Genomic DNA, 115,343 nt, shown 5'->3' with positions numbered 1-115,343 from the left:
CGACGCGCAGATCGTGATGCCCGTCGCCGACGCGATCAAAAAGATCACGACGCTGGCGGTGCCGGAGACCACACTGCTCGAGGTCGCGGTGCGGGACACCGATGCCGGCCAGGCCTCGCGGCTGGCCAATGGTGTCGCGGTCGCGCTGGCCGGTTTCATGTCCACCGCGGACAAGCAGGGTAAGTCGGAGCCGGCACAGATGCGGATCGTCACCCCGGCCGAGACCGGCAAGGCGGTATCGCCGAACCTGATCATCAACCTGCTCTGGGCCTTGATCTTCGGACTCGTGGTGGCGACGGCAGTGGTGATCGCGCGCGCCGTACTCGATAGTCGTCTGCGCAGCGCGGTCGATGCGGCGACGGTGCCGGGAGCGCCTCCGGTGCTCGGTGAGATCGCCCCGGGTGGTTTGGAGTGGCTCGACGAGTTCCCGTACCTGCCGGTTCGGGGCACGGCCGCGGCGCAGTCGTTCGACCTGTTGTCGACCAACGTCACCTATGCGGCCGGCGGCAGCCCCATCTCCAGCATCCTGGTGACGAGTCCGACCGATTCGGTCGAACGCTCGGTGGCGGCCTCGAATCTTGCTGCGGCCCTGGCGAAGACAGGACGTTCGGTGGTCCTGGTCAGGGCTGATCTGTCCGATGTCGGTCCGGAGGTGTCCGAGCCCGGCGTCAGTTCCGTCCTGGCCGATGGTCATCCGCTCGACGAGGCGATCTTCGGGAAGTTGGTGCCCGGACCTCTGGTGCTGGGCACCGGCCCCCGCAGCGGTGCGGGGCTGGAGTTGCTGAAGACCCCGCGCGCCACCGAGATGTTCGATGAACTCGAGAAGTCGTTCGAACACGTCGTCATCGAGGGCCCGCCGGTGCTCGATGGGGATATCGCCTCGGTTCTGGCGGTCGGTGCCGAAGGCACCCTCATCGTCTGTGTGGGTGGCCGGACCCGGGCGGGGGAGTACTCCGATGCGCTCGATCAGTTGGCCAAGGTCCGGGCCCGGGTGATCGGCTCGGTGCTGATCCCGGAGGTCGGCAGGCGGCGTCGAAAAGCCAAGAGCGACAGCAGGTCACCGACCGATGATGTGATGACGGAACAACCCGGGTGGATCGAACCCGGCGAATCAGTCGAGCCGGTCGAACCTGTCGAATCGGTTGAACCCGTGGAGTCGGCCGAGGCGTTGGCGACGGTCAAGGCCGTCGACGACTAGGAGATCGAGATGCCTTCCGGGACATTGACGGTCTCGGCCGGCACATCGACGAACTCGTTGGCGTCCAGCGAACCGGTCGACCCGGCGCGGTCGAAGAGGTTGATCCCGTTGGTGCATTCGACGATGCGGTTGCGGCGATGCTCGATGTGCCCGGCCGTGGCGTTCGTATCGAGGATGCCGTCGGCAAATCCCGAGATGGTGTTCTCAGAGGTGGTGGTGTCGGTCGGGCCGTCGTTGCTGTTCTCGAATTGGATCCCGGCATGGGCGCGATCGCCGGTGCGGGAGAGCGTGTTCTGGCGTGCTGCCGGGATCTCGGTGTGCCAGAAGGCGATTCCGTCACCTCGGAATCCGGAGAATGTGTTGCGCTCGTACCGGCAGGCCACCCCCAGGGTGATACTGCCACCGACGGTGGTCACGCCCTCGGCCGTCGACTCGCCGGTGTTGTTGACGGCAAGGCAATCTCGTGGCTGATCATCGGCGTCGTCGACGCCGAACATCGCGATGTAGGAGTCGGCATGGCCGGAGACGGTGATCGAGTTGCGTTCCACGGTGGTCATGGTGGTTGATCCGTACAGCATCACCGCGGCCCGGTGGGGTGCGTAGGACTGGCCTTGCCGGTCGGTGTCGGCGCGCGTGAACTCGATGGTGTTGTCGGCGACGGACACCTGGCTGCTGCGGATCACCGCCACACCCCACCAGGTGCTGTCGGAGACGGTGTTGTTGATGATCGTCGCCTGGGTGATGTCCTCGACGACGATGCCGCGGCGGAACTGACCCCGAACGGTGTTGTTGGCGACCGTGTACGTGGAGTTCGGCATCGGTCCGGACTCTTGTTCGCGGTCTTTGAGTGCCTCACAATGGATTCCGATGCGTGCGTCGGATCCGGCCCGGCAGTCGACCTCGTTGCCGATGATGGTTGCGGCCGCCCCCCAGGTGACGATCCCGTCGCCCCGGTCTTCGCCCAGTGTCGACACGAGGTCGTCCGGGCCGTCACCGGCGCCGAGGACATCTTTGATGCGGTTGTTCAGGATTCGGGTGTAGTACCACTCGCCGTAGGGATCCACCCCGATCCCGCTCTGGAACGAATCGATGAAGCACTCGGAGATCTCGACGTTGTTGGCCTTGATCGTGATGGCAAACGGGTTCTCTCCGGTCTGTGACCGCGCCCCGAGCAGATCTGGATTGGTCATCCGCAGTCGATGGACCCGGGACCCCGATCCGGTCACGGTCAGTGCCGACGCCTGCGCGATCCCGTCGGTGAACTTCAGCTCGCCCGGACCGGAAAGATGTTTTCCACCAGGGAGTTCGAGGCCGGCGGTACACCGGAGCACAGCTCCGTCCGGGATCACGATCTCGCAGCCGTCCGGTCGGGTGTCGAGAATCGACTGCAGAGCCGCGGTCGCGTCGTCGGTGCCGGTCAGGTCGGCATCGGTGTCGGAGAGGACATAGGTCGACGGGATACCGGGTTCGTCGACGGTGAGGGTCGGTGTGGCCGGATCCGACGATGAACATGCGGCGATCAGCAGGGCGGCAGCGGCGGGACTCGCCATCAGGAAACGACGCCGGGTCAGGGCGGTCGGGCGGGGGATCGGCAGCGGGCCGGATTCGTGGGCGCTCATGTCTACGCCGATCGTACGGCCCGGCCGGTTACAAGCGGATGTCGCCTGCGGCTTCGGGTTTGCCGAACAGGAATCCCTGCGCATGGGTGAATCCGAGGTCGCGGAGCTTGCGCAGTTCGTCCTCACTCTCGACACCTTCGGCCACGGTCAGGATGCCGAGGGACGCCGACAACGTGCACACCGCGCCCACCAGGCTGCGCAATGGCTCGACGGTACCCACCTTGGAGACGAGGGAGCGATCGATCTTCACCACCTGTACCGGCTGCTCGACCATGTAACGCAGCGCGGCGAATCCGGTCCCGAGGTCGTCGACGCAGACCGTGCACCCGAGTTCGTCGAGTTCCAGAAGTGTTTGCGCCGCCGGAGATCCGACCTCGATCAGGTTGCGTTCGGTGACCTCGACCCACACCGCCTTGGCAGGCACGCCCGTCGCCGCGATGGCATCGGCGACGTGCTGCACCAGCCCACGGTCGATGAGCTGGCGGGCCGAGAAATTGACCGACATGAACATCGACATGTCGCCTGACTCCCGTTGCCACTGCGCGAGCTGCTCGAGCGCGGTCGTCACACCCCAGCGGCCGATCGGGACTATCAGCGATGTCGCCTCGGCCGCGTCGAGGAAATCGGCGGGGAGCCGGAGCTCATCACCCACCCGCCATCTGAGCAGCGACTCGAACCCGACCCGCTTCCTCGACGACAGATCGACGATCGGCTGGTAATGCAGGGCGAAGTCGCTGCCGATCGCCTTCGCCAACTCGGTGGTCCCGGCCACCTCGTGCTTGAGCAGCTCCAGCGACTGTGACGTCGCGCGGATCGACGTCGACGTCGTGCGGATCGCGTGGTGGACCGCAGCTGTGGCGGCCTGGACGAGCTCCCGGACGTCGTGGGCGGTGGACACCTCGGAGGCGAGCGCGATCCCGAGGCAGCTCGGTACGAACACCGCCTGTCCCTCGACCATCACCTGACGGGACATGCGCTCGGCAAGGCGGCGTTCGACCGTCCTCACATCGACCGCGGTGGTATCGAAATACACCAGGATCAGGTGGTCGTACGGTCCCTCCCACACACCCGGATGGTCACCGAACATCTCGCTCAGTGCAGCAGCGACGGCCGGGCGGAGTTTGCTCGCCAAGTGAAATCCCAGCGCGGCGGTGATCAGGCAGGTCGGGTCCATGGAAACCAGGACCACTCCGAGGGAGGGGTAATCGATGCCTGTGAGGTGGCCGCGAATAGCATCGCGGTTTGCCACCTTGGGCTCCAGTGGCGGGGTTGACGCCGGCATGCACAACTCCCGATGATGTCCAGTCCAGCGCGACGGCATTCCCACGAATGCACTCGCCCCGCTCGTTCAATCGTTGAGACTACCGCGCTCCGGCGAATTTCCACCTAAGATGGGCCGCAAGTCGAACACGTGACTAGACTGGCTATGGTTGTTCCCAATCGGGAACCGGCGTTGAGTGGTAATTCGCGCCTCAAGGGTTCATCGTCGCATGTCCGGTCAGGTCTGGCGCGTCTGACCGGTGGCGTCGCCACGTGTTGGGGATTCGGATAGCTGATCGCTGTGGAGTACAAGTTCTCGGACCGCTTCGACGCACGATCAACTGCGGTACTGATAAGTACGGCGGGCGCTTTCGCGTTGCCATTGTTCGCGTTCATACAGCCGGAATTCATTATCGACGGCGGTATGAAATACCTGGTCGTCATCTGGCTTTTCAGTACATTTTCTTTCGCGGTCACGCTATATGTCGGCAGATTGTCCGATACGCAATTCGCAATGCTGGGATTCGGCGGAATGCTGGGTGTCGCATGGTCGGCCTATCTGGTGTCGGATCCGGCCGCGGCCCGGGCGATCGTGGCGCTGCTGGCCGCCATCCCGGCGATCGCTGCCATGGGCTCGTCGCGGCGGGTGACCGTCTCGTTCACTGTGCTCGCGATGATGCTCGCGGTGGCACTGTCGTCCTTCAACGCCACCTCGGGGGTGGCGCTCATCGTGGCGACCGGCGCCGCGGTCACCACTGTGTTCGTGCCGGTGTTCATGGTCGCAGCGCTCCGGAAGTCGCTCGGTTCGGTGCTCCTGAAGGTGGCCAAGCTAGGTGATACCGACCCCCTGACGGGCGTGCTCAATCGTCGCGGGCTGCTGAACCGAAACAGTGATCTGCTCGAGCGCATCGTCCGGACCCGTCAGTCGATCGGGTTCATGATGATGGACTTCGACAACTTCAAGTCCGTCAACGACAACCACGGGCACGCGGCCGGGGACGCCGTGCTCGTGACTGCGGCCGCCCTCATCGAAAAGACGGTTCCGAGCCGTTCGATCGTCAGCCGGTTCGGTGGTGAGGAGTTCGTGGTGATGACAGAGTCGGCCAACCCCGCAGAACTCGTCGACCTCGCAGAGCAGATCCGCGATCGGATCCAGGCCGAATGCGGTGTGACGATCAGCATCGGCGCCATCTATGCGCCGCTGATCCGGTCGACGACCGGTCGCCCCAACATCGACGACGTGATCGACTTCCTCACCAGGCAAGCCGACCGGTGCATGTATGCCGCCAAAGATGCCGGGCGAAATAAAGTGATCTCGCGCACATGTGCACCGATCGTGTGGGTTCCTGGCCCTCCGAGTGAGCCTCAGGTCGAGTTTGTCGCGGACGAACGCCGCGTGGGCAATCTCGACCTGGTCCGCAGACGGCGGGCCGCCGGCGTCCGCTCTCAGGCGGCGACGCCACTTGTCGACGACCAGCCGTTCTGATCGGCGCCGGCCGCGAGGATCTGTGTGTCCTGCATCATGTGGGCGAGCACCTTCGGCTTGGCATCGAGTGCGATCCGGTCGCGGTCCCACCACATCAGGCTGGTCTGGTAGCGCGCATCGGGGTACGGCGAGGCCGGGATGTCTTCGGCGACCCGGCCGCCGGAGGACTCCCAGCGACGCAGGACGTGGTCCGCGGCGGTGGCCATGATGTAGCGGGCACCGGTCAGCGTCATGGTCGGCAGGGCCACGCGGGCGAGCATCCCGGCAACCGTCGGGGCGGCGGGCCCCTCGGCGGCCCACGCCGTCTTCATCTCCACGACGCCATCGGCCAGACGCGAATCGATCGCGTCGATGACCATCTCCAGGCCCGGCTGACCAGCCCATTCGAGCAATGCGTGGGACTGGTGGGCGTTGCGGTATGGTCCCTTGGCGCGGACGCCTCCGATGACCGTTCCCGATCGGTCGAGGGCGGCGTAGAACAACGTGGTGCAGTGGCCGCGGACGACGTCGTCGTACTCGAGGGCCATTTCCGCGCCGTACTTGGCGTAGCTTTCGCGAGCGCCGTCGAGATACTCGACCCACACATCCGGAACCGATTGCGGAGTGCCGACGATCAGAGTCGTCCCGGTCTGCTCGTCGATGACCCGAGCGGTGAAGTCACGCGCTGCTGAGCCGATCTGTGCGGTTCGACGATGGGGGGCGAATGCGGTGGTCATTGGGTCTCCTGGCCTGCACATGTGTGCGCGCTATTGCTATCTCACTATTGTGGATAGCTGGTGTGGGTTTCATGGATGGTCTTGCAGGTAGCAAACATCGCGCGGGGTTTTGTTGTCCCATGCGTATTGTTGCTTGTTTCTGGTCGTTATGTCACTGTGTGTCAATCTCCCTCGCCGAAAACGCCCCATCCGGTTAGTTGCATGCCCGGCTTTGGACAGTGTTCTGAGCGAACGTCCAATTCCCTCGGTCGAATGTCGCTAGGGCTCAGCGGATGTGGGATGTACAGCAGTCCGTATGTGCCCCGGGGGAACAGGTTTCAATCCCAGGGAAGCATTGAAAACAAAAACAGGATGGTGTAGTGAGCGATCAGGCCAATGAATCCCAGGCGACCGTTGAGGTTATCGACGAACGGAATCCGGAGGGGCGCAGCCGTCTCGAGGAACTCCGCGCCACATCGGGAATAGACCTCCTGGATTCGGTGGCCTCCCAGCTGTCGGCGGCAGGCGAATTGATCCCGCCGTTGGGGAGTGAGTTTCTCGATGAGCCCGCCCGCTGGATCTACTATCCCTGGCGAAAGACGGCAATTCGACTGCTCGGACCCGCCGGATATCGGCGACTGCGGCTCGACCGGAACCGCAACAAGTTGACCGTCGACGAGCAGGATCGGGCCGCTGGGCTGCGAATCGGGGTCGTCGGCCTGAGCGTCGGACACGCAGTTGCACATACGTTGGCACTCGAAGGTCTCTGTGGCGAGTTGCGACTGACCGATTTCGACGACATCGAATTGTCGAACCTGAATCGAGTTCCCGGTTCGGTCTTTGACATCGGCGTCAACAAAGCGGTTGTCGCGGCCCGGCGAATTGCGGAGATCGATCCTTATCTCGATGTCCGGGTGCACCGAGAAGGTGTACAGGAATCCACAATTGATGAGTTCTTGGCGGGCCTGGATATCGTCATAGAAGAATGTGATTCATTCGACGCGAAAGTATTGGTCCGGGATAGGGCGCGGGCACTGGGGATTCCGGTGATCATGGAAACCAGCGACGGCGGTGTTCTCGACGTCGAGCGATTTGATCTCGAGCCCGATCGGCCGTTGTTCCACGGTCTGCTGGGCGATTTCAATGCGGCCTCATTGTCGGGATTGTCGGCCGCCGAGAAGGTGCCCTTTGCGCTACAGATCCTCGACGGCGACCGATTGACATCACGAATGGCTGCTTCAGTATTCGAAATGGGCCGAATCCTTTCTGCCTGGCCACAACTCGGTGGCGACGTCGCTCTCGGCGGCGCGACCGTCGCCGCAGCCGTCCGGCGGATCGTCCGGGCTGAATCACTCCCGTCGGGCCGAGTCCGGGTCGACCTGGATTCCATCCTCGAAGGTCTGACCGAACCGGCCGCCGCTGCCGAGCCCGCACCGCGGACCGACGTCGATGTGGCCGCCGAGTTCGCGGCCCTCGAGCCCCGAGATGCGGTGGTGTACGCAGGGTCTCGGGCCCCTTCGCTCGGCAACGCACAGCCGTGGAGCTTTGATGCCGACGATGCCGGTGTGACGGTGCGAGCCTCCACTTCGCCGTCGTCGCGGATGGATGTGGCCCGGCGGGCGTCGGCGGTGGCACTGGGTGCGGTCTTGCACAACATGACGGTTGCCGCGTCCGCCGTCGGAGTGGCAGGCAAGACCGCGATCACCGGGTCGGGCAGCGAACTGCAGGTTCGGTTCGACTTCGACGGAATCGTGGAAACCGATGGCGCCGCACCGATTCGGGCGGTGCTCGATCGCCGGACCAATCGGGGTTTCGGCGATCGCAGCGAGCTCGGCGACGACGTGGTGAGCGAGCTGTCGAAGGACGTGCCCACCGGCGCGCAGGTCCGACTGGTCACCGATCCGGAGACACTCGCCGCATTCGGCGTGATCGCGGGGGCGGCCGAACGGCTGCGATACCTGGATCCGGATCTGCAGGCCGAGATGATGGCGGAGATCGTGGCCGCCTCAGAGATGGCCTCGGACACCGGCATCGAGGTCGGGGACATGGCACTGATGCCGCAGCAGGCCCCGTTGCTGGCGTTGCTGCGTCGCCCCGATGTGATGGCGCACCTCGACGCCTGGGGTGCGGGGTCGGCGCTGGGCGCAGATGCGCAGGGCCGGATCATGACCGCGTCGGCGCTGGCGGTGGTGACGGTAGGCGGACGAAACGCCGATGCCTACGTCCACGGTGGAGTTGCGATGCAGGATCTGTGGATCCGCGCGCAGGCACTGGGCCTGGCCGTCCAGCCGATCACGCCGGCGTTCCTGTATGCCGATGGGCCGCAGGAGTGTGATGCGATCTCGCCGAAGAAGAGTGACGAGTTGTTCGCCCTGGCGACGCAGTTCCACGAACTGTTCGATGTGAAGGACGGTGCGGCGGTCGCCGCGGTACTGCGACTGTCGCGGTCGGCCTTTGTTCCCTCGGTGAGCCGGCGTCGTCCGGTGAGCTGACCCGGGCCTAGGGGAGTTGCTCGGCTTCGAGCGTGAAGCCCGCGGCCCGGAGGCGTTCGATGAGGACGTCGCCGATTGCGGCCGCCGGGGTCAGGATGCCCGACCGGGGTGGCAGTTCGTCCCGGTTCAGCGCCAGCGACAACGCGCACTCCGACAACATCACCGCCGTGGCCTTGTACCCGGGGTCGCCCTTGGCGACTATCCGGGACCGATAACGCTTACCCGTGCTGGTCGTCGTGTAGGTCTCGGTGGTGAAATACCCGGCCTCCCGCGCCTTTTCGCTGGGTCCCTCCCCGGGCTTGGGCAGGACACGATCGAGCACCCTGCGGACCGGGCCGATCGACATCGCGCCGAGGAATGCCCCGGTGCCGGCGGCGACCACGGCAGCGATGGCGGTCGAGAGGTACGGCGTGTCTCCGACGTACATGGTTTCGCCGTATCGGAAGTTCTCGCCGTAAGCGTTGTCGAGCAGGGCATTCGACCGGCGCACGATCCGGGTGTTGTGGCTGGCCATGAAGAACGGAGCCAGCGTGCCCTTGAGGCTCGGATCGACCTTCGAGGCGTCGACCAGCGCCATGTCACTGGGTTCGGCGCTGCGTTTGATACCCGCGTGTTCGCCCGGTCCGGTGGACAGGGCGTGGGGATCGAGCAGGGTGCGACGGGTGTCGGCGTTGGCGGCCTCCTTGGCGATCACCCGCATCGAATCGATCGTCCCGCCGCTGATCCCACCGCGGAACCTGCGGAGCACCATCGTCGTATCACCCATCGTGCCCTCGCCATCGGCGCTGATCTTCTCGTGTAGCAGGTAGACGCCGAGATCGGAAGGGACGGAATCGAATCCGCAGGAATGCAGGATGCGTGCGCCGTTGGACTTCGCCTGGTCGCCGAACTTGTCGATCGACATCCGGACAAAGGGCACCTCGCCGGTGAGGTCGACGTAGTCGGTGCCGTTGTTGACGGCCGAGGCCAGGACCGCCTCGCCGTACTTCAGGTAGGGACCGACGGTGGTGCACAACACCCGGGTGCGGGCGGTCATCGCGTCGAGCGTGGCCGGTGAATCGACGTCCGCAACGATCAGCGGCCACGCGTTGGCGGGCGCGGGCAGGTCGAACCGCATCTGCGAGAGTTTGTGCTCGCTGCGGCCGGCCAGCGCGATCTTGGTTCCGGCGGGGGCATGTTCGGCCAGGTATTCGGCCGTCAGCGCTCCGACGAAACTGGTGGCTCCGAAGACAACAATGTCGAACTCGCGATCACTCATGACCCGACCCTACTGAAAACTGTGGGGCCCGGCTTCCGGTTACCCCGGCCGGGTGGCCTGAGCAGCCGGCAATCGATCGGGGTTCGGGCCGGTCAATACGACTTGATGCGGCGATAGGGCTGTCGGCCCGGCGGCTGCTCAGGCGTCGAGTCCGGACGCAGTTCCTCGATCGGCAGTGTCACCGGATCGTCGCCGAGAAGGAACGACTGACCGTGGTGCCACAGCTGCCGGTGGTCGCCGCCGATCAGCCGGTAGGTCGCCTCCTGATGATGTACCTCGACCTCGATGTAGGTGCGCTGCAATGTCATCCGGAAGACCATGCGGTCCAGCCGGTGGGGAATCCTCGGCGCGAAGGTGACAACACCACCGTGATCCCGCATCCCGCCGAAGCCGGCGACACAGCACAACCAGGTCCCGGCGAGCGCCGCGATGTGCAGACCGCCGGACGAATTGTGGTGCAGGTCGTGCAGATCGGTGAGCGCGGTCTCGATGAAGTAGTCGTACGCCAGATCCAGATGTCCGACCTCCGCGGCCACGATCGACTGCGCACAGGCCGACAGGGACGAATCCCGCACCGTCATGGGCTCGTAGTAGTCGAAGTTGCGCCGCTTCTCATCCGCGGTGAAGGCATCACCGCGCAGCCACATCGCGAGTACCAGATCGGCCTGTTTGACCACCTGTTTGCGGTAGAGATCCTGATACGGGTAATGCAGGAGCAGGGGATAGTTCTCGGGCGGTGTGTCGGTGAAATCCCATTTGGCCTGGCGGGTGAACGACTCGGCCTGTTGATGGACATGCAGTTCCGGGTCATAGGGCAGCGTCATCCGGTCGGCGCAGTCTTTCCAGTACGCCGTCTCCTCGTCGTCGACACCGAATCGGGCGGCCACCGGCGGATGCCGCTTGCACGCGGCGACGGCATCGCGGAAGTTCTTCTGCGCCATCAGGTTCGTGTAGACGTTGTTGTTGGCGACCGAGGAGTACTCGTCCGGTCCGGTGACCCCGTCGATGCGAAAGTCCCCGCGCAGGTCGTGGTGGCCCAGGGACGCCCAGGATCGGGCGGTCTCGATCAGCAGTTCGAGACCCCGATCGATCTCGAACTGCAGGTCGCCGGTGGCCGCGACGTACTGCGAGACCGCTGCGGCGATGTCGGCATTGATGTGGACCGCGGCACTGCCGGCGGGCCAGTAGCTCGAACACTCCTCACCGTTGATCGAGCGCCACGGGAACATCGCCCCCGCCTGGCCCAACTCGACGGCCCGACTCTTGGCCATTCCGAGCGTTGCGTGGCGCCAGCCCAGCGCGTTGGCGGTCGCATCGGGGACGGTGTAGGTCAGGACCGGCAACACGAAGGTCTCGGTGTCCCAGAAGGCGTGGCCGTCGTATCCGGGCCCGGTCAGGCCCTTTGCCGCCAGCGCCCGGTTCTCGCCGCGGGCACCCGCCTGCAAGACCTGGAACAGTGCGAAGCGGACCGCCTGCTGCAGTTCCGGATCGCCGTCGATGACGACGTCGGCGGTATCCCAGAAGGCGTCGAGATATTGGCGCTGGCGGGCCTTCAACTCGTCCCAGCCGTTGTCGCGGGCTATCGCCAGGGCGGCGTCGACCTGGGCCTGCAGCGCCGAGGGTGACCGCTGGCTCGACCACCCGTACGCCAGGAATTTCGTGATCGTGATTCGTTGTCCGGCAGGGACATTGGCGGTCACGGTCAACCGTGCCAGATCATCGCTCAGGATCTCGCACGACACCGAGTTCGGGGCATCGAGCTCATGGTCCATCCCCGCGGCCATCCGCAGGCCGGACTCCCTGGTGTGGTGGCCCAGAACGGCCCGGTGGCCGTGGGCCTCGGCGAAATCGCCCACCAGCGGCCGGTCGAGTGCGGCGGCCAACCGCGGATCTTTGCCTGCGGGTCCGGCCGTCGATTCGTTGGCCAGCAAGTCGGATTGGAGGACGATCTCGGTGTCCTCGTCCAGTGGTTCGACCTCGTAGCGGATCAGGGCCATCGCCCGTTCGGTGAACGACACCAGCCGTTCGGAGGTGATCCGGATCCGTCGGCCGACCGGTGAGGTCCACTCGGTGGTGCGCAACAGCGTTCCCGAGCGAAAGTCGAGCTTCCACTCGTGATGCTGGGTGGTCCCGTAGCGCAGATCCATCGGTTCGTCCTCGACGAGCAGCCTGATGATCTTGCCGTTGGTGACGTTGACAACCGTCTGCCCGTCCTCGGGATACCCGTAACCACCTTCCGCGTACGGCAACTCGCGCCGTTCGTAGAAGCCGTTGAGATAGGTCCCGGGGTTGAAGACCGGCTCGGCCTCCTCGACGTTGGCACGCAACCCGATGTGGCCGTTGGACAGGGCGAAGATCGACTCGATGTGACCAAGAGATTCTTGGTCGGTGCCGCGCCAGCTCAGATGCCAGGGCGCCACCTCCATCCGGGGATCCTGGGTCATCGCGCCTCCAACAGGTCGGTCAAGGTGGTGACCACGCGGTCAGCACCGGCTCGGTTCAGGTCGTCGCCGTGGGTGTCGCCGCCGGTCCGGTCGACGCCCACGACGTAACCGAAGTGGCCGGCATGCCCGGCGGCCACGCCCGCGACGGCGTCTTCGAACACCGCGGCCTGCTCGGGTGGCACGCCGAGAGCCTCGGCACCGGCGAGAAATGCGTCCGGAGCGGGCTTTCCGGCGAGACCGCGCCGGGCGATCGTGAGTCCGTCGACGCGGGCGGAGACGTAGGCGGCCAGCCCCGTTGCCTCCAGGATCGGGCCGCCGTTCTTGGAGCTGGTCACCACGGCGATCGCCAATTGCGAGTGCTGCGCTGCCTTCAGATACGTCACAGCGTCGGGATAGGGCTGCGCGCCTTCTGTTTTCAATGTTTCGAGAAACAGGCCGTTCTTGGTGTCGCCGATGCCGCTGACCGTGGCGTCGTCGATGGTGTCGCCGGTGCGGCCCGGCGGAAGTGTGATGCGGCGGGACGCCAGGAATGTCGTGATCCCGTCGTCGCGCGACCGGCCATCGACGTACTGGAGATAGTCATCGTCGCTGAAGGGTCGACGCTGGTCGGGGTCTGCCGCAGAGTAGGACGCGAGGAAGGTGTCGAAAGCCTGCTTCCACGCTCGACGGTGAACTGTTGCCGTGTTGGTCAGAACCCCGTCGAGATCCAACAGCAATGCCGTCACCGATGTCGGTAAGCCGATCACCCTTGGAACCGTACCCGGTAGGGCCGGGTTCGCGTCCGAAGTCGCGGCCATGACGGGTCGGCGCGGGCGGATGTCCGCGTCGTCACACCGGTCGACGCGAGAGACAGGCGGGCCGCGCCGCTAGCCTGAAGTCATGAACCCTTCGACCCTGCAGGCGCGCGTGATCGTCGACGAGATGATCCGCGGAGGCGTGGCCGAAGCCGTGTTGTGCCCCGGTTCTCGCAATGCGCCGTTCGCGTTCGCGTTGCATGCCGCCGACGCGGCCGGGCTCCTGCGACTGCACGTGCGGGTCGACGAACGGACCGCCGGCTATCTGGCGCTGGGTCTGGCCGCGGCGTCCGGGCAGCCCGTGCCCATCGTGATGACCAGCGGTACCGCGGTGGCGAACATGAGCCCGGCGGTCTTCGAGGCCAACTACGCACGGCTGCCATTGGTGGTGATCAGCGCGAACCGGCCCTACGAACTGCTCGGATCGGGTGCAAACCAGACCATCGAACAGTTCGGGATCTTCGGCACCCAGGTGCGGGCGGCCATCAGCCTGGGGCTGGCCGAACAGGACCTCGACACCAACAGCCAGTGGCGTTCGGCCGTCGGGCGGGTACTCGCCGCGGCCCGGGGCGCCCGCACCGGCAATGCCGGACCGGTGCAGTTCGACATCCCGTTGCGCGAGCCGCTGGTTCCCGATCCGGGCGTGGCGCCCGGCGATGACCTCGGCGTTTTCGCCGGCCGGCCCGACGGTGCGCCCTGGACGGTGACGGCCGTCGGGAAGCTGGACGTGCCCGTCGGCATCGACATCAGCGAACCGACCGTGGTGGTGTCCGGGCACGGCGCCGGGTATCGGCCCGAACTGGCCGTCCTGCCGACCGTGGCCGAGCCGACCGCCCCGGCTCCCGAGAACCCGCTGCATCCGCTCGCGTTGTCGGCGCTGCGTCCCACCCAGGCGATCATCTGTGGTCGCCCGACGCTGCACCGCGAGGTCTCGACGCTGCTCGCCGACCCGAACGTCCGCGTGTATGCCCTGACCACCGGCCCGCGCTGGCCCGACGTCTCCGGCAACGTGCTCGCCACCGGTTCGCGCGCCGAGGTGTCCGGGGAACCCGACGAGGACTGGCTCAAGGCCTGCGCGGCGGCGCATCAACGAGCGGTCAATGCCGTCGACATGCAACTCGACGCCACCGACACCGTCACCGGACTGCACGTGGCGAAGATCGTCAGCGCGGCGATGGCGCCCGGTGAGCAACTGGTGGTCGGTGCGTCCAACCCCATCCGCGACGTCGCATTGGCCGGACGTGTCGGTCCCGATGTGCGGGTCCTGTCGAACCGAGGAGTCGCGGGGATCGACGGAAATGTCTCCACCGCCATCGGCGCGGCACTCGCGACCGGCGCCCGGACGGTCGCGCTGATGGGCGACCTGACCTTCGTGCACGATGCCACCGGTCTGCTGATCGGTCCGGCCGAACCACGGCCGAAGCGGCTGACGATCGTCGTCGCGAACGACGACGGCGGCGGCATCTTCGGCCTGCTCGAACAGGGCGACCCCCGCTTCTCCGGAGACGACTACCTCGGCGCCTACGAGCGGGTGTTCGGCACCCCGCACCGGACCGACCTGGCATCGGTCTGCGCCGGCTTCGGCACCCCACACCGGCTGGTGACGCTCGACGAGTTACCCGGTGCACTGAACGCGTCCGGGGAGGGCATCGAGGTGATCGAGGTCCGGACAGACCGGTCGACGTTGCGGTCGCTGCACGCGGCCATCAAAACCCGCCTCTGACCACCCGCCGACCGTGCCGATATCACCGTTGACCGTGCCGAAGTTGTCGTCCGAGATGGCGTCGCGTGCAACTTGAGCACGCTCGACGGTGATTTAGGCACGCTCAACGGCGTTATGGGCACGTTGGGCGGTGGGTCCGGTCGGGTGCGTGGCGACGGAATTGGGTCGTCGGGACCGAGTGACTATGGTGGCGGCATGTCTCCGACCGTGCTGCGCCGTGTTCAGATCGGGCTGCTCACCGTCGGGGTCATCATCACGATCATGATGGCGACCATGGTCGCCGGCGCCTATCGCAATGACACCCTCATCAACTCTGACAAGGCCACCACCGTGGCCGAGGTGACCAGCGCCGGCCCCACCAAGGCATCGGTCGCGTTCTCCACACCCGACGGCATGTTCCACAGCCCCCGCCTGGGCGTCTTCTATCCCGGAGGCCTGACCAAGGGGCAGCGCATCAGCATCGACTACTCCAAGTCGGACCCCGAACTCGTCCGCGTCACCGGCCGCGACGCGAGCCTGGCGATCCTGCCCGCGCTGTCGGTGCTGGTGTACTCGTGGTTGGTCATCGGCGGCATCATGGTGCTCCTCGCCGAGATCCACCGGCGGCGGTCCGACGGACATTCATCTGCGGTCCCGGCCCCCGTCACGGCGTCGAAGGCAGTCTGACAACTTCGCCTCCGACACCGGCTTGCTGCTCGACCTCGAGAGTTGGCCCTGAGACGGAGCCCGTCAGTACGTGTGGTCAGGTCGGCGCCGGGGGCATCAGGTGCCAGCCGGTACGGTTGCGGTCATGTCTCGTGCATCGCTGGCCAAGAATCCCAAAGACGTAGCGGCGATGTTCGACGGTGTCGCCGGACGCTACGACCTCACCAACACCGTCCTGTCGTTCGGTCAGGACCGCGGCTGGCGCGTGGCCACTCGCAAGGCGCTGGCCCTCGGGCCCGATGATGTCGTACTCGATCTCGCGGCCGGCACGGCGGTGTCAACCGTCGAGCTCGCGCGGTCCGGTGCGTTCTGCGTCGCGGCGGACTTCTCGCTCGGCATGCTCAAGGCCGGGGCCAAGCGGCCGGTGCCGAAGGTGGCCGCCGATGCGTTGCACCTGCCGTTCGGCGACAACACCTTCGACGCCGCGACCATCTCGTTCGGTCTCCGCAACGTCAACGATGTCGATGTCGCCTTCGCCGAGCTGTTCCGGGTTCTCAAACCGGGTGGTCGCGTGGTCATCTGTGAGTTCTCCACGCCGGTTTTCGAACCGATGCGGGTGGTCTACATGGAGTACCTGATGAAGGCGTTGCCGGCGGTGGCGACCAAGGTCTCGAGCAACCCCGAGGCATATGTGTATCTCGCGGAGTCGATCCGCGAGTGGCCGAATCAGCCGGAGTTGGCGCAGCAGATGCGTGATGCCGGGTTCCACGACGTCCGCTGGCGCAACCTCACCTTCGGGATCACCGCGCTGCATCGGGGCGTCAAGCCTGCCTAACCCGATGATGTGGTGTTTTGGCGACGCCCACCTGGGGTTTTGTTCGCCAAAACCCCACACTTTCGGTGCTGTCTGGATCCCTCGCTAACCTGCAATCAATGACTACCGACTGGGCGCAACTGATCACCGCGGCGTCGCTGATGGGCGACTTCGATCCGGGGTCGCTCAGTCGTGGCGCGGCGTACGCCAAACAGCGCCGCGTCAGTGCGGTGAAGTGGGACGAACCGAAGCACCGATTGACCGGACGATGCACGGGCTCGGGTGTCTCCACCTACGGCATGCGCGTGGTCTTCAGCGGCCTCGGTCCGGACTGGAAGATCGCGGATGCGTCGTGCACCTGCCCGGTCGGCTACTTCTGTAAACACGCCGTGGCGTTGCTGCTCACCTTTGCCGAAGGCATCGACACCGACGTCTCGCGCTTGCCCGCCCAGCAGGTCCCGCAGTGGGAACGCCGGTTGCGGCCGTTGCTCGAACAGAATCGGCCCACTCCGGCCGAACCATTGGCCTTACAGGTGTTCTACAGCGAGGGCGTCACCCCCGGGCGCCGGCCCAAACCGGCTCAGTTGGCGCTGCGACTGTTACGTCCGGGCACACGCTCGAAGTGGATCAGGTCAGGTATCGACTGGCCGATGATCGTCGGGCTCGGACCGGGACACTTCGACATGGCGCAGGTCTCGGTGCTGCAGTCGATGGCCTCGGGGTCCATGCGGACCACCGGATACGGACTCCACTACGGATTGATCCTCACGACGGCACCGGCCACCATCTGGCAACAGCTCGATGCCGCGCTCGCAGCCGGGATCCCGATCCTCGGTGACCCGTCCACCGGAATCGAGGACGTACACATCGGCAAGCGGGCCGGGCTCACCCTCGACATCGGTGGGGAGCTCGGCGGTGACACCCGCGTCGTGATCGAGATCGACGTCGATGGCGTCACGCTGCCGTCGGATGGCGTCGAAATCCTGGGAAACAAGGAACCGCACGGTGTTTCGTATATCGACGACGAGGGTGTGCTCACGCTCGCACCCTTCGAACCGGACAACGGTGCGGTCGCTCGACTGTTGGACGGTCCGCCGATTGTCATCCCGGCCGGAGATGCCGCCGCGTTCGCTGCGGACATGTTGCCGCGCTTGCGCGAATCGGTGGCGGTGCGGGTGGACGAATCGGTATTCGAGCCACCGGTCATCACCGGGCCCGTCGCTGTCCTCACCGTCCAGCTCGTCCACGACACCGCCCACATCCGTTGGGCCATGCGCTATCTGGTCAACGACAAGCCGCGCGACTTCCGTGACGACCCGCCGGCGGAGCCGCGTTGGCGCGACGTGGCCGCCGAGCAGGAACTGTGGGAGAAGCTTCGTGACGTCCTGGCGGCGGTCACCCTCCTGTCGCAGGTGGCGGCCTTTCGCCTCCTGGCCACGCACATCGGGGGAGCCCACGGAACCGGCAGCTTCCCGCCGATCCGCGAACTGCAGTCGGCCGATCACGAGCATGCGATAGCGGCTGCGACGACCCGAACGCTGCGTGGCGATCTGCAACTCACGCCCGTCGAGACCGCACGCCTGTTCGCCGAGATCCTGCCGACGCTCACCGACCGCGACGACCTGGTACTCGACGTCGCCGAGGTCACCACCCGGTACCGGAAGGTCACCGAGCGGGCGCGCGTACGGTTCGCCGGGTCGGACTCGGGGGAGTCCGACTGGCTCGACCTCGCGATCACCATGGACGTCGACGGTGAGCAGGTGCCGGTCGCCGACGTCCTCGCGGAATTATCGACGGGCGCAACGCATATGCTGCTTCCGTCCGGGGTCTACTTCCAGCTGGACACACCCGAGCTGACCAAGCTCAAAGCGCTGATGACCGAGGCCGAGACGTTGGGGGAGCTGGACGCTGGACGCGTCCCGGCGCTCCCGGCGAACGCCACGCTGTGGGAAGAGTTGCTGCAACTCGGTGTGGTCGACGAACAACTCGGGCAGTGGCGCGAACGGGTCGAAAGGCTCAGCGCGGCGCGACCGCCGCAGCGCGTCGAACCGCCGCTGATGCTCCATGCCACCCTGCGCGACTACCAGCGCGACGGCTTGGACTGGCTCGCGTTTCTCTGGGACAACGGGATCGGCGGCGTGCTGGCCGACGACATGGGACTCGGCAAGACCCTGCAGACCCTGGCGTTGTTCGCCCGAGCCCGCGAGAACGGGGAAGCCGGGCGGTTCCTGGTGGTCGCGCCCACGAGCGTCGTCGGGAACTGGGTGTCGGAGTGTCATCGCTTCACCGATCTGAAGGCGGTGGCCGTCACCGCGACCGCGGCGCGGAGCCGCAAACCGTTGGCAGAGTTCATCGCCGACGCCGACCTGGTGATCACCACCTATGCGTTGCTGCGGATCGATTTCGATTCGTACGACGAGCAGGAGTGGGCGGGCATGCTTCTCGACGAGGCCCAGTTCGTCAAGAACCACAATTCGAAAGCCCATCAGTGTGCGCGGCGGTTGTCGGTGCCGTTCAAGCTCGCCGTCACCGGTACTCCGATGGAGAACAACCTGATGGAGTTGTGGTCGCTGCTGTCGATCACCGTGCCCGGGTTGTTCCCGAGTCCGAAGTCGTTCGGTGAGTTCTTCCGTAAGCCCATCGAGAAGGGCGAGGATCCGGAGCGGTTGCCGGTCCTGCGTAAACGCATCAAGCCGGTGATGTTGCGCCGCACCAAAGACCAGGTCGCGCGGGATCTGCCGGCCAAGCAGGAGCAGGTGTTGCAGGTCGAGTTGTCGCCGAAGCACCGCAAGATCTATGACACCCGACTGGTCCGGGAGCGCGAGGTGGTGCTCGGCCTGCTCGGGGATTGGGAGAAGAACCGTTTCCAGATCTTCCGGTCGTTGACGATGCTGCGCCAATTGAGCCTGCATGCAGGCCTGGTCGACCCGGCGGACAGCGACGTTGCGTCCGCGAAGGTCGACTTCATCCGCGAGCAACTTCCGGAACTGATCGCGGAGGGGCACAGTGCGCTCGTCTTCAGCCAGTTCACCGGATTCCTCGGCGTGCTGCGAAAGGCGCTGGAAGCGGACGACATCCGGTACAGCTACCTCGATGGATCGTTGTCGGCGAAGGAGCGGACCGCGGCCATCGAGAACTTCACCTCCGGCAAGACTCAGGTCTTCCTGATCAGTCTCAAGGCCGGCGGCTTCGGGCTCAATCTGACCGAGGCCGACTACTGCTTCGTCTGTGACCCGTGGTGGAATCCGGCCGCAGAGGCCCAGGCCATCGACCGGACGCACCGGATCGGCCAAACCCGGCCGGTGACCGTCTACCGACTGGTGTCCGCCGGAACCATCGAGGCGAAGGTGGTTGCGCTGCAGGACCGCAAACGTGAACTGTTCAACGCCGTGGTCGACGACGGAGAGATGTTCTCCACCGCCGTCGACGCCGACGACATCCGCAAAATGCTGGAGTAACCCCCGATGATGTGCCCTTTTGGCGGTGCCCACCTGGGCTTTTGGTCGCCAAAAGGGCACATCATTGGGGGGTGGGGTCAGGTGAAGGGCGGGCGGGCGTCGAGTTTGTTGCTCGTCAGGCCGGCGAGGTGCCAGGCACGGGCGATCAGATCGGAGTCGTCCTCGGTGATCAGGTTGCCCATCACGCGCACCACCATCGACATCAGGGCGGCCGAGCGGATACCCGGACGTCCCAGGATCGGGACAACTCGCGGCACCGTCAACACTGCGGCCAGACGGCGGGCCGCAGAGAAGGCAAGCGCATAGCGGGACCGCAACAGGTCCGGCCACAACGTCGAATAATCGTTCTCGCCAAGGACTTCGACGGCCAGGCGGGCGGTTTCGAGGGCGTAGTCGATGCCCTCGCCGTTGAGTGGATTGACGCATGCCGCGGCATCACCGATCAACATCCAGTTCGCGCCTGCCACACCCGAGACGGCTCCGCCCATGGGCAGCAGGGCAGAGGCGATGCGCAGGGGCTTACCGCGCAGCTGCCAGTCGTCGCGCTGAGAGTTGGTGTAGTGCTCGATGATCGGCCGCAGCGCCATGTGGGCCGGACGCTTCTCGGTGGCCAGCGCGCCGACCCCGATGTTCACCAGCCCGGACTCCTCGCCGAGCGGGAAGACCCAGCCGTAGCCGGGCAACAATTCACCGGCGCCATCACGCAATTCGAGGTGTGAGCCCATCCAGGTGTCGTCGCAACGTCCGGACTCCACGTACGCCCGCGCCGCCACGCCGTAGGCGGTGTTCCGATGCCAGCTCCGACCCAGCGACGTGCCCAGTGCGGAGCGGACGCCATCGGCGACAATCACTTTGCCGACCTCGATCTGGGCCGGGCCGTCGGGCGTATTGCATTGCACCGCAGTAACTTTTCCGCCGATGATGGTGGCGCCGACCGCCTTGACCCCGGACACCATCGTCGCACCCGCGTCCAGTGCGTGGTGCCGGATGCGGTCGTCGAGTTCGGTGCGGGCCACTGCGCTGCCGTAGGCAGGGAAGTGCGACGACTTCTGCGGCCACCGCACCTGCTGGCGTCCACCCCACCCCTGCAGGTCGAGTCCCTCGATGCGGGGGCCGCTGAACGCATCGGCGAGACCGAGGAGATCGAGCTCTGCGATCGCTCGTGGCGTCAGCCCGTCACCGCAGGTCTTGTCGCGCGGAAACACCGCAGAATCGAGCAATGTGACCTCGTGACCGGCGGCTGCTGCGGCCGCGGCCGCCGCCGACCCGCCAGGACCTGCACCGACGACCAGAATCTCGGTGCGCGCGGGAACGCGGATGGGTGCACTCACCCGGCAAGTATCCCGCACCACTAGGCTCGTCCTATGACGGGAGCAGGTCAGGCGTGAAGACAACGTTCGCAGGTCTTGAAATGGGATCCGAGGCTTTCGCCAAGGACGTCGAGCAGTCGCTCGAGCGTGTTGAGGAGTTGTTGCTCAAGGAGCTGTCCTCCGGCGAGGACTTCCTGACCGAGGCGGCCACACATCTCGCGAAGGCCGGTGGCAAGCGGTTCCGCCCCATCTTCGCGATCTTGTCGGCCCATTTCGGTCCGCAGCCGCACGCCGATGAGGTGATCACGTCGGCGACCGTCGTCGAGATGATCCACCTCGCGACGCTGTACCACGACGACGTGATGGATGAGGCCGACCTGCGCCGCGGTGCGCTCAGCGCCAACAGCCGGTGGAGCAACAGCGTGGCCATCCTGGCCGGCGACTTCCTCTTCGCCCGGGCATCGCGCCTGGTCTCGACTCTGGGCCCGCATGCGGTGCTGATCATCGCGGACACGTTCGCCGAACTGGTCACCGGTCAGATGCGCGAGACCGTCGGCGCCCGCGGCAAGTCCGACCCGGTGGAGCACTACCTACGGGTGGTGTGGGAGAAGACCGGCTCGCTGATCGCGGCCAGTGGCCGCTTCGGAGCCATGGCGTCGGGTGCGGACACCGAACAGATCGAGCGGCTCTCGCGGCTCGGGGACGCGGTCGGGGTGGCCTTCCAGGTCTCCGACGACATCATCGACATCAGTTCGGCGGCCGGCGACTCGGGCAAGAACCCGGGCACCGACCTGCGCGAGGGCGTGCACACCCTCCCGGTGCTCTATGCACTCGCGGACCCGGCCGAGACCCGCCTGCGGGAACTCGTCGTGGCCGCCGACGGCAGCAACCGCGCCCTCACCACCGACGATGAGGTCGCAGAGGCCCTTGAACTACTCAACAAGTCCGAAGGCCTCGTCAAGGCCCGGGCAACCCTGAAGGGGTACGCCGACGCCGCGTACACCGAGCTGGCCGAGCTGCCAGCGGGTTCCGCGCACGACGCGATGAGCTCACTGGTTCGCTACACCGTCGACCGCATCGGCTGACCCCCCGCCCAAGCCCGATGATGTGCCGTTTTGGCGGGGCCCACCTGGGCTTTTGTTCGCCAAAAGGCCACATCATCGGGAACGGAAGGCGGCGTTCGTTCGTTGAACCTCCAGTGCGAGAGAACAGGAGTGATCAATGGGCAGCCATGCCAACGGACTGAAGACGGCCCTGCTGTTAGGGCTCATGTCGGCCATCATCGTGGGAATCGGTGCGGCATTCCAGAGTCCGGCGATCCTGGTGCTGGCGATCATCCTGGCCGTCGGCGTCAACGGGTACGTGTACTTCAACAGCGCCAAGATGGCCCTGAAGTCCATGCATGCGCAACCGGTCACCGAGGTCCAGGCGCCGGTGCTCTATCGCATCGTCCGGGAACTCGCGACCGTAGCCCGCCAGCCGATGCCGGCGCTGTACATCAGTCCCACCGAGGCACCCAACGCCTTCGCCACCGGCCGTAACCCGAAGAACGCGGCAGTGTGCTGCACGTCCGGGATTCTGCAGATCCTCAACGAACGTGAGCTCAGAGCTGTACTCGGGCACGAACTCTCACATGTCTACAATCGCGACATCCTGATCTCGTCCATTGCCGGTGCGATGGCGGCGGTGATCAGTGGTATCGCCAACTTCGCGTTCTTCCTCGGTGGCAACCGTAACGGCGGTGCGAATCCCGTTGTGCTGCTGCTGATCACCATCCTCGGACCGATCGCGGCGACGGTGGTCAAACTCGCGGTGTCGCGCTCTCGCGAGTATCAGGCGGATGCCTCCGGTGCCGAATTGACCGGCGACCCACTGGCATTGGCTTCGGCGCTGCGCAAGATCTCCGGCGGGGTCCAGCGGGCACCGCTGCCACCGAACCCGGATATCGCCGCGCAGTCACACCTGATGATCGCCAACCCCTTCCGGGCCGGTGAGCGCATGAGCAAGATCTTCGCCACACATCCGCCCATGGAGGATCGCATCCGTCGGCTCGAAGAAATGTCGCGCGGACGCAGCTGACGGCTCGTTGATCGACAGGATTCTGCGATTGCGACAGGCCGGTCTCGCAGGCGATTTCGGACTGATCAGGCCGGACGCGGCTGCAGCCAAAGATCTTTGACGATCTCCGCGACCCGATCGAGCTGACCGATGTCGGAACTGGTTGGGATGAGGTGGATTTCGTCAGTGCCGATCGCGGCGAAACCCTCGAGTACGACGGCGAGTTCGGCGTCGGAGCCGGACCAGCCCGTCGTGGGCGCAATCGCATCGACGAACTCGGCCGGAATCCAGTTCATGTAGTGGCGCAGGTGCTGATGTATCTGGGCGCGGGCGGGTTCGGGGTCGCCGAGTGCGAACCAGAACGACGTAGCGAGGTGCGGTGGTTTCGCGCCGGCCGCTGACCATGCGGTGGAGGCGATCTCGAACAGCTCGCGCTGCTTGCCGAGGTCGAGGTCCAGCGTGACGCCGGCCAATCCGTCGGCCCAGGCGGCCGCGCTGCGCAGTGTCCTGGGTCCGATCGTCCCGACGAGCAGCGGGGGACCGCCCGGTTGGATCGGCACGGGCCCGACCGGGCGCACTGAATCGGTCTGGCGCTGCCCGGCCCAGACGCGTCTCATGACGTCGACGCGGTCGGCCATCTGCCGCATCGTCTGGGTTTTCGGATCGGCACCCACCGACCGGTAGTCCTCGTGTCGACCACCCACACCGATCCCGACGGTGAGTCTGCCGCCGCTGATGACGTCCCCGGTGGCGAGTGCCTTCGCCAGCATCACCGGATCGTGCAGTTGCGGCACGATCACGGTGGTCACCAGACGCACCCGCTCGGTCCACGCGGCCATCGCGCCCAGCAACGTCAGGCTGTCGGGATTGTCGAAGGCGATCCGTTCGCCCCAGCAGAGCGACGAAAACGGGCCTTCGTCGATTGCCCTCGCCCAGGCTCGCAGTGTTGCCGCATCAAGGTCCGGTTCCATGACCGGCATCGTCATTCCGACCTGCACGGGCTGATTCTGCGGCATCAACCGGCCGGGTGAGGCCGAATTCGTCCCCCTGGTCGGTCGTCGAGGGCAATGTGCCCTCGACAGGCATCCAGGGGGACGAAACGGGGGAGTGTCGGACCTACCGGTAGTTCACGAACTGCAGGGCGATCTCGAAGTCTTTGTTCTTCAGGAGGTTGATCACTTCCTGGAGATCGTCCCGCTTTTTGCTCGACACCCGGAGTTCGTCGCCCTGGATCTGAGCCTTGACACCCTTGGGGCCCTCGTCGCGGATGGCCTTGCTGATCTTTTTCGCCTTCTCGGAGTCGATGCCCTGGACCAGTGACCCGGTGATCTTGTAGGTCTTGCCCGAACCCACCACATCACCGGCGTCGAACGCCTTGAGGGAGATGTCCCGGCGGATGAGCTTCTCCTTGAACACCTCGAGCCCGGCCTGGGCCCGCTCCTCGGCGTCCGAGGTGATCACGATGTTCTCTTCGCCGGACCACTCGATCGTGGTGTTGGTGCCGCGGAAGTCGTAACGCTGCGACAGCTCTTTGGCGGCCTGATTGAGCGCGTTGTCGACTTCCTGGCGGTCGAGCTTGCTGACCACGTCAAAACTTGAATCTGCCATAACCGACAAGGGTAGTCGGGCGCCCGGCCGAAACGTTGCATCACAGTCAAAAGCTCTGGATTCGAGGGCTCTGAACAGCGCATTTGTGAATATGGGGGGTACCCGATGTAATGTTTCCCGCGTTGCTTTCCGACGGTCCAAAAGACACCGGAAAGTGGCACGGCAGGTTGCCCGAGCGGCCAAAGGGAGCGGATTGTAAATCCGCCGCGCAAGCTACATAGGTTCGAATCCTATACCTGCCACAGCGCCACAGAAGCGGCCTCGAGCTGGATTTCTCAGTGAGAGGCCGTTTGGTGCGAAAGAGGAGATGAACAGCGGATTTGGCACCAGCCCGGCGCGCTGTGTAATCTCGATGAGGCCCTGAAGCAAGGGCACCGCAAGGTGCCGGAGCCAAGAGCCACGCCCCCTTAGCTCAGTCGGTAGAGCGTTTCCATGGTAAGGAAAAGGTCGACGGTTCGATTCCGTCAGGGGGCTCGCTGGACTCAGGATCGAGCGGTGGGACTGCTTTACGCCGCCCCGCCGTAGTCGATTCCGGGCCATGGCGGTGTAGCTCAGTTGGTTAGAGCGAACGACTCATAATCGTTAGGTCGCCGGTTCGAGTCCGGCCATCGCTACCAGGTCGCCTCCGGCAAAGCGCTAGCAGTGCCGCTCGCGGCAACGCGCCAGCAGTATCGCTCCGGCGATGACCACCGAGTGTCTCCCCTCAAGGAGACACACCACACGATCCACCTGAAAGGCAATCCCGTGGCCTCCTCAACAGACGTGCGCCCCAAGATCACCTTGGCCTGCGAGGTTTGCAAACACCGCAACTACATCACCAAGAAGAATCGGCGTAACGACCCCGATCGTCTTGAGATCAAGAAGTTCTGCCCCAACTGCGGAACGCACCAGAACCACAAGGAATCGCGCTAGCCACCAGCTGGTGGTCAGTCGCTGACTGCCTATTCGACCGGGGACGCGCAAGTGTTCCCGGTCTTTGGTGTTCAAGCACAACGGTGCGGTGGCCCCGGCCCCGATCGAGATCGCACCGCCCGCGCCCAACAGCCAGTTGAAAGATGAGGTCGGTCGAGTGACGAATGCGGGCGAAGCCAAGGTCGAGCAGCTCGATGCTCCCGGGGACGGCGAGAAGCAGACCCCCGAGCAGATCGCCGACCACACGCAGAAGATGGTCGGGTTCAAGTACACCGTCGACGACTACTACGAGGTCGGACGCGAGAAGGTACGCGAACACGCCCGCGCCGTCCAGGACACCAATCCGGTGCACTGGAACGAGGAGAAGGCCCGGGAGATGGGTCACGACACCCTCGTGGCCGCTCCGACGTTCGTCTCGGTCCTCGGCATCATCGCGCAGCGGCGCCTCTTCGAGGACGTCGTCACCGGCTACGACCTGTGGCAGATCATGCAGAGCGATCAGCGACTCGTCTTCCACCAGCCGATCAAGGTCGGCGACCGCCTGGTGTGCGATGTCTCACTCGAATCCTTCCGTCAGATGTCCGGCACCGACCTGATGGTCACCAAGAACGTCATCTGGAACCAGCGCAACGAACCGGTGATGACCACCTTCACCAGCCTGGCCGCGCGAGCGGCCGTCGAAGCCGACCCCGCGCTGGTCGACAAGCTCGAGCACGTGATGATGCGGGAACCCGAGGGCATCAACCCGGGCAAGACGGTCGTGGGACCGTTCGACCGCTATGACGAGCCCGATCCCACCATGTCGCCGCAGGCGTACGCCGCCATCAACTTCGATTCGCTCACCGTCGGCCAGGAGTTGCCGCCGCGCACCTTCAAGCTGACCCGCGGCAACCTGATCAACTATGCGGGGGTTGCGGGCGACCCCAACCCCATCCACTACAGTGATGAGGTCATCAAGGTCGCCGGCCTGGACGACGTGGTCGCCCACGGCATGCAATCGATGGGCCTGGGAGCAAGCTTCCTCGGAGAGTTCATCGGCGACCCGGCTGCGATCTGCGAGTACAACGTGCGCTTCACCAGCCCCGTGTACGTACCCGCAGATGACTACGCATCCGTCGATTTCACCGGCAAGGTGAAGTCGCTCGATCCGGAAACCCGGCGCGGGCAGATCTCGATGGTGGCAAAACAAGGCGAGCGCAAGATCTTCGGACGCGCACTCGCCACCGTGCAGTTCAACTGAATCTCTCGTACCGACCCGGGTAATCGACGAACAAAGCCCAGCTCACAGAGCTGGTTGGAGTTCGACCCACCTGGTGACGTACACTTCTAAAGTCTGAGATTTACTAGACTTGCGCGCTGCCCTGAGGGTGGCGCGTTGGTTTTGTGTAGTCCAGACGCCGGGTCGACGAGGACTCGAGGGCCATCACGTGGTCAGCGAAGCCGAGACGACCCAAAGGGGCGTAGCTCAACTGGCAGAGCAGCGGTCTCCAAAACCGCAGGTTGCAGGTTCAAGTCCTGTCGCCCCTGCCCTTGGCGGTGTGTTTCGCACACCGGGAGGGCAACCGATGTCAGTTGTTGTGCAGCAGGGCCCAGGCCCGGCGCAGAGCAGCGGACTTCAGCCACGAGAGGATCAAGTTGAGCAAGCGCGACCGTGCCGAACGCGCCAAGAACGCGGCCGAGCCGACCGACGAGGTCGAGCTCGACGCCTCTGTGGACTCCGCAACGGATTCGGTGGACGACAACGCCGCCGCCGGGGACACCGCAACGCAGGCGCGTCCTTCGGGCAAGCGATCACCGCGTGGCAAGCGAACAACCGTCGCGAACACTGACAGTGGCGATGACGACGACTCCACCTCGTCTGCCGTCACCACCAAAGACGCCGGCAAAGACAAGAAATCCGACGGCGCGCGCAAGCGGGTCAAGCCGGAAGACAGCCGTAATCCGTTCATTCGGATCTACGTGTTCCTGACACAGGTTGTCAGTGAGCTCAAGAAGGTCATCTGGCCGACGCAGAAGCAGCTGATCCAGTACACGATCATCGTGCTGATCTTCGTGATTGTGATGGTTGCGTTCATCTCTGCACTGGACCTTGCTTTTGCCAAGGGAGTTTTGTGGTTGTTCGGGTAACCAACCCGAACGACTGCTTCGAAGAAAGGGAGCGTGGGCTGCAGTGAGCACCCCCGAGAACGACGCTGATATCAGCGAGACCGAAACCGACACCATCGATCAGGCGGTCGGTGATTCGGGCGCTGTCGACAGTGGCGTCTCCGACTCCGAACCGACCGACGAGGCCATCGAGGGCGACGACACCCCCGAGGAGACCCTCGACGAGGCTGCCGACGCCGCTGAGGTCGTTGAGACCCCGGAAGCCGTCGAGCCCGAGGAAGAAGAAGATCCGGTCGAGGCGCTGCGGAAGTCCCTCAAGAGGGCTGCCGGCGACTGGTACGTGATCCACTCTTACGCCGGGTACGAGAACAAGGTGAAAGCCAACCTCGAGACCCGCGTGCAGAACCTCGATGTCGGCGACTACATCTTCCAGGTCGAGGTTCCGACCGAAGAGGTCACCGAGATCAAGAACGGCCAGCCCAAGAAGGTCAACCGCAAGGTGCTGCCCGGCTACATCCTCGTCCGCATGGAACTCAACGACGAGTCGTGGGGCGCAGTGCGCAACACGCCCGGTGTCACCGGCTTCGTAGGACTGACCTCGCGTCCGTCCCCGTTGTCGATGGACGACGTTCTCAAGTTCCTGATGCCGCGCACCGAGCCCAAGAAGGCCTCGGCCAAATCGGGCTCCGAGGGTGGCGCAGACCTGGCCGCCGCAAGCGCGCCGGTCGTCGAGGTCGACTTCACGGTCGGCGAATCGGTCACCGTCATGGATGGACCGTTTGCAACGTTGCCCGCGTCGATCAGCGAGGTCAACGCAGAGCAGCGCAAGGTGAAGGTGCTGGTTTCGATCTTCGGTCGTGAGACCCCGGTCGAGCTCGCCTTCAACCAGGTCGAAAAGATCTAGCAGGTCTTTTCCGGCCCAACAGACTTTCACGTCTCCAGCGGGCGTGAAACCGGGCTGAAGCAAGTCATCAGCCCAAGCGACATCAATCAGAAACAGGGAAAAGGATGCCCCCCAAGAAGAAGAAGAAGATCACCGGGATCATCAAGCTCCAGATCAACGCAGGCGCCGCCAACCCGGCACCGCCCGTGGGTCCGGCACTTGGTCAGCACGGTGTGAACATCATGGAGTTCTGCAAGGCGTACAACGCCGCGACAGAAAGCCAGCGCGGCAATGTCGTGCCTGTGGAGATCTTCGTCTACGAAGACCGTTCCTTCGACTTCAAGTTGAAGACGCCGCCGGCCGCGAAGCTGCTGCTCAAGGCCGCCGGTCTGCAGAAGGGCTCGGGAGAGCCGCACAAGACCAAGGTCGGCAAGGTCACCATGGATCAGGTCCGTGAGATCGCAAAGACCAAGCAGGAAGACCTCAACGCCAACGACGTTGAGCAGGCCGCCAAGATCATCGCCGGAACCGCCCGCTCCATGGGCATCACCGTCGAGTGAGCTTGCGAACTCGCAAGCTCTGAGTGGCCGAACTCAATACCAAGTAATCGTGGCAGGGCCGGCTCGGTCCGTACCACCAAACCGCATGAGTTGCGGAGAAAGACAGAGCGAATATGAGCAGGAACAGCAAGGCATACAAGGCCGCAGCTGAAAAGGTCGACAAGTCCAAGCTCTACAGTCCGCTGGAGGCTGCAAAGCTGGCCAAGGAGACCTCTTCGACCAAGACCGACGCGACCGTCGAGGTTGCAGTCCGTCTCGGTGTTGATCCCCGTAAGGCCGACCAGATGGTGCGCGGCACCGTCAACCTTCCGCACGGCACCGGTAAGACCGCCCGTGTGATCGTTTTCGCCGCCGGCGACAAGGCCAATGAGGCCGTCGCTGCCGGAGCCGACGAGGTCGGCGCCGAGGACCTGATCGAGAAGATCCAGGGAGGCTGGCTCGAGTTCGACGCCGCGATCGCCACCCCGGATCAGATGGCCAAGGTCGGCCGCATCGCCCGCATCCTCGGACCGCGTGGCCTGATGCCGAACCCGAAGACGGGCACCGTCACCACTGACGTGGCCAAGGCCGTCAACGAGATCAAGGGCGGAAAGATCAACTTCCGTGTCGACAAGGCTGCGAACCTGCACTTCGTCATCGGCAAGGCTTCGTTCGACGAGAAGAAGCTGGCCGAGAACTACGGCGCTGCGCTGGACGAGATCCTGCGCGCGAAGCCGTCGGCGGCAAAGGGCCGGTACCTGAAGAAGGTCACCGTCTCGACCACCTCCGGACCGGGCATCCAGGTGGACCCGTCGGTGAACCGTAATTACAACAACGAAGACGTCTGAGCACGTCTGAACTGACATGAGGCCGGGACTCCCCAACGGGGGTCCCGGCCTTTGTCATGTCCGGCGGGTCAGACCTGCGCAGCCTTCATCGCGTCGGCAGTCAGTTCGAGTGAGCGCAACCGTCCTTCGATGCTGACCGACTGATGGCAGACCATCAGTTCGTCGGCCTGTGCGATCTCGGCGAAGTTCTCGAGGTAGCGACGAGCGTCGTCGCCGGTGCCGACCCCGGTGTACTTCATCATCGAGGCGATTCCGTGGCCTTCGCGGGTGGTCAGGAAGGCGTCGATCTCTTCGTCGCTGTACTGCGGGGTCGATGGTCCCCGGGAGATCAGGCCACGAACCCGGATGCGTCGCAACGCCTCGAAGTCCGCCGCCGCGACGTCGGGATCGTCGGCGGCGACGATGTTCACCCCGGCGATGACGTAGGGCTCGGACAGTTGTTCCGACGGCTTGAAGTCGCGGCGGTACAGGGTCACCGCCTGGTGCAGGGCATCGGGGGAGAAGTGCGAGGCGAACGCGTACGGCAGACCGAGATGCGCCGCGAGCTGGGCACCGAACAGCGATGACCCGAGGATGTACAGCGGTACGTGGGTTCCGGCACCGGGGACCGCGGTGATCCCGGGAATGCGCGACTCGTCACCCAGGAAGCCCTGCAGCTCGAGCACATCCTGGGGAAAGCGGTCGGCGGAGCTGTTGTCACGGCGCAGGGCACGCATGGTGGCCTGATCGCTGCCGGGCGCCCGGCCCAGGCCCAGATCGATCCGGCCGGGATGAAGCGTCTCCAGCGTCCCGAACTGTTCGGCGATGGTCAGGGGGGCGTGATTCGGCAGCATGATGCCGCCGGCGCCGAGGCGGATGGTCTCGGTGTGAGCGGCGATATGGGCGATCAGAACACTGGTTGCCGACGACGCAATCGTCGCCATGTTGTGGTGCTCGGCGTACCAAACACGCTTGTAGCCGTGCTGCTCCGCGGCGCGGGCGAGTTGCACACTGCCTGCGAAGGTTTCGCGAGCACTCTGACCCGGGGCGATGGGGGCGAGATCGAGCACGGACAACGTCACTGACATACGGGGGCCTTCTTCACGTCGGGTACTTCTCACGGCGCGGCACAGCGCCATGAGTTATATGTATGTCAACGCATATGGGACCTGGTCCCTTCCCGCCTCGCGTACTCACGGCCGGTCGCGGACCACCACTTCACCGGGCAGCGCCCATTCGGTGCGTCCGAGACGGGCCACCGGGGCGAGTTTGGTGAAGTCGGGATGTCCGTCCGCGGCTGCGACGTCGGCGGCGACAGTGACCGCGACCACCCGTCCCATCACGACCTGCGAGTTGCCCACCTCGATGATCTGATGCAGAACACATTCGATGGACACCGGGCTGTCCCTGACCCGCAGGCAGTCGACCACCGCGGCGGATTCGGACGCCACACCGACGGCCTCGAACTCGTTGACGTCCTCGGCGAAACCGGCGGAGGTGGCGTTGACGTGGTCGAGCATCGGTTCGGTCGCGATGTTGATCACGAACTCGCCGGTCGCCCTGACGTTGTCGGAACTGTGTTTGAAACCACCGACCGTGGTGAACTGCACGATCGGCGGGTCCGTCGAACTGACCGTGAAGAAGCTGAACGGCGCCAGATTGTGTACACCGGCGGCGCTACACGAGGACACCCAGGCGATCGGACGCGGCACGATCGACGAGGTGAGCAGTCGGTAGAACCCGCCGGCCGAGGTGTTGGTCTGGTCGAAGAGTGTTCGCTCGGAGTTCGGCTCGACGTCTTGGTTCACCGCTCCAGCATGTCATCCGGGATCACCCGGTAGACGGACTGCACCAGACCTTTGCTCAGCGTGGCGGTGCGCATGTGTTCGAGGAGGATGTCCTCGCCGATGTAACCGAACAGGGGAAGTCCCGAGCCGAGGATGACGGGCACCGTTGTGATGGTGAGTTCGGTGATGAGGTTGCGGCTCAGAAATCCGGTGATCAGGCGGCCGCCGTCGACATACAGGTGCCGTAGGCCCTCGTCCTGTGCCGTCTCCAGTAGCTCGTCGATGCTGCGGTGCACGGTGACGCGATGGTCGGCGCCGGGGTCGAGTTGTGTGCTGACGACCAGGACACGCATGCCCTCGTAGGGCCACTGTTCGAACGTCAGGCCGACCTCGTAGGTGTTGCGGCCCATGGCGATTGCGTCGACGGATGCGGCGAACTCGGCGTAGCCGGTCTCACTCATGTCGTCGTCGCGTCTGGTCAGCCAGTCGATGCCACCGTCCTGACGGGCGATGTAGCCGTCGACGCTGGTGGCGATGAACACTGCTCCGGTGATGTCTCTCATGTGGGGTCCCTTTCATGTCCAGGTGGACGTCAAGTTGCCGAACTCGGTATCGAGGATCGACCGGAGTGATCCGCTCGGGTCGACTGTCCAGGCCAGAAAGCTGCCTTCCAGAAGTGCGAACAGTGTCCGAGCGGCGACGGCGGGAGCGGGCGCTCCGGGGAGGTCGCCCGCGTCGACGGCCCTGCTGATCAGGAGTCCGAGCTGTGAGCGTTTGCGCTGCCAGCCGAGCGCGAGCAGTCGGGTCAGTTCCGGATCGCCGAGGTCGGCGGCCAGTGACGACACATGATTCGCGGCGTCGTCCGGGCGGGAGTGGTCGATATAGGGCCGCACCGACAGTCGGTAGAGCGTTGCCAGTGGCGTTTCGCCGGGTAGCGGAGCCGGCTCGATGTCGATGGAATCGATCCAGCGCTGGGATGAGGCGATCAACAATCCACGTTTCGAGCCGAACCGCTTGACCAGGGTCGCTGCCGAGACGCCGGCCTCCTGACCGGCGAGTTCGAGGGTGAAACCGGCTGAACCGGTCCGGGCGAGCACCACCGCGGCGGCATCGAGAAGAGCGGAGTCGGAGTTCACGCGAGGCCGGGCCACAAGGATTAGTAAATCACCATTTCCTAATTCGGACCAGGGTATGCCGCGACCGTTGTCCACACCACGAGGTTTGGTCCACAGTCGGGCGCCGCCGGGGCCGAGCGGTCGGGTCCGGCACCTATGGTTGGACGGGTGCAGGACAAAAAACTTCTGACCAAGATCGCCGGTCTGCTGCGTCAAGCCGAGGGCACGGACAACGAACACGAGGCGCAGGCCTTCATGCAGGCCGCCCAGCGGCTGGCCACCGCGGCATCGATCGATCTCGCCGTGGCCCGAGCGCATGGCAACGGAAACCGGCGGGTGGCTCCCGAGCAACGGAACATCGCGATCGGCGAAGCCGGCAAACGCGGTCTGCGCACCTACGTGCAGCTGTTCGTCGCGATCGCCCGGGCCAACGACATCACGTGTGACGTCGCGAGTAACTCGACCTTTGTCTACGCCTACGGATTTCCCGGCGACATCGACTCGTGTGAGGCGTTGTACAGCTCGCTCGTGGTGCAGATGGTCGCAGCCAGCGACGGGTATCTGAAGTCGGGGGACTACAAGGGGGAGACATTCGCCCGGGTGGTCACCGAGCGTCGGGGGAGGTACTCGCGGCGGGTCGTCGAGGAAAAACCACTGTCACCGATCACGGCCCGACTGAACTTTCAGTCGGCGTTCGCCGAACGGATCGGCAAGCGGCTCGCTGCGGCTCGCGACGAGGCCAGGGAGCAGGCGGTTGCCGCCGACGGGGGCAACACCGACACCGGAACCGCACTGGTGCTGCGCAACAAGGAGATCGAGGTCCGGGACTTCCATCGGGAGGTCTCGACGGCCCGGGGAACCTGGCAGTCACACAGTGCGTCGGCCGGATATTCGGAGGGCGCGCGTCGGGCCGGTGACCGGGCCGGGCGCCGCGCCCGGCTGGGTGACGACATCGCGCTCGGTGGCACTCGCGGGGCGCTCGAGGCATGAGCGTGCCCCGTTGACCGACCGCGACAGCCAGCGGTCGGCGCTGTACGCGGCGGAACGGCTGGTTCACAACGTCTTCGAACGGGCGGCGGGTGGCGGCAACGTTCTGACCATCGCCGGGACCACGGTCACCCTGCCTCCGGAGGCGAAGTTCGGTTCGGTGGACTCGGTCCGCGACTATGCCGCGCGGGTGTTGACGATGGACAGCGTTGTCGCCCGATTCGCGCGGGCGCGGATCCCGGTCAGCGTGCGGACCCGTCGTGGGCAGCATCAGGCGCACTACGAATATGACCCGGGTGGTGGCGCCGGCGTGATCGCGGTTCCGGTGGCCACGCAAGGCCGTTGGGCGATGCGGGAGTTGGTGGTGCTGCACGAGCTGGCCCACCATCTGAGTCCGGGGTCGGCAATCGACAAGCACGGCCCGCGTTTTGCCGAAACCCTGATCGACCTCGTCGGTCTGGTGTTGGGGCCGGAGGCGGCGCTGGTCTACCGGGTCACATTCGGCGACAGCGGGATCCGCGTCGGCTGAGGGATCATCACGCCGCGTTGATCGTGCCCAACCCACCGTCGACCGTGCCGAAACCGCCATTGACCGTGCCTAAACCGATTGTGCCCGAGCAACTTCGGCACGCTCGACGGTGATTTCGGCCCGCTCGGCGGTGATTTCGGCACGGTCGGCGGGGGGATCACCAGGCGGGGGAGCCGACCGCCTGGAAGGTGAGGTAGCTCTGATGGAACGGGTCGAGGACGATCTTCTGGGTCCGGAAACCGGCTTTGAGCAGGTCGGGCAGGACCGCCAGGAACCGGGGCAGGCTGGCGGCGTACACGTCGACCCGCAGCCGGTGTCCGGGCTCGAGGATGGCATCGGTTGCGACCAGGTCTATGTCGAGGTCCATCGGCAGGTGCGGCTGCACCTTGAGCTTGCGCTTGAAGGTCAGCGGATGGTGGGCCAGGAGCAGTGACCCGTCCTCGGCGTACTCACACAACTCCGGATCGAGCGAACGATTCGACGAGGTCAGCGAGCCGTTGGACAGAACCGTCGAAGTGCCGTCCGGGGCAACGTCATTGAGAGTGACCGCCCACAACGCATCGGTTCCGGCGCAGGTGGTCCGCAGGTGCAGGTTCACCGAGCCGGAGATCTGGACCGAGTCCGATACCGGGGCCGTGGTGAACGACAGCGCGCCACGTTCCTGGAACCGGGCGTCGGTGGTGAACCATTTGCCCAGCACCCGCGTCGCGCCCGCGGTCACCTGGGTCATGTCCCGCGACACCAACCCACGGACATCGGGGCGGATGCCCAGTGCCGCCGACTCCGTGTTGACCGTGGTGCCCAGGGTGCCATCGTGGACGCTGTGCTTCGCGGTATCGGAGGGGGCCGCCGACAGGTAGAGGCGCTGCACGCGGGAGTCGGTGCGCGGGAACGACTTTCCTGACGTCCATGAACCGCCCTGCTGTTGCAGCGTCACCGGCCCGTACTCGTCGACGCCGTTGTCGATGCCCTTGAGCCAGCGGTCGAACCAGGCCCGCTCGAGGACGTCGACCCGCGGCGGTGAGACCCGTCCACCGAATCCGAGGCCGGCATCGATGTGATAGCCGTCGGCCATGACCAGCTGTTTCTGGCCGGGAGGCAGGTTGAGCTGGTTGTAGATCCTGGTCGCGCTACGCCCGAACAAGTCGTGCCAACCGCCGAAGACGAACGTCGGTGCGGTGATCTGGTCGATGTTGGGATCGCGTTCGTCGAAATAGGGGTCGTCGTAGATCCGGGGATCGGTGCCGGTGAGGAACCCTCGTGCCAGCGAGCCGATCTCGGTGGCGGGGGAGGCGAGGCGGTCCTTGAGCCAGCTGAGCCCATTGGTGCCCAGCACATCGCCGAGTGCGGTCGACGGGTTGGGGAGCCACTTGAGCAGGTTCACCCCGGCGAGCCAGATCGGGATGAATGCAGATGGCGCACCGCCGGTGATGTAGATGTCGCGAACGATGTCTTCGCAACCCTCCACCGCGAAGACGGCCTTGAGATGGGGCGATCCGTTGCCTGCGGCCTGCAGGGAGTTGATGGCCGAATACGACCAGCCGGCCATTCCGACATTGCCGTCGCACCACTGTTGGCCCGCGGCCCAATCGATGACCTCGATCGAGTCCTGCTGTTCGCGTTCGCCGAGGATCTGCCAACGGCCATGTGACGAACCGGTGCCGCGGACATCGACCACCAGCTGCACATATCCGCTCTGCACCAGCTTGCGGTTGATGCCGAAGACATCGAGGATCCCGCCGGACAGCGGTGGTAACGGCAGGCGATGGGTGGCCTGGTCGATGAAGTCCAGGATCGCGCGGTTGTACGGATTGATGCTGACGACCGTGGGGAGCGCGGTGGTGACGACGTCACCGGCGTCGTCGACCGGCCGGATCAGGGTGGCCCGCAGCCGAACCCCGTCGCTCATCTCCAGCTCGACGGACCGGTCGATGGTCAGGGATGCGAACTCGGGCTTGCCGTCGACCAGCTCGCGCCACCAGCGAGCGTTCGCGCCGCCGGTCGGGTCGCCGAGAGGAAGGGTCGGTGCTGTCCGACTGACCCCGCGGCTCACTGCGGACTCGTACGGGCTCAACTGGTAGACCATGGCGCTCCCTCTCCACTGCCGGGAGGGATGCGGCGAAGTCCGAAAACCCTGGTGCTGACCGGGGGTTTCGGGTCGCGACAACACTCCATCGTGCTGCTGGCCAGTGCTACCCGGTATTCGTGACCGGGCTCACACTGGACTGGTTGCATCAATGTAGCCGAGCGGACGTTCGGTCGCGACATCTGGGTTAATCCGGCTTCACATGTTGATCCGGATGTGGCCGATTTGTGACCGGGTGGGGGTTACCGGTAGTGTTGCCCCTTGGTGTTCGTGGGTCATATGCCTGCGGACGTCAGTTCAACCAGAGACCGTTGGTCACCGGTACGCGATTCGTCGCGAATCGGCCTAAGGCCCGACTTTCGTCGGCGGCCCACGCAGGGAGAACGAGGTATCGCCGTCGAGTGGCATCATGCCACTTCGCTTGTGTACGCCCCGTGCCCTGTGCCGGGGCGTTTGTCGTTGGTGGGGCACTTGGCCCGTTCGGGAGGATCGCGCTCCTACGTACCAACCGACACGTCATGAGAGGAGGCGAAGTATGGCAAACACCGAAAAGGTCGCCGCAGTTGCGGAGATCACCGAGCAGTTCAAGGGAGCCACCGCAGCAGTTGTCACGGAATACCGTGGCCTGTCGGTCAAGCAGATCTCTGACCTGCGTCGTTCACTCGGCGAAGGCGCCGTCTACTCCGTCGCCAAGAACACCCTGGTCAAGCGCGCCGCAGCTGATGCGGGCGTGACCGGTCTGGACGAGCTGTTCACTGGCCCCACCGCTATCGCCTTCATCGAGGGTGAGCCGGTCGTGGCGGCCAAGGCGATCAAGAACTTCGCCAAGGACAACAAGGCTCTCATCATCAAGGGTGGATTCATGGATGGCCGCGCGCTGTCCGTGGAAGAGGTCAACAAGATCGCCGACCTCGAAACCCGTGAGGTGCTCCTTGCACAGCTCGCCGGTGCCATGAAGGGCAACTTGGCAAAGGCCGCGGGTCTGTTCACTCAGCCCGCATCCCAGGTCGCACGTCTTGCGGCCGCATTGCAGGAAAAGCAAGCCGCGGGCGCACCCGCAGAAGCGGCCGAATAAAACCCCACCACCATCCCCGGGTCGCATCACCGTGCGCCCATGGGAAAGATCGAAAGGATTGCCACCATGGCAAAACTCACCGCTGACGAACTCATCGAGCAGTTCAAAGAGCTGACCCTGCTGGAACTGAGCGACTTCGTGAAGAAGTTCGAAGAGGTCTTCGAGGTCACCGCTGCTGCTCCGGTCGCCGTTGCTGCTGCCGGCGCTCCGGCTGCCGCTGAAGCCGCTGCTGAGCAGGACGAGTTCGACGTCGTGCTCGAGTCGGCCGGCGACAAGAAGATCCAGGTCATCAAGGTCGTTCGCGAGATCGTCTCCGGACTGGGTCTGAAGGAAGCCAAGGATCTCGTCGAGTCTGCTCCCAAGGCGCTGCTCGAGAAGGTCGACAAGGACGCTGCCGAGGCAGCCAAGGCCAAGCTCGAAGAGGCCGGCGCCAAGGTGTCCGTCAAGTAATTCTGATCTGACAGGACTCCGGTTCACCGGGGCCCACTCAGAGCGCACAACGACCCGCAGCTTCGGCTGCGGGTCGTTTTGTCTTTCGCTTCAGTAATTTTTTTGAGGCCGGTCGCGGGGAGCGAAAGTTACCCGTCGGTAACTGAATTTTTCTTCTACCTGCAGCAACTCTGGATCAGCGGTGTCGCCCCTGGCTGCACTCCGGTATGCCCGAGTCCGCGAAACCGTGGACAGCTCGTTTATTCATGACGTCCGGTGGGTTAGAGTGAGCCGAACCACAGGTTCCGCAGCGGGGGCGGACTTCATTTGGAGGGAATTTCAGTGGGCGTTGAGGTCAGTGTCGAGGGGCTAACGAAGTCCTTCGGGTCGCAGAATATTTGGCGTGATGTCTCGCTGACCTTGCCTCAGGGCGAGGTGAGTGTCCTGCTGGGTCCGTCGGGTACGGGCAAGTCGGTGTTCCTCAAGTCGTTGATCGGCCTGCTGCATCCCGAGCAGGGCTCGGTGATCGTCGATGGCACCGACATCACCAAATGTTCCTCGCGTGAGCTCTACGAGATCCGCAAGCTGTTCGGAGTCCTGTTCCAGGACGGTGCCCTGTTCGGTTCGATGAGCCTGTTCGACAACATCGCATTCCCTCTTCGTGAGCACACGAAGAGGAAGGAAGACGAGATCCGTCAGAACGTGATGGACAAGATCGAGTTGGTCGGTCTGACCGGTGCCGAGAACAAACTGCCCGGTGAGATCTCCGGCGGTATGCGCAAGCGCGCCGGCCTGGCCCGCGCCCTGGTCCTGGACCCCCAGATCATCCTGTGCGACGAGCCCGACTCCGGTCTGGACCCGGTCCGCACGGCCTACCTCTCGCAGTTGCTCATCGACATCAACGCCCAGATCGACGCCACGATCCTGATCGTGACCCACAACATCCAGGTCGCCCGGACCGTCCCCGACAACATCGGCATGCTCTTCCGCAAGGAACTGGTGATGTTCGGCCCCCGTGAGGTGCTCCTGACCTCGGACGAGCCGGTGGTCGACCAGTTCCTCAACGGACGTCGGATCGGACCCATCGGGATGTCCGAGGAGAAAGACGACGCGCAGCAGAAGCGCGAGCAGGAGATGGTCGATGCCGGCCACTCCGACGGTGGTACCGCCGAGGATGTCCGCGGCATCGTCCCGCAGCTGCAGGCCACTCCAGGGTTGCCTGAGCGCAAGGCCGTCGGACGACGTCAGGCCCGGGTGCGCGAGATCCTGCACACCCTGCCGCCGGCGGCGCAGAAGGCGATCGAGGAGAGCTTTGTGCAGGAAGATGCTGCCCAGGAAAACCAGCGGCAGGCGGCGCACCGGATGGCACCGGCAGGCGCTCCCGCTTATGAACAAACCCAGGGTTACGAGCAGACGCAGGGATATGACCAGACACAGCCCCAATATGCCGACTCCGAGGCTCAGACCGAACAGTTCCCGCCATACCGACCAGGGGACAAGGCTCTGTAGATGACAAGTGCCACCACGCGTGGTGTCGATCGGGTTGCAAAGGCCGGTACGGGCGCGCTCGCCCAAACCGGCAACATTGTTCAGCTGTTCGTCGATGTCGCACGCCAGACATTCGTGCGCCCATTTCAGTGGCGCGAGTTCATCCAGCAGGCCTGGTTCATCGCAAGTGTGACCATCCTGCCGACCGCGCTTGTCGCCATCCCGTTCGGCGCGATCGTGTCGTTGCAGACCGGTTCGCTGATCCGGCAGCTCGGTGCCGAATCGTTCACCGGTGCCGCCAGCGTGCTGGTGGTGATCCAGCAGGGCGCACCCCTGGTGACGTCGCTGCTGGTGGCAGGTGCCGCCGGATCGGCGGTGACCGCTGATCTCGGTTCCCGGACGATCCGGGAGGAGATCGACGCGATGAAGGTGCTCGGCATCAACCCGATCCAGCGTCTTGTCGTCCCGCGTGTGCTGGCCATGATCCTGGTGGCCGTGCTGCTCTGTGGCCTGGTCTCGGTGGTCGGTATCGGCGGCGGATATTTCTTCAACGTGATCGTTCAGGACGGAACACCTGGTGCCTACCTGGCATCGTTCAGCGCGCTCGCTCAATTGCCGGACATCTATGTCGCCGAGATCAAGGCCGCGGTGTTCGGTGTGATCGCCGGTGTGGTTGCGGCGTACAAGGGTCTGAACCCCAAGGGCGGTCCCAAGGGTGTGGGTGATGCGGTCAATCAGGGTGTCGTCATCACCTTCTTGTTGTTGTTTTTCGCGAACTTGATCATCACTGCGGTCTACCTGCAGATCGTTCCGGCCAAGGGTTCATAGGAGAACAGGTGACGATCGCCAAAGGCAGAGGAGACCTCGGATATCGCGCGGGCAAGATCGCGCGTATTCCGTTGCGCGTCCTCGACGGTGCGGGCGACCAGATGTCGTTCTACGGACGCGCCATCGGGTGGTCGCCGCGCACCATCCGCCGCTACCCCAAGGAATTGCTGAGGCTGCTGGCCGAGGTCGCTTTCGGATCGGGCGGACTCGCCGTCATCGGCGGCACCATCGGTGTGATGGTGCTGATGTCCGGCTTCACCGGTGTGGTCGTCGGACTGCAGGGGGCCAACGCTCTCGACCAGCTCGGTTCGCAGGCCCTGACCGGATTCCTTGCCGCATACGCCAACACCCGTGAGGTCGCCCCGCTCGTGGCGGGCCTGGCGTTGTCGGCGACCGTCGGTTGTGGTTTCACCGCGCAGCTCGGTGCCATGCGGATCTCGGAGGAGATCGACGCACTCGAGACGATGGCCGTGCCGTCGATCCCGTTCCTCGTGACCACGCGGGTACTGGCCGGCTTCGTCGCCGTCATCCCGCTGTACGTGCTCGGACTGCTCTCGGCCTACTTCGCGTCGAGGCTGATAGCCACGCAGTTCACCGGCCAGTCGTCCGGTTCCTACGACCACTACTTCAACCTGTTCTTGCCGCCGGAAGACGTGCTCTGGTCGTTCGGCAAGGTGCTGATCTTCGCCTTCGTGATCATCCTCGTGCACTGCTACTACGGCTACTACGCCACCGGTGGTCCCGCCGGTGTCGGCGTGGCGGTCGGGCACGCGGTGCGTGCGGCCCTGGTGATCATCGCGATCCTCGACTTCTTCCTGGGCCTGGCCATCTGGGGCACCACTACGTCCGTACGAGTGGGGGGCTGACCAGATGCAGGCACTACGCCGCCGGGCCCTGGGTCTGGTGTTCTTCCTGGTTGTCGCGTTGTTCTTGACGCTGACGATCATGCAATACAACAAGTCGTTCACCAGCACGGTCGAGGTGAAGCTCCGCACCACCTCGGCGGGCAACGCGCTACCGACCAATGCCGATGTGAAGGTCCGTGGTCTCACCGTCGGTGTGGTCAGTGAGGTCGCACCCGACATCGAAGACGGTTCGGTCGTCGTGACACTCGCGCTGCAGCCCGACAAGGTCGATCTGCTGCCGACCGACACCACCGCCCGCATCCTGCCCAAGACGCTGTTCGGCGAGCGGTACGTGGCGTTGCAGATCCCGCCGGGCCAGGAGGGTTCGGAGGCCGACCATCTGTCCAAGGGGTCGACGATCGAACAGGACCAATCGGGTAACGCCGTCGAACTGCAAGAACTGTTCGACGAACTGTTGCCGGTCCTCGAGGCGATCCCGCCCGCTGATCTGAACGTGACGTTGTCGACCTTGTCGAAGGCTTTGGCCGGCAACGGCGAGAAGTTGGGCACGAGCCTGACCGAACTCAACACGATCTTCTCCGAGATCAACCAGAACATGCCCGAACTGCAGGGCACTCTGCGTGGTCTGGCGAGCTTCTCCCAGACCTATTCAGAGGCTCTGCCCGACCTGGTGGATTCGTTGGACAACCTGCGTACGACAACCAACACGCTGTTCGAGAGGCAAGCTGACCTGCGGACCACCATCGCCGCGGTCACCCGGGTCGCCATCGACGGCACCGGCTTCCTGGTGACCAACCGTCAGGACCTCGTCGACCTGGCGATCGAATCCGAACCGCTGCTGACGGCTCTGGCCGATCAGTCGCCGGCGTTCGGTTGCACCTTCGCGAACTTCGCCGGTCTCGTGCCGGAGGCCGATGTCATCACCGGTCTGGGCACCGAGAACCCCGGGGTCCGGGTGAACCTGCAGTTCGTGAACCCGCGGGGCCGGTATCTGCCGAACCAGGACGAGCCGCGTCTGCTCGATGAGCGTGGTCCGATCTGCTACCCGCCGGCGACAAACGGCAGGCCGTTCCCGCAGTACCCGGCGGGGTCGGTGAACGACGGCTCGTACCAGCCGCCGTCCCGCAATGCCGGGCCGCGCAACATCCCGCAGATGCCGGCTGCGCAGTACTCGACGATGCCGGAGGGCTCGGCGACCGAGCAGGCTGCGTCCGATGAAAAGCCGGTCACGAACTACAACGACCCGCGGAACAAGCTGCAGATGCAGGCGATCGTGGCGGCCTCGGCGGGCCAGGATCCTGCTGAGGTCCCGGGCTGGATCACCCTGCTCGCCGCGCCCACCGTGCAGGGAGCGCAGGTGAGCATCAAATGAAGGGCTTAGTGGGGCCGCTGATCAAGCTGATCGTGTTCGCGGTGGTCACCGTGTTCGCGACCTCGGTGCTCGCGTTCGCCGTGGCCAACGGCGGCGCCGGGGGTGGCACCGACTTCAAGGCGATCTTCGAGGACGCGACCCAGGTCGCGCCCGGTGACGACGTCCGGATCGCGGGTGTCCGCGTCGGCCAGGTGAGCGGCGTCGAGATCCACGAGCGCAGTCAGGCCAAAGTCAGTTTCTCGGTCGACCGCGACCGGCTCCCGGCGGGGGTCAAGGTCGTGATCAAGCTCCGGAACCTGACCGGCCAGCGCTACCTGTCCCTCGAGAAGGGTCCGGGCGATCAGAGTCGGACCATCGGCGGCGGCAGCACCATCGGGTTGCCCAACACGGTCGAGGCGATCAACCTCACCGAGCTCTTCAACGGGTTCCGACCGTTGTTCCAGCAGCTGACGGCCGATGACGTGAACAAGCTGTCGGCGTCGATCATCCAGGTCTTCCAGGGGGAGAGCGGCACGATCTCGGAGCTGGTCCGCGACACCGCCAGCCTGACGAACACGATCGCCGACCGGGACGCGGTGATCGGCAGTCTGATCGACAACCTCAATGCGGTCCTGGGGAACCTCAACGCGCATGACGACCAGTTCACCTCGCTGCTGACCAACACCGAGAAGTTCGTGACCGGACTTGCCGCGCAGAAGGGTTCGGTCGGATCCGCGATCACGTCGCTGTCCAACCTGACCGCGGTGACGTCGTCGATCCTCCAGCCCACGCGGCCGGCCATCCAGGGTTCGATCGCTGCGCTCAACGACCTCGGGACCACAGTGGTCGAGCAGCAGGACGCGATCAAACAGACGCTGACCAACCTGCCCACCAAGCTCCAGAAGATCGGCCGGGCCGCGACCTTCGGCTCGTGGTTCCAGTTCTACCTCTGCGGCCTGGACGTGACGGCGGGCAATGGTCAGAGCGTGCTGCTGACCCAGCCCCTGATCCCGCTGCCGGACATCAACCATGTGCTCTACACCAGTGCGGCGACGCGCTGCTGGGCGAACCAGGATCCACCGGGATGACGATCGGGAACATGACAACACGCAGGACGGCGCACGGTAGGGAGGTGAGGCAATGAGTGCACGACCAGGTGAGGGCAGAAGCCCGGTCACCGTGGGATTTCTCGGCATCCTGATCCTGTTGATGGTGGCGTCGTCCGCCTTCTTCCTCAACTCGTTGCCACTCCTGGGGGCCGGTGTCACCTACGGTGCCAACTTCTCCGAGGCGGCCGGTCTCAAACCCGGCGCCGAGGTGCGGGTCGCCGGCGTCAAGGTCGGTGAGGTGCGTGCCGTCGAGCTCGACGGAGACAAGGTCCGGGTCGACATGCAGGTGAACAACGCCTGGATCGGTGATCAGACCAAGGCGTCCATCCAGATCAAAACCGTCCTGGGACAGAAGTACATCGCACTCGATCCGCAGGGCAGCAAGATCGCCGACCCCGACGACGTCATCCCGCTCAGTCGCACCACGTCGCCCTACGACGTGATCGAAGCGTTTTCCGACGCCGCCGAACAGGTCGACGAACTCGACACCGATCAGCTCGCCAAGAGCATGCGCACGCTCTCGGACGCGTTCTCGGGAACGCCTGCCGACCTGCGGTCGTCGCTCGACGGTCTGACCCGGCTCTCGGAGACCATTGCAAGCCGTGACGAGAAGGTGCAGGAATTGCTGGCGGCCACCAAGGACACGTCGAAACTCCTGGCCGACCGGAACAACGAGTTCGAACGACTGATCTCCGGCGCAGGGGAGTTGCTGACCGAACTCAACAACCGGCAGCAGTCGATCTCGACCCTGTTGTCGAGCACGATCACCTTGTCGGATGCGTTGTCGGGCATCGTCAAAGACAACCAGGAACAGATCGGCCCGACGCTCGAAACCCTCAAGCAGGTGATCGTGATCCTGCAGGACCAGAACGAGAACCTGCGACAGTCCTTGACCTACATGGCCCCGTTCTACCGGCTCTACACCAACGTGCTCGGCAACGGCCGCTGGTTCGACTCCGTGGTGACCAACATCCTGCCGCCGGCCCTGCCGCAGCAGAACACCACGCGGCTCCCGGTCTTGAACACGACAACGCTCACCAGCGGCGGAACGGAGGCCGGCCGATGATGAGCACGGCACGCGATCTCCAGGGCACCCGGGGACCCGGGCGCTGGTTCACCCCCAAACACATCGTGTTCATCGTCATCGCGCTGATCCTGGCGCTGCTGATCGCCGGCTCGTTGTGGTGGGTCTTCAAACGCGTCACCAGTACGACCGTGACCGCGGATTTCCGCAGCAGCGTCGGCATCTACGAGGGCAGCGACGTCCGGGTGCTCGGGGTGGCCGTGGGTCGGGTGACCGACGTGACGCCGCAGGGCGACCAGGTCCGGGTGAAGATGCGGGTGGACGGCAACGTGGACCTGCCCGCCGATGTCGGTGCCGCGCAGATCACCCCGTCGGTCGTCGCCGACCGCTACGTACAGCTGACCCCGGTGTACACCGAGGGCCCCAAGGCGCCGAAGAACTTCAGCCTGCCCGTCGAGAAGACGATGGTTCCGGTGGAGGTCGACGAGCTCTACGCCAGTGTCGAGAAACTGTCGACCGCGCTCGGTCCGGAAGGGGCCAACAAGAACGGTGCACTCACCGACCTGGTGGCCACCGGTGCGGAGAACCTGGGCGAGAACGGCGAGGCGCTCGGTCAGACGATCCGCGGCCTCTCGCAAGCCGCGGACACGCTGAACGACTCGCGCGGCAACATCGTCGACACCATCAAGAATCTCGACAGTTTCGTCGGGATGCTGGCCGAGAACGATCAGCAGGTGCGCCGCTTCAACACTCAGATGGCCTCGTTCAACACTTTCCTGGCCGGAGAACGTGAACAACTCGGGACCGCTCTGGACAAGTTGTCGGTGGCGCTCGGTGATGTCGCCGGCTTCGTGCAGGACAACCGCGAGGCGCTCGGCGACGCGGTCGAAGGTCTGATCCCGACGACCCAGATGCTGGTGGACACCAAGGAATACCAGAAGGAAATTCTCGAAGTGCTGCCGGTGACCCTGTCGAACCTGGTCAACGCCTACAACGCGGAGTCCGGAACACTCGACCTGCATCTGACGCTGCCCGAATTGCAGAACCTGCTCGGTGCGCAGTGTGGCCTGCTCGACCTGGGCAGGCTCAAGCCCGGTGACCCGGCGTTCGAGCAGTTCAGCTCGACCCTGCGCCCGATCATCGACCAGTGCCGCGACGTCGCCGACCAGATCAACGACGGCATCACGACGCCGACGCTGAATCTGCCGTTCGGCATCATGAGCAACGAGAACCAGCAGAATCGTGGTCCGGTCCCGGGAACGGTGCCCGGTACCCCGGCACCGGGATTGGGTGGCAACTGATGAACCGGTGGTTGAAAGCGGGCACGGCAGCGCTGGTCGGTGCTGCGGTGATCGCGGTGGGTGGATGCGGTACCCAGGGACTTCAGTCGGTCCCACTGCCCGGTGGTGCGGCGCTGGGCGACAACCCGCGGACGTACAAACTCCAGTTCCTCGACGTGCTCGACCTGGTGCCCCAGTCGACCGTCAAGTTCAACGGCGTGCAGGTGGGCCGGGTCCAGGAGATCAAGGTCGCGCCTGACAAATGGACGGCCGAGGTCACCATCGAGGTGCAGAACCGCGTCGATCTCTCCGATCAGGCCCGCGTCGAGATCCAGCAGACGAACTTGCTGGGTGAGAAGTATGTGGCACTGGAAGATCCGCAGGAGAACGCAGATCTGCCCCGGCAGAATCCGGCCGAGGTCATCGGGTGTCCGGGTGTCGGCGACGCAGATTGCCGCACCCGCACCGCGACCGACATCGAGCAAGTCCTCGGTGCGCTGTCGCTGCTGCTGAACGGTGGCGGTGTCGCGCAGCTCAAGCCGATCGTCGACGAGCTGAACACCGCGCTCGACGGCCGTCAGACCGAGGTCAGGGGACTGCTCGACGAGACCGCACGCCTGATCAGCGGCCTCGACGAGCAGAAGAACAGCATCGTCACCGCGCTCGACGGACTGGACGCGCTCTCGAACCGGGCCCGCGCCCAGACCGACCAGATCAACCGGGTACTCGATGAATTGCCCAAGGGCGTCCAGGTTCTCGAGGAGCAGAGGCCACAGTTCGTCACGATGCTCCAACAGCTCGACAGCCTCGGTGAGGCCGGTGTCGCGGTCCTGGGGACCGCCCGGGACGAGATCATCACCGATCTGCGGGCACTGCGTCCCACGCTCCAGGCACTGGCGCAGGCCGCGCCGGACATCATCACCGCAGCACCGCTGCTGTTCACCTATCCGTTCCCGGACAACCTGTTGCCCGCCGTGATCGGTGATTCGACCAACCTGTTCGCCAACCTCGACCTCCGGCTGCTCAATCAGCTCGAGGCACTTGGGGTCGGTCAGGGCGAACCGGTGTACAGCCCCCCGAAGACCGGGCCGACACCCAGGGTCGATCCAAAGAATCCGTATTACAACGGCAACGGACCGCGCCTGGGATGGCCGACCATCACGTTGCTGCCGCTGCCCAATGCGCGGCCGGGACCGAACACCCCGCCCTCGGGTGGGCAGTACGCGCTGATGCCCGAAGAGCGTGGCAGCCAGAGCTTCATCGAGGGGCCGTTGAATCTGTTGACCAATGCGAACGGAGGGATCGGATGATCTCCAAGGTCGCGAAATGGCAGCTCATCGTCTTCGTGGTCGTCGGGCTGATCGCGCTGGTCTACGTCGGTGCCACCTACGCCCGACTCGACCGCTTGGTGGGTGTGGGTTCGTACACGGTCAAGGCCGAATTCCCCGATTCCGGCGGCATCTTCACCAACGGTGAGGTCACCTACCGCGGTGTGCCGGTCGGTCGCGTCGGGCCCTTGTCGTTGCAGCCGGACGGTGTGCAGGTGGAATTGATCCTCGATTCCGACGGCCCGAAGATCCCCGACTCGGCGATTGCGGTCGTCGCGAACCGGTCGGCCATCGGCGAGCAGTACGTGGATCTGCGGCCCAAGAACAACTCCGGGCCGTATCTCGAGGCCGGATCGGTCATCACGGACACGCAGATCCCCACTCCGCTGCAGGATGTGCTGAAGTCCGCGGTCGACTTCACCGGCACGGTCCCGGTGGACGATCTGCAAACCGTGGTGACAGAACTCGGCAAGGCGTTCAACGGCAATGCCGACAATCTGGAGTCGCTCGTCGATTCACTGGCCGGCCTGTCGGAGGCGGGGTTGGACAATCTGCCGCAGACGATCTCGCTGATCCAAAACAGTGACACCGTGCTCGGCACGCAAGCCGACCAGTCGGACGAGATCCTGGCGTGGTCGCGCGATCTCGAGTTGGTGACACAGACGCTGCAGGCCTCGGATCCGGCGATCCGCCGACTGCTGACCACCGGTACCGCCAGTGCCACCGAGATCTCGCAGTTGTTGCAGGACAGCGGTGGTGACATCACGACAGTGGTCCGTAATCTCGCCGAGGACGTCCGCACGGTTGCTCCCACGTTCTACGGCATCAGTCCGGCGCTCGCGCTGCTCTCCGCGCTGTCGAGCGGCAGCTACGGCCCGACCCCCGGTGACGGCACCATCCACTTCGGAATCGTGCTCGAGGTGAACAACCCGCCGGCTTGTACGGTCGGCTACGAGAGCACCGAGGCGATCATCGCGGCGGAGAAGGCCAAGAACCCCGACTTCGATCCCAACTACGACGATTTCCCGTTCAACACCGAGGCCAGTTGTGCTGTGGCGCAGGGCAATCCGACTGGTGTGCGAAGCGCCGATCGGGCCCAGTTCGCTGACCCGAACACACCTCAGCCGTGGGACAACAACCCGAAGAAGATGCCCGACAGCCTCAACCTGAACCCGATCGCGGAGCAGATCGCTGCCCTGCTCGGTGTGCGCGAGAAGTGATGGCAGTACAAAGGCTTTCAGCAAACGTGTGTACCTTTGGCGGGCGATGACTACGATTTCTGAGCCCGGCGGCAAGCGACATCTCGGTTCGCAGCAACTGTGGCTACGAGTTTGTGCTGCCCTCGCGGCGGTCGCTCTCGTGGCCGCGGTGGTGTGCGCCGGCTACTTCGGTTACCGGTGGATCGATTCCGCCTTCTTCGGTGTCCAGAACGCCCAGGAGGTCCGGGACGACGCACAGGACGGCGCCGAGCAGGTGATCCTCAATGTCACCAACATCGATCCGAACAATTTGACGGCATTTCGCGAGCAGGTGGATTCGTCGTTGACGGGCAAGGCCCGCACGCAGATCACCGCCGAAGACTTCGAGACACTCACCAAGCAGGTCGACGAGAACGGCGACAACACCGCCACTCTGACGTCCGTGATCAAGCGCAGTGGTGTGGTGGAGTTCAACAAAGAGGACAAGACCGCGAAGGTTCTCGTCTATGTGGATGTCACCAGTGCCGTTCCGGGTGCCCAGCCGACCACGTCGAACATGGGTTTCTCCGTAGATGTGATGGATGTCGACGGCGGGTGGAAGGCCTCGGACATCCAGTCGATCGATGCGATCGGGCTGCAGGACCCGGCCGGGACCACCACCGCCCCGACAACAGGGGGTAACTGATGACCGGACCACGTAAGCCGGCCCGTCCGAGTGCGCCCCGCGGCAAGGTGCGGGTTGCCGGTAGCGGACCGTCCACCGGCAATGCGGCCGCCAAATCGCCGGACGTCGGCGACGACAAGTCAGTCTCGCTGACCAAGGGCGCGGCGAAGGGCTCCACCGCGGCATCGCCGAAGGCCCGCCCGGCCGCGCCGTCGGCCCCGACCCCCGAATCGGGCTTCCTGACGTGGCGCAAGGTGGCCGTGGTCGCGGGCATCGCGCTCGTGGTCGGGGTGTTCGCGATCATCGCGGCGTTCAAGCCCGGCGTCTCGGAGACCGGATCGAACCTCGCATTCACCAACGCCTCGGAGACGAGCGCACTCAAGGCCCAGGCCGGTGACCGGATCTGTGCGGTGCTGTCGGTGGATCCCACGAAGTTCGACGACTGGGCCAACAAGGCGAAGACAGGTCTGACCGGTGAGGCGTTGACGCAGTTCAACGACTATCAAACCACGACCAAAGACCTCGCGGCGCAGAGCGGACAGGGCGCCGAATGCCAGGTCGACATGGTTGCGGTAAGCCATATGGACGACTCGAATGCGACCGTCATCACCACCATGATCATCAGCACCACCCAGCAGGGTGTCGCGGTGATGGGTGGACCGGGTCAGGCCCGGACCGAACTCGGACTACAGAAGATTGACGGCCAGTGGTTGATCAGCCGCATCTCTGATTTTTAACCTCTAAAACCGCGCGTTCCTCTTGACGCGGGGCCTTCTTGGTTGCAGTCTGTTCGCAGTAACTCCGTGGGGTTGTTTACGTGCGCCCATTTTCTGGTACAGTTGGACGTTGCGCTGGCTGCGTCCTGTCCACCTCACGATTTCACCTTCCGACCACAGAGCCTGTGGTGTTCCGGTGATCGCCGTTGACCAGGTTGTACAGCAGCGAAACACCACTAGGGCACTACGAGTTATTCGTGTTGGAAGGACATATCTTGGCAGTCACCCGCCAGTCCACCTCAACCATTCCAGGTGCGCCTCGGCGCGCCTCATTCGCAAAGATCAGCGAGCCACTGGAAGTACCCGGACTGCTTGATGTGCAGCTCGAGTCCTTTGAGTGGCTGGTTGGTTCCGCGGAATGGCGTGAGCGCGCTGCATCTCGCGGCGTTGAGAACCCCACCGGCGGTCTGGAGGACATCCTCGCCGAACTGTCCCCGATCGAAGACTTCTCCGGTTCCATGTCGCTGTCTTTCTCCGACCCGCGTTTCGACGAGGTCAAGGCCTCTGTCGCGGAGTGCAAAGACAAAGACATGACCTACGCGGCTCCGCTGTTCGTCACCGCCGAATTCATCAACAACAACACCGGCGAAATCAAGTCCCAGACCGTGTTCATGGGCGACTTCCCGATCATGACCGACCGGGGCAGCTTCGTCATCAACGGCACCGAGCGTGTCGTCGTGAGCCAGCTGGTCCGTAGCCCCGGCGTCTACTTCGATGCGAACATCGACAAGGCCACCGAGAAGACCCTGCACAGCGTCAAGGTCATCCCGGGTCGTGGCGCCTGGCTCGAGTTCGACATCGACAAGCGTGACACCGTCGGTGTTCGTATCGACCGCAAGCGCCGCCAGTCGGTCACCGTGCTGCTCAAGGCGCTCGGCTGGACCAAGGAGCAGATCGAGGAGCGCTTCGGCTTCTCCGAGATCATGATGTCGACGCTGGAGAAGGACAACACCGCCGGCACCGACGAGGCACTGCTCGAGGTCTACCGCAAGCTGCGCCCGGGCGAGCCCCCGACCAAGGAGTCGGCGCAGACCCTGCTGGAGAACTTGTTCTTCAAGGAGAAGCGTTACGACCTGGCCAAGGTCGGCCGTTACAAGGTCAACAAGAAGCTCGGTCTGGTCGAGAACCCGATGGCCGGCGCCCCGGTGCTGACCGAAGAAGACATCGTTGCCACCGTCGAGTACCTGGTGCGTCTGCACGAGGCCGACCCCAACGTGACCAGCACCATGACCGTGCCCGGTGGTGTAGAGGTCCCCGTCGAGGTCGACGACATCGACCACTTCGGCAACCGTCGCCTGCGTACCGTCGGCGAGCTCATCCAGAACCAGATCCGCGTGGGCCTGTCCCGCATGGAGCGTGTCGTTCGCGAGCGGATGACGACCCAGGACGTCGAGGCCATCACGCCGCAGACCCTGATCAACATCCGTCCCGTGGTCGCCGCGATCAAGGAGTTCTTCGGAACCTCGCAGCTCTCGCAGTTCATGGACCAGAACAACCCGCTGTCGGGTCTGACCCACAAGCGCCGCCTGTCGGCGCTGGGCCCCGGTGGTCTGTCCCGTGAGCGTGCCGGCCTCGAGGTCCGAGACGTCCACCCGTCGCACTACGGCCGGATGTGCCCGATCGAGACCCCGGAAGGCCCGAACATCGGCCTGATCGGTTCGCTGTCGGTGTACGCACGGGTCAACCCGTTCGGTTTCATCGAGACCCCGTACCGCAAGGTCGTCGACGGTGTTGTCACCGACGAGATCCAGTACATGACGGCTGATGAAGAAGATCGCTTCCTCATCGGACAGGCCAACACCAACTTCAGTGCCGATGGCGTCATCACAGATGAGCGTGTTCTGGTCCGTAAGAAGGGTGCCGAGGTCGAGTTCGTGACCTCGTCGCAGGTCGAGTACCTCGACGTCAGCCCGCGGCAGATGGTGTCCGTGGCCACGGCCATGATCCCGTTCCTCGAGCACGACGACGCCAACCGCGCCCTGATGGGTGCCAACATGCAGCGTCAGGCGGTGCCGCTGGTTCGCAGCGAGTCGCCGCTGGTCGGTACCGGTATGGAGCTCCGTGCTGCTGTCGATGCCGGTGACGTGATCATCAACGGCAAGGCCGGTGTGGTCGAAGAGGTCTCCGCCGACTACATCACCGTGATGGCAGACGACGGCACCCGCGACACCTTCCAGATGCGCAAGTTCGCGCGCTCGAACCAGGGCACCTGTGCCAACCAGCGTCCGATCGTGGACGAGGGTCAGCGCGTGGAGATCGGACAGGTCCTCGCGGACGGTCCGTGTACCCAGAACGGTGAGATGGCCCTCGGAAAGAACCTTCTCGTGGCGATCATGCCGTGGGAAGGCCACAACTACGAGGACGCGATCATCCTGAGCCAGCGTCTCGTCGAAGAGGACGTGCTCACCTCGATTCACATCGAAGAGCACGAAATCGACGCCCGCGACACCAAGCTCGGTGCCGAGGAGATCACCCGGGACATCCCGAACGTCTCCGATGAGGTGCTCGCCGATCTCGACGAGCGCGGCATCATCCGCATCGGTGCCGAGGTCCGCGACGGCGACATCCTGGTCGGAAAGGTCACGCCGAAGGGCGAGACCGAGCTGACCCCGGAAGAACGCCTGCTGCGCGCCATCTTCGGTGAGAAGGCTCGCGAAGTTCGCGACACCTCGCTCAAGGTTCCGCACGGTGAGACCGGCAAGGTCATCGGCATCCGCGTCTTCTCGCGTGATGACGACGACGATCTGCCTCCCGGTGTCAACGAGCTGGTCCGGGTGTACGTGGCCCAGAAGCGCAAGATCCAGGACGGCGACAAGCTCGCCGGCCGCCACGGCAACAAGGGCGTCATCGGCAAGATCCTGCCCGCCGAGGACATGCCCTTCCTGCCCGACGGCACCCCGGTCGACATCATCCTGAACACCCACGGTGTGCCGCGTCGTATGAACATCGGTCAGATCCTGGAGACCCACCTCGGGTGGATCGCCAAGACCGGTTGGAACATCAACGTCGCCGAGGGTGTGCCGGAGTGGGCGTCGAAGCTGCCCGAGGACATGCTCTCGGTGGAGCCCAACACGAACACCGCCACCCCGGTGTTCGACGGCGCTCGCGAAGAGGAACTGACGGGCCTGCTGGCCTCGACGCTTCCGAACCGCGACGGCGATGTGATGGTCAACGCCGACGGCAAGGCAACCTTGTTCGACGGTCGTAGTGGCGAGCCGTTCCCGTACCCGGTCTCGGTCGGTTACATGTACATCATCAAGCTGCATCACTTGGTCGACGACAAGATCCACGCGCGTTCGACCGGTCCGTACTCGATGATCACCCAGCAGCCGCTCGGTGGTAAGGCGCAGTTCGGTGGTCAGCGTTTCGGTGAGATGGAGTGCTGGGCCATGCAGGCCTACGGTGCGGCGTACACGCTGCAGGAGCTTCTGACCATCAAGTCGGACGACGTTGTCGGCCGCGTGAAGGTCTACGAGGCGATCGTCAAGGGCGAGAACATCCCGGAACCGGGTATCCCCGAATCGTTCAAGGTGCTGCTGAAGGAACTTCAGTCGCTCTGCCTGAACGTCGAGGTGCTCAGTTCCGACGGTGCTGCCATCGAGATGCGTGACGGCGACGACGAGGACCTGGAGCGGGCTGCGGCCAACCTGGGTATCAACCTCTCGCGCAACGAAGCCGCCACCGTCGATGACCTGGCCAACTGATCACTCCGCTTTTTCTGACTGAGCTACTGAAAGGTAAATAGTGCTCGACGTCAACTTTTTCGATGAACTGAAGATTGGCCTGGCCACGGCCGACGACATCCACAACTGGTCGTTCGGCGAGGTGAAGAAGCCGGAGACGATCAACTACCGCACGCTCAAGCCCGAGAAGGATGGCTTGTTCTGCGAGAAGATCTTCGGTCCCACCCGGGACTGGGAGTGCTACTGCGGCAAGTACAAGCGCGTGCGCTTCAAGGGCATCATCTGTGAGCGTTGCGGCGTCGAGGTCACTCGCGCCAAGGTGCGTCGTGAGCGGATGGGTCACATCGAGCTGGCCGCACCGGTCACCCACATCTGGTACTTCAAGGGTGTGCCGAGCCGGTTGGGTTACCTGCTCGACCTGGCGCCGAAGGATCTCGAGAAGATCATCTACTTCGCCGCCTACGTGATCACCGCTGTGGACGACGAACTGCGCCACAACGAGAAGTCCACGCTCGAGGCCGAGATGGAGGTCGAGAAGAAAGGCGTTGCCGATCAGCGCGACGCCGATCTCGAAGAGCGTGCCAAGAAGCTCGAAGAGGACCTTGCAGAGCTGGAGCGCGAAGGCGCCAAGGCCGATGCCCGCCGCAAGGTGAAGGATGCCGGCGAGCGCGAGATGCGCCGTATCCGTGACACCGCGCAGCGCGCCCTCGACGATCTCGACGAGATCTGGGACAAGTTCGTCAAGCTTGCTCCCAAGCAGATGATCATCGACGAGAAGCTGTACCGCGAGATCCAGGACCGCTACGGCGAGTACTTCACCGGAGCCATGGGTGCCGAGGCCATCAAGCGTCTGCTCGAGGACTTCGACATCGCCGCCGAGGTCGAGATCCTGCGCGACACGATCCGCAACGGCAAGGGGCAGAAGAAGCTCCGCGCCCTCAAGCGCCTCAAGGTCGTCGCAGCGTTCCACCGGTCGGGCAACTCGCCGCTGGGCATGGTCCTCGACGCCGTGCCGGTGATCCCGCCGGAGCTGCGTCCGATGGTCCAGCTCGACGGTGGCCGTTTCGCCACGTCCGACCTGAACGACCTGTACCGCCGCGTGATCAACCGCAACAACCGCCTCAAGCGACTGATCGATCTCGGTGCCCCCGAGATCATCGTCAACAACGAGAAGCGGATGTTGCAGGAGTCCGTCGACGCACTGTTCGACAACGGCCGTCGTGGCCGTCCGGTCACCGGACCGGGTAACCGCCCGCTGAAGTCGTTGAGCGATCTGCTCAAGGGCAAGCAGGGTCGTTTCCGTCAGAACCTTCTCGGCAAGCGCGTCGACTACTCGGGCCGTTCGGTCATCGTCGTCGGCCCGCAGCTCAAGCTGCATCAGTGTGGTCTGCCCAAGCTGATGGCGCTCGAGCTGTTCAAGCCGTTCGTGATGAAGCGTCTCGTCGACCTGAACCAGGCGCAGAACATCAAGTCCGCCAAGCGGATGGTCGAGCGTCAGCGCCCGGCCGTGTGGGACGTCCTCGAAGAGGTCATCGCCGAGCACCCGGTTCTGCTGAACCGTGCGCCGACGCTGCACCGTCTGGGCATCCAGGCATTCGAGCCCCAGCTGGTCGAAGGCAAGGCCATCCAGCTGCATCCGCTCGTGTGTGAGGCCTTCAACGCCGACTTCGACGGTGACCAGATGGCAGTGCACCTGCCGCTGTCCGCCGAGGCGCAGGCCGAGGCCCGCATCCTGATGCTGTCGTCGAACAACATCCTGTCGCCGGCATCGGGCCGTCCGCTCGCCATGCCGCGTCTGGACATGGTGACCGGTCTGTTCCACCTGACCACGCTCAAGCCCGAGGCGGTCGGCGCGTACACCGCATCGACCGGCGACGACGTCGAGCGCGGTGTCTACTCGACACCGTCCGAGGCTCAGATGGCCGTGGACCGTGGCGTGCTCAGTGTTCAGGCTCCGATCAAGGTCCGGCTGACGCATCAGCGTCCGACCCGGGCGATCGAGCGCGAGCAGTTCCCCGAGGGCTGGAAGTTCGGCACCCCGTGGACTGTCGAGACCACTCTGGGACGCGTGCTGTTCAACGAGCTCCTGCCGAACGACTACCCGTTCGTCAACGAGCAGATGCCGAAGAAGCGTCAGGCCACGATCATCAACGACATGGCCGAGCGCTACCCGATGATCGTTGTCGCGCAGACCGTCGACAAGCTCAAGGACGCCGGCTTCTACTGGGCCACCCGTTCGGGTGTCACCATCGCGATGTCCGACGTGCTCGTGTCGCCGAACAAGGGTGAAATCCTCGAACGGTACGAGGACCGGGCCGATGGTCTGGAGCGCAAGTTCCAGCGTGGTGCCCTGACCGCTGCCGAGCGTCGTGACGCACTGGTGGAGATCTGGAAACAGGCCACCGAAGAGGTCGGTACCGACATGGAGCGGCACTACCCCGACGACAACCCGATCCCGATGATCGTGCAGTCCGGTGCCGCGGGCAACATGACCCAGATCCGCTCGCTGGCGGGTATGAAGGGTCTGGTGACGAACCCGAAGGGTGAGTTCATCCCGCGTCCGATCAAGTCCTCGTTCCGCGAGGGTCTGACCGTCGCCGAGTACTTCATCAACACGCACGGCGCCCGTAAGGGTCTGGCCGACACCGCGCTTCGTACCGCCGACTCGGGTTACCTGACCCGTCGTCTGGTGGACGTCTCGCAGGACGTCATCGTGCGTGAGACCGACTGTGGCACCGAGCGTGGCATCAACACGGTCATCGCCGAGCGTCAGGCCGATGGCTCGCTCATCCGCGATGCCCACGTCGAAACGTCGACGTTCGCACGGACGTTGGCCGCCGACGCGATCGACGCCAACGGCAAGGTCATCATCGAGCGCGGATTCGATCTCGGTGATCCCGCGATCGAGGCTCTGCTCGAGGCCGGCATCTCGCAGGTCAAGGTCCGTTCGGTCCTGACCTGTGGCACCGGCACCGGCGTCTGCGCCACCTGCTACGGACGGTCGATGGCCACCGGCAAGCTCGTCGACATCGGCGAGGCCGTCGGTATCGTCGCGGCCCAGTCGATCGGTGAGCCCGGTACCCAGCTGACCATGCGTACGTTCCACCAGGGTGGTGTCGGTGACGACATCACCGGCGGTCTGCCGCGTGTCCAGGAGCTGTTCGAGGCCCGTGTCCCCAAGGGCAAGGCCCCGATCGCCGAGGTCTCCGGCCGGATCCGTCTCGAGGACGACGATCGCTTCTACAAGATGACGATCATCCCCGACGACGGTTCGGAAGAGGTTGTCTACGACAAGATCTCGAAGCGTCAGCGTCTGCGTGTCTTCAAGCACGACGACGGCACCGAGCGTCTGCTCGCCGATGGCGATCACGTCGAGGTCGGTCAGCAGCTCATGGAAGGTGCTGCCGATCCGCACGAGGTCCTGCGTGTCATGGGTCCCCGTCAGGTGCAGATCCACTTGGTCAACGAGGTCCAGGAGGTCTACCGGAGCCAGGGTGTGTCGATCCACGACAAGCACATCGAGACGATTGTTCGTCAGATGCTGCGTCGCGTGACGATCATCGATTCCGGTGCGACCGAGTTCCTGCCCGGTTCGCTCACCGAGCGTGCCGAGTTCGAGGCGGCCAACCGTCGCGTCGTGGCCGAGGGTGGCGAGCCCGCTGCCGGACGTCCGGTGCTCATGGGTATCACCAAGGCATCGCTTGCAACCGAGTCCTGGTTGTCGGCGGCGTCGTTCCAGGAGACCACTCGCGTGCTCACCGATGCGGCCATCAACAGCCGTAGCGACAAGCTCGTCGGCCTCAAGGAGAACGTGATTATCGGTAAGCTCATCCCGGCCGGAACCGGTATCAACCGGTACCGGAACATCCAGGTGCAGCCGACCGAAGAAGCACGTGCAGCTGCGTACGCGGTGCCGTCTTACGACGACACCTACTACAGCCCGGACGGCACCTTCGGTGCCCCGTCGGGTGCGGCTGTCCCGCTGGACGATTACGGATTCAGCAGCGACTACCGCTAGGTAAACGCTACAAAGGCGGGCGCTCCCTTTCGAGGGGGCGCCCGCTTTTTGTTGCCCACTGAATTTGGATGTGCACAGCAGCGGCGCTGATCCACAGGTCGGGCGTCCGAGCGTCATGGGAGCGTGAGTTCGGTCGGTGCTGCCGCTGAAGGTCGGTGCATGAGCGAACCCAACATCGAAGACCCCAACCTCGTCCGTCGCCGTGATGCAGTCCAGATCGGCGAACTCGATCGGCAGCTGGCCACCCGCGCCGGCGAGGACGGCAATCGATGTCGCGCGCTCCGGGACGTTCTTCCAGGCGGTGTGTGTGCTCGACGGCGCGATGTACGCGGGGGTGTCGCGATCCGAACTCGAGACCGTTTTACGACGCAGCGCAGGCAGGACCGGCGTCTCGACTGCTCGCGCAGCGCTCGCGGTGGCCGACGGGAAGTCCGAGAGCGTCGGTGAATCCCTGTCTCGCGCTTTGATGTTGAGCTTCGGCGACATACCGGTTCCACGTCTGCAGCACAGGTTCTCGACCCCGGATGGAACGTTCGTGGCCCGCACCGATTTTCGATTGGGGTTCTCTGGTGGCCGGTGAGTTCGACGGCTACGCAAAGTACATCCGCTACCTGCGTCCCGGTGAAACGACCGAGCAGGCGTACGAGCGGGAGAAGTGGCGTGAGCAGAGGCTGCGTCGCTTAGGGGTCGTCGTCGTGCGCTGGAACTGGAGTGATCTGGAGAAGCCGGAACGCCTGCACCGGATCTTGGTGGAGGCGCTGACCGCGCATGCCCTGATGGCTGCTGCCTGACCCCAAAATTCGCGCCACTTGCCTGCGTTCGCGCCTGTTGCAACTGGCGCGAACGCAGGCAAGTGGCGCGAATTTTGGGGTGGGGGAAGGGGTCAGGGTCAGGTGTCGTCGCGAGAGGGCAGGTACTGGACGTTCCAGGAGTTGCCGTCGGGATCGGCGAAGTAGACGAAGTGGCCCCAGCTCTGGATGTCCACTTCGCCGGGATCGACGCCCACCGATAGCAGATGGTCCCTCGCCTCGTTGATGTCGGTGACGCAGACCTGCAGGCCTTTCACCGATCCGGGTTCGGAATCGATGAGCCCTTTGCCGAAGGCGATGGAGCAGTCCGATCCCGGTGGGGTCATCTGCACAAAACGGATGTCGTCGGACACCGTCTGGTCGTGGTCGAGTTTGAATCCGATCTTCTTGTAGAAGTCCCGGGCGCGGTCGACGTCGGTGACCGGCAGCGTGATCACTTCGAGTGTCCAGTTCATGACGGTTCCTCTGGTTGTGGGTTCACTGGGGGCTGACCTCAGTGTCCCAGCAATCCAGGACAGATTTGGTCCGTTGAGGTTCACGGTTACCAGCTTGGTGAATCGGCTGACGTGACTCGCCGGCCTGGGTTGTAATCCGTCCATGACCTACGACATCGTGATCCGTCGCGGGCGGTGGTTCGACGGCACCGGCCGCGCGTCAGAGATCCGTGACATCGGGATCCGTGATGGCCGCATCGTCGAGATCTCCGCTGAATCTCTGCAGGCCGACGGTTGCTCCGAAGTCATCGACGCAACGGGTTTGTGGGTCCTGCCCGGGATGGTCGACATCCACACGCACTATGACGTGGAGGTACTCGGCGGTCCGGCGTTGAGCGAATCGTTGCGCCACGGCGTCACCACGGTGCTGCTGGGTTCCTGCTCGCTGTCGACGATCCACGTGGACGCCGAGGTTGCCGGTGACCTGTTCGGGCGGGTCGAGGCGATCCCGCGGCAGCACGTCATCTCGAACATCGAGCAACACCGAACCTGGCGGACCGCGGGCGAGTATGTCGAGGCGCTCGAGTCTCTCGCCCTGGGCCCCAACGTCGCGGCGTTCATCGGGCACTCCGATATCCGCGCCGCGACGATGGGCCTCGACCGCGCCACCCGAGGCGATGTGGCGCCCACGCCTGCGGAGCAACTCCGAATGGAAACCATGCTCACCGAGGCGTTGGATGCGGGCTTTTTGGGGTTGTCCTCGCAGCAGCTCCTCTTCGACAAACTCGACGGCGTGCTCTGCCGGTCGCGCACGCTCCCGTCCACGTATGCGAAGCGGCGGGAATTGCGGAGGCTCAACGCGATCCTGCGGAAACGGGCGAGAGTGCTGCAGTCCGGCCCGGACATCTCCCGGCCGCTCAACGTGCTGTCGCAGGTGCTGACGTCCCTGGGTTGGGGGCGCCCAAGACTGAAGACGAGCCTGCTGTCGGCGGCCGACATCAAGGCACGTCCAGAGGTGATCCACGCAATGGGTCCCATCGCGAGGGGCGTCAACCGGCTCGGCGGCGACTTCCGGTGGCAGCACCTGCCCGTGCCGTTCGAGGTGTACGCCGACGGTATGGAACTCGCCGTGTTCGAGGAATTCGGGTCCGGAGCGGCGGCGCTGCACCTGCAGGGCGAGATCGATCGCAATGAGCTGATGCGCGATGAGAATTACCGCCGCGCGTTCCGTAAGGACTACGACAAGAAGTACGGACCACGGGTCTGGCATCGGGATTTCTTCGACGCCGAGATCGTCGAGTGCCCGGACGGCGCCGTGGTCGGAAAGACCTTCGGCCAGGTCGGACTCGACCGCGGTGGGCTGCATCCGGTCGACGCCTACCTCGACCTCCTTCTCGAGCACGGGACGAAAGTTCGTTGGCGCACAACCATTTCCAATCATCGGGCCGAGCTCCTCAAAAAGCTCGCGAAGGAACCCGGGATCCAGATCGGGTTCTCCGACGCAGGGGCGCACCTGCGGAGCATGGCGTTCTACAACTTCGGACTGCGACTGCTACGGCACGTACACACCGCCGCCGAGGCCGGTGCGCCGTTCATGACCGTCGAGCACGCGGTTCACCGGCTGACCGGCGAGCTCGCCGACTGGTACGGGATCGACGCCGGGCACCTGCGCGTCGGTGATCGGGCCGATCTGTTCCTACTCGACCCCGAGTATCTCGACGCATCGCTCGAGGACTATCGGGAGGCCGAGGTCGAACAGTTCGGAGGGCTCTCGCGGATGGTCAACCGCAACGAGCGCACCGTCCGCACCGTCATGGTCAATGGGGAGACGGTGTTCACCGGTGACCGCCCGGCAGATGCGCTCGGGCACAAGAGGTTCGGCCGTTTCCTACCCGCGAGAACTACTGAAAAGAGGTACGAGCGTGTCAGATGAGAACAAGTCCGCGGTCCTGGGTCTCTGGGCAGCATTGAGCAAGCGGGACTGGGAGGGGGTCAAGGGGTTTGTGTCCGACGACTGCATCTACGTCGACATGCCGCTGGGGCCCGCCGCTGCGGCGCGTGGGCCCGACGACATCGTCAAGCGGCTCAAGGTGGGCTTGGAACCGCTGTCCGACTACATCAACCACGACGGTCTCCTGATCTCCAGCGGCCCCGACGTGATGTACGAGCACAGCGAGACCTGGACCTGGCCCACCGGCGAGTCCGCGACGCTGGCATTTGTGACCGTTCACAAGGTGTCGGGCGGCAAGATCACCCTGTGGAAGGACTACTGGGACTTCGGCGGGTTGGCATCGACGGCTCCGCCGGACTGGATGGAAAAGCTGGCCGCCTCCGACATGTCCTGGATGTACGACGCCACCGGACAGATCTGATGGCGAGCGGGCCTCAGTAGTACACGGGCTGGCCTTTCCGGGCGCCTGACCTCGTTCTGTCATATTGTCGGCAGGGATGACAACGCCTCCGGTTCGCCGTTTCCGAGCGATCATGCACGTCGACCTGGATCAGTTCCAGGTCTCGGTGGAGCGCCGCCGGAACCCTGATCTGGTCGGTGTTCCGGTGATCGTCGGGGGCACCGGCGATCCGATGGAGCCGCGCAAGGTCGTCACCTGTGCGTCCTACGAAGCCCGTGACCTCGGGGTTCGGGCCGGGATGCCGCTGCGATCAGCGTTCCGCAAGATGCCGGAGGCCATCTACCTCCCGCTGGATCACCCGTCGTACGACGTGGCCTCCGATGGGGTGATGTCGACGCTGCGAAGTTTCGGGTATCCCGTCGAGGTGATCGGCTGGGATGAGGCATTCCTCGGGGTTCCGGTCGACGACACCGACGTCGACCTCCGCGAGCTCGCCGGGTCGATCCGCCGGCGCATCCTCGACGACAACCAGCTGTCGTCGGCCGTGGGCATCAGCGACAACAAGCAGCGGGCCAAGATGGCCACCGGGTTTGCCAAACGTGAGCCGGACCATGTCTTTTCGCTGGACAGCCAGAACTGGATGCCGATCATGGGGGAGCGGGGTGTCGGTGATCTGTGGAGCGTGGGGCCGAAGACGACAGCCAAGCTCGAGAAGCTGGGCATCATGACGGTGGCGCAGTTGGCGGCCGAGGACCGCGGCCACCTGATCGCAGAATTCGGCCCGCATCTGGGCAACTGGCTGAACCTGCTCTCGCGTGGGGGTGGTGACATCAACGTCAGCACCGAACCGTTCATCGCCCGCTCGCACAGCAAGGTCGAGACATTTCCGGCCGACCTCACCGATCCCGCAGAGATCGACGACGCCGTCCGGCGTCTCACCCGGGAACTGCTGGAACAGGTGATCGCCGAGCAGCGCCTACCGTTTCGGGTGGCAGTGACGGTGCGCACCAAGACCTTCTACACCCGCACGAAGTCGCACAAGTTGCCGGCGCCCACCACCGACCCGGCCGTTCTGGAAGCCGAGATGCTCGACGTCCTGCACAAGTTCGAACTCGATCGTCCCATCCGCTTGCTCGGGGTGCGCTTTGATCTGCTGATGCCTGCCGAGAACTGAGCGTTCAGTGCTAGCTTCAAGGCCAGAACGCGAAGGGACAAAGCAATGCGGTGGACGTTTCGATCGGTGCTGGTCACAACAATCCTGCTGGTGATCGGGCTCGGTGTGGCGCCGGCCGCGCACGCCGCCCCCTTGCCGGTGACCTACAACTTCCTGGCCGGCATTCCTGCCGAACTCGCGAACCCGGGTGGATCGTTGCCCGGATCGAACGACTACAGCTGTAAGCCTTCGGCCGAGCATCCGAATCCGGTGGTGCTCGTGCACGGAACCGCCGGCAGTCAGCAGACCAACTGGATATCGATGGTCCCAGTACTGAAGAACGAGGGCTATTGCGTCTTCGCGCCGACCTATGGGGAGTTGTCGTCGGTGTGGCCGGCGTCCCGGGTCGGTGGACTCGGCCCGAAGGATGTCAGTGCCTGGCAGCTCAAGGTGTTCGTCGACAACGTGCTCGCGAAAACCGGTGCGAAAAAGGTTGACGTCGTGGGTCATTCGCAGGGTACCCAGATCCCGACGTACTGGGCGAAGTACTACGGCGGTGCGCCCAAGATCGACAGGTATGTGTCGTTGGCGCCGTACTGGCAGGGGTCCGACGACGGATCGGGTTGGTCGGACATCACTTCCGTGTTCATCGAGGGTCTGGGCCTGCCGCCGATCGCGATCCCGGACACCGACTGCCCCGACTGCATTGCCGCACCGGGGGGTGAGTCCTTCGAAGCGGCCATCATTGCCGGTGGGGGACCGTATGTCGAGGGCATCACCTACACCAACATCGTCACCCGGTACGACCAGCTGGTGACGCCGTACACGAGCGGGATCCTCGACGGCCCGGACGGTATCGACGTGACGAATATCGTTGTCCAGGACACCTGTTCGGCTGACCGGTCCGATCATCTCTCGATCGTCTCCAACCAGCGTTCGGCGGCCATGGTCCTCAATGCACTGGACCCGGCCAACTCCCGCGCGGTGCCCTGTTTGGCGGTGCCGCCCTACACGGGCGCGTGAGCGAGGGACAGGAACGCGTCGAGGAGGATCCCGCAGTTTCGCCGGGACTCGTCGGCGCGCGCGGAGATCTCGGCCGTGATCCTTTGCAGGTCGATCCCTCGTTCGACCACCAGCTGTCCCTCGCGGGCGGCGGCCCAGCCGGCCTGCCAGGTCGCCCAGACCGCCGGTGAGATCTCCGGATGGAACTGGACGCCCAGGTTTCTGCCGAATGTGAAGGCTTGCAGTGCGGCGCCGTTGCGGGCGATCTCGCGGGCTCCGGGTGGCAGCGTGAATCGGTCGAAGTGCATCTGCATCCACGGGCCGCGGGACACCAGATCCGGTGCGACGGTGTCCATCGTGACGTATCCGTGTTCGGGCATCTCGGAACGTTTGACCTTGCCGCCGAGTACCCGGGCCAGTAGCTGTCCACCGAAGCAGACCCCGAAGATCGGTATGTTGGCGGCCAGAGCCGAACGCAGGTAGGCGATCTCGGCGGCGAGCCACGGAACCGAATCGTCGTATGCCGACTCCGCCGAACCCATGATGATCACGAACTCGTATTCGGTCACATCGGGGAACTCATCCGCCGGGTGAACGATGTCGTATTCATATCCGCGCTCGGCGACATGCTCGCGGAGCGTTCCGGTGTCGGCGATCCCGCGGTCGGTGTCGTTGTCATGGACCAGGAACAATGCTCGAGCCGGACCGGTGTCTGCGTCGACTGTCGCCGTGGATGCTGAAAGCTTCACCTGCTGTACTCCTGGTCGCTGGTTGCGTACGTCCAGTATGGCGGCAACGTCGGCCTGCCGCGCCCGGACGTAAACCCGTGCCAATCAGACAATAGCGACGTCGAAGGGTTCGGAGAACGCACCATTCGGTGAGTGGGACGATGGTGTGATGGTCGATACACATGAAGTGTTCAATCAGGTTCCGCCGCTGGTCGGATATAACCCGGCGACCAGCCCCGCGCTGTCGGAGTCGCTGGTTCGAGAAGGTGGCGCGTGGGGTGCCGACGAGGTCACGGCCCTCGGTGCCATCGCCGCAACGGCGCAGGCGCAGAGATGGGGTGAACTCGCGGATCGCAATGAACCGGTGCTGCGGACCCACGACCGGTACGGACATCGCATCGACGAGGTCGAATACGATCCCGCCTACCACCAGTTGATGGAGGTGGCGGTCGGGCACGGGTTGCACGGTTCGCCGTGGGCCGACGCCCGGGCCGGTGCCCATGTGGTGCGCGCCGCCAAACTCGGTGTCTGGAATGTCGAAGCCGGCCACGTCTGCCCGATTTCGATGACCTATGCGGTGGTTCCGGCGCTCCGTCACAATCCTGAGCTCGCCGCGATCTACGAGCCGCTGCTGAGCTCGCGCAGCTATGACCCGACGTTGTCGGTTCCGTCGGGCAAGGCGGGCCTGATCGCCGGGATGTCGATGACGGAAAAGCAGGGCGGCTCCGATGTCCGGGCCAATCAGACCAGCGCGCAGCCCAATTCGGATGGCAGCTACACCTTGACCGGGCACAAGTGGTTCACCTCGGCGCCGATGTCCGATGTGTTCCTGGTACTCGCCCAGGCGCCGGGTGGGCTGTCGTGCTTTTTCCTGCCGCGGGTGCTGCCGGACGGCACGCGCAACCGAATGCGGCTGCAGCGGTTGAAGGCCAAGCTCGGCAACCACGCGAACGCGTCGTCGGAGGTGGAGTACGACGGTGCCATCGCGTGGCTGGTCGGGGACGAGGGCCGCGGCGTACGGACCATCATCGAGATGGTGAACCTGACCAGACTCGACTGTGCGCTGGCCAGTGCAGGCAACATGCGGCATGGTCTCACGCAGGCGATCCATCACGCCCGGCACCGGAAGGTGTTCGGTGAGTACCTGATCGACCAGCCCCTGATGCGCAACGTGCTCGCCGACCTGGCCATCGAGTCCGAGGCCGCGACGATGGTGTCGATGCGGATGGCCGGTGCCACCGATGCCGCCGAACGCGGTGACGACACCGAGACGTTGCTGCGGCGGATCGGACTCCCGGCCACCAAGTACTGGCTGTGCAAACGGGCCACCGCCCACGTGGCCGAGTCGATGGAATGCCTTGGTGGCAATGGCTATGTCGAGGACTCGGGGATGCCGCGGCTGTATCGGGAGGCCCCGCTGTACGGGATCTGGGAGGGCAGCGGCAACGTCAGCGCACTCGACACGTTGCGCGCCATGGCCACCGCTCCGAAGTCGGTGGACGCTCTGTTCGACGAATTGGACCGCGCGACCGGACTCGACGACAGGTACGACACGTACCTGGCCGCGTTGAAGAAGCAGCTGGTCACCGCCGCAGAACCCACCGCGCGCCGTATCGCGGAGTCGATATGCATTGCGCTGCAGGGATCCCTGCTGCTGCGGCACGGACACCCGACCGTGGCGGAAGCCTTCGCCGCCACGCGACTCGGTGGTGACTGGGCCGGGGCGTACGGAACCTTGCCGGAAGGACTGGACCTCGCGCCGATCCTGGAACGCGCCCAGGTCGGGTAGAGCCGGCCCCGAGTGCCGGTCAATCCCGCGGAATCACCATCTTGACCATGCGATTGCCGGGATTTGGCGTCAATCCGATCTCGCCCCAGGGGGTCTCGATGCTCAGCACCGCGTACGCCGACGTCGGAAACCGCGGGATGGGCGCGTCGGGGTCGAGTGCGACCGCGGTCGCCGGCATACCCGGCTCGTGCCCGACCACCAGGACCGTCTCGGCACCGGCCGGGACGTAGATCCGGATGGCCTCGCAGACGTCGTCGGAATCGCCGCCGTAGATCTCGTCGACGTAAGTGGTCGGGGCGTTGATGCCGGTACGTTCGAGTGTCTGCCGGGTCCTGGTGGCGGTGGAGCACAGCACGTGGTCGACGCGAAGCCCGGAGTCGACCATCCACCGGCCGGCCAGTGCAGCCTCTCGACGGCCACGTTCGGCCAGGGGGCGTTCATGGTCCATCACGCCGTCGGGATAGTCCGATTTGCCGTGCCGCATCAGGATCAGTGTTCGACTCACAGGTTCGACGGTAGCCCGCCGGTCAAGGAAATCCGGAGACGATCAGGCCGTGCGGCGATGCCGACCGGTGCCCGCCGCACTGCGGGACTGCGCCAGCGCGGTACGGAGAAGTCGCACCGTGGCGTTCCAGGCGGAGGCTTCTTGTTCGAGGTGTTGTGCGCACTCGGGGTGGCCGCGAAGCCATTCGAGCTCGGCGTTCTCCCGCAGCTCGACAACCTCGTCGAATCCGAATCCGATGAGCTCGGCCAGTGCGGTGGTGTCGGAGCACGCCCATTCGATCTGGTCTCGGCTCAGCGTCATCAGCCGCTCCAGGTCATCACGAAGCATCGCTCGCGTCGATGCGGAAAGGCCACTCACCTGATCCAGGGTGCCCTACTTTTCGGACAACGGCCAGTCGGCGCGCCGACCAGCATGTTTCCGGATGGAATGATCGTGGCGGTCGGACCGCGAGGTAGGTTCGGGCGATGGCGCGGGGCCGCAGATCCGGCGCCCTCGTCGCCGAGGCCGCTCCGTCGAGCGACTCAGGACCACTGCCACTCGCGGATCTCCGGCATGTCCTCGAAGTGTTCGCGGACGTAGTCGTGGTGTCGCTGCAGTTGGGCCTGGCAGAACTCGGCGAGCTCGGCAGTCTTCTCCGGCACCCGCCTGGTGCGCCGCAGCGCTTCGAGCACCAGGTGGTAACGGCTCATCTTGTTGAGCACCACCATGTCGAAAGGCGTTGTGGTGGTGCCCTGTTCGTTGAACCCGCGGACGTGGAAACGCTCGGCGTTGGTGCGTCCGTGGAGTTGTTGGTGAATTGCGCGCGGGTATCCGTGGAACGCGAAGACGACGTGGGTGTCGGCGGTGAACAGGTCGATGAAGGCCTGTTCGGGCAGGCCGTGCGGGTGATCGTTCTGGGGCAGGAGCACCATCAGGTCGATGACGTTCACCATCCGGACGCGCAGCCACGGCACCCATTCCCGCAGCAGGTGGGCCGCGGCGAGGATCTCCTGGGTCGGTACGTCGCCGGCGGAGGCCAGCACGATGTCGGGTTCGCCGTCGACGCCCACCGTGGAGGTCTCGGTGCCGGCCCATTCCCAGATCGAGGCCCCGGCGGCGCAGTGCTCATTGGCCTGCTCGAGGGTCAGGTACTGCGGATGGGACTGCTTGTCGACGACCAGCACGTTCACGTGGTCCTTGCTGCGGAAGCAGTGATCGGCCACCGACAGCAACGTGTTGGAGTCCGGCGGCAACCAGACCCGGACCACCTCGGGCGAGAGCGGGATGACGGCGTCGATCATGCCGGGGCCCTGGTGGCTGAAGCCGTTGTGGTCGTTGCGCCAGCAGGTGCTGGTGAGCAGGACGTTCAACGACGCCACCGGTTCGCGCCATGGCAGCGCCGCCGCATGCTGCAGCCACTTGGCGTGCTGGACCAGCATCGACACACTGACCATCGCGAACGCCTCATACGTGGCGAACAGACCGTGGCGGCCGGTCAGCAGGTAGCCCTCCAGCCACCCCTGACAGAGATGCTCGCTGAGCACCTCCATGACCCGGCCTTCGGGTGAGAGCCCATCGTCGTATTCGGTGCGCGGTAGTTGCCAGCACCGGTCGGTCTCCTCGAAGACGGCCTGCAGACGGTTCGACGCGGTCTCGTCCGGACTGAACAGCCGGAAGTTGCCGCCGTGGTCGGCGGTGGAGTTGTCGCGATAGATGTCGCGCATCAGCTCACCGAGAACCTTGGTGGTCTCGTACGACGTGGCGCCGGGGGCATCGATCTGCAACGCATACGACTCGAGCGGGGGAATCCTCAGCGGGACGAGATTGCGGCCACCATTGGCGTACGGGGTCGCACCCATCCGCAAGTCGCCCGTCGGGGCCAGTTCGGCGAGCTCGCGAACGAGTGTCCCGTCTGCGTCGAACAGTTCGTCCGGACGGTATTTACGAAGCCACTCCTCAAGGAGCGCAAGGTGTTCAGGATTCTCGCGCACACCGGAGAGCGGAACCTGATGGCTCCAATGCGTGCCCTCGATCAGTTTGCCGTCGACCGTGTGCGGACCGGTCCATCCCTTGGGTGTCCGAAGCACGATGGCCGGCCACTTGTTGCCGCTGGGCACCCCGGTGCGCGCGTCGGCCTGGATGTTCGCGATCTCGTCGTGGGCGTCGGTCAGTGCCCGGGCGAGGTCGGTGAACACCTGGCGCGGATCGTGGCCCTCGACGAACACCGGCGCCCAGCCCTGCCCGGACAGATAGGCCTCGATGTCGCGATCGCTGGTCCGGCCGAGCACGGTGGGCGCGGCGATCTTGGCGCCGTTGAGATGCAGGATCGGGAGCACCGCGCCGTCGCGCACCGGATTCAGGAAGGCCGGGATCTTCCACGACCCCGACAACGGACCCGTCTCGGCCTCGCCGTCACCGACCACACAGGCGACGACCAGTTCGGGGTTGTCGAACGCCGCGCCCGCGGCGTGGATCAACGCGTATCCGAGTTCGCCGCCTTCATGGATCGAGCCGGGCGTCTGGACGCTGACGTGACTCGGGACGCCGCCCGGTGTCGAGAACTGCCGGCACAGGGCCTGCACGCCGTCCGAGTCGCGGGAGATGTGCGGATAGATCTCGCTGTACGTGCCTTCGAGGTACGTCGACGCCACCAATGCCGGTCCACCGTGGCCGGGCCCGGTGATGTACAGCCACTTCGATCCGGTGTCCCGGATCCGGCGATTGAGCAGTGTGTAGATCGCCGAGAGTCCGGGGCTGGTGCCCCAGTGGCCCAGAAGACGCGGCTTGATGTGATCGGTCTTGAGCGGCTCCCGCAACAAGACGTTGTCCTGCAAGTAGATTTGCGCGACGGTCAGAAAGTTGGCGGCGTCCCACCAGCGCAGGTCGAGGTCGAGTTCGGATTCGGTGTAGTCGGCCAAGGACATGGTGGCACCTCTCTGATACGGACAGGGCTACTCGATTATCAGCCGCCACGGCGACGGTCGCAGGGTGACGAGTACCCAGATGCACGGAGTTCATCCTGACGTTGTTGCCGATTGGCTCACAAGGGGCCGTCGCTCTCAGCTTTCTCCCACTGTCGGCAAGTAATGTCGGGACCGTGCATTTGTTCCTCCCGGCGCTGTTGGCGACGCTCTCGGCCTTGCTCGTCGCCAGCGGGACTCTCGTGCGCCAGCGCTCGTCCACCCCATCGGGTGGCATCACCAAACGGTGGTGGCTGGGGGTGGTGATCGCGGCCGGCGGGTTCGCCCTGCAGGCCGCCGCGCTCGGGATGGGATCGCTGCTGTTGGTGCAGCCGCTGATCGTCCTGTCGGTCCTGTTCGCATTGCCCATGGAGGCCTATCTCGACCATCGGCGCCTCAATTTCCACGAGTGGAAATGGGGCATCATCCTGACGGTTTGCATTGCCGCCTTCGTGGTGATCGCGCAGCCGGAAGCGGGCCTGGGCCACGTCTCGGCGGGGACACTCGCCGGCACGATCGTGGTGGTGATCGCCGTCCTGGCCGCATTGGTCGTGGCTTCGAAGTTCGTCTCGTCCCACCATCGGGCGCTGCTGTTGGGCTCCGCCTCTGGCCTGCTCACCGGCGTGCAGGCATTCCTGCTCAAAGGTGTGATGACTCAGCTCGAGGACGGTTTCGTCGAGATCCTGATCCATCCGGAGCTCTATCTGATCCTGCTCGTCGCCTCCGGGTCGGTGGTCACCCAGCAGCTGGCGTTCGCGGCCCACGACCTGCAGACGTCGTTCCCGGCGATGACGGTGTGGGAGCCCGCGGTCGCCATGGCGATGGGCGTGCTGATCCTCGGCGAGCGGATCGATGTCAACTGGATCGAGGGTGTCGTCGCCGGGGTCGCACTGGTGACGATGCTCCGCGCGGTGTTCGTGTTGGCGCGGCACGCCGCCGAACGCGAGACCGAGTTCGAAGTCGACCTGGTGAAGAGACCTGCGCCCGCCTCCGGGGGCAGCGCACCCGACTGAGTGATCCGCAGGTCTGGAACACGTTCGCCCACAGTGGCAAGGTGGGGTGATGGCAGAGACCGAGTACGACGTCGTGGTGATCGGTGGCGGCCCGGCCGGGGAGGTCGCGGCGCAATATGCGGTCGCCGGATCGTCCCGCACCGCGGTGATCATCGAGCACGAACTCCTCGGCGGTGAATGTTCCTACTGGGCCTGTATGCCCAGCAAAGCGATGCTTCGGCCGGTCGCCGTCCACGCCGCTGCCCGTCACCTCGCCGGCATCAAGGTCGGGAAGAAGATCCTTCCCGAAGAACTGATGCGCCGCCGTGACGAGTGGGTGAAAGACTACGAGGACGAGGGCCAGGTGGAGTGGGCCCAGGGCCTGGGCATCGACGTCGTCCGGGGTCACGGGATCCTGCGGGGCAAGCGCACGGTCGAGGTCGACAACGGCGGGCGCAGCAAGACCATCAAGGCGCGGGAGGCCGTTGTCGTCGCCACCGGGAGCACCCCCGTCATCCCGAGCATCTACGCCTCGGCGTACCCCTGGACATCCCGCGATGCCACCGGTGTCCGGGAGATCCCGGCGTCGCTGATCGTCGTCGGTGGCGGTGTCGTCGCCTGTGAAGCCGCGACGTGGATGGCCGCGCTCGGCACCGAGGTCACGCTGCTGGCCCGGGGCCCGCTGCTCGGGAAGTCCGAGCCGTTTGCCGGTGAACTCGTCGCGCAGGGCTTGATCAACAGTGGCGTCGATGTTCGTCGCAACGTGGAGGTGACCGAGGTGGTCCGTCCCGTCGCGGCCGATACCGGGGTCGGCCGGATCCACGGCGACGCGGTGACCGTTGTGGTCGACGGCGAGTCGATCACGGCCGACGAGATCCTGGTGGCCACCGGCAGAGCGCCGGCGCGTAAGGGTATCGGCCTTGATTCGGTCAACGAGGATGCGTCGTGGCTCTATTGGGTGGGCGATGCCAGTGGCGGTCCGGCGCTGACACATTGGGGTAAGTATCAGGCCCGCAATGTCGGTCACGCCATCGCCGCCCACGCCGAGAACCGGATCCCGCCTCCGGTGCCCGTCGACGTGCCGGTCCCGCAGGTGGTGTTCACCGACCCGCAGGTGGCGAGCGTCGGGCTGACCGAACGGGAGGCGAACGCCAAGGGAATCGACGTGAAGCTCGCCGACGTCGACATGTCGTCGGTCGCCGGATTCGGGTTGCTGCGTGACGACGCCTCCGGGCGGGCCCGGCTGGTGATCGACCGACGGGCCGACGTCATCGTCGGTGCCACGTTTGCCGGACCCGAGGTCGACGAACTGCTCCACGCCGCAACCATCGCGATCGTCGGGCGGGTACCGATCGCCACCCTGTGGCATGCGGTCCCGTCGTATCCGTCGGTGAGCGAGGTGTGGCTGCGGCTGCTGGAGTCGTTGTCCGACACCTGACGCCCGGCGGCCCCCAACCCCAAAAGTTCGCGCCACTTACCTGCGTTCGCGCCGGTTGCAACCGGCGCGAACGCAGGTAAGTGGCGCGAATGCGAGCGGAGGTCGAGCTTTACAGCATGGTTCCGGGATTGAGGATGCCGAGCGGATCGAGGGTGTCCTTGATGCGCCGGGTCAGTTCGATGACGTCGTCGCCGAGCTGATTCGGCAGCCAGCCCTTCTTGAGCCTGCCGACGCCGTGCTCGCCGGTGATGGTGCCGCCCAACGCAATTGCCAGGTCCATCACCTCTCCGAACGCGGCATTGGCCCGGGCCGTCTCGTCGGCGTCGGTGGGGTCGTGCACGATCAGCGGATGGGTGTTGCCGTCGCCGGCGTGTGCGATCACCGAGATGAGCACCCGGCGGTTGGCGGCGATCGCCTCGATGCCGTCGATCAGATCGGGCAGCCTGTGCAGCGGTACGCCCACATCTTCGAGGAGCAGTGGGCCGATCTTCTCGATGGCGGGGATCGCAAAGCGGCGGGCGGCGGTGAATGCCTCACCCTCGTCGGGATCGGTGGTGGAGAACACCTCGGTGGCCCCGCAGTCGGTGAACGCCTGTTCCATGACGGCGACCTCGGCGGCCGCAGCGGCGCCGGGTGCGTCGGATTGGGCGACCAGCAATGCTCCGGCGCTGCGGTCCAGGCCCATCCTGAGGTGATCTTCGACGGCGTTGATCGTCACCTTGTCCATGAACTCGAGCATCGCCGGGCGGATGGTGGAGGTGATGGCCAATACCGCCTTCGATGCGGCGTGGACCGATGCGAACGACGCCACCACCGTGGAGGCGGGCGGTTGTGGCGGCAACAGGCGCAGGGTGACCTCGGTGATGATGCCCAGGGTGCCCTCGCTGCCGACGAACAGTTTGGTCAGTGACAGCCCGGCGGTGTCTTTGAGTCGAGGTCCGCCGAGCCGGACGGCGCGACCGTCGGCGAGGACCACTTCGAGGCCGAGGACGTAGTCGCCGGTGACGCCGTACTTGACACAGCACAGGCCGCCGGCGTTGGTGGCGGCGTTGCCGCCGATGGAGCAGATCTCGAAGGACGAGGGGTCCGGCGGATACCAGAGTCCGTGCTCCTTGACCGCGGCCTTCACCTCGGCGTTGAGCAGACCGGGCTGGCAGATCGCGGTCCGGGTCACCGGGTCGACGGTGATGTCGCGCATCTTCTCGGTGGTCAGCACGATGCCACCGGACAATGCCGTGGCGCCGCCGGACAGCCCGGTTCCGGCGCCCCGCGGGATCACCGGGATCTGATGTTCCGCGCACCATCGGACAGTGGCCTGGACGTCGGCGGTGCTGGTCGCCCGGACCACGGCGAGCGCGGTCCCGGCGTCGGGATCAGCGGCCCGGTCCTGCCGGTAGGCCGCCACGATGTCGGGATCGGTGACGACCACGCCGTCCGGCAACGCCGCCACCAGGTCTGCCACCACTGTTGTTGTCGACATGTTCGCAGCGTAATCCGCGATGCCGGACGGGGGCGGCGAGACGGAGTTCAGGAGGAGACGAAGCGCAGCGGAGCTCGACCTTTAGGAACCGATGACCTTCGTGATGCCCTCGGCCCATTCTTTGGCCTGCACCTTTGCGGCAACCTTCGACGACATGTCGTGGCGTCCGTGCTCGCCGACCTGGCTCGCGCCGAGTTCGGTCAGTTTCTCGGCCATGATCTCGCCGCCGCGGTTGAAGGTGTCGTCGTAGACGCTGTCGCCGAGTCCGAAGACTGCGAAACGCAGCCCGGTCAGATCGGGCTTCTCGTCGTCGAGGGCCTCGGCAAACGGCTCCGCGCCGGTGGGCAGTTCACCTTCGCCGTAGGTGGAGCAGACCACCACGAGGAAGTCGTCGGACGTGAGGTCCTCGACCGCGAAGTCGGACATGTCGTACATCGAGACATCGTGCTGTCCGGCCAGGACGTCGGAGATCGCATCGGACACGAGTTCCGCCGTGCCGGTCTCGCTGCCGTACAGGATCACAACAGACATTTCATCTCTTTCTACGTGGATCAGTGCCGACTGAGGGTACCCCTGATGGCGACAGTTCAGCCGTCGGGCAGGTCGTACCCAGTCCGTGATGCTAGCGAAATTTGGTCCGGTGGTCATGGACGACCCGTAACGCTCGGTAGCCTGGGTGGATGAAACCCGACGCCGGCCAGCAGCCCGAGAATGCCCGTGACCCGAAGGGCCACAAAACCGGACTGTGGCGCGAAGTCGACGCGCGAAAGGGCGATTCCGTCGGCAGTTACCACAACGGTCGTCGAGAAGGACTGTGGCGGTACTACTTTCGTGACGGCACAGTCCGTTGGGAGGCGAACTATCGTTTCGGCATCCTCCACGGCGAGAGCATCTGGTATCGGGAAAACGGAGGTCTGCTGCAAAAGGGGACCTTCGTCGACGGTGAGAAAACCGGTCTCTGGGAGCGATGGAGTCCCGAAGGGAACCTCATCGATCGCGGACATCGGGTAGATGGCAAGAAGACGGGGGAGTGGCAGTACTTCGCCGCGGACGGATCGGTGGAGCGCACCACGGTTCACCGGCCCCACTCGGGCTGAGCCGGACCGCAGGAAAATCGCCTGACATCGCATTCTGCGGTGGATAGGCTCGCAAGAGGACCCCAATGAAGGGATATGGCATGACTGCCGATTCAGAAACCAAACGCAAGTTCCGCGAAGCCCTCGAGCGCAAGAACCAGAAGGGCAAACTGGCGGAAGACCACAAGGACGCCGGCTCCAAAGCCGGTGGTCAGCACGGTCCGGAGGGTGGCCCGCACCAGTTCCGCCGCAAGACCGGGTAGTCCTTCCCGCAGGTCATCTACGAACCCTCGCATTACTAGGAAGTCCTAGTATATAGTGATCGAGACAACACGTTCGTAGATGACTTGTGAGGACCCCATGACCAGGCAAATCGAGCACTTCGTGGACGGCGCCCGCACCGCCGGAACCAGCGGCCGCACGGCTGATGTGATGAATCCCAGCACCGGCAAGGTGCAGGCCACCGTTCCCATGGCCAACCAGGCGGACATCTACGCCGCCGTCGCCAGTGCGGTGCAGGCGCAGAAGGTGTGGGCGGCGTGGAACCCGCAGCGTCGCGCTCGCGTGATGATGCGCTTCGTCGACCTCGTCAACCAGAACATGGACGAGCTCGCCGAGCTGCTGTCCATCGAGCACGGCAAGACCATCCCCGACGCCAAGGGCGACATCCAGCGCGGCGTCGAGGTCATCGAGTTCGCCATCGGCATCCCTCACCTGATCAAGGGTGAGTTCACCGAAGGCGCCGGCACCGGCATCGACGTGCACTCGGTTCGTCAGCCGCTCGGCGTGGTCGCCGGCATCACGCCGTTCAACTTCCCGGCGATGATCCCCCTGTGGAAGGCCGGCCCCGCGCTCGCCTGCGGCAACGCGTTCATCCTCAAGCCCTCCGAGCGCGACCCCTCGGTGCCGGTCCGCCTGGCCGAATTGTTCCTCGAGGCCGGTCTGCCCGCCGGTGTCTTCCAGGTCATCCACGGTGACAAGGAGGCCGTCGACGGCCTGTTGAACCACCAGGACGTCCAGGCCTTCGGCTTCGTCGGCAGCTCCGACATCGCGCAGTACATCTACTCCACCGCTGCGGCAAACGGTAAGCGCGCGCAATGCTTCGGTGGCGCCAAGAACCACATGATCATCCTTCCCGACGCCGACCTCGATCAGGTTGTCGACGCGCTGATCGGTGCCGGTTACGGCAGCGCCGGCGAGCGTTGCATGGCCATCTCGGTTGCCGTGCCGGTCGGTGAGGCCACCGCAAATCGCCTGCGCGAGAAGCTGATCGACAAGGTCAACGCTCTGCGCGTCGGCCACAGCCACGACATCAAGGCCGACTACGGCCCATTAATCACCAAGGCTGCCCTCGAGCGGGTGAAGGACTACATCCAGCAGGGTGTGGACGCCGGCGCCGAACTGGTCATCGACGGCCGCGAGCGCGCTGCCACCGACCTGACCTTCGACGGTGAGAGCCTGGAAGAGGGTTACTTCATCGGACCCACCCTCTTCGATCACGTGAAGAAGGATCAGACGATCTACACCGACGAGATCTTCGGACCCGTCGTCTGCATCGTCCGCGCGGCCGATTACGAAGAGGCACTGGCCCTTCCGACCGACCACGAGTACGGCAACGGTGTTGCGATCTTCACCCAGGACGGCGACGCCGCACGCGACTTCACCTCGCGGGTGCAGGTCGGCATGGTCGGCGTCAACGTGCCGATCCCGGTGCCGGTGGCCTACCACACCTTCGGTGGCTGGAAGCGTTCCGGATTCGGCGATCTCAATCAGCACGGAACCGCCTCGATCAACTTCTACACCAAGGTCAAGACGATCACGACCCGCTGGCCCTCGGGCATCAAGGATGGCGCCGAGTTCGTCATCCCGACGATGGACTGAGGCCGGTCGATGTCTGCTGAGACCTTTTCGCCGTTCGATCTGAGCGCGGACGACAAGGTCATCGTCGATACCGCGGCGGCCTTCGCGCGCAAGCGTCTGGAGCCCAGCGCCCTCGACTGGGATGAGCGCAAGCACTTCCCGGCGCAGGAACTGCGCGAGGCCGCCGAACTCGGCATGGCCGGGATCTACACGAGCGAGGACGTGGGTGGCAGTGGACTCCGTCGGATCGACGGTGTCCGGATCTTCGAAGAATTGGCCAAGGCCGATCCGACCACTGCCGCGTTCCTGTCGATCCACAACATGTGCACGTGGATGGTCGATTCCTACGGAACCGACGAGCAGCGCCAGAACTGGGCGTCGAAGATGGCTTCGATGGAGGCCATCGCGAGCTATTGTCTCACCGAGCCGGCCGCGGGAAGTGACGCTGCGGCGTTGCGTACCAAGGCCGTTCGGGACGGCGACCACTACATCCTCGACGGGGTGAAGCAGTTCATCTCCGGTGGTGGCGTCTCCGACGTGTACATCATCATGGCCCGCACGGGTGTCGAAGGGCCACGCGGCATCTCGACGTTCATCGTGCCGTCGGACACCCCGGGCCTGTCCTTCGGTGTGAACGAGCAGAAGATGGGCTGGAACGCTCAGCCCACCGCGCAGGTGATCATGGAGGGTGCCCGGGTGCCGGCCGCCAATCTTCTCGGTGGAGAAGAAGGCAAGGGATTCGGCATCGCGATGAACGGTCTGAACGGGGGCCGGATCAACATCGCGGCCTGTTCGCTCGGTGGGGCGCAGGCGGCCTACAACAAGGCGATCACCTACGTCTCGGACCGGGAAGCCTTCGGCGGCAAGCTGATCAACGAACCGACCATCCGGTTCACGCTCGCCGACATGGCCACCTCACTCGAGACGTCGCGGCTCATCCTCTGGAAGGCCGCCGGCGCGCTCGACGCCGACCATCCGGACAAGGTTGAGCTGTGTGCGATGGCCAAGCGCTACGTCACCGACACGTGCTTCGAGGTCGCCGACCAGGCGCTGCAGTTGCACGGTGGGTACGGGTACCTGAAGGAATACGGTCTGGAGAAAATCGTCCGTGACCTCCGGGTGAACCGAATACTGGAAGGCACCAACGAGATCATGCGGGTTGTGATCGGCCGGGCAGAGGCCGACAAGTCGACAAAGGGGCAATACCTATGAGCACTATCGCGTTTCTCGGTCTGGGCCACATGGGCGGACCCATGGCCAAGAACCTGGTCAAGGCCGGACACACCGTGCACGGTTTCGATCCGTCGCCGGAGGCGTCCGCGGCCGCCACCGCCAACGGCATCGAGGTGTTCGCCGGCGGGATCGAGGCGGTGGCCGACGCCGACGTCGTGATCACGATGCTGCCGCACGGCAAGGCCGTCGTCGACTGCTACTCGCAGATCCTGCCCGGTACCAAAACCGGTGCGCTGCTCATCGATTCCTCGACGATCTCGGTCGAGGAGGCCCGCGCGGTGCATCAGCAGGCGGCCGACCACGGATTCGCGCAGCTCGACGCGCCGGTCTCCGGTGGTGTCAAGGGTGCGGATGCCGGCACATTGGCCTTCATGGTCGGTGGCAGCGACGAAGCCTTCGTGGCCGCACAGAGCATCCTGGATCCGATGGCGAGCAAGGTGATCCACTGCGGTGGGTCGGGCGCGGGGCAGGCTGCGAAGGTCTGCAACAACATGGTGCTCGCCGTGCAGCAGATCGCGATCGGTGAGGCGTTCGTACTCGCCGAGAAGCTGGGCCTGGAAGCTCAGGCGCTCTTCGACGTGATCACCGGCGCCACCGGGAACTGCTGGGCGGTCCACACCAATTGTCCAGTGCCCGGACCGGTTCCGACATCACCGGCGAACAACGACTTCAAGCCCGGGTTCGCCACCGCTCTGATGAACAAGGACCTCGGCCTGGCCATGGCCGCGGTCGAGTCGACCGGTGCGATCGCCCCGCTGGGTGAGCATGCCGCGACGCTGTATGCCGATTACGCAACCGAGCATGGCGCCAAGGACTTCAGCGCCATCATCGAAACCCTGCGCTGATCGATCTCGCACCACCACTTCGCTCACCGAACTCACACCCGCGCCGTCTGCAGACCGCGCGGGCGTGAGAACGGTGAGCGAAGTTGTGCCCTCACCCTCGGGCCTCGGCCACCACTCTCGGAGCCCTCACGAGTATGGGTTCGAGGAGAGCTCGGCATCCATCGTCAGATGTCGCCGGAGTGCTTGCGTACCGCGTTGATGGATTTGACCAGTGAATTGGCCTGGGACTCGGTCATCCCGACGTCGCCGAAGACCTCGCGGTTGAGCGCCAGGGTTGCTTCTTCGACCGTCTCGCGCCCGGAATCGGTGATCTCGACGAGTGTGGTGCGGCGGTCCGTCGGGTGCGGTACGCGGCGGACCATGCCGGCCTCCTCGAGGCGGCGGATCGCATGGGTCACCGATGTCACGTGCACCTGGAGACGGTCGCTGGCCTTGGTGATCGGTAGTGCGCCTCGCCGGCTGAACGCGAGCAGACGCAGCAGTTCGAATCGCGAGAAGCTCAGTCCCCACGGCTTGAGAACGGACTCGACCCGGGCGAGCAGGATCTGATGGACCCGCATCACCGATGTCACGGCCTGCATGCCGACGGCCACGTCACCCCATCCGGCCGCCTCCCAGTTCCGTCGAGCCTCGGCGATGGGGTCGTCGTCTGGGAAGTCGCTGGGCATCCCCCTATTCAACAGCAGGGCCCACGCGCGGCCCGGTAGGTGCCGTCCCCCAACGTCGCCACTGGTTTATGTGACAGTGACCATTGACACATTGTGAGGTGGCGAATAGCGTCGGGTTCAGCGAACCGCTACCCCGCCATCAGGAGGCCCGATGTCAGCGCCAGCCCGATCCCGTTCCGCAGCCCAGAAATCCGAGGCGTCCGGTGGTCGTGAAGCGATCGCCGCGAGATTGCTCAGCGGTTCGGTCAAGCGGTCGTACTCACCGGTCGTCGACCTCGACTGGGATGCGCCCCTCGACCCGGACAAGTATTTTCTGCCCCCGCGGATCTGCAGCCTGTACGGCACCGACCTGTGGAACACCCTCACCACCGAGCAGCGGATCGAGGTGTCCCGGCAGGAGCTCGCAAACATCCTCTCGATCGGCATCTGGTTCGAGAACCTGCTCAATCGGTCTCTGCTGCAACGACTTCTGAAACAGGATCCGGCGTCGTCGGTCAGTCACTACGCCCTGACCGAGATGGGTGACGAATGCCGCCACATGGTGATGTTCGGGCGCGCCATCGAACGCAGCGGCGCCCGCTCCTACGGCATGGCCGGGTGGGAACGAATGATCATGCTGGTGCTTCCCTTCGGATTGCGGGGTTCGCTGATGTGGGTCGCCGCGCTGGTCGGCGAGGAGATTTTCGACGCCCTACAGCGGGAGATGCTGGACGACCCCGAGCTGCAACCGCTGGTCTCGCGGCTGATGCGTATCCACGTCACCGAAGAGTCGCGGCACATCGGTTTCGCCAGGGACGGCATTGTCCGCCGCCGCAGCACCCGCGGACGCTGGGAGCGGTTCGTGGCCGCGAACCTGCACGGACTGGCCGCGATGCGGTTCAAGTACCTCTTCACCAACCCGGCCATGTACGCACGGGCGGGTCTGGACAAACGCGAGGCCACCCGGGCTGCCCGCAGCAATCCGAACTTTCACCAGATGCAGCGGCTCGGGTTCGCCGACCTCGCGCAGTTCCTCGAGGACAACGGTCTGATGACCCGGTTCTCCCGAGGCGCGTGGCGCAAGGCCGGGTTCCTCGGATGAGCGGGCCACGCGTGGGCCTGATCGGCGCGGGACCGGTGATGTCGGCGATGGCGGAGCGTCTGCGCCGATCGCAGTTCGACATCGCGGTCACGGACGTGGCGGCGGTCGGGGAGTTCGACGCCACGAGCGACCTCTGGGACGACGAGAACCACAGCCGGATCCTGATCACCTCGAATGTGGCGCCCGACGACAACTACCTCGGCGTGGTCAGCAGCCGGCAGGCCAACCTCTTCCACGTCGATGCTTCCTCCGTCGACTACATCGGGGCGGCCATCGACGAACTGGCAACATCCGGTTCGAGCCGGGTGCAGGTGCGGGTGCCGATCGAACGGTCCTGGCTCGGGTACGTCCGGGCCAACGGCGGTGAGCGCAAACGATCCCGTGAACTCCGGCGTTTCGATCCCTTCGACTACGACTTCAGCTCCGCCGACATCCGGGATGAGGGCGTCTACGACGGGCCGGCGCAGATCGGCCACGAGGACGAGCAGCTCGTCGCCCGGATCCGGGTCCAGGGCTACCTCGACCCGCTCGACGGCCAATACCACTGGGCCGGAATCGTCTTCGGTGAACAGGCCCGCGCGCTCAAGGACGCCCGGGTCAGCGCGGTGGAGGTCGCGGTCGATTCCGCCGAACCGGTACCGGCGCGCCTCGCGGAGGTCACGCCGTGGGGCACCGTGCGGATCACCGGCGTCGGAGCACCGCCGTATCGGCTCGATGACGCCGAACTCCTCGTCCGTGGCTGAACCGCCCCCTCGATCGGATGTTCCTCGCACCGGGTGATCCTCCGTAGACTGGGCTGCGTGCGACTGCCGAGGTCGCGCCCGGTCGAGGAGGAGCCATGGCCAAAGAAATCGACAGAGCCCGCACCCGGGCGATGAAACAGACCGTCGCCGCGCATCCGGGGATGGTGTTGTTCGCCCTGGCCCCCGCGGTGATCGTCTTCGGGGTCCTGTGGATCATCACCAACTTCTGGATAGCCCTGATCGTCGGGGTCATCGCCGGCGGCGCCACCCTCTGGAAACTGCTCAGTAACTGATGCCCGGCGCGCAACCGAGCACCAGGGTCGACAGCTGGATCTGGTCGGTCCGGCTGACCAAGACCCGGTCGGCCGCCGCATCCGCCTGTCGCGGTGGCCACGTCAAGGTCAACGGAACCCCGGCCAAGCCGGCACAACACGTGGCGGTCGGCGACGAGATCCGGATCCGGGTCGCCGGTCGCGATCGGATCGTGGAGGTCGCCCGGGTCGTGTCCAAACGGGTCGGTCCACCGGTTGCGGCGGAGTGCTTCATCGACCACAGCCCACCTCCACCACCCAAGGAACTGCTCGCCTCGCTGCCCCGGCGGGATCGGGGGACCGGCCGTCCCACCAAACGCGAACGGCGCGAGACGGACCGGCTGCTCGGTCGAGAAGATGTCAGCTGATCAGGCCGACGGCACGAACACTTCTCTACACTGCAATCTGTGATGACCTCGGCGCGCAGGAATCGGATCGGGGCGGTGACGCTGGCGGCGTTCGCGGCGATGCTCATGATGGTGGGTTGCTCCGATGACAACTCCGCCGACACCGACCGGACAACCAGGGCGGACGCACCCACCGGTAAGGCCGGCCAGGGCCCGTTCTTCGGTGAATGTGGCGGTGTCACCACCGAAGACGTCGCCGCGGTCTCCAAGATCGCCGGTCTGACGAACACGATCAACAACCCATCGGTGTGCGAATGGGTCACTGCCCAAGAGCAACTCGGGCCGCAGCTGTCGTTCAACTGGTATCGCGGCAGCCCGATCGGCCGCGAACGTGCCACCATCCAGCTCTCCCGCGACGTGATCGAGGACATCACCATCGACGGGCACAGCGGGTTCATCGGATCGAGCGAGGGTATCTGCGAGATCGGTATCGAATTCGGTGCCGACTTCTTCGAGTGGTCCGTCACCTACGGCCTCCAGTCGCCGGGGCAGGCGTATCCGAGCCGGGCCGAGATCTGTGAGGTGGCCAAGACGCTGGCCACCCGATCGATCGAGAACGCCACATGACCCGCCGCGGGGTCGCACCGCTCGTGATGGCCGTGCTGGCTGCGGTCGCGCTGCTCGCGGGCTGTACCCGGGCAGTGGACGGGGACGCCACCGCAATCGGCGGCGGTGGTGGCACCGCCGACGGGAACGTCGACACCGACGACTACAAACGGCTGCTCTACGAGTGCGAGATCATCGCGCCGGAATCCATCGCGAACGCCGTCGGCGGCACGCTCGCCGAACCGAGTTTCTTCGGTGCGATCTGCCGGTGGACGGTCAACGGCCCGGTCGTCACCGAGGTCACGTTCAACTGGTTCGAATGGGGCGACATCGAGGTCGAGAAGTCGACGGCCAAAGAACTCGGCTACACCACCGAGAACGTGAAGGTCGCCAGCGTCACCGCGTTCACGCAGGTGAACCCGGCCCGTCCGGCATCATGCGGGATCACCGCCCGGGCGCCCGGCGGCGGGATCTACACCTGGTTCGTCGAGCCACGCAGCACCACACCGATCGGCGATCCCTGTGCGGCGCCGACCAAGTTGATGGAAATACTGCTCGGCGGCGGCCAGTGATGCGGCAGTGATCAGGCGGGACGCTTGGTGATGGTGACGGTCGCGGCCACCTGGTCGCCGTCGATCAGCCACAGCCGGAGCTGATCATCTTCGCGGCGGCGCCGGATCGTCACCGTCGCTCCGGGCTGGATGGCACGCAGATATTCGATGACGACGCGATGCGGGCCCTTGAGAAGGTCCTCGTGGTCGAGCAGTTCGTCTTCGACCACGGCGAAGTACGCGGCGTTGTTCAGATGCTTGAACGGATCGAAGTCGGTCGCCCGGAGCGTATGTGGCCGGTCGGTCGCCGACGGCTCGGGCGCGGTGGCGGTGTTCATCGACTTCCACCGCAGTCGATGCTCGTCGGTCGAGCGGCTCAGCAGTTCGAACGCCTCGTCGGTCAGCCGTGAGGGCATTCCCTGGTCGTTGACGTTGATCCAGAACGCCTCGGTCTCGATGAGGCCGTCTTCGCGAGGTTCCGGGTTGAACCGATTGGTCTCGTGGGTCGAGGTGACCCGCACCCGCATGTTGGTCCAGCGGGTCGACAACGCGCCGCACCAGCGCTCCAGTTTCACGTTCGCCGGCCAGGAGATGGGCCGGATCACGTCGATCACCGTGCGCCGGACGATCCAGAACGGATCGGACACGTGGAAGTCGGTCGCCTCGAGGTTGTCGTTGGCCACGTCCTGGAGATAACGAGTCAAACCGTCGAACCGCAATCGCATCGACTGGTCGACATCACCCGTCCGGACCCGGTAATTCGATTCGAAATGACGGGCGCCGGCCTTGATATCCGGCAGCTCGATGGGGTTCAGTGCAGCGTCGATCGGCGAATCCGGCATTTCGGGTCCTTTCGTTTTCCGTCGCGGCAACCGGGGCGCCTGCGAAGCTCGACACCAGGATCGCAGCATATGGGCTTCTCGTAATCGGGCGGGTGGCATTACCTTTGTGGGACCGGCGTAACAGAAGCTGTCGCAAGATGACCTCTGACACGTCTACTCGGTCGCGGGGACTGAAGAGAAACTCCTCGTCGCGGCCCGGTAGTTGGCGGCCGGGCGAATACAGGGTAAAAATTGGAACAGGTTCCATTTTTTGGAACGACGAGAGTAGTCGAGGTAGGGGCCGTATGGCACACGTGATCACGCAGCCTTGTTGCAACGATGCCAGTTGCATCAGCGTCTGTCCGGTGAACTGCATTCACCCGACGCCGGATGAGCCGGAGTTCGCCACTGCGGAGATGTTGTACATCGATCCGGACACATGCATCGACTGTGGTGCATGCATCGACGAGTGCCCGGTGGAGGCGATCTTCCCGGACGATGCGCTCGATGAGGGCCAGGAGCGCTACCTCCAGATCAACGCGGATTACTACACCGACCACGATGTGTCGGGTGGGCTGGTGGCCCCGCGTAAGAAGCCGCCGCTACCGGCCGACAAAGAGCTCCACGTCGCGATCATCGGGGCCGGGCCTGCCGCCTTCTATGCGGCCGAGGAACTGGTTCGGCACAGCTCGATCCGGGTCGACATGTTCGATCGCCTTCCGACCCCGTACGGCCTGGTGCGCGCCGGTGTCGCCCCGGACCATCCGTCCACCAAGGGTGTCGAGAAGACCTTCGCGTCCACCGCGGCCAAGCGGACCTTCGAGTACTACCTCAATGTCGAGGTCGGTAAGCATCTCGATCACAACGACCTGACCGACCACTACGGCGCCGTCATCTACGCACACGGTGCCTCGACGGACAAGCATCTGGGCATCGACGGCGAGGATCTGCCCGGCAGCATTGCCGCGACCGATTTCGTGGCCTGGTACAACGGCCACCCCGACTACGCCGATCGCGACTTCGACCTCTCCGCGGAGCGGGTGGTCGTGGTGGGCAACGGCAACGTCGCCCTCGACGTGGCCCGGATCCTGCTGGACAGCCCCGACAAGCTCGCCAAGACCGATATCGCCGACCACGCCCTGGAGAAGCTGCGCAGCAGTAATGTCTCCGAGGTCGTGATCCTGGGCCGTCGCGGTGTGGCACAGGGCGCGTACACCAACTCGGAGTTCCTCGCGATGGGCGACATGGACGGGGTCGACGTGATCATCGATCCCGACGAGCTCGTGCTCGATGCGGCCAACCAGGCTGCCCGCGACGCCGGAACCCTCGACTCGACGATCGCCACCAAGGTGCGGATCGCCGAGGAGTTCGCGGCGCGCGTACCGACCGAGGGAAACAAGCGGGTGGTGTTCCGATATCTGGTGTCGCCGCTGGCCATCAAGGGCTCGAGTGAGGGGGTCGAGACGGTCCGTTGCGCCCGCAACGAGTTCGTGAACGCCCCGGACGAGTCGGCGGACAACTCCGGCGACGCGCCACGGCCGGCATCGAGCCGGGTGGCGATCAGGCCCACGGGTGAAGAGTTCGATCTGCCTGCCGGTGTGGTGATGCGGGCGATCGGTTACACCGGTCTGCCGCTGCAGGGGGTGCCGTTCGACGGCGGTCAGGGCGTGGTGCCCAACACCGGCGGCCGGGTGCTCGAATCGCCCGGCGGTGATCGGGTCGAGGGCGTGTACGTCACCGGCTGGATCAAGCGCGGGGCCACGGGCGGGATCGGCATGAACCGGCTGTGTGGTCAGGAGACCGCGCTGGCCGTCATCGCCGACTTCACCGAGGGCAAACTGTCCGACCCGGTGAAATCGCGGGAGGAGATCCCCGCACTGATCGCGGAGCGGGGTGCCGACCGGATCGATGGCGCCGGCTGGAAGAAGATAGATCTCGCCGAACGCACCGCGGGCAAAGAAGCAGGACGACGACGGATCAAGCTCGTCAGCATCGAGGCCATGGAGGCTGCCGCCAAGGCCTAGGCAACCGATGTGGGGCCGGCCGGATGAATCCGGCCGGCCCCGGCAGTGTTCTGTCGAACCAGCAGGGCACGTTCTCCGACGGATACGGTTACGGCCACCAGGCCCGGCACGAAAGGTCACAATGCGCGTAGCACTGCTGTCTTACCGAAGTAAGCCTCATTGTGGTGGACAGGGCGTGTACGTGCGTCATCTGTCACGGGAACTCGCCCTGCTCGGACATCAGGTCGAGGTCTTCTCGGGCCAGCCGTACCCCGACCTGGATGACAAGGCGATCGCCGCGGGCGTCACGCTCACGAAGGTGCCCAGCCTGGATCTCTACAACGACGTCAATCCGTTCCGGACACCGTGGCCGTGGGAGATCAAGAGCTGGATCGACGCCCTCGAGGTGCTGACGATGTGGACCGCGGGATTCCCCGAGCCACTGACCTTCAGTTTGCGTGCCGCCCGGCTCCTGCGACGTCGGACCGACGATTTCGACGTCGTCCACGACAACCAGTGTCTGGGCTACGGGCTGTTGCAGATCGAGCGCGACGGATTGCCGGTCCTGGCGACCATTCACCACCCGATCACCCGGGACCGGGAGCTCGCGGTGAAGGCGGCGAAGGGGTGGCGCAAGATCACCGCGCGACGCTGGCACGGCTTCCTGGCGATGCAGGGCCGCGTGGCCCGCCGGATTCCGCGCCTGCTCACGGTGTCCCGCAGCAGCGAGGTCGACATCCGCAAGGCCTTCGGCATCCCCGAAGGCCGGCTGACGACGATCCCGCTCGGGGTCGACACCGAGCAATTCCGGCCCGGGGCGCAGCGCGTGCCCGGCCGCATCGTGTGTGTCGCCAGTGCCGACGCCCCGCTCAAGGGCGTGTCCTACCTACTCGAAGCGGTCGCGAAGCTGCGCGCCGAACGACACGTCGAGCTCAAGCTGGTCTCCAAGCTGGTCCCCGGCGGACCGTCGGACACCCGGATCGACGAGCTCGCGATCCGTGATTCGGTCGAGGTCGTCTCGGGCCTGGACGACGACGAGCTCGCGGCGTTGCTCGCCTCGGCCGAAGTCGCCTGCGTGCCGTCCCTGTACGAGGGATTCTCGTTGCCCGCGGTCGAGGCGATGAGCTGCGGGACCCCGTTGGTGGCCACCCGCGCCGGTGCGATCCCCGAGGTGGTCGGGGAGGCGGAAGAGGCGGCGATCTTGGTGCCGCCGATGGATTCGGGCGCTTTGGCAACCGCTTTGGGGTCGCTGCTCGGCAACAAGGAACTACGGGATCGTCTCGGCGCCGGTGGTCGCGCCCGGGTCGAGGACCGGTACAGTTGGTCGGCCGTTGCCGCCAAGACCGCTCAGAATTATCAGCAGGCGATCGATGAGTTCAACCAGTCAGAAACGTTCGGGCACTAGGGGGCAGCGATGTTAACCGTTGATTTTGATCGACTCGGGGTCGGAGCGGGTTGCAAGGCGATCGACATCGGGGCCGGGCAGGGACGGCACTCGTTCGAGATGTTCCGGCGTGGTGCCGACGTGATCGCCTTCGACCAGTCGGAGAGCGACATGGCCGCGGTCGCGGAGATGTTCGACGCCATGATCGCCGAGGGCCAGGTTCCGGCCTCGTCCAAGGCGCGCGCCGAAGTCGGTGACGCACTGCGGCTTCCGTACGCCGACGGCGAGTTCGATGTGGTCCTGATGTCGGAGATCCTCGAACACATCCCGGACGACACGGACGCCATCGCGGAGATGGCGCGCATCCTCAAGCCCGGTGGTCTGGCCGCGGTGACGGTCCCGCGGTACTGGCCGGAGAAGGTGTGCTGGGCGTTCTCCGACGAATACCACGCCAACGAGGGCGGGCACATCCGGATCTACAAGGCATCCGAACTCGCCGGCAAACTGCGTGATGCCGGACTCGAGGTGACCGGAACAGGCCATGCCCACGCACTGCACGCGCCGTACTGGTGGCTCAAATGTGCAGTGGGCGTGGAGAAGAACGACAACCCGCTGGTGAAGGCCTACCACAAGCTCCTGGTGTGGGACATGATGAGCGCGCCGAAGCTGACCCGGGTGGGGGAGCAGATCCTGAACCCGGTGATCGGCAAGAGCGTGATCCTGTACCTACAGAAGCCGGCCTGATCCATGGCCGACCTGCCGAACCTGACGGACGCGCCGGACCTCGACCACCTGCCGAACCTCGCCGGCATCCTGACCGTCGACGAATGGCTGGCGACGGGCCGGGCCATCGCCGCGATGCAGGAACCGACGGGTGCGCTGCCGTGGTTCCCGGGTGGACAGACAGACCCGTGGGACCACATCGAGTCGGCGATGGCGCTGTCCGCCACCGGATTGATCCCCGAGGCGGAGGCGGCCTACGAGTGGTCCCGGCGGTTGCAGCGGGAAGACGGTTCCTGGCCGATCCGGCTGGTGGCGGGGGAGGTGACCGACGCCAACACCGACAGCAATTTCTGCGCGTACATAGCCGTCGGCGTCTGGCATCACTACCTGATCACCGGGGACGTCCGCTTCCTGGAGCGGATGTGGCCGACGGTGTCGGCGGCCATCGACCTGGTGGCCGCCTTCCAGGCACCCGGCGGCGAATTCTATTGGGGTGCCACCCATCCGTTACCGACGCAGACCGGTGCCCACGAGGGGATGTACCACAGCGCGCTGATCACCGGCAACGCCAGTATCCATCAGTCACTCGGTTGCGCGATCATGATCGGCAACGAACTGTGCCGGCCGGTCGATGACTGGGAGACCGCACTGCTGGCCCTGGGCCATGCGCTGCGGAGCCATCCGGAACTGTTCGAGCCCAAGCCCGAATACTCGATGGACTGGTATTACCCGGTGCTCGGTGGTGCGATCCGTGGTCGCGCCGGACAGGAACTGATCGCGGCGCGGTGGCACGACTTCGTGGTCACCGACCTGGGTATCCGCTGTGTCGATCATCGGCCGTGGGTGACCGGTGCCGAGACCTGTGAACTGGTACTCGCGCTGGATGCGTTGGGCGACACCGCCGATGCCACCCTGCTGTTGGGTGACATGCAACATCTGCGTGATCCCGACGGCTCGTACTGGACCGGGCTGGTGTTCGCCGACGGCAAACGCTGGCCGGTGGAGAAGAGCTGCTGGACCTCGGCTGCGGTGGTGCTCGCGGCCGATGCACTGAGCCGGACCACCCCCGGCAACGGGATCTTCCGCGACGCCGATCAGGTGGCGGCCCGCATCGGTGTGACCGATTCGGGCGGGTGTGGTTGCGCCACTGCATGATGCGGGTTCGGCTGTCCGCGGCGCGGCGCGGTGCGGTCATCGGCATCCGATGGTGTCCAGCTCGGCGAGGTCGTCATCGGACAGTGTGAGCCCGGCACCGACGATGTTCTCGCGTAGGTGCGCGATCGACGACGTGCCGGGGATCAGCAGGATGTTCGGTGATCTGTCCAGCAGCCAGGCCAGGGCAACCGACATCGGACTCGCGTCGAGCCGGGTGGCCACGGCGGAGAGCGCGGATGACTGGAGCGGGCTGAACCCACCGAGCGGGAAGAACGGTACGTAGGCGATGCGCTGCGCGGCGAGCCGGTCGATCAGCTCGTCGTCCCGGCGGTGGGCGAGGTTGTACATGTTCTGTACGCACACGATCGGTCCGATGCCCTGTGCTTCGGCAACCTGCTCGGCGGTGACGTTGCTCAAACCGAGGTGACGGATGAGGCCGTCGCGCTGCAGGTCGACGAGCGTCGTGAACGCTTCACCGACCGGGCCCGCCGCCGGCCCCTCGGCGGTGCCGAGTCGGAGGTTCACCAGATCCAGGGTCTGCAGGCCGAGCGATTCGAGGTTCTCCTCGACCTGACGACGCAGCTGCTCCGGCTCTCGTGCCGTCGGCCAGCCACCCTGATCGTCGCGCTGCGCACCGACTTTCGTCACGACGTGCAGCGAGTCCGGGTAGGGGTGCAGTGCTTCGCGGATCAGTTGGTTGGTGATCCGCGGTCCGTAGGCGTCACTGGTGTCGATATGGGTGATCCCCAGACCGACGACCTCGCGCAGGACGGCGATCGCGCCGTCGGGATCGGCGGGCGGGCCCATGACCCACGGGCCGGCGAGTTGCATTGCGCCGTAGCCGAAGCGGGTGACGGTCAGATCGCCGAGCGTCCAGGTGCCACCGGGCAGTGTTGGGGACAGCGTGCTCATATGTCTGCATCTTTCGGGTCGATCGCGCGTTGGCGCCGGCCGGCGCCCCTACTTCACGATCGTCCGGTAGCTTCCCCTTGGGAAGTGGGCACTTTCAAGTGCCTTGGTTACCTGGGGGTGAGATGGAGGAGACGATGACCACGACGACGGCGGCACAGCAACGAGCACAGGCCAAGCTCGAATACGACGCATTCCTGGATGTGTGTCCCAGCCGCAAACTGCTCGATCGGCTCTCCGACAAATGGGTCACCCTGATCCTGTGTGCCCTCGGCGGCGGCAACGGTTCCGACGACCCCCGTCCGATGCGTTTCTCGGAACTGTCCCGGGCGCTGGCCGGCGTCAGTCAGAAGATGCTCACGCAGACACTGCGTTCGCTGGAGCGCGACGGCTTCATCACGCGGACCGTCACCGCCACCGTCCCCGTCACGGTCTCCTACGAACTCACCGATCTCGGTCTGTCACTGCGTCACCTGATGCGCGGCCTGAAGAACTGGGCCGAGACGCACATGGACGAGGTGGACGAGAGCCGCGCGGCATACGACGCCCGCACGGCCTGACGGCCCGTCCAGCGCGTACTCGATCAGTTGAACTGGCAGCCGGACTCAGTTGAACTGGCAGCCCGACAAGGGCTTTCCGGCAAACCGGTCGAGCAGGTAGTCGACGCCGCCGCCGGGCAGTACGCCGTCGGTGATCATCGGCAGTGCGTGGTTGGCCGCGGTGCCGGACAGGATCGGTGGGATCCCGTTGCTGCGGAACTCCACCGTTGCGCCCTGATCGCACCAGCTCCGGGCCATCCGCCGGGCCTGTGCGTAGGGGATGACGTCGTCGTCGAGGCCGTTGGTCACCAGCACCGGGGAGGTCGGCTTGAGTTTGCCGATCTCCTGGTCCTCGAGAATCGCCAGGGCCGCCGGGATCTCCTTCAGGTTGTCGAGCATCGACCGGCCGTCCTTCGTCAGGTCCGAGGTCGACAGGAACGGATGATTCAGGATGCTGTCACCGATGCACTCGGTGGAGATCTGCTTCAGGACACCCCGGCCGTGCGCGGTGACCCGACCGTCGACGATCTCGGCAAGCTCCGAGTTGCGTTCGACGAAACCGTTCAGCGCGTAGCCGATCGCCCCGGCGATGAGGTTCTCGTCGATTGCGGGCAGGACATCGAGCAGGTCCGCGGGCGGTGCGCCGGCGAAGGTTCCCTTGACGTTCAGCTCCGGCGCGTAGACCGGTTGGAGTTCGGCAGCCGATGCGGCCGCGCCGCCGCCCTGCGAGTAGCCCCAGAAGGCGACGGGGGCGTCCGGGTCATCGCCCAGTGAGAGCGCGGCCCGGGCGCCGTCGAGTATCGCGTGTGCTCCCTCGGCCCGGTTGACATAGGTGTGCACCCCGGGTGTGCCGAGCCCGATGTAGTCGGTCATGAAGACCCGGGCACCCTCGGCCAGCCAGCGGTCGGCGGCGATCACCTCGTAGTTGATCGACGCGGAGAGAGGATCGTCCGTCACGCGCAGGGCGGTGGAGAAGTTCCGGGAGGGTGCGCATTGGTCGCCCTGGCCGACGGTGCCCGGACCGATGACGATCGTCGGCCGGTCGCCTTCGCCCCGCCAGGGGGCTGCCGGTTCGACGAAGCTGCCGGTGACCGCGGTGGGGGTCCCGTCCTGCAGCGCGGAGGTGTACATGATCCGCTGTCCCTCGCCCGGCCACGAGCCGCTGCGGCCGGGAATCGAGGCGTAGAGCGGCATCGACTGGGTCTTGAGCACGGTCCCGGCGTCAGCGGTGATGTCGGCAGGCGGCGTGTAGAACCCGCCGAAGATGTCAGGTTCGGCCTCGGCCACCGCGGTCGCCCCCGCGACCTGCACCAATCCTGCAATCGCAACCATCGATATCAACCGTGATATCCGCATTCATCGCCCCCATCGGCGTTCTGTCGGCGGCATTACCCGCCGGTAACTTCTGTGAGTCGGGACGTTATCAGAGCGGGGTGTGGTGGCGGGCACACGGATGTACTAAGTCTTGCTAACTGTTGGTTTGCCGGCCGCCGCGAATGGCGCACGGCAAATCTGGAACGTGTTATATTTCTGAAGTTCGCCGGACTGGTGTCCAGTCACTCGTCCACATCGCTTCGGTACGTCGGATTCTCCGCGGAAAGGCTGCAACCATGGACTTCGGGATCGTCCAGTTCACGAGCGATCGAGGCCTTGCGCCATCGGTGCTCGCGCCGCTCATCGAGGAGGCGGGGTTCGATGCGTACTTCGTTCCCGAGCACAGCCACATCCCCACCCGGCGCGACGCGGCACATCCGCAGACCGGTGACTCGTCCCTGCCCGACGACCGCTACATGCGCACGCTCGACCCCTGGGTGTCGCTGAGCGGCGCGGCCGCGGTGACCTCGCGGGTCCGGCTCGGTACCGCCGTGGCCCTGCCCGTGCAGTCCGACCCGCTGACGCTCGCCAAGAGCATCGCCACCCTCGATCATCTCTCCGGCGGCCGGGTGACCCTCGGCGTCGGCTTCGGTTGGAACCTCGACGAACTCGGTGATCACCACGTGCCGCCCAAGCGTCGGCGGACGATGCTGCGCGAGTACATCGAGGCGATGCGCGCGCTCTGGTCGCAGGAGGAAGCCGAGTACAGCGGGGAGTTCGTCAACTTCGGGCCCTCGTGGGCCTGGCCCAAGACCGTCCAGCAACCCGGCCCGCCGGTGCTCGTCGGCGCCTCGGGCAACGAGAAGAACTTCAAATGGATCGCCCGTAGTGCGGACGGCTGGATCACCACACCGGGGGAGCAGGACATCGAGGGTTCGGTGAGGCTGCTGCAACAGATCTGGGCCGACGCCGGTCGCGAGGGTGCGCCGCAGATCGTCGTCCTCGACTTCAAGCCGGTGGCCGAGAAACTCGACCAGTGGCGCGAACTCGGCGTCACCACCGTCCTGTACGGCGTGCCCGACGATAATGTGGAGAAGGCGGGTGCCTACCTGGCAAAGCTCGCAGGCAAGCTGGGCCTGGTCCAGCCCTCGACCGTGCCCTGAATCCGCCGAACGTGCCCATATCACCGTCGAGCGTGCCAAAGTAGCCGTAGCCCAGGGGAATTCACACAACATCAAGGACGCTGCAGATGGATGCTCACGTCGATCTTCCGGAACTCGGTTGTTATGGACTGGCCGGGCACGCGAACAGTCCTCGTGATCTGCTCGGCGAGGTCGAGCTCGCCGAACGGCTGGGCATCGGGTCGATCTTCCTCTCCGAGCGGTTCAACACCAAGGACGCCGCCGTCATGGCCGGAGCGGCGGGGGCGGTCAGTGAGAAGATCGGAATCGCCTCGGCGGCAACCAATCACAACACCCGCCATCCGCTGGTCACCGCGACGATGGCGACCACCCTGCATCGGTTGACCGGTGGCCGATATGCGCTGGGTCTGGGGCGCGGTTTCGACATGCTCTTCGACGTGATGGGCCTGCCCCGGGTGACCTCGGCGCAGTTGGAGGACGTGGTCGGGATCTACCGCACACTCTGGTCTGGTGGTGCGGTGGCCGGTCACGACGGTCCGGCGGGCAAGTATCCGTTCCTCATGCAGGATGCGTCCTTCGACGAGGACATCCCGATCATGATGGTGGCGATCGGGGAGAAAACCCTCAAGCTGGCCGGCCGAATCGCCGATGGCGTTGTGTTGCATACCTTTTTCAGCGACGAGACGTTGCACAACGCGGTGCAGACGATCCGGAAGGCGGCTGCCGAATCGGGGCGCGACCCGGCATCGGTGCGGATCTGGTCGGTGCTGGCGACGGTCGAGGATTCCATCCCGGAGGAACTGCGACTACGCAAACTCGTCGGCCGGATGGCGACGTACCTGCAGGGTTACGGCCAGGTGCTGGTCGAGATGAACGGTTGGGATCAAGCCGATCTCGACCGATTCCGGGGCGACGAGTTCGTGCAGAACTTCGCCGGGGCCTTCGATGCGGTCGGGACCGTCGACGATCTGAATCGGGTGGCCGAACTGCTCCCGGAGCACTGGCTCGCCGCGTCCGCGACCGGCAGTGCCGCCCGGTGTGCAGCCCGGATCGCGGATCAATTCGATTGCGGTGCCGACGGAGTCATCATGCACGGCGCCACGCCGACCGAGCTCGGCCCGGTGGTCGACGCCTGGCGCTCGGTCCGTCCGGCCGGCCGGTTTGATGCGCTGCCGGCCAATCCCGGACGGGCAGCCTCATGACCGGGGTGAGCGCGCCCATCGTCACCTCACCCGATGAGCTGACCACCGAGTGGCTCTCGGCCATACTCGGGGCGAACGTCGAGACCGTCGCGGCCACGCCTGTCGGGACCGGTCAGATCGGGACCTGTTACCGGCTGGAACTGAGCGGAACGGCTGTGCCGCAGCGACTTCTTGCGAAGCTGCCCGCCGCGGATCCGGCGACCCGGGAGATGCTGTCCGGCGTCTACCGGTCCGAGGCCCGCTTCTACACCGACCTCGCATCGACCGTCGCTGTGAGGAGTCCGCACTGTCACTACGCGGCGATCTCCGACAGCGGCGCAGATTTCACCCTGTTGCTCGAGGACATGAGCCCGTCGAAGCAGGGTGATCAGCTCGCGGGATGTTCGGTGGCCCAGGCCCGTGACGCGGTGGTCAACCTCGCCGGGCTCCATGGCCCGCGGTGGTGTGATCCCACGCTGCTCGACGTCGACGGGCTCTCGGTCAACGGACCCGACGACGCGAAGCTGCTCGCCGAACTGTACGGTCCGGCCACCGACATCTTCATCGACGCACTGGGCGACATGATCTCGGTCGATGACCGTTCGACGCTGCGGGATTGTGTTGAGGTGGCGCAGGTGTGGGCGTGCGGCCGGGCGCAGCGGTTCGCGCTTGTCCATGGCGACTACCGGCTCGACAACCTGCTCTTCCCTCCCGATGGCGGCCGGGGCGTGGTCGCCATCGATTGGCAGACCCTGAGTCTGGCCCTGCCCGCGCGCGATCTGGCCTATTTCATCGGCACCAGCCTGACGCCGGACCTTCGACGCGAACACGAATCCGGCCTCGTCGCGGGCTACCACCGGGCGCTGACCGACCACGGCGTGACGGAGTACGGCATCGACGATTGCTGGGATGACTATCGATTCGCGATGATCCAGGGCCCGCTGATCTCGGTGTTCGGATGCGCCTACGGCACCCGGACCGACCGCGGCGACGCCATGTTCGCGGCGATGGTCTCGCGGTCGTGTGCGGCGATTCGAGATCTCGACACCCTGACGTCGGCGCGCGCGGCGCACTGAATCCGAGCGGGCGGCGAGCTCGGTGTGTTACCACCGAGGAACGCCGCGGTTAACGCTGCGATGCCCGATTGACAGCCCTTCGACACCTTGGCACTATCGCATAGTGCGAGATGACGTTCCGCAATGTCGCGCGGGCGCCGCTCCGGCTGACATCAATCCGAAGGATCACAGATGACAACTCGAATTCTGGCGCCGATCACCGGCCCGAGTGCCTGGCGCGGCGACGAGCTCATGAAGACGGATGAATGGATCTACCGGCTCTCGGACGCCGAGCGGATCGAGCTCGAAGAGGTCGGCCGGGCGTTCGTCGCCGACGATCCGGATCTTCGCACCGTGACGGCGCAGCAGTATCCGTTACCGGTGTGCGCCAAGGCGATCGAGGTCTTCGGCACCGCGATGGACTCGGGTCGTGGTTTTGTTCTGGTGCGGGGTCTGCGTACCGATGAGTACGGAGACGCGGTCGCCGGGGCGATCTTCTTCGTGATGGGCCTGCACCTTGGGTTGCCCATGAAGCAGAACGAGTCCGGCAATCTGATCGACCATGTGATCGCGACCTCGGACAAGACGTGGTCGGATCCCACTGCGCTGCCATCGCGGGTGCGTGACCGGCTGCCCTTCCACTCGGACAGTTCGGACGTCGTTGCATTGATGTGTCTGCGCGGTTCGAAGTCCGGTGGCGCGAGCAGCCTGGTCAGTGGCACCACGATCTATAACGAGATCCTCGAGCGCAGGCCAGATCTGGCACCGCTGCTGTTCGAGGACTGGTACTGGGACTGGCGCCGGCAGGATCCTGACGCGCCGGCGAAGTTCTACGTGAGCCCGATCGTGAGCCATGTCGACGGAGTCTTCTCCACCTATGCCGGCAGTTCGATCATCTTCACCGCGCAGGACTACCCTGAGGTGCCGCGGTTGACCCCGGCCCAGATCGAACTGCTCAAGCTGTACGACGAGATCACGCAGGAACCGGGTCTGGCGATCGACATGGACTTTCAGCCCGGCGACGTGCAATGGCTGCTCAATTACGCTGCGCTGCATTCCCGTACTTCGTTCGAGGACCATCCCGAACCGGAACGCCGACGTCATCTGCTGCGGCTATGGCTCAAGCGTGACGTCGGTCGTCCGCTGGTCCCGGGATTCGGCAAGAATGTTGTGCAAGGTCGTGATGAGCAGCGCGAAGGAGCCGACACCGAGGTGGCGAGCCGCGTGAAGCACATCGCCGAAGCCGTTTTCCCCGACCTTGATCGGGGTGCCTGACCACGTCGAGAACCGTGATCTCGCCACCGAAGGGTGCCCATCCGGATGTCCGGATGGGCACCTTCGTGTTTCGCGGGTCATTCCATGATGAGCACGGCCTTGCCGACGGAACCCTGCCGGACGGCGTCGATCGCTTTGTCGATGTCGGCGAACGCGAACTCGGTCATCAGTTGGTCGACCGGGAAGAGCCCGTCGTGGTGGAGTTCGAGGAGTCGCGGCAGGAATGTTTCGGGCACGCTGTTGCCCGCCGTGATGCCGGTGACGCTACGCCCGGCGAGAATCGATCGCCACTCGAAGGACATCTCGGGGCTCGGGCCGACGCCGACAACACCGCAACGTCCCAGTGGCGCCAGTGCCGATACCGCGGTGCGGACGACGTCGGCCCGGCCGGTGGCCTCAACCGTGTAATCGAAACCGCCAGGGGCGATCTCGTCGAGCACCGTCAACAGATCGGGATCGTCGCTGCGGACGGTATGCGTGGCGCCGATCCGGGTGGCCTGCGCGAGTCTCGCGTCACTGACGTCGACGGCCACGATCGCTCCGCACTTCTCGATGGCCGCCGCCATCACCGCCGCCGCGCCGACCCCGCCGACCCCGAACACGGCAATCGTCGAATCGGGCTGGGGGCGAAGCACGTTCATCACAGCGCCGGCGCCGGTCTGGAATCCGCATCCGAAGGGGCCGGACGTGTGCAGATCGGTGTGATCGGGGACTCGGACGACGCTGCTCCGGCGCGCGATGACCCGGGTGGCGAAGGAGGACTGTCCGAGGAAGTGCCCGCCGACCGGTGAGTGCGGGTACGCGCTGCCGGTGTAGGACAACGCCGTTGTGCCGTCAGGTCGTGAGCCGATGAAGTTGTGGGTCCAGAAGTGCTCACAGTAGGCCGGGGCGCCGGTTCGGCACGGCCTGCAGCCATCGCAACGGGCGAACGTCATCGTGACCTTGTCGCCCACGGCGAGATCGGTGACACCGGTGCCGATGGCCTCGACGGTTCCGGCCCCCTCGTGGCCCAGGACCACCGGAGTGCTCATCATCGTGGCAAACTCCAGGTCGGTGCCGCAGATGCCCGAACTCGAGACCCGGACGAGCACCTCGCCTTCGGCGGGACCTCGGATGGTGAGTTCTTCGAGTTCGAAGGGGCCGCCCTGCCGGCGGACCACAGCAGCGGTAACGGCGTAAACATCAGGTTTCATTGTCTTAGAATAAGAGATACCGTCTTGACTTGCGCGATCAAGCTGCGGAGTATTCGCCTATGGTAATCGACGTACCCGAAGCCTCTCATTTCATCGCCGGTGGCTGGGTCCCGGGCGGCGGCAACACAATCGAGCTGATCGACCCGTCGACGGAGACGGCCTTCTTCTCCGTGGCGCGCGCAGACGCCGAGACGGTCGACGTGGCGGTTGCCGCAGCCCGCGCGGCCGCACCTGGCTGGGCGGCGACGTCCGCCTCGGACCGCGGTGCCGCTCTGGCGAAATGGGCACGCGCACTGGAGGAGAACGCGGACGCCCTTGCCGCGCTCGAATCCCGAGACGTCGGCAAGCCGCTGTGGGGTGGCGGGATGAACATTGCCATCGCGACCTCGATCGTGGACTATTTCGCCGGTGCTGCAGACAAACTCACCGGGGCAACGCTGCCGACTCGCACACCCGACTTCCACGGGTACACCTTGCTGCAGCCGCTGGGCGTGTGTGCGGTCATCACTCCGTGGAACGTCCCGGCGGTGTTGGCCGCCGCCAACGTCGCGCCGGCACTCGCCGCGGGTAACACCGTGGTTCTCAAGCCCTCTGAGGAGGCGCCGCGGGTCATCCTGGCCATGGCGGCGCTGGCGGAACGGGCCGGGGTGCCCTCCGGTGTCTTCAATGTGGTCACCGGGCTTTCCGACGCCGGCGCAGCACTCACCGCCCACCGGGGCATCGACCACATCTCGTTTGTCGGCTCGACCGCGACGGGTCGTTCGGTGATGCACGCCGCCGCGGAGTCGTTGACACCGGTGAAGCTCGAATTGGGTGGCAAATCACCCAACGTCGTGTTCGCCGATGCCGATCTGGATGTGGCGCTGCCCGCCATCGTCGGCTCGATCACCGAGAACGCCGGCCAGAACTGTTACGCCGGGTCCCGCTTGGTGGTCAGCACCGAGATCATCGACGAGGTACGCGAAAGGGTTGTGGAGTTGATGCGCGGCGTGCGGGTCGGTGCCTGGGACGCGAATCTCGATATGGGTCCGTTGGTCAATCATGCTCAGTACGAACGTGTTCAGGGATTTCTCGACGGAGCGCCTGCGGAGGGCGGAAAGATCCTCACCGGTGGCGGTCGGCCGGCGGGCCTCGGGAGTGCCGGGTGGTTCATCGAACCGACGGTCATCGACAACGCCGAGTCGTCGTCGCGGATCATTCGTGAAGAGGTCTTCGGGCCGGTCCTGGCGCTGCAGACCTTCTCTTCCGACGCCGAGGCGCTGTCGATCGCGAATGATACGAATTTCGGTCTGCTGGCCTCGATCTGGACCAACGACGTCTCCCGTGCACTGCGGATGGCCGCGTCCGTGCAGTCCGGTCAGGTGTCGGTGAACCAGTTCGCCGATTCCGGGGTCATCGGATTCCCGTTCAACATGAGCAAGGACAGCGGTTTCAGCAGCGGGGGTGGGTATCACGCGATGCGGGAGTACACCCGGGAGAAGGGTGTTGCGATCCGGTTGTTGCCGGCTTGATCCCCGTCCTGACCCCCCGGTGGCGCGGCCGGGAAACACCGCGCATGAGGTTTCTACGCCTGAAAGTCACATCATGACCGCACAGCTTGGCAACACGTCATTCGACCACCACTCCGACGAGTGCAACTCCGATCCCGTTGCGTACTACCGGGATCGGCGAGACCGCTGCCCGGTCGGGTGGACGGATGCACATGAGGGTTACTGGTACACCACGCGGTGGTCCGACATCGCGGCGATCGCCCGGGACGACGAGGAATACTCGTCGCAGCGTCAGAACCCCGGTGACGGGGTCTCCTTCGTCATCCCCCGCGGCGGCGGTCTGGTGCAGTACCCCATCGAACTCGATCCACCGGCGTCCCAGCCTTACCGAGATCTGATCAACCCACTGCTCACGCCGGACGCGGTGCATGCACTCGAGCCGATGATCGCCGAGCTGACGACGCGGGTGATCGACAAATTCATCGAGTCCGGATCATGTGACCTGGTCACCGATCTCACGAATCCGCTGCCGACCGCGGTCACCCTGACCTGGGTGGGATTTCCCGAAGCGGACTTCGAACTGCTTGCCGGTCCGGTGCACGACATCTTCGCGGCTCCGGCCGGCAGCGAACGCAGCATGCGTGGGGTCGCCGGACTGGGTTACCTCGAGCGCCGGGTTCGGGAACTGCTCGCGGCGCGGCGCGCGCAACCGGCCGCCGATGTCCTGACCACGCTGGTGCAGGCGGTGCACCCGGAGGGGCGGCCGTTCACCGACGACGAACTGGTCTCGGTGACCTATCTGCTGGTCGCCGGTGGTGTGGACACCACCACGTCATTGACCGGATCAACGCTCGTCTGGCTCGCCAGGAATCCCGCTGAGCGCGATCGGCTGATCTCGCAGCCGGAGCTGCTGGAGAACGCGACGGAGGAGTTCCTCCGGGTCTTCGCACCCTCCCAGGCGATGGCCAGGACCGCGGTCACCGACACCACCGTCGGGGGCTGCCCGGTGCAGGCAGGTCAGCGGGTGCTGCTGCCCTGGGTGGCGGCCAACCACGATCCGGAGGTCTTCGACGAACCCGAGTCGGTGCGACTCGATCGCGATGCGCGCAGGCACCTGTCGTTCGGGATCGGCAGCCATCGCTGTCCCGGAGCGCATTTGGCCCGGGCGATGTTCACCGAGATGATCACGCAGGTACTGACCCGGCTGCCCGACTACGAGATCGACGAGGACGCGGTGGTGCCGTATCCGACGCTCGGAAATCAGGCGGGCTGGGATCGGGTCCCGGCGACCTTCACACCCGGCCACGTCGATCCGGGCGGTACGTTCACGGTCGGACCGGTTCGGGTGGAGTCCGTCCGGTTCATCGCCGACCGGGTGCTCGAACTGACACTGCGGCATCCCGGAGGGCGGCGACTACCGGAGTGGACACCCGGTGCCCATCTGCTGGTGAGCCTGCCCTCAGGTGCGCGCAGACACTACTCGCTGTGTGGTGAGCCCCAGGACCGGGCCGGCTACCGGATCGCGGTGCTGTTGGAGGAGTCGGGGCGTGGCGGTTCCGCCGAGGTCCATCAGCTCGGCGCCGGATCGACCTTGACCATTGCACCGCCGCGCAACAAGTTCCGGCTCCAGGACGCGCCGGAGTATCTCTTCATCGCCGGTGGCATCGGTGTGACACCGATGCTGCCGATGGTGAAACATGCGTTGGCCCGGCAAGCCCGGGTCACGATGCTCTACTGTGGCCGCGGCCACAGCTCGATGGCCTACGTCGACGAATTGCGTAATCTGCTCGGCGGGTCACTGACGGTCGTGGACACAGCCGAAAGTCCCCGCCCGGACATCGCGTCCTGGGTGAGCGCGATCGGCGATGATGCGCTGATCTATTGCTGTGGGCCGTATTCGATGACCGCCGCAGTCGAAGATGCCTGTCGCGGCGCGGGTTCGTCGAAGAGATTCCGGAGAGAACACTTCGGCACGGTTCCGGAGAGCTCGCTCGGGGCGGCGTCGGGTGTCCCGGACCGGGAGTTCTCGGTGACGCTGGCGCGTAGCGGGACAACCCTGTCCGTACCCGTCGGCCGAACGCTGCTAGACGCCATTTCCGAGGTGGTCCCGGGCATCTCCCGCGACTGCGAGGAAGGGTACTGCGGTGCCTGCGAGACACGGGTGCTCGCGGGGAAGCCATTGCACCGGGATTCGGTGTTGACGGAAGAAGAACAAGCCGCAAACCGGTCGATGATCGTCTGTGTCGGACGCGCGTGCGGTGAGGGTTTGATTCTGGACGTGTGAGTTCCGCATGACAGATATGAGATAGCCGGCAGGCACGCATCGTCCGGTGCCGCAGAGACGAAGGTCCCCACAAACTTCAGTAGAGAAAGTCTGAATGAACGTGAATCAACACGAGTACGGCATATTTCTGCCCATCAGCAACGGCGGCTGGATCGTCTCCGACACCGCGCCACGCATCGAGGCCACCTACGACTACAACCGCGAGGTCGCCGTCGCTGCCGACCGGCTGGGCTTCGACTTCATCATGTCGCAGGGAAAATGGCGCGGATACGGTGGCCGGACCGATCATTGGGGCAGGACCCTCGAGTCGATGACGATGATGTCGGGTCTGGCCGAGGCCACCGAGCGGGTCAAGATCTGGTCGACGGTGCACACGATTCTGTTCAATCCGGCGCTCGTGGCGAAGATGTTCACCACACTCGACCAGATCAGCGGTGGCCGTTGTGGCATGAACATCGTGGTCGGCTCCTTCTCGGCGGAGTTCGCACAGATGGGTATGTGGCCCGAAGAGCTCGATCACGCGGCGCGCTACCGCTATTCGGAAGAATGGGTGCAGGTGTTGCTGGCGTTGTGGAGCCAGGATGAAGTCACCCATCACGGTGAGTTCTTCGACATGAACGCCTGCTCGTCGCGGCCCCACCCGGCGACGACACCCACACTGATCTCGGCCGGGCGATCACCGGTGGGACTGCAGTTCCAAGCGAAATACTGCGACGCATCATTCCTGTCTGCGCATGAACTCGACGGCCTGCGGAAGGTGAGCCGTGAGGCCAAAGCCGCCGCGGCCGACCACGGACGGAGCCTTCGCACCTACGCGATGGCGACGATCGTGATGGGTGATACCGATGCCGACGCGGCGCGCCGGATCGAGGTGTACGGCGCCGGGGTGGATCAAGAAGCGCTGCGCAACATGGCGATCGCGTACGGTATGCCACCTGACAAGAACGACGCGCCGGGTGCGAAAGCGTCGGAGCAGAGCGGATTTCAGACCGAGGTCATCGCGGGGTCGGCGTCGACCGTCACCGAGAAGATCCACGAGATGGTCGACCACGCCGAACTCGACGGCCTGATGTTGATCTTCCCGGACTACGTGCCCGACATGAACGCGTTCGCGCAGGCCGTTCTCCCGGCACTGAACAAGGTCACGACGTGACCGCACTGCCGGGGCCGCTCGCCGCCGGCGCACTACTGGTGATCGACGTGCAGAACTCCTTCGCCGATCCGGCGGTCCTCGACTGGGTCGGCGAACAAGGCCGTGCGGCGGTCGCCGCAGCGGTCGAGCGAACGGCGGCACTCGTGACGGCGAGCAGGGCTGCCGGCCTGCCGGTGATCTGGGTTTCCCTGGTGCAGCGTCGTGAAGATCCCTGGGAGGCCTCGTTGTGGCTGCGCGACATCGAACCGGGCCAGTGGCCCGGTCCGGAGGAGCCGTGTGTTGCCGGGACACCGGGGACCGAGATCTATTCCCTGCAACCAGCCGTCGGCGAGATGCAGATCGCCAAGCAACGCTACAGCTCATTTTTCGGGACGGACCTGCACGCCCGGTTGGGCGAATCCGGGGTGCAGTGGTTGTTGGTTGCCGGTCTGACGACCGAATGTTGTGTTCTGGCTACAGTTTTCGACGCCGCGCAACTCGGATATCACGTCGTTCTGGTCGAGGACGCGACGGCCAGTTACGAGGCGTCGACGCATGAGGGAGCGGTCACCGCGTTGACTCTGCATGCGGCGAAGAAGACCTCCACGGCCGAGGCCGTGGATGCGATGGGTTCATCCGTCGCTGCGGGATCGCGGTGAAGATGACCGAGCCGGCGCAGATGGCACTGTCTTTCGATCTGTCGTTCACCCACACCGAGGGTCGCTGGGCGGTTCCGGGTTCCTGGGTCGGGACCGAATATCCGGACGTCGCCATGTTCACGGAGTTGGCCAGGACCGCTGAACGCGGCGGCATCGACATGCTGTTCTTCGGTGACGGGGTGGGGATCCCGGACACCTGGGAGGGTTCGGCCGACGCCGCGATCCGGTGGGGGATCTCGTGGCCACGCCACGATATGTCGCCGATCATCGCCGCGCTCGGTCAGGTGACGTCCCGGATCGGGTTCGGTCTGACCTACTCGTCGACGTACATGCACCCGTTCTACCTTGCGCGGCTGCTCAATTCGCTCGATCATGTGACCGGTGGGCGGATGGCCTTCAATGTCGTGGCGTCGGCCCGGACCTCGGATGCGGCGAACTATGGGTTCGACACGCTGATGGATCACGGCACCCGGTATGAGCGGATGGAAGAGTTCGTCGACGTCTGTCAACGATTGTGGGACTCGGTCGAACCGGCCGCGATCGTGCGTGATCGCCAGAGTCGGGTGTTCGCCGACCCGGCCAAGGTCCACCGCCTCGATCACGACGGCAAACATTTCAAGGTGCGTGGGCCACTGCCGTGTGTGCCCAGTCCCCAGGGCAGACCTGTTCTGGTACAGGCCGGTTCGTCGCCCCGGGGGATCGCGGCATCGGCCGCGTTCGCCGACGTGGTCTTCGGCTCCGGCGGGCACATCGACTCGCAGCGGCGGCACCGGTCGGAACTGGACAAGGCCCTGATCAAGGCGGGGCGGGAGCCTGCATCGGTGGGCATCCTGTGGGCGATCCAGGTGGTCCTCGGTGCGAGCAGGAGTGAGGCGATCGCGCGGCGGGAAGAACTGCTCGGAATGCTTCCCATGGAAGGCGTCGGCGCCTATCTCTCTTACAACACCGGTTTCGACTTCTCGGTGTTGCCGGAGTCCTTTGTGCTCGGTGAACTGCGGCAATCGATCGTCGACGCGCAGGGCACGCAGTCGGGCTTCGTGGACCGGTTGATATCCGACCACGGTTCCGAGACCCGTTTTGGCAGAAAGGATTTCTTCGATGAGGGCTGGCGCTACTCGACCGGGTACGACCAGACCATCGCCGGCACGGCTGCCGACGTCGCCGACGAGATGGAAGGGCAGTTCGAGGCGACGGGTTCGCTCGGCGGTTTCATGATCTCGAACCCACTTCGGACGCCGGGGGCCGTCGGCGACGTGGTCGATCATCTCGTTCCGGAGTTGCGGTCGCGGGGACTCCGCCCGCCCGACTACCCGGGAACGACGTTGCGCGCCAACCTGCTCCGCAGCGGGTAGTGCAGCGTCTTGTCATAAGAGACGCATTTGATCTGGGAAGGGCCACCCGATGCATCGCCATCGGGTGGTCCCTTCTTGTGGACGTCGACCTTCGAACCGCATATTTGCCTTTCTAGCAGCACTTTTCGTTACTGGCTCATTACATCCCTTAATACTGTGTTTCGTCTTCGGATCGGGGTCCCCTGGCGATTGACACAGCTGGGAAACCGGGAAACCATCTCATAAAGCGGTATGCCATCCCGTATTGAGTCAAAGGACAAACTCTGTGAACGCCTCCTCATCCACGAGCAGTCGCTCGTCCACCCGGCAGGTCGTCGATCTGGCCGGTCGAACGCCGGCGCAGAAGCAGGGCTTGCTCTCGCATCTGATCATCCCGCGGCCGATCGCCATGATCACCACGGTCGGCGCCGACGGGACCGTCAATGTCGCACCGTACAGCTACTACATGCCGGTGTGCGGAGAGCCGCCGACGATCGCCATCACGATCGGCACCCTCCGCGAGGCAACGGACGGACCGAAGGACACGTGGGCCAACATCGAACGGACCGGAGAGTTCGTCGTCAACGTGACCGGCGGCGCAATGGCCGATCACATCGAGGCAGTGGCACGCGAATACCCAACCGATGTGTCGGAGTTGGACATCAGCGGGTGGGGGACAACCGATTCACAGGTTGTTGCCGTTCCGTCCCTCGTCGACAGCCCGGCGAACCTCGAGTGTCGGGTGCTCGAGGTGATCGATCGGGGCGAGCCGGAGATTCGGTTCTCGGGGGTGCACATCGTGCTCGCGGAGGTCGTCTCCATCACCGTCGACGAATCGATACTTCTCGAGCCGGATCGCATCGATCCCACCCGCGTCGCACCGGTCGGCCGGATGGGCTTCCCCCATTTCGTCCGGGCCGAAGGTGGCGCGATCTTCCAGCAAGATCGGATTGCCTACGCGGACCTGTGATCCGCACTTCATATTCCTGATCCATCTCACTCCCTTGGAGGGATTGAACATGTCAAAATCGCGCATCATCAAGACCGCGGCGGTCGCGTGCGTCGCGCTGGCCGCACTCACCGCCTGCTCGGACCGCGGCAACAGTGACACCGGTGGGAGCGGCGCCGCACAATCGACCTCGGGTTCCCAGCCCGACGTGAACGGCGACGGCAAAGTTGTTGTCGGCGTGCTCAGTCCGGGAGACCTGAACGACAACGGGTACTACGAGACATTCGTGACGAACGCCCAGAAGGTCGTCGACGCGAATGACTGGACGCTGATCAAGGTCGGCTCGGTCAATCCGGCAGCGGTGCTCGAACAGGCTCGCAACCTGTGCCGGCAGAACGTCGACCTCATCGCGATCGCGGCTCAGGAACTCAAGGACGCGCTGCCTGCCGCGGAGGAACCGGTCTGTGCCAACACCAACTGGTATTCGCCGGCGGGCACCGGGATCGAGCCGACACCCAACGTGACCGTGTCGAAGGACTTCGTCAATGAGGCCATGCTCGCCGCCGGTTACGCAAACGGCATCCTGATGCGTGAGCGGAACGCGACCAAGGCGGGCTACATCTCCGGGCCCGAACTCGACTTCTCGGTGATGGCGGCCAAGGCATTCGAGGTGGGGATCAAGCAGCTGATCCCGAATGCGACTCTCGCGACCACCTACACCGGTGATTTCAACGACTCCGCGAAAGCGCGCGAAGCTGCTCAGGCACAGATCAGCCAGGGCGTCGAGGCTCTCTACCCGTATCTGGGTGGAGCGACGGATAGCGTCGGTGAGCTCGGAACCCAGGCCGGCCTCATCCTGTCGACCCCGGGTACCGATCGCTGCGGCGAGCCGGCCATCAAGTGGGGTGTGTCGGTGATCTTCGATCCGGGTGCGTATTTTGCTGCGGCGCTGGAGAAGTTCAAGAACGGCGAGCTCAAGATGGGCGAGGTGCGTGAATGGCGCATGGGCAAGGACTCCGTTCCGACCGTGAAGTTGTGCAACGGCACCGAAGCCCAGAACGCTGAGCTGGCGACCTTCATCGAGAAGATCGGCTCCGGTGAGATCGTGCCGGACGACGTCATCGCGAAGTCGGGCGTGTAGACCATGGCCGGTGAGCAGGTGCGGGCGGCAGGGGATCGGACCCCGCTCGCTCCGGTGGTCGAAAGTGGGCCGCTCTCTGAGGTTTTCGAGGTCGGATCTCCGCCGCCGGCACTGGCTGCCCGCGGGATAACGAAGGCCTACGGCTCGGTGCTGGCCTGTGACGCCATCGACCTGTCGGCACGATCAGGTGAGATCCACGGACTGCTCGGCGAGAACGGTGCCGGCAAGTCGACGTTGATGAAGGTGCTGCTCGGGCTCGTGCAACCCGACGACGGGACGATCATGCGCAGCGGCAAGCGGGTCGAGATACGGTCGCCCTACGACGCCCTGCAACTCGGAATCGGCATGGTGCATCAGCACTTCAGCCTGATCGATGCGCTGACCGTCTGGGAGAACACGGTTTTGGGTGAACGCGGTGCGATCGACCGGGACCGCGCGTGCAGTGAGGTCGAAGCGGTCTCGAGCCGGTACGGCCTCCCGATCGATCCGCTGGCCGTGGTCGGCGAGTTGTCGGCCGGGCAACGCCAACGGGTCGAGATCGTCAAGTGTTTGCGTCGGGACCCGCAGATCCTGATCCTGGACGAGCCGACTTCGGTGCTCACCGCCGCCGAGTCCGCCGAGCTGTTCGAGGTTCTGCGGGCGGTGGTCTCCACCGAGAACCGGGCCGTGGTGCTGATCAGTCACAAGCTGGCGGAGATCTCGGCCGCAACGGATCGGGTCACCGTGTTGCGCAAGGGCAGGGTGGTCTTCCGTGCCGCCACCGCTGACACGACCCCGCAGATCCTGGCCCGGCAGATGGTCGGGCGGGAGGTCTCACTCGACCACGCGGCCCCGGCACTCGGCGTCGCACTCGACGGTGTGGCCACCCGGTCCCTCGGGGTCACCGCCTCAGATGTCCCGGATTCCGATTCGGAACCTGCGGCGTTGGAGATCGATGGCCTGACCATGAAGAACGCCGACGGCCGGTCCGTGCTCGACCGTGTGTCACTACAACTTCGCAGAGGTGAGATCGTCGGGCTCTACGGTGTCGAGGGCAACGGTCAGGCAGAGCTCGGTGACGTGCTGTGTGGCCTGGTTCCCTCGGTGGACGGCGAGGTCAGGGTGGCCGGACACCCCGTGTCGATGTCGAAGCCGGGCGCACTGCGCAAGGCCGGGGTCGGGGTCATACCCGAGGATCGACACCGCTGTGGCGTTGTCCTGGATCTCAGTGTCGCCGACAATTTGGTGTTCAAGGATCTCGACACGTTGTCGAAGCGGGGGTGGCTGCAGCGCAAAGCGATCCGAAAGCGCGCCGAGGAACTGGTCGCGCGTCACCGGATCTCCACCCCGTCGATCGACACGCCGGTTCGTCACCTTTCCGGCGGCAACCAGCAACGGGTGGTCCTGGCGCGGGAACTGGCGGCCGGACCGACGGTTCTCGTCGCGGCGCAGCCGACGCACGGACTCGATATCGGTGCGATCGAGGACATGTACATGCATCTGCGCAAGGCTGCGGAGCAGGGAGTCGCGGTGTTGCTGATCAGTACCGAACTCGAAGAGGTGACCGCTCTGTGCTCCCGCATCGCGGTGATCTCCGATGGCCGGATCGCCGGCGTCGTCCGCACCCCCGATGCCACTGCCGAGCGGCTCGGAATGCTCTTGGGCGGTGAGGAAGCGGCATGAGCACCACTTCGATCCTGGACAAGGAGCCGGCACCGCCACCGCCGCGGTCCCGGCCCCCGTCGGAGAAGCTCCGGGCGGCGGTGATCCGGATTGCACCGGGACCCGGCGCGCTCGCGCAGGCGTGGCTGACGATCCTGGCGCTCGCGGTGGCGCTGTTGTTGTCGACCATCCTCGTCGCGGCGACCGGCGGTTCGCCCAGCGCAGTGGCGTCTGCGCTCTTCGAGGGCAGCATGTCCGATGCCGCCTCGTGGTCGCAAACACTTCTCTCCGCGGCGCCACTGCTGATCGTGGCGGTGGGTGCCTGTGTCTGTAACCGGGCCGGCGCCTTCAACATCGGTCAGGAAGGGCAGGTGCTGATCGGCGCCATGCTGGCGATGTTCATCGGGCTCCGTATGTCCGGTCCACCGATGCTGGTCATCACGGTGAGCATCGTGGTCGGGGCGATCTTCGGCGGACTGTGGGCCGGCGTCAGCTCGCTGCTGCACCGCGTCCGTGGTGTGAACATCGTTGTCAGCACATTGTTGATGTCGTTCATCGCGGTCCAGGTCGTGAGCTATGTGGTCAGTGTTCCGTGGCTGTTGCAGGAACCGAAGACCGACGCCTCGAGCACGGGTGCAAACCAATCGGCACTGTTGCCCGCCGACTACCGCTTGCCCGCTGTCGGGCAGTATCCCGATCTGAGCCTCAACGCCGGACTGTTCATCGGTCTCGTCCTCGCCGTGATCATCGCGGTGGTACTGGCCCGCAGCCGCTGGGGTTTCTCGATGGGCATCGTGGGCCTGAACCCGTTGACCGCACAGCATGCCGGAGTTCGGGTGGCCCTCGCCGGCGCGGTCGCGCTGATGATCTCCGGTGCCTGCGCCGGACTCGCCGGCGCTGTTGTGGTCGAGAGTTCGGTGTTCCGGCTCCAGCCCGCGGTGGCCAACAACGTCGGCTGGGATGGCATGCTGATCGCGCTGATCGCCCGGAATCGGCCGATGGTCGCGATCCCGGTGGCAATCGTGTTCGGCGCCTTGCGAACCGGGTCGGCGTTCCTGTCTGCGACCGGTGTGCCCATCTACCTGGTGAACGTCGTGCAATCGTTGCTGGTGCTGGCGTGCGTCATCGCGCCGGCGCTGACGTTCGCCGGCAATCAACTGTCGAAGAAAGCGCAGCAAGCGTCATGAGCCCCGACGACATCGGAATCATCCTGTCCAGCGCGATGCGGCTCACCGCGCCACTGGCCTTCGCGGCCTGCGGTGAGTACCTGGCCGAACGTGCCGGCACCCAGAACATCTCGGTCGAGTCGATGATGCTGGCCGGGGCGTTCTCGTCCATTGCGATCGCAAGCGAAACAGGCAGCGCCACCATCGGTCTGGTGTTCGGAGCGGTCATCGGCATGATAGTCGGCCTGATCCACGGAAATCTGTCACATCGCCTGGACGTCAACACCTTTGTGGTCGGCCTGGTGCTCAACACACTCGTACTCGGTCTGACCACCTACCTGATCTCCCTGGCCGACTTCTCCAATCATCAGGTGTCCCTGATGAGCATTCCGGTCCTGCGGGACATACCGGTGATCGGACAGGCGCTGTTCGTCGAACGCTGGCCGATGTATCTGCTGGTTCTGCTGATCCCGCTGACCTGGTGGTTGGTCGAACGCAGCCGCTGGGGCCTCAATCTTCGTGCCATCGGTGACAACCCGCAGGCCGCTGACGCGACCGGTCTGGACGTGAACAAGCTGCGCAGGCAGGCATTGCTGTGGTGTGGACTCTGCTCGGGCCTGGGCGGGGCATATCTGGCCGTCGGTGAAGTCGGTTCGTTCAACGCGAACATGACCGGGGGCCGCGGCTTCATCGTTCTTGCCGCCGTCATCTTCGGGGCGTGGCGTCTACGCCGCACGTTGCTCGGATGTCTGCTGTTCGGACTCGCCGATGCGCTTCGGCTGGCGTTGCCCGCGTTGGGCTTCGAGCTCAACTCCCAGATGCTGATCGCGGCGCCGTATGTGCTCGCGCTGGTTGCGATGGTGGTGATCAGCGGTGCGCTACGAGAACCGAGAGCGCTGGGCAAGCCGTTTGTTCGAGGCATCGTCTAGATGCGCAGGGCCGGCCCTTGGCGGGGCCGGCCCTGACGTCACTCAACGAGGAGTAGCACGCAGTGCACGATGATTCATGAGGTGGGCGGAGAACGCCCCGGTATGACGCACATGGAAGAGCAGGCGCTGGTGCCGGGGCCCGGTGAGCGCCCGGCCCGCCGATATCGGTGGGTTGTCCTGGCGGCCGGGGTCTTTGCGCAGGCATCGGCGGCGTCGGTGTTGCAGGGCATGCCCAGTTTGTCGCCGACCCTGCGTTCGCGATTCTCGCTGTCGCTGACCGAACTCGGGTTCGTGTTGGCGGCCGGCACGATCGGACTACTGCTGTTCCTCGTGCCCTGGGGGCTGCTCGCCGATCGGATCGGTGAGCGGCTGGTGATGACGATCGGCCTCTTTCTCAGCGCGGTGGCCCTGGTCTGTGCCGCTGTGTCGACAACGGTGTGGGCGTTGATGGTGTCGATGGTTCTCGCGGGCGCGGCCTGCGCGAGCGTCAACGCGGCCAGTGGACGTGCGGTCATCCTGTGGTTCCCGCGCTCGGAACGTGGTCTGGCGATGGGGGCACGACAGACGGCGATCCCACTCGGTGCTGCCGTGGCCGCGGTGACCTTGCCGGCGGCCGCGGAGGTCTGGGGACTCGGCGGCGCTCTGCTGGTGGCGGCGGGCGCGTGCACAGCGGGCGCATTCGTGGTGTGGGCGTTCGTCCGTGACCCGGGCGGACCGGTTGAAGTTCCCACGGACGCAGACGGATCCGAGACCCGCGCCGGCGATCGCCGGTCGATCGTGCAGCTGTGTGTGGTCTCCTTCCTCCTTGTCGTACCCCAGCTCACGGTGGTGGGGTTCCTGGTCGTCTACCTGGTCGACGGACACGCCATGTCGGCGATGGCGGCGGCCGGGCTGTTGGCGATCGTCCAGCTCGGCGGCGGTGCGGCCCGGATCGGACTCGGTGCCCTCTCGGACCGTCGAGGTGTCCGCATCGCACCGTTGCAACAGGTCGCGGTGATGATCAGTGTGCTGTTCGCACTCGCCGTCGTCGGAGAACTCGTCGGTGGACCGATCGCGGTGATCGTGCTGATCTGTGCGGGATTCGCGGCGATCAGCTGGAATGGGCTGGCATTCACGGCCATCGGAGAACTGGCCGATCCGAAGAACATCGGACTGATCCTCGGTGTGCAGAACACCGCCGTCGCGCTCGGGATGGCGATCACGCCGCCGTTGATGGGTGTGGTCATCGAGGCCACCTCGTGGACTTGCGCGTTCGGCATCCTCGCCGCCGTCGCCGCCGTCGCGGCCGTGCTGTTGCAACGGATCAGAACCGGCGGCCGGTCTGCAAGGTTACAACCGTGAAACATGCTCGTAAACCTCGCTTTCCGGCTCTTCGGCGAATTGACAAGGCATCTCGGTCTTGATCGAATATCTCGTAGTGCGAGACGATGTCTCGCTGGCGAACAACCACAACGAAATGTGAGTGCACCATGACCACTACGCTGCCCGCAGCGCCGGATGCTGAACGTCTGGACGTCGGGAACTCGCTGATCGCGCAGGATTGGGAGGCCCTGACCTTCAAGGTTCATCGCAGTGCCTACCGCGAGAACGCGGTCTTCAATCGGGAGCGGAACGAGATCTGGGGTCGCACGTGGCTCTACCTGGGTCACGAGACCGAGATCCCGGTCGCCGGTGACTTCAAGACCCGCACACTGGGTGGGCGCCCCCTGATCTTCGTCAGGGACTCGAACGGTGTTGTGCAGGCCTATCTCAATGCGTGCCCCCATCGCGGAACCATCCTCTGTCGGGAAGCCGAAGGACGTACCAAGAACTTTCAGTGCTTCTACCACGCCTGGACCTTCCGCAATTCCGGTGAACTGGCGGCCCTGCCGGACAGCGGCGCCTACCCGGAGGCGAGTGAGTTCGTCGATTCGCTCTCGTTGAGGCGGGTCCCGCGTCTGGACATCCATGAGGGGTTTGTCTTCGTGGCCTTCGATGCGGGCGTCCCGCCCCTGCTCGAGCATCTCGGTCCGGCCGCGGATTACATGACGATGACCGCCTCGATCGGCAAGGACGGGATGACCACCCTTCCCGGCGTGCAGAAGTACAGCGTGCGCGGCAACTGGAAACTGGCCGTCGAAAACGCCATGGACGGTTATCATTTCGCGCCGACCCACAACACATTTGTGGGATACCTGCGCGAGACCGGGTTCGCGGTCACCGATCACGACCAATATGCCCACGACCTCGGACAGGGCCATGGACTACTGGTCCTGACCGGCCACAACGGTCGCATCGGCATGATCTGGGAACCTCGGTTCGGTGAAGCCGAAAAGGCGCGTATCGAGGGCAAGCGTGCGGAGATGGCCGGGCGCCTCGGTGCCGAGCGCGCCGACGACGTGGCCAATGCATCGCGAATCCTGTTCGTATTCCCCAATCTTCTGCTCTTCGACCTCGAATCGCTGACGATCCGTCAGCTCGAGCCCGTGGAACCCGGGGTGACCGATGTCCGCGCCTGGCAGTTCGTCGAGAACGGTGAACCGGACGATGTGCGCGCGCTGCGGCTCAAGACGATGGCCAGTTTTGTCGGTCCGGGCGGGCTGGCAACGCCGGACGACATCGAAGCGTATGAAGCGGTCCAGCGCGGGGTGTCGGCCACCGCCGGCTTCGACTCGGTGGACCTGGACTGGAGCGACATGTCCCGCGGTATGGGAGACGACCTGCGCGGTCCGCGCGGACGATCGATAGATGAAGGTGCGATGCGCAGCTTCTGGAGGCACTGGAGCAAGCGCGTGGGCGAGATCGACGGCGTCAGCGGAAAGGTCGGATGATGACTATGGCAATCGACATGGATGTCTCCACCGGAAGTGACCGGGTGGTCGCGCGCGGGGAGGTCGAGGAGTTCTTCTACGACGAGGCCGCGCTTCTCGATGACTGGAGGCTCGAAGAATGGCTGACCCTGTTCGTCCCCGGGGCGTCGATGCTCGTCCCCACGACCGACGCACGCGGCCTGGGCCCCGAGGAGGCGGGCTACTTCGTCGCCGATGACTGGGATCTGCTGAACGCACGGGTCAAACGCCTCAAGAGCCGAAAGGCGCACGCCGAAAACCCACATTCGCGAACGACCCGGTTGGTGAGCAACGTCCGGATCCTCGGGCGTGATGGCGCGAAGTTGCAGGTGAGCGCCAACTTCGTGATCCATCGCTACCGTGACGGGGGCGCATTTCACTATGTCGGCCGCTACGACCACGAATTGCTCGTGACCGACGATGCCCTGGCGTTCACGTTGCGGCGGGCGACGCTGACGAACGAGGCGATGGACCCCGGTGCACGCCTGAGCTTCATCCTGTAGAGGACTGGCGACGACGAGAACTCCTGACGACGGCGAGTTGTGGTGACCGTGACCACAACTCGCCGTCGTCGGCCAAGGTGCTGCGACACTAGCCGTCGGAAGAGTGTCCCGGCGTGACCGACAGATTCGCGTCGACCAACGGTGCGAGATTGTTGACCGCGGCCGCCGCCTCACCGAAACCGACACTCATCAAACGTGTCTTGCTCGGATACTCGCTGATGTCCCCGGCTGCGAAAACTCGGGGGATCGAGGTCTGCATGTCTCGTCCCACGACGATGCGGCGCCTGTCCTGGTCCAGGCCCCAAGAATCGAGTGGCCCGAGGTCGGCGATGAAACCGAGAGCCGCGACAATCGAATTGGCGGGCAAGGCAATGGTTTCTGAGCTCTTCGTGTGCCTTACGGTCACCTCGGCAACGTCGTCTTCGCCGCTGACGGCCATGACTTCGTACGGCGTCATGACCGTGACCGTCGACTCCGCGAGCAGTGCGATACTGCGCTCGTGGGCGCGGAACACCGGCCTGCGGTGCACGAGGGTCACCGACGCCGCGATCTTCTCCAGTCCCAGTGCCCAATCGAGGGCCGAGTCGCCTCCTCCGACGATGACGACGTCGTGGCCGGCGAGGTCGTTCAGGCGTGGCACGAAGTAGCGAAGCCCGCGGCCCTGGTACTCCGAGCCCGCCGGCAACTCGCGCGGTTCGAAGCTGCCGACACCACCGGTGATGAGAATGGCCTTCGCGTGCACGCTGGTTCCGGTATCGGTGGTGACCGAGACGCTGTCGGGATGGGTTTCGAGTTTGGCTGCGGTCTGACCCAGGAGCAGGATCGGTTCACTCTGTAGTGCCTGCGTGTACAGGGAGTCGATCAGTTCCTGGCCCTTGATGGCGGGGAAGCCGGCGATGTCGAAGATCTGTTTTTCGGGATAGAGCGCGGCCACCTGTCCACCCACCTGCGGGAGCGAATCCATCAACGCAACGGACATCCCCCGAAAACCGGCGTAGTACGTGCCGTAGAGACCGGCCGGTCCGGCTCCGATGACCAACAGATCCACCGTGACCGGTGGCGGTGTCGTGCTTGTCATTCGGTGGCCTCCCACGCGGCGACGGTCGGGTGGTCCTTGCCGATGACGCCGACTTTCCGGGCACCGCCGGGGGATCCGATGGTTGAGAAGAACTGTTCATTGATCCCGACGAACACGGTCCGGTCCGCGGGAACGTCCTCCTCGTGGAAGATCGAGATCACCGGGCAGACCGGTTCACAGCGACCGCAATCGACGCACTCGTCGGGGTGGATGTACATCATCCGGTCGCCCTCGTAGATGCAGTCGACAGGGCATTCCTCCATGCACGACTTGTCTGTCTCGTCGATGCAGGGGCTGGTGATGACGTACGCCATGTGGAGCTCCTGTCCTATACGTCTCTGTATGCAAGTTGATGACTCGCATTATGAGATAGGATTCCGGCTCTGACCTTGGCTTGTCAACGCGAACTCGACTTGAGCCAAGTCTTTTCATGAAGACGTAACACTGCCACCCAACGCAGTGGTTCTCGTACTACAAGATGATGTTTCGCATTGACGTCTGGCGTGGGAGCAACTTAGTCTTCTGTTCAGGCTGCGGTGCCGTAATCCAACTGTCCGCGATCGGACCAGTGGCCGGCGACGAAGATCTGAGGAGTACACCATGGGTGCAACTGTGAACCTGCTGGACGGCAACGTGATCCCGGCTATCGGCTACGGGGTGTACCAGGTGCCCGACGACGCCGCCGAGGGGGCGCTCACGCACGCAATCGAGTGTGGCTACCGCAGCGTCGACACCGCGGCGATGTACGGAAACGAGGCCGGCGTCGGCCGGGCCGTTCGGGCATCGCCGGTGTCGCGATCAGAACTCTTCGTGACCACGAAGTTGT

Annotated in this window: 103 protein-coding genes and 4 tRNA genes (2 of these 107 running past the window's edge); 79 read left to right on the top strand and 28 right to left on the bottom strand. The window is 65.0% G+C overall.

The window, feature by feature from the left end:
- On the top strand, positions 1-1,198 hold the 3' portion of the coding sequence (locus tag AC51GT_RS12810; RefSeq protein WP_496328986.1) for a Wzz/FepE/Etk N-terminal domain-containing protein. Its footprint begins 287 nt before the window's first position; the window shows 1,198 of its 1,485 coding nt (coding positions 288-1,485); its start codon lies beyond the left edge, outside the window; its stop codon occupies positions 1,196-1,198.
- On the opposite strand, the gene AC51GT_RS12805 is transcribed toward AC51GT_RS12810, so the two are convergent.
- Positions 1,195-2,817 (bottom strand): NosD domain-containing protein, encoded by a 1,623-nt coding sequence (locus tag AC51GT_RS12805; protein ID WP_496328985.1) that lies wholly within the window; start codon positions 2,815-2,817, stop codon positions 1,195-1,197. The two genes, AC51GT_RS12810 and AC51GT_RS12805, sit on opposite strands and share 4 nt — an antisense overlap.
- Before the next feature lie 28 nt (positions 2,818-2,845).
- The gene (locus AC51GT_RS12800; protein ID WP_496323107.1) at positions 2,846-4,099 is read right to left on the bottom strand and encodes an EAL domain-containing protein; all 1,254 of its coding nucleotides are present in this window, start codon (positions 4,097-4,099) and stop codon (positions 2,846-2,848) included.
- Positions 4,100-4,501: 402 nt separating this feature from the next.
- Between AC51GT_RS12800 and AC51GT_RS12795 the strand changes: the two genes are divergently transcribed.
- Positions 4,502-5,563, top strand: a complete 1,062-nt coding sequence (locus tag AC51GT_RS12795) for a GGDEF domain-containing protein (RefSeq protein WP_496323108.1) — start codon at positions 4,502-4,504, stop codon at positions 5,561-5,563.
- Here the strand turns inward: AC51GT_RS12795 and AC51GT_RS12790 are convergent.
- Positions 5,524-6,279: a hypothetical protein gene (locus AC51GT_RS12790; RefSeq protein WP_496323109.1), complete on the bottom strand. Its 756-nt coding sequence runs from the start codon at positions 6,277-6,279 to the stop codon at positions 5,524-5,526. The two genes, AC51GT_RS12795 and AC51GT_RS12790, sit on opposite strands and share 40 nt — an antisense overlap.
- Before the next feature lie 359 nt (positions 6,280-6,638).
- On the opposite strand from AC51GT_RS12790, the gene AC51GT_RS12785 reads away from it, so the two are divergent.
- Positions 6,639-8,750, top strand: a complete 2,112-nt coding sequence (locus tag AC51GT_RS12785) for an Rv1355c family protein (protein ID WP_496328984.1) — start codon at positions 6,639-6,641, stop codon at positions 8,748-8,750.
- 7 nt (positions 8,751-8,757) lie between these two features.
- On the opposite strand, the gene AC51GT_RS12780 is transcribed toward AC51GT_RS12785, so the two are convergent.
- The 3 genes from AC51GT_RS12780 to AC51GT_RS12770 form a co-directional block, all read right to left on the bottom strand.
- Complete coding sequence (locus tag AC51GT_RS12780) at positions 8,758-10,008, bottom strand: saccharopine dehydrogenase family protein (protein WP_496328983.1); 1,251 nt, start codon at positions 10,006-10,008, stop codon at positions 8,758-8,760.
- A 92-nt stretch (positions 10,009-10,100) separates the two neighbouring features.
- Positions 10,101-12,452 carry a glycoside hydrolase family 65 protein gene (locus tag AC51GT_RS12775; RefSeq protein ID WP_496328982.1) on the bottom strand — a complete coding sequence of 784 codons (2,352 nt, stop codon included), beginning with the start codon at positions 12,450-12,452 and terminating at the stop codon, positions 10,101-10,103.
- On the bottom strand, positions 12,449-13,198 hold the full coding sequence (locus AC51GT_RS12770; RefSeq protein ID WP_496328981.1) for a beta-phosphoglucomutase family hydrolase: 750 nt from the start codon (positions 13,196-13,198) through the stop codon (positions 12,449-12,451). The genes AC51GT_RS12775 and AC51GT_RS12770 overlap by 4 nt, the downstream gene beginning before the upstream one ends.
- A 133-nt stretch (positions 13,199-13,331) precedes the next feature.
- Here AC51GT_RS12770 and menD point away from each other — a divergent pair, with 133 nt between their 5' ends.
- The 4 genes from menD to AC51GT_RS12750 all read left to right on the top strand — a co-directional run bounded on the left by menD (position 13,332) and on the right by AC51GT_RS12750 (position 19,886).
- Positions 13,332-14,969, top strand: coding sequence for a 2-succinyl-5-enolpyruvyl-6-hydroxy-3-cyclohexene-1-carboxylic-acid synthase (menD, locus tag AC51GT_RS12765; RefSeq protein ID WP_496323114.1), 1,638 nt, complete (start codon positions 13,332-13,334; stop codon positions 14,967-14,969).
- 195 nt (positions 14,970-15,164) lie between these two features.
- Positions 15,165-15,635 carry a hypothetical protein gene (locus AC51GT_RS12760; protein WP_496328980.1) on the top strand — a complete coding sequence of 157 codons (471 nt, stop codon included), beginning with the start codon at positions 15,165-15,167 and terminating at the stop codon, positions 15,633-15,635.
- Between the two features lie 124 nt (positions 15,636-15,759).
- The gene (locus AC51GT_RS12755; RefSeq protein ID WP_496323116.1) at positions 15,760-16,449 is read left to right on the top strand and encodes a demethylmenaquinone methyltransferase; all 690 of its coding nucleotides are present in this window, start codon (positions 15,760-15,762) and stop codon (positions 16,447-16,449) included.
- A gap of 98 nt (positions 16,450-16,547) precedes the next feature.
- Positions 16,548-19,886 (top strand): DEAD/DEAH box helicase, encoded by a 3,339-nt coding sequence (locus AC51GT_RS12750; protein WP_496328979.1) that lies wholly within the window; start codon positions 16,548-16,550, stop codon positions 19,884-19,886.
- 77 nt (positions 19,887-19,963) lie between these two features.
- On the opposite strand, the gene AC51GT_RS12745 is transcribed toward AC51GT_RS12750, so the two are convergent.
- Complete coding sequence (locus tag AC51GT_RS12745) at positions 19,964-21,217, bottom strand: geranylgeranyl reductase family protein (protein ID WP_496328978.1); 1,254 nt, start codon at positions 21,215-21,217, stop codon at positions 19,964-19,966.
- Positions 21,218-21,270: 53 nt separating this feature from the next.
- Here AC51GT_RS12745 and AC51GT_RS12740 point away from each other — a divergent pair, with 53 nt between their 5' ends.
- A complete protein-coding gene (locus tag AC51GT_RS12740) occupies positions 21,271-22,281 on the top strand; it encodes a polyprenyl synthetase family protein (RefSeq protein ID WP_496323119.1) in 1,011 nt (336 codons plus the stop codon).
- Between the two features lie 136 nt (positions 22,282-22,417).
- Positions 22,418-23,275 carry a zinc metalloprotease HtpX gene (htpX, locus tag AC51GT_RS12735; RefSeq protein ID WP_496328977.1) on the top strand — a complete coding sequence of 286 codons (858 nt, stop codon included), beginning with the start codon at positions 22,418-22,420 and terminating at the stop codon, positions 23,273-23,275.
- A gap of 65 nt (positions 23,276-23,340) precedes the next feature.
- Here the strand turns inward: htpX and AC51GT_RS12730 are convergent, their stop codons facing one another.
- Together AC51GT_RS12730 and AC51GT_RS12725 are read right to left on the bottom strand one after the other, a co-directional pair.
- Complete coding sequence (locus tag AC51GT_RS12730) at positions 23,341-24,240, bottom strand: LLM class flavin-dependent oxidoreductase (RefSeq protein WP_496329101.1); 900 nt, start codon at positions 24,238-24,240, stop codon at positions 23,341-23,343.
- A gap of 130 nt (positions 24,241-24,370) precedes the next feature.
- Positions 24,371-24,862 carry a YajQ family cyclic di-GMP-binding protein gene (locus AC51GT_RS12725; protein WP_496323121.1) on the bottom strand — a complete coding sequence of 164 codons (492 nt, stop codon included), beginning with the start codon at positions 24,860-24,862 and terminating at the stop codon, positions 24,371-24,373.
- 161 nt (positions 24,863-25,023) lie between these two features.
- Here AC51GT_RS12725 and AC51GT_RS12720 point away from each other — a divergent pair.
- The 10 genes from AC51GT_RS12720 (at position 25,024) to rplA (ending at position 30,150) form a co-directional block, all read left to right on the top strand.
- Positions 25,024-25,104, top strand: a tRNA-Tyr gene (locus AC51GT_RS12720).
- Between the two features lie 159 nt (positions 25,105-25,263).
- Positions 25,264-25,336: transfer RNA gene (locus AC51GT_RS12715), tRNA-Thr, on the top strand.
- Positions 25,337-25,402: 66 nt separating this feature from the next.
- Positions 25,403-25,479, top strand: a tRNA-Met gene (locus AC51GT_RS12710).
- A 127-nt stretch (positions 25,480-25,606) separates the two neighbouring features.
- Entirely contained in the window at positions 25,607-25,774 is a 168-nt protein-coding gene (gene rpmG, locus AC51GT_RS12705; protein ID WP_028463290.1) for a 50S ribosomal protein L33, read from the top strand.
- 157 nt (positions 25,775-25,931) lie between these two features.
- Positions 25,932-27,014, top strand: a complete 1,083-nt coding sequence (locus AC51GT_RS12700; RefSeq protein WP_496323122.1) for a fused (3R)-hydroxyacyl-ACP dehydratase subunits HadA/HadB — start codon at positions 25,932-25,934, stop codon at positions 27,012-27,014.
- A gap of 214 nt (positions 27,015-27,228) precedes the next feature.
- Positions 27,229-27,301 (top strand) — tRNA-Trp (locus AC51GT_RS12695).
- A gap of 108 nt (positions 27,302-27,409) precedes the next feature.
- Complete coding sequence (gene secE / locus AC51GT_RS12690; protein ID WP_496328976.1) at positions 27,410-27,901, top strand: preprotein translocase subunit SecE; 492 nt, start codon at positions 27,410-27,412, stop codon at positions 27,899-27,901.
- Between the two features lie 43 nt (positions 27,902-27,944).
- On the top strand, positions 27,945-28,784 hold the full coding sequence (gene nusG, locus AC51GT_RS12685; protein ID WP_496328975.1) for a transcription termination/antitermination protein NusG: 840 nt from the start codon (positions 27,945-27,947) through the stop codon (positions 28,782-28,784).
- Positions 28,785-28,888: 104 nt separating this feature from the next.
- The gene (gene rplK, locus AC51GT_RS12680) at positions 28,889-29,323 is read left to right on the top strand and encodes a 50S ribosomal protein L11 (RefSeq protein ID WP_482135627.1); all 435 of its coding nucleotides are present in this window, start codon (positions 28,889-28,891) and stop codon (positions 29,321-29,323) included.
- A gap of 113 nt (positions 29,324-29,436) precedes the next feature.
- On the top strand, positions 29,437-30,150 hold the full coding sequence (gene rplA, locus AC51GT_RS12675) for a 50S ribosomal protein L1 (RefSeq protein ID WP_496323125.1): 714 nt from the start codon (positions 29,437-29,439) through the stop codon (positions 30,148-30,150).
- Positions 30,151-30,218: 68 nt separating this feature from the next.
- Here the strand turns inward: rplA and AC51GT_RS12670 are convergent, their stop codons facing one another.
- From AC51GT_RS12670 to AC51GT_RS12655, 4 genes are all read right to left on the bottom strand, one after another.
- Positions 30,219-31,217, bottom strand: a complete 999-nt coding sequence (locus AC51GT_RS12670; protein ID WP_496328974.1) for an LLM class flavin-dependent oxidoreductase — start codon at positions 31,215-31,217, stop codon at positions 30,219-30,221.
- A gap of 105 nt (positions 31,218-31,322) precedes the next feature.
- Complete coding sequence (locus AC51GT_RS12665) at positions 31,323-31,937, bottom strand: flavin reductase family protein (protein ID WP_496328973.1); 615 nt, start codon at positions 31,935-31,937, stop codon at positions 31,323-31,325.
- On the bottom strand, positions 31,934-32,479 hold the full coding sequence (locus tag AC51GT_RS12660) for a dihydrofolate reductase family protein (RefSeq protein WP_496328972.1): 546 nt from the start codon (positions 32,477-32,479) through the stop codon (positions 31,934-31,936). The genes AC51GT_RS12665 and AC51GT_RS12660 overlap by 4 nt, the downstream gene beginning before the upstream one ends.
- Before the next feature lie 12 nt (positions 32,480-32,491).
- Positions 32,492-33,067, bottom strand: a complete 576-nt coding sequence (locus AC51GT_RS12655; RefSeq protein ID WP_496328971.1) for a TetR/AcrR family transcriptional regulator — start codon at positions 33,065-33,067, stop codon at positions 32,492-32,494.
- Between the two features lie 132 nt (positions 33,068-33,199).
- Between AC51GT_RS12655 and AC51GT_RS12650 the strand changes: the two genes are divergently transcribed.
- A complete protein-coding gene (locus AC51GT_RS12650) occupies positions 33,200-34,021 on the top strand; it encodes a DUF2786 domain-containing protein (RefSeq protein ID WP_496328970.1) in 822 nt (273 codons plus the stop codon).
- A gap of 10 nt (positions 34,022-34,031) precedes the next feature.
- A complete protein-coding gene (locus AC51GT_RS12645; RefSeq protein ID WP_496328969.1) occupies positions 34,032-34,547 on the top strand; it encodes a TIGR04338 family metallohydrolase in 516 nt (171 codons plus the stop codon).
- A 157-nt stretch (positions 34,548-34,704) separates the two neighbouring features.
- On the opposite strand, the gene AC51GT_RS12640 is transcribed toward AC51GT_RS12645, so the two are convergent.
- On the bottom strand, positions 34,705-36,633 hold the full coding sequence (locus AC51GT_RS12640; protein ID WP_496328968.1) for a CocE/NonD family hydrolase: 1,929 nt from the start codon (positions 36,631-36,633) through the stop codon (positions 34,705-34,707).
- 535 nt (positions 36,634-37,168) lie between these two features.
- On the opposite strand from AC51GT_RS12640, the gene rplJ reads away from it, so the two are divergent.
- The 17 genes from rplJ to AC51GT_RS12555 all read left to right on the top strand — a co-directional run bounded on the left by rplJ (position 37,169) and on the right by AC51GT_RS12555 (position 58,542).
- Complete coding sequence (gene rplJ, locus AC51GT_RS12635; RefSeq protein ID WP_496323133.1) at positions 37,169-37,708, top strand: 50S ribosomal protein L10; 540 nt, start codon at positions 37,169-37,171, stop codon at positions 37,706-37,708.
- Positions 37,709-37,774: 66 nt separating this feature from the next.
- Positions 37,775-38,158: a 50S ribosomal protein L7/L12 gene (gene rplL, locus AC51GT_RS12630; protein ID WP_496323344.1), complete on the top strand. Its 384-nt coding sequence runs from the start codon at positions 37,775-37,777 to the stop codon at positions 38,156-38,158.
- 321 nt (positions 38,159-38,479) lie between these two features.
- On the top strand, positions 38,480-39,646 hold the full coding sequence (locus AC51GT_RS12625) for an ABC transporter ATP-binding protein (RefSeq protein WP_496323134.1): 1,167 nt from the start codon (positions 38,480-38,482) through the stop codon (positions 39,644-39,646).
- Positions 39,647-40,453: an MlaE family ABC transporter permease gene (locus AC51GT_RS12620; protein WP_496323135.1), complete on the top strand. Its 807-nt coding sequence runs from the start codon at positions 39,647-39,649 to the stop codon at positions 40,451-40,453.
- Positions 40,450-41,319: an MlaE family ABC transporter permease gene (locus tag AC51GT_RS12615; protein ID WP_496323345.1), complete on the top strand. Its 870-nt coding sequence runs from the start codon at positions 40,450-40,452 to the stop codon at positions 41,317-41,319. The genes AC51GT_RS12620 and AC51GT_RS12615 overlap by 4 nt, the downstream gene beginning before the upstream one ends.
- Positions 41,320-41,323: 4 nt before the next feature.
- Positions 41,324-42,691, top strand: a complete 1,368-nt coding sequence (locus AC51GT_RS12610; RefSeq protein ID WP_496328967.1) for an MCE family protein — start codon at positions 41,324-41,326, stop codon at positions 42,689-42,691.
- On the top strand, positions 42,688-43,758 hold the full coding sequence (locus AC51GT_RS12605) for an MCE family protein (protein ID WP_496328966.1): 1,071 nt from the start codon (positions 42,688-42,690) through the stop codon (positions 43,756-43,758). Before AC51GT_RS12610 ends, AC51GT_RS12605 begins: the two co-directional genes overlap by 4 nt.
- Before the next feature lie 52 nt (positions 43,759-43,810).
- Complete coding sequence (locus AC51GT_RS12600) at positions 43,811-44,845, top strand: MCE family protein (protein ID WP_496323138.1); 1,035 nt, start codon at positions 43,811-43,813, stop codon at positions 44,843-44,845.
- The gene (locus AC51GT_RS12595; protein ID WP_496329100.1) at positions 44,845-46,104 is read left to right on the top strand and encodes an MCE family protein; all 1,260 of its coding nucleotides are present in this window, start codon (positions 44,845-44,847) and stop codon (positions 46,102-46,104) included. The genes AC51GT_RS12600 and AC51GT_RS12595 overlap by 1 nt, the downstream gene beginning before the upstream one ends.
- Entirely contained in the window at positions 46,104-47,393 is a 1,290-nt protein-coding gene (locus AC51GT_RS12590; protein ID WP_496328965.1) for an MCE family protein, read from the top strand. The genes AC51GT_RS12595 and AC51GT_RS12590 overlap by 1 nt, the downstream gene beginning before the upstream one ends.
- Entirely contained in the window at positions 47,390-48,631 is a 1,242-nt protein-coding gene (locus tag AC51GT_RS12585) for an MCE family protein (protein WP_496328964.1), read from the top strand. Before AC51GT_RS12590 ends, AC51GT_RS12585 begins: the two co-directional genes overlap by 4 nt.
- 46 nt (positions 48,632-48,677) lie before the next feature.
- Positions 48,678-49,295, top strand: a complete 618-nt coding sequence (locus AC51GT_RS12580; RefSeq protein ID WP_496323141.1) for a hypothetical protein — start codon at positions 48,678-48,680, stop codon at positions 49,293-49,295.
- Complete coding sequence (locus tag AC51GT_RS12575; RefSeq protein WP_496328963.1) at positions 49,295-50,011, top strand: hypothetical protein; 717 nt, start codon at positions 49,295-49,297, stop codon at positions 50,009-50,011. The genes AC51GT_RS12580 and AC51GT_RS12575 overlap by 1 nt, the downstream gene beginning before the upstream one ends.
- Before the next feature lie 236 nt (positions 50,012-50,247).
- On the top strand, positions 50,248-53,754 hold the full coding sequence (gene rpoB, locus AC51GT_RS12570) for a DNA-directed RNA polymerase subunit beta (RefSeq protein ID WP_496328962.1): 3,507 nt from the start codon (positions 50,248-50,250) through the stop codon (positions 53,752-53,754).
- Positions 53,755-53,794: 40 nt separating this feature from the next.
- Entirely contained in the window at positions 53,795-57,751 is a 3,957-nt protein-coding gene (locus tag AC51GT_RS12565; protein WP_496323144.1) for a DNA-directed RNA polymerase subunit beta', read from the top strand.
- A gap of 205 nt (positions 57,752-57,956) precedes the next feature.
- Complete coding sequence (locus AC51GT_RS12560) at positions 57,957-58,331, top strand: hypothetical protein (protein ID WP_496328961.1); 375 nt, start codon at positions 57,957-57,959, stop codon at positions 58,329-58,331.
- Positions 58,321-58,542: a hypothetical protein gene (locus tag AC51GT_RS12555; protein WP_496328960.1), complete on the top strand. Its 222-nt coding sequence runs from the start codon at positions 58,321-58,323 to the stop codon at positions 58,540-58,542. Before AC51GT_RS12560 ends, AC51GT_RS12555 begins: the two co-directional genes overlap by 11 nt.
- Before the next feature lie 98 nt (positions 58,543-58,640).
- Here the strand turns inward: AC51GT_RS12555 and AC51GT_RS12550 are convergent, their stop codons facing one another.
- Positions 58,641-59,015, bottom strand: coding sequence for a VOC family protein (locus tag AC51GT_RS12550; RefSeq protein WP_496328959.1), 375 nt, complete (start codon positions 59,013-59,015; stop codon positions 58,641-58,643).
- 142 nt (positions 59,016-59,157) lie between these two features.
- On the opposite strand from AC51GT_RS12550, the gene AC51GT_RS12545 reads away from it, so the two are divergent.
- The 4 genes from AC51GT_RS12545 to AC51GT_RS12530 all read left to right on the top strand — a co-directional run bounded on the left by AC51GT_RS12545 (position 59,158) and on the right by AC51GT_RS12530 (position 63,521).
- Positions 59,158-60,927, top strand: a complete 1,770-nt coding sequence (locus tag AC51GT_RS12545) for an N-acyl-D-amino-acid deacylase family protein (protein WP_496328958.1) — start codon at positions 59,158-59,160, stop codon at positions 60,925-60,927.
- Positions 60,917-61,366 (top strand): nuclear transport factor 2 family protein, encoded by a 450-nt coding sequence (locus tag AC51GT_RS12540; RefSeq protein WP_496328957.1) that lies wholly within the window; start codon positions 60,917-60,919, stop codon positions 61,364-61,366. Before AC51GT_RS12545 ends, AC51GT_RS12540 begins: the two co-directional genes overlap by 11 nt.
- A gap of 76 nt (positions 61,367-61,442) precedes the next feature.
- Positions 61,443-62,519 (top strand): DNA polymerase IV, encoded by a 1,077-nt coding sequence (locus tag AC51GT_RS12535; protein ID WP_496328956.1) that lies wholly within the window; start codon positions 61,443-61,445, stop codon positions 62,517-62,519.
- 45 nt (positions 62,520-62,564) lie between these two features.
- Positions 62,565-63,521, top strand: a complete 957-nt coding sequence (locus AC51GT_RS12530; RefSeq protein ID WP_496328955.1) for an esterase/lipase family protein — start codon at positions 62,565-62,567, stop codon at positions 63,519-63,521.
- Here AC51GT_RS12530 and AC51GT_RS12525 read toward each other — a convergent pair.
- The gene (locus AC51GT_RS12525) at positions 63,506-64,249 is read right to left on the bottom strand and encodes a type 1 glutamine amidotransferase (RefSeq protein ID WP_496328954.1); all 744 of its coding nucleotides are present in this window, start codon (positions 64,247-64,249) and stop codon (positions 63,506-63,508) included. The two genes, AC51GT_RS12530 and AC51GT_RS12525, sit on opposite strands and share 16 nt — an antisense overlap.
- Before the next feature lie 148 nt (positions 64,250-64,397).
- On the opposite strand from AC51GT_RS12525, the gene AC51GT_RS12520 reads away from it, so the two are divergent.
- A complete protein-coding gene (locus tag AC51GT_RS12520) occupies positions 64,398-66,017 on the top strand; it encodes an acyl-CoA dehydrogenase family protein (protein WP_496328953.1) in 1,620 nt (539 codons plus the stop codon).
- A gap of 19 nt (positions 66,018-66,036) precedes the next feature.
- On the opposite strand, the gene AC51GT_RS12515 is transcribed toward AC51GT_RS12520, so the two are convergent.
- From AC51GT_RS12515 to AC51GT_RS12505, 3 genes are all read right to left on the bottom strand, one after another.
- Entirely contained in the window at positions 66,037-66,501 is a 465-nt protein-coding gene (locus AC51GT_RS12515) for a SixA phosphatase family protein (protein ID WP_496329099.1), read from the bottom strand.
- Between the two features lie 63 nt (positions 66,502-66,564).
- Positions 66,565-66,879, bottom strand: coding sequence for a hypothetical protein (locus AC51GT_RS12510; RefSeq protein WP_496323153.1), 315 nt, complete (start codon positions 66,877-66,879; stop codon positions 66,565-66,567).
- A gap of 164 nt (positions 66,880-67,043) precedes the next feature.
- On the bottom strand, positions 67,044-69,425 hold the full coding sequence (locus AC51GT_RS12505; protein WP_496328952.1) for a phosphoketolase family protein: 2,382 nt from the start codon (positions 69,423-69,425) through the stop codon (positions 67,044-67,046).
- A 173-nt stretch (positions 69,426-69,598) separates the two neighbouring features.
- Between AC51GT_RS12505 and AC51GT_RS12500 the strand changes: the two genes are divergently transcribed.
- Positions 69,599-70,474: a DMT family transporter gene (locus tag AC51GT_RS12500; protein WP_496323155.1), complete on the top strand. Its 876-nt coding sequence runs from the start codon at positions 69,599-69,601 to the stop codon at positions 70,472-70,474.
- A gap of 49 nt (positions 70,475-70,523) precedes the next feature.
- On the top strand, positions 70,524-71,891 hold the full coding sequence (locus AC51GT_RS12495) for a dihydrolipoyl dehydrogenase family protein (protein ID WP_496328951.1): 1,368 nt from the start codon (positions 70,524-70,526) through the stop codon (positions 71,889-71,891).
- Between the two features lie 109 nt (positions 71,892-72,000).
- Here the strand turns inward: AC51GT_RS12495 and AC51GT_RS12490 are convergent, their stop codons facing one another.
- Complete coding sequence (locus AC51GT_RS12490; RefSeq protein ID WP_496328950.1) at positions 72,001-73,371, bottom strand: FAD-binding oxidoreductase; 1,371 nt, start codon at positions 73,369-73,371, stop codon at positions 72,001-72,003.
- Positions 73,372-73,452: 81 nt separating this feature from the next.
- The gene (locus tag AC51GT_RS12485) at positions 73,453-73,902 is read right to left on the bottom strand and encodes a flavodoxin domain-containing protein (protein ID WP_496323158.1); all 450 of its coding nucleotides are present in this window, start codon (positions 73,900-73,902) and stop codon (positions 73,453-73,455) included.
- Between the two features lie 149 nt (positions 73,903-74,051).
- Between AC51GT_RS12485 and AC51GT_RS12480 the strand changes: the two genes are divergently transcribed.
- The 5 genes from AC51GT_RS12480 (at position 74,052) to mmsB (ending at position 78,385) form a co-directional block, all read left to right on the top strand.
- Positions 74,052-74,468, top strand: coding sequence for a toxin-antitoxin system YwqK family antitoxin (locus tag AC51GT_RS12480; RefSeq protein WP_496323159.1), 417 nt, complete (start codon positions 74,052-74,054; stop codon positions 74,466-74,468).
- Positions 74,469-74,548: 80 nt separating this feature from the next.
- Positions 74,549-74,710: a DUF5302 domain-containing protein gene (locus AC51GT_RS12475; RefSeq protein ID WP_496323160.1), complete on the top strand. Its 162-nt coding sequence runs from the start codon at positions 74,549-74,551 to the stop codon at positions 74,708-74,710.
- Positions 74,711-74,807: 97 nt separating this feature from the next.
- Positions 74,808-76,328, top strand: a complete 1,521-nt coding sequence (locus tag AC51GT_RS12470; RefSeq protein WP_496328949.1) for a CoA-acylating methylmalonate-semialdehyde dehydrogenase — start codon at positions 74,808-74,810, stop codon at positions 76,326-76,328.
- 9 nt (positions 76,329-76,337) lie between these two features.
- Positions 76,338-77,519, top strand: coding sequence for an acyl-CoA dehydrogenase family protein (locus AC51GT_RS12465; protein WP_496328948.1), 1,182 nt, complete (start codon positions 76,338-76,340; stop codon positions 77,517-77,519).
- Complete coding sequence (mmsB, locus tag AC51GT_RS12460; RefSeq protein ID WP_496328947.1) at positions 77,516-78,385, top strand: 3-hydroxyisobutyrate dehydrogenase; 870 nt, start codon at positions 77,516-77,518, stop codon at positions 78,383-78,385. Before AC51GT_RS12465 ends, mmsB begins: the two co-directional genes overlap by 4 nt.
- Positions 78,386-78,549: 164 nt before the next feature.
- On the opposite strand, the gene AC51GT_RS12455 is transcribed toward mmsB, so the two are convergent.
- A complete protein-coding gene (locus tag AC51GT_RS12455; protein WP_495514828.1) occupies positions 78,550-79,053 on the bottom strand; it encodes a MarR family transcriptional regulator in 504 nt (167 codons plus the stop codon).
- Between the two features lie 151 nt (positions 79,054-79,204).
- On the opposite strand from AC51GT_RS12455, the gene AC51GT_RS12450 reads away from it, so the two are divergent.
- From AC51GT_RS12450 to AC51GT_RS12425, 6 genes are all read left to right on the top strand, one after another.
- On the top strand, positions 79,205-80,134 hold the full coding sequence (locus tag AC51GT_RS12450) for an AurF N-oxygenase family protein (protein WP_496328946.1): 930 nt from the start codon (positions 79,205-79,207) through the stop codon (positions 80,132-80,134).
- Entirely contained in the window at positions 80,131-80,877 is a 747-nt protein-coding gene (locus AC51GT_RS12445) for a DUF4873 domain-containing protein (RefSeq protein WP_496328945.1), read from the top strand. The genes AC51GT_RS12450 and AC51GT_RS12445 overlap by 4 nt, the downstream gene beginning before the upstream one ends.
- A gap of 95 nt (positions 80,878-80,972) precedes the next feature.
- The gene (locus AC51GT_RS12440; protein ID WP_496323166.1) at positions 80,973-81,170 is read left to right on the top strand and encodes a hypothetical protein; all 198 of its coding nucleotides are present in this window, start codon (positions 80,973-80,975) and stop codon (positions 81,168-81,170) included.
- On the top strand, positions 81,170-81,556 hold the full coding sequence (locus AC51GT_RS12435; RefSeq protein WP_496328944.1) for an RNA-binding S4 domain-containing protein: 387 nt from the start codon (positions 81,170-81,172) through the stop codon (positions 81,554-81,556). Before AC51GT_RS12440 ends, AC51GT_RS12435 begins: the two co-directional genes overlap by 1 nt.
- Before the next feature lie 42 nt (positions 81,557-81,598).
- On the top strand, positions 81,599-82,162 hold the full coding sequence (locus tag AC51GT_RS12430) for a DUF3558 domain-containing protein (protein WP_496329098.1): 564 nt from the start codon (positions 81,599-81,601) through the stop codon (positions 82,160-82,162).
- Positions 82,159-82,713 (top strand): DUF3558 domain-containing protein, encoded by a 555-nt coding sequence (locus AC51GT_RS12425; RefSeq protein WP_496323168.1) that lies wholly within the window; start codon positions 82,159-82,161, stop codon positions 82,711-82,713. Before AC51GT_RS12430 ends, AC51GT_RS12425 begins: the two co-directional genes overlap by 4 nt.
- A gap of 11 nt (positions 82,714-82,724) precedes the next feature.
- Here AC51GT_RS12425 and AC51GT_RS12420 read toward each other — a convergent pair whose 3' ends face one another.
- Positions 82,725-83,534 (bottom strand): acyl-[acyl-carrier-protein] thioesterase, encoded by an 810-nt coding sequence (locus AC51GT_RS12420; protein WP_496323169.1) that lies wholly within the window; start codon positions 83,532-83,534, stop codon positions 82,725-82,727.
- Between the two features lie 284 nt (positions 83,535-83,818).
- Here AC51GT_RS12420 and AC51GT_RS12415 point away from each other — a divergent pair, with 284 nt between their 5' ends.
- The 4 genes from AC51GT_RS12415 to AC51GT_RS12400 all read left to right on the top strand — a co-directional run bounded on the left by AC51GT_RS12415 (position 83,819) and on the right by AC51GT_RS12400 (position 88,778).
- Positions 83,819-85,537 carry an FAD-dependent oxidoreductase gene (locus tag AC51GT_RS12415; RefSeq protein WP_496323170.1) on the top strand — a complete coding sequence of 573 codons (1,719 nt, stop codon included), beginning with the start codon at positions 83,819-83,821 and terminating at the stop codon, positions 85,535-85,537.
- Between the two features lie 121 nt (positions 85,538-85,658).
- Positions 85,659-86,921 carry a glycosyltransferase family 4 protein gene (locus AC51GT_RS12410; protein WP_496323171.1) on the top strand — a complete coding sequence of 421 codons (1,263 nt, stop codon included), beginning with the start codon at positions 85,659-85,661 and terminating at the stop codon, positions 86,919-86,921.
- A 9-nt stretch (positions 86,922-86,930) separates the two neighbouring features.
- Positions 86,931-87,644, top strand: coding sequence for a class I SAM-dependent methyltransferase (locus tag AC51GT_RS12405; protein ID WP_496323172.1), 714 nt, complete (start codon positions 86,931-86,933; stop codon positions 87,642-87,644).
- A gap of 3 nt (positions 87,645-87,647) precedes the next feature.
- Positions 87,648-88,778, top strand: a complete 1,131-nt coding sequence (locus AC51GT_RS12400; RefSeq protein ID WP_496328943.1) for a prenyltransferase — start codon at positions 87,648-87,650, stop codon at positions 88,776-88,778.
- A gap of 36 nt (positions 88,779-88,814) precedes the next feature.
- Here AC51GT_RS12400 and AC51GT_RS12395 read toward each other — a convergent pair whose 3' ends face one another.
- Complete coding sequence (locus tag AC51GT_RS12395) at positions 88,815-89,690, bottom strand: aldo/keto reductase family oxidoreductase (RefSeq protein WP_496328942.1); 876 nt, start codon at positions 89,688-89,690, stop codon at positions 88,815-88,817.
- 134 nt (positions 89,691-89,824) lie between these two features.
- Here AC51GT_RS12395 and AC51GT_RS12390 point away from each other — a divergent pair, with 134 nt between their 5' ends.
- Positions 89,825-90,247, top strand: coding sequence for a winged helix-turn-helix transcriptional regulator (locus AC51GT_RS12390; protein WP_496328941.1), 423 nt, complete (start codon positions 89,825-89,827; stop codon positions 90,245-90,247).
- Positions 90,248-90,292: 45 nt separating this feature from the next.
- On the opposite strand, the gene AC51GT_RS12385 is transcribed toward AC51GT_RS12390, so the two are convergent.
- Positions 90,293-91,558: a lipase family protein gene (locus AC51GT_RS12385; protein ID WP_496328940.1), complete on the bottom strand. Its 1,266-nt coding sequence runs from the start codon at positions 91,556-91,558 to the stop codon at positions 90,293-90,295.
- Between the two features lie 278 nt (positions 91,559-91,836).
- Here AC51GT_RS12385 and AC51GT_RS12380 point away from each other — a divergent pair, with 278 nt between their 5' ends.
- The 4 genes from AC51GT_RS12380 to AC51GT_RS12365 all read left to right on the top strand — a co-directional run bounded on the left by AC51GT_RS12380 (position 91,837) and on the right by AC51GT_RS12365 (position 96,193).
- Positions 91,837-92,703 carry an LLM class F420-dependent oxidoreductase gene (locus tag AC51GT_RS12380; RefSeq protein WP_496328939.1) on the top strand — a complete coding sequence of 289 codons (867 nt, stop codon included), beginning with the start codon at positions 91,837-91,839 and terminating at the stop codon, positions 92,701-92,703.
- A gap of 86 nt (positions 92,704-92,789) precedes the next feature.
- Entirely contained in the window at positions 92,790-93,884 is a 1,095-nt protein-coding gene (locus AC51GT_RS12375) for a TIGR03857 family LLM class F420-dependent oxidoreductase (RefSeq protein ID WP_496328938.1), read from the top strand.
- Complete coding sequence (locus AC51GT_RS12370; protein ID WP_496328937.1) at positions 93,881-94,939, top strand: phosphotransferase family protein; 1,059 nt, start codon at positions 93,881-93,883, stop codon at positions 94,937-94,939. The genes AC51GT_RS12375 and AC51GT_RS12370 overlap by 4 nt, the downstream gene beginning before the upstream one ends.
- A gap of 171 nt (positions 94,940-95,110) precedes the next feature.
- Positions 95,111-96,193 carry a TauD/TfdA family dioxygenase gene (locus AC51GT_RS12365; RefSeq protein ID WP_496328936.1) on the top strand — a complete coding sequence of 361 codons (1,083 nt, stop codon included), beginning with the start codon at positions 95,111-95,113 and terminating at the stop codon, positions 96,191-96,193.
- Between the two features lie 77 nt (positions 96,194-96,270).
- Here the strand turns inward: AC51GT_RS12365 and AC51GT_RS12360 are convergent, their stop codons facing one another.
- Positions 96,271-97,386, bottom strand: a complete 1,116-nt coding sequence (locus AC51GT_RS12360; protein ID WP_496323181.1) for an NAD(P)-dependent alcohol dehydrogenase — start codon at positions 97,384-97,386, stop codon at positions 96,271-96,273.
- A 59-nt stretch (positions 97,387-97,445) separates the two neighbouring features.
- Between AC51GT_RS12360 and AC51GT_RS12355 the strand changes: the two genes are divergently transcribed.
- The 13 genes from AC51GT_RS12355 to AC51GT_RS12295 all read left to right on the top strand — a co-directional run bounded on the left by AC51GT_RS12355 (position 97,446) and on the right by AC51GT_RS12295 (position 113,439).
- A complete protein-coding gene (locus AC51GT_RS12355) occupies positions 97,446-98,897 on the top strand; it encodes an aldehyde dehydrogenase family protein (RefSeq protein ID WP_496328935.1) in 1,452 nt (483 codons plus the stop codon).
- 73 nt (positions 98,898-98,970) lie between these two features.
- Complete coding sequence (locus tag AC51GT_RS12350; protein WP_496328934.1) at positions 98,971-101,160, top strand: cytochrome P450/oxidoreductase; 2,190 nt, start codon at positions 98,971-98,973, stop codon at positions 101,158-101,160.
- Positions 101,161-101,254: 94 nt separating this feature from the next.
- Positions 101,255-102,313 carry an LLM class flavin-dependent oxidoreductase gene (locus tag AC51GT_RS12345; RefSeq protein WP_496323184.1) on the top strand — a complete coding sequence of 353 codons (1,059 nt, stop codon included), beginning with the start codon at positions 101,255-101,257 and terminating at the stop codon, positions 102,311-102,313.
- Positions 102,310-102,951, top strand: coding sequence for a cysteine hydrolase family protein (locus AC51GT_RS12340; protein ID WP_496328933.1), 642 nt, complete (start codon positions 102,310-102,312; stop codon positions 102,949-102,951). Before AC51GT_RS12345 ends, AC51GT_RS12340 begins: the two co-directional genes overlap by 4 nt.
- Positions 102,952-102,953: 2 nt before the next feature.
- Complete coding sequence (locus AC51GT_RS12335) at positions 102,954-104,303, top strand: NtaA/DmoA family FMN-dependent monooxygenase (protein WP_496328932.1); 1,350 nt, start codon at positions 102,954-102,956, stop codon at positions 104,301-104,303.
- Positions 104,304-104,568: 265 nt separating this feature from the next.
- A complete protein-coding gene (locus AC51GT_RS12330; RefSeq protein WP_496328931.1) occupies positions 104,569-105,252 on the top strand; it encodes a flavin reductase family protein in 684 nt (227 codons plus the stop codon).
- A gap of 49 nt (positions 105,253-105,301) precedes the next feature.
- A complete protein-coding gene (locus AC51GT_RS12325) occupies positions 105,302-106,372 on the top strand; it encodes a BMP family ABC transporter substrate-binding protein (RefSeq protein ID WP_496328930.1) in 1,071 nt (356 codons plus the stop codon).
- Between the two features lie 3 nt (positions 106,373-106,375).
- Positions 106,376-108,034 (top strand): ABC transporter ATP-binding protein, encoded by a 1,659-nt coding sequence (locus AC51GT_RS12320; RefSeq protein WP_496328929.1) that lies wholly within the window; start codon positions 106,376-106,378, stop codon positions 108,032-108,034.
- Entirely contained in the window at positions 108,031-109,200 is a 1,170-nt protein-coding gene (locus tag AC51GT_RS12315) for an ABC transporter permease (protein WP_496328928.1), read from the top strand. The genes AC51GT_RS12320 and AC51GT_RS12315 overlap by 4 nt, the downstream gene beginning before the upstream one ends.
- Positions 109,197-110,108, top strand: a complete 912-nt coding sequence (locus tag AC51GT_RS12310) for an ABC transporter permease (RefSeq protein WP_496323191.1) — start codon at positions 109,197-109,199, stop codon at positions 110,106-110,108. Before AC51GT_RS12315 ends, AC51GT_RS12310 begins: the two co-directional genes overlap by 4 nt.
- A gap of 69 nt (positions 110,109-110,177) precedes the next feature.
- Complete coding sequence (locus AC51GT_RS12305) at positions 110,178-111,449, top strand: MFS transporter (protein ID WP_496328927.1); 1,272 nt, start codon at positions 110,178-110,180, stop codon at positions 111,447-111,449.
- A 128-nt stretch (positions 111,450-111,577) separates the two neighbouring features.
- A complete protein-coding gene (locus AC51GT_RS12300) occupies positions 111,578-112,918 on the top strand; it encodes an aromatic ring-hydroxylating oxygenase subunit alpha (RefSeq protein ID WP_496323193.1) in 1,341 nt (446 codons plus the stop codon).
- Positions 112,918-113,439: an aromatic-ring-hydroxylating dioxygenase subunit beta gene (locus AC51GT_RS12295; RefSeq protein ID WP_496328926.1), complete on the top strand. Its 522-nt coding sequence runs from the start codon at positions 112,918-112,920 to the stop codon at positions 113,437-113,439. Before AC51GT_RS12300 ends, AC51GT_RS12295 begins: the two co-directional genes overlap by 1 nt.
- Positions 113,440-113,527: 88 nt before the next feature.
- Here the strand turns inward: AC51GT_RS12295 and AC51GT_RS12290 are convergent, their stop codons facing one another.
- On the bottom strand, positions 113,528-114,517 hold the full coding sequence (locus AC51GT_RS12290; protein WP_496328925.1) for an NAD(P)/FAD-dependent oxidoreductase: 990 nt from the start codon (positions 114,515-114,517) through the stop codon (positions 113,528-113,530).
- Complete coding sequence (gene fdxA / locus AC51GT_RS12285; protein WP_496328924.1) at positions 114,514-114,831, bottom strand: ferredoxin; 318 nt, start codon at positions 114,829-114,831, stop codon at positions 114,514-114,516. Before fdxA ends, AC51GT_RS12290 begins: the two co-directional genes overlap by 4 nt.
- A gap of 286 nt (positions 114,832-115,117) precedes the next feature.
- Here fdxA and AC51GT_RS12280 point away from each other — a divergent pair, with 286 nt between their 5' ends.
- On the top strand, positions 115,118-115,343 hold the start of the coding sequence (locus AC51GT_RS12280) for an aldo/keto reductase (protein WP_496328923.1). It continues 593 nt past the right edge of the window; the window shows 226 of its 819 coding nt (coding positions 1-226); it begins with the start codon at positions 115,118-115,120; its stop codon lies beyond the right edge, outside the window.

It is taken from the genome of Williamsia sp. z34 (assembly GCF_059553395.1).
This window is presented reverse-complemented; position numbering and strand designations above follow the sequence as displayed.

Excerpts from the sequence above, each read along its gene's own strand:
- AC51GT_RS12585 (WP_496328964.1), top strand. The coding sequence starts at position 47,390 with ATGATCTCCAAGGTCGCGAAATGGCAGCTCATCGTCTTCGTGGTCGTC.
- AC51GT_RS12670 (WP_496328974.1), bottom strand. The coding sequence starts at position 31,217 with ATGTCAGTGACGTTGTCCGTGCTCGATCTCGCCCCCATCGCCCCGGGT.
- AC51GT_RS12290 (WP_496328925.1), bottom strand. The coding sequence starts at position 114,517 with ATGACAAGCACGACACCGCCACCGGTCACGGTGGATCTGTTGGTCATC.
- AC51GT_RS12780 (WP_496328983.1), bottom strand. The coding sequence starts at position 10,008 with ATGAGTGATCGCGAGTTCGACATTGTTGTCTTCGGAGCCACCAGTTTC.
- AC51GT_RS12805 (WP_496328985.1), bottom strand. The coding sequence starts at position 2,817 with ATGAGCGCCCACGAATCCGGCCCGCTGCCGATCCCCCGCCCGACCGCC.
- AC51GT_RS12520 (WP_496328953.1), top strand. The coding sequence starts at position 64,398 with ATGGTCGATACACATGAAGTGTTCAATCAGGTTCCGCCGCTGGTCGGA.
- AC51GT_RS12425 (WP_496323168.1), top strand. The coding sequence starts at position 82,159 with ATGACCCGCCGCGGGGTCGCACCGCTCGTGATGGCCGTGCTGGCTGCG.
- AC51GT_RS12410 (WP_496323171.1), top strand. The coding sequence starts at position 85,659 with ATGCGCGTAGCACTGCTGTCTTACCGAAGTAAGCCTCATTGTGGTGGA.
- AC51GT_RS12610 (WP_496328967.1), top strand. The coding sequence starts at position 41,324 with ATGCAGGCACTACGCCGCCGGGCCCTGGGTCTGGTGTTCTTCCTGGTT.
- rplA (WP_496323125.1), top strand. The coding sequence starts at position 29,437 with ATGAGCAGGAACAGCAAGGCATACAAGGCCGCAGCTGAAAAGGTCGAC.
- AC51GT_RS12415 (WP_496323170.1), top strand. The coding sequence starts at position 83,819 with ATGGCACACGTGATCACGCAGCCTTGTTGCAACGATGCCAGTTGCATC.
- AC51GT_RS12445 (WP_496328945.1), top strand. The coding sequence starts at position 80,131 with ATGAGCGGGCCACGCGTGGGCCTGATCGGCGCGGGACCGGTGATGTCG.
- AC51GT_RS12620 (WP_496323135.1), top strand. The coding sequence starts at position 39,647 with ATGACAAGTGCCACCACGCGTGGTGTCGATCGGGTTGCAAAGGCCGGT.
- AC51GT_RS12660 (WP_496328972.1), bottom strand. The coding sequence starts at position 32,479 with ATGAGAGACATCACCGGAGCAGTGTTCATCGCCACCAGCGTCGACGGC.
- AC51GT_RS12580 (WP_496323141.1), top strand. The coding sequence starts at position 48,678 with ATGACTACGATTTCTGAGCCCGGCGGCAAGCGACATCTCGGTTCGCAG.
- AC51GT_RS12725 (WP_496323121.1), bottom strand. The coding sequence starts at position 24,862 with ATGGCAGATTCAAGTTTTGACGTGGTCAGCAAGCTCGACCGCCAGGAA.
- AC51GT_RS12550 (WP_496328959.1), bottom strand. The coding sequence starts at position 59,015 with ATGAACTGGACACTCGAAGTGATCACGCTGCCGGTCACCGACGTCGAC.
- AC51GT_RS12515 (WP_496329099.1), bottom strand. The coding sequence starts at position 66,501 with ATGCGGCACGGCAAATCGGACTATCCCGACGGCGTGATGGACCATGAA.
- AC51GT_RS12790 (WP_496323109.1), bottom strand. The coding sequence starts at position 6,279 with ATGACCACCGCATTCGCCCCCCATCGTCGAACCGCACAGATCGGCTCA.
- AC51GT_RS12335 (WP_496328932.1), top strand. The coding sequence starts at position 102,954 with ATGACCGAGCCGGCGCAGATGGCACTGTCTTTCGATCTGTCGTTCACC.
- AC51GT_RS12360 (WP_496323181.1), bottom strand. The coding sequence starts at position 97,386 with ATGAAACCTGATGTTTACGCCGTTACCGCTGCTGTGGTCCGCCGGCAG.
- AC51GT_RS12455 (WP_495514828.1), bottom strand. The coding sequence starts at position 79,053 with ATGCCCAGCGACTTCCCAGACGACGACCCCATCGCCGAGGCTCGACGG.
- mmsB (WP_496328947.1), top strand. The coding sequence starts at position 77,516 with ATGAGCACTATCGCGTTTCTCGGTCTGGGCCACATGGGCGGACCCATG.
- AC51GT_RS12480 (WP_496323159.1), top strand. The coding sequence starts at position 74,052 with ATGAAACCCGACGCCGGCCAGCAGCCCGAGAATGCCCGTGACCCGAAG.
- AC51GT_RS12345 (WP_496323184.1), top strand. The coding sequence starts at position 101,255 with ATGAACGTGAATCAACACGAGTACGGCATATTTCTGCCCATCAGCAAC.
- AC51GT_RS12485 (WP_496323158.1), bottom strand. The coding sequence starts at position 73,902 with ATGTCTGTTGTGATCCTGTACGGCAGCGAGACCGGCACGGCGGAACTC.
- AC51GT_RS12640 (WP_496328968.1), bottom strand. The coding sequence starts at position 36,633 with ATGGTCTACCAGTTGAGCCCGTACGAGTCCGCAGTGAGCCGCGGGGTC.
- AC51GT_RS12750 (WP_496328979.1), top strand. The coding sequence starts at position 16,548 with ATGACTACCGACTGGGCGCAACTGATCACCGCGGCGTCGCTGATGGGC.
- AC51GT_RS12595 (WP_496329100.1), top strand. The coding sequence starts at position 44,845 with ATGAGCACGGCACGCGATCTCCAGGGCACCCGGGGACCCGGGCGCTGG.
- AC51GT_RS12390 (WP_496328941.1), top strand. The coding sequence starts at position 89,825 with ATGACCACGACGACGGCGGCACAGCAACGAGCACAGGCCAAGCTCGAA.
- AC51GT_RS12305 (WP_496328927.1), top strand. The coding sequence starts at position 110,178 with ATGATTCATGAGGTGGGCGGAGAACGCCCCGGTATGACGCACATGGAA.
- AC51GT_RS12530 (WP_496328955.1), top strand. The coding sequence starts at position 62,565 with ATGCGGTGGACGTTTCGATCGGTGCTGGTCACAACAATCCTGCTGGTG.
- rplL (WP_496323344.1), top strand. The coding sequence starts at position 37,775 with ATGGCAAAACTCACCGCTGACGAACTCATCGAGCAGTTCAAAGAGCTG.
- AC51GT_RS12405 (WP_496323172.1), top strand. The coding sequence starts at position 86,931 with ATGTTAACCGTTGATTTTGATCGACTCGGGGTCGGAGCGGGTTGCAAG.
- AC51GT_RS12450 (WP_496328946.1), top strand. The coding sequence starts at position 79,205 with ATGTCAGCGCCAGCCCGATCCCGTTCCGCAGCCCAGAAATCCGAGGCG.
- AC51GT_RS12320 (WP_496328929.1), top strand. The coding sequence starts at position 106,376 with ATGGCCGGTGAGCAGGTGCGGGCGGCAGGGGATCGGACCCCGCTCGCT.
- AC51GT_RS12470 (WP_496328949.1), top strand. The coding sequence starts at position 74,808 with ATGACCAGGCAAATCGAGCACTTCGTGGACGGCGCCCGCACCGCCGGA.
- AC51GT_RS12375 (WP_496328938.1), top strand. The coding sequence starts at position 92,790 with ATGGATGCTCACGTCGATCTTCCGGAACTCGGTTGTTATGGACTGGCC.
- AC51GT_RS12370 (WP_496328937.1), top strand. The coding sequence starts at position 93,881 with ATGACCGGGGTGAGCGCGCCCATCGTCACCTCACCCGATGAGCTGACC.
- AC51GT_RS12490 (WP_496328950.1), bottom strand. The coding sequence starts at position 73,371 with ATGTCGACAACAACAGTGGTGGCAGACCTGGTGGCGGCGTTGCCGGAC.
- AC51GT_RS12495 (WP_496328951.1), top strand. The coding sequence starts at position 70,524 with ATGGCAGAGACCGAGTACGACGTCGTGGTGATCGGTGGCGGCCCGGCC.
- menD (WP_496323114.1), top strand. The coding sequence starts at position 13,332 with ATGAACCCTTCGACCCTGCAGGCGCGCGTGATCGTCGACGAGATGATC.
- AC51GT_RS12545 (WP_496328958.1), top strand. The coding sequence starts at position 59,158 with ATGACCTACGACATCGTGATCCGTCGCGGGCGGTGGTTCGACGGCACC.
- AC51GT_RS12385 (WP_496328940.1), bottom strand. The coding sequence starts at position 91,558 with ATGGTTGCGATTGCAGGATTGGTGCAGGTCGCGGGGGCGACCGCGGTG.
- AC51GT_RS12800 (WP_496323107.1), bottom strand. The coding sequence starts at position 4,099 with ATGCCGGCGTCAACCCCGCCACTGGAGCCCAAGGTGGCAAACCGCGAT.
- AC51GT_RS12300 (WP_496323193.1), top strand. The coding sequence starts at position 111,578 with ATGACCACTACGCTGCCCGCAGCGCCGGATGCTGAACGTCTGGACGTC.
- AC51GT_RS12315 (WP_496328928.1), top strand. The coding sequence starts at position 108,031 with ATGAGCACCACTTCGATCCTGGACAAGGAGCCGGCACCGCCACCGCCG.
- AC51GT_RS12295 (WP_496328926.1), top strand. The coding sequence starts at position 112,918 with ATGACTATGGCAATCGACATGGATGTCTCCACCGGAAGTGACCGGGTG.
- AC51GT_RS12310 (WP_496323191.1), top strand. The coding sequence starts at position 109,197 with ATGAGCCCCGACGACATCGGAATCATCCTGTCCAGCGCGATGCGGCTC.
- AC51GT_RS12560 (WP_496328961.1), top strand. The coding sequence starts at position 57,957 with ATGCAGTCCAGATCGGCGAACTCGATCGGCAGCTGGCCACCCGCGCCG.
- AC51GT_RS12590 (WP_496328965.1), top strand. The coding sequence starts at position 46,104 with ATGAACCGGTGGTTGAAAGCGGGCACGGCAGCGCTGGTCGGTGCTGCG.
- rplJ (WP_496323133.1), top strand. The coding sequence starts at position 37,169 with ATGGCAAACACCGAAAAGGTCGCCGCAGTTGCGGAGATCACCGAGCAG.
- AC51GT_RS12605 (WP_496328966.1), top strand. The coding sequence starts at position 42,688 with ATGAAGGGCTTAGTGGGGCCGCTGATCAAGCTGATCGTGTTCGCGGTG.
- AC51GT_RS12600 (WP_496323138.1), top strand. The coding sequence starts at position 43,811 with ATGAGTGCACGACCAGGTGAGGGCAGAAGCCCGGTCACCGTGGGATTT.
- AC51GT_RS12535 (WP_496328956.1), top strand. The coding sequence starts at position 61,443 with ATGACAACGCCTCCGGTTCGCCGTTTCCGAGCGATCATGCACGTCGAC.
- AC51GT_RS12755 (WP_496323116.1), top strand. The coding sequence starts at position 15,760 with ATGTCTCGTGCATCGCTGGCCAAGAATCCCAAAGACGTAGCGGCGATG.
- fdxA (WP_496328924.1), bottom strand. The coding sequence starts at position 114,831 with ATGGCGTACGTCATCACCAGCCCCTGCATCGACGAGACAGACAAGTCG.
- rplK (WP_482135627.1), top strand. The coding sequence starts at position 28,889 with ATGCCCCCCAAGAAGAAGAAGAAGATCACCGGGATCATCAAGCTCCAG.
- htpX (WP_496328977.1), top strand. The coding sequence starts at position 22,418 with ATGGGCAGCCATGCCAACGGACTGAAGACGGCCCTGCTGTTAGGGCTC.
- AC51GT_RS12365 (WP_496328936.1), top strand. The coding sequence starts at position 95,111 with ATGACAACTCGAATTCTGGCGCCGATCACCGGCCCGAGTGCCTGGCGC.
- AC51GT_RS12380 (WP_496328939.1), top strand. The coding sequence starts at position 91,837 with ATGGACTTCGGGATCGTCCAGTTCACGAGCGATCGAGGCCTTGCGCCA.
- AC51GT_RS12575 (WP_496328963.1), top strand. The coding sequence starts at position 49,295 with ATGACCGGACCACGTAAGCCGGCCCGTCCGAGTGCGCCCCGCGGCAAG.
- AC51GT_RS12325 (WP_496328930.1), top strand. The coding sequence starts at position 105,302 with ATGTCAAAATCGCGCATCATCAAGACCGCGGCGGTCGCGTGCGTCGCG.
- AC51GT_RS12730 (WP_496329101.1), bottom strand. The coding sequence starts at position 24,240 with ATGACGATGCCGGTCATGGAACCGGACCTTGATGCGGCAACACTGCGA.
- AC51GT_RS12505 (WP_496328952.1), bottom strand. The coding sequence starts at position 69,425 with ATGTCCTTGGCCGACTACACCGAATCCGAACTCGACCTCGACCTGCGC.
- AC51GT_RS12420 (WP_496323169.1), bottom strand. The coding sequence starts at position 83,534 with ATGCCGGATTCGCCGATCGACGCTGCACTGAACCCCATCGAGCTGCCG.
- AC51GT_RS12430 (WP_496329098.1), top strand. The coding sequence starts at position 81,599 with ATGACCTCGGCGCGCAGGAATCGGATCGGGGCGGTGACGCTGGCGGCG.
- AC51GT_RS12355 (WP_496328935.1), top strand. The coding sequence starts at position 97,446 with ATGGTAATCGACGTACCCGAAGCCTCTCATTTCATCGCCGGTGGCTGG.
- AC51GT_RS12400 (WP_496328943.1), top strand. The coding sequence starts at position 87,648 with ATGGCCGACCTGCCGAACCTGACGGACGCGCCGGACCTCGACCACCTG.
- AC51GT_RS12435 (WP_496328944.1), top strand. The coding sequence starts at position 81,170 with ATGCCCGGCGCGCAACCGAGCACCAGGGTCGACAGCTGGATCTGGTCG.
- AC51GT_RS12795 (WP_496323108.1), top strand. The coding sequence starts at position 4,502 with ATGAAATACCTGGTCGTCATCTGGCTTTTCAGTACATTTTCTTTCGCG.
- AC51GT_RS12775 (WP_496328982.1), bottom strand. The coding sequence starts at position 12,452 with ATGACCCAGGATCCCCGGATGGAGGTGGCGCCCTGGCATCTGAGCTGG.
- AC51GT_RS12440 (WP_496323166.1), top strand. The coding sequence starts at position 80,973 with ATGGCCAAAGAAATCGACAGAGCCCGCACCCGGGCGATGAAACAGACC.
- AC51GT_RS12760 (WP_496328980.1), top strand. The coding sequence starts at position 15,165 with ATGTCTCCGACCGTGCTGCGCCGTGTTCAGATCGGGCTGCTCACCGTC.
- AC51GT_RS12465 (WP_496328948.1), top strand. The coding sequence starts at position 76,338 with ATGTCTGCTGAGACCTTTTCGCCGTTCGATCTGAGCGCGGACGACAAG.
- AC51GT_RS12350 (WP_496328934.1), top strand. The coding sequence starts at position 98,971 with ATGACCGCACAGCTTGGCAACACGTCATTCGACCACCACTCCGACGAG.
- AC51GT_RS12475 (WP_496323160.1), top strand. The coding sequence starts at position 74,549 with ATGACTGCCGATTCAGAAACCAAACGCAAGTTCCGCGAAGCCCTCGAG.
- AC51GT_RS12395 (WP_496328942.1), bottom strand. The coding sequence starts at position 89,690 with ATGAGCACGCTGTCCCCAACACTGCCCGGTGGCACCTGGACGCTCGGC.